The organism is Curtobacterium sp. MCLR17_043 (genome assembly GCF_003224215.1).
Classification (GTDB): Bacteria; Actinomycetota; Actinomycetes; order Actinomycetales; family Microbacteriaceae; genus Curtobacterium; species Curtobacterium flaccumfaciens.
Genome location: NZ_QKLH01000002.1, coordinates 1 through 115343 on the forward strand (window position 1 = coordinate 1; position 115343 = coordinate 115343).

106 protein-coding genes, 2 tRNA genes and 1 pseudogene (1 of these 109 running past the window's edge) are annotated in these 115343 nt (G+C 71.3%); 42 read left to right on the top strand and 67 right to left on the bottom strand.

What is annotated here, in order from left to right; all coding sequences use genetic code 11:
- Positions 1–37 precede the first annotated feature (37 nt).
- Positions 38–646 (bottom strand): hypothetical protein, encoded by a 609-nt coding sequence (locus tag DEJ03_RS01845; RefSeq protein ID WP_110863305.1) that lies wholly within the window; start codon positions 644–646, stop codon positions 38–40.
- 189 nt (positions 647–835) lie between these two features.
- On the opposite strand from DEJ03_RS01845, the gene DEJ03_RS01850 reads away from it, so the two are divergent.
- The 5 genes from DEJ03_RS01850 to DEJ03_RS01870 all read left to right on the top strand — a co-directional run bounded on the left by DEJ03_RS01850 (position 836) and on the right by DEJ03_RS01870 (position 6160).
- Positions 836–1738, top strand: a complete 903-nt coding sequence (locus tag DEJ03_RS01850) for an ABC transporter permease (protein ID WP_110863306.1) — start codon at positions 836–838, stop codon at positions 1736–1738.
- A 3-nt stretch (positions 1739–1741) separates the two neighbouring features.
- Positions 1742–2971 (top strand): ABC transporter ATP-binding protein, encoded by a 1230-nt coding sequence (locus DEJ03_RS01855; protein ID WP_110863307.1) that lies wholly within the window; start codon positions 1742–1744, stop codon positions 2969–2971.
- On the top strand, positions 2890–4065 hold the full coding sequence (locus DEJ03_RS01860) for a glycosyltransferase family 2 protein (RefSeq protein WP_220034096.1): 1176 nt from the start codon (positions 2890–2892) through the stop codon (positions 4063–4065). The genes DEJ03_RS01855 and DEJ03_RS01860 overlap by 82 nt, the downstream gene beginning before the upstream one ends.
- Before the next feature lie 74 nt (positions 4066–4139).
- Complete coding sequence (locus DEJ03_RS01865) at positions 4140–5309, top strand: glycosyltransferase family 1 protein (RefSeq protein WP_220034097.1); 1170 nt, start codon at positions 4140–4142, stop codon at positions 5307–5309.
- Complete coding sequence (locus DEJ03_RS01870) at positions 5306–6160, top strand: glycosyltransferase family 2 protein (RefSeq protein ID WP_071406439.1); 855 nt, start codon at positions 5306–5308, stop codon at positions 6158–6160. Before DEJ03_RS01865 ends, DEJ03_RS01870 begins: the two co-directional genes overlap by 4 nt.
- Positions 6161–6623: 463 nt before the next feature.
- Here the strand turns inward: DEJ03_RS01870 and DEJ03_RS01875 are convergent, their stop codons facing one another.
- The 3 genes from DEJ03_RS01875 to DEJ03_RS01885 form a co-directional block, all read right to left on the bottom strand.
- Positions 6624–8327 carry a glycosyltransferase gene (locus tag DEJ03_RS01875; RefSeq protein ID WP_146237629.1) on the bottom strand — a complete coding sequence of 568 codons (1704 nt, stop codon included), beginning with the start codon at positions 8325–8327 and terminating at the stop codon, positions 6624–6626.
- 122 nt (positions 8328–8449) lie between these two features.
- Positions 8450–9313 carry a glucose-1-phosphate thymidylyltransferase RfbA gene (rfbA, locus tag DEJ03_RS01880; RefSeq protein ID WP_110863310.1) on the bottom strand — a complete coding sequence of 288 codons (864 nt, stop codon included), beginning with the start codon at positions 9311–9313 and terminating at the stop codon, positions 8450–8452.
- 14 nt (positions 9314–9327) lie between these two features.
- Positions 9328–9936 carry a dTDP-4-dehydrorhamnose 3,5-epimerase family protein gene (locus DEJ03_RS01885; protein ID WP_110863311.1) on the bottom strand — a complete coding sequence of 203 codons (609 nt, stop codon included), beginning with the start codon at positions 9934–9936 and terminating at the stop codon, positions 9328–9330.
- A gap of 85 nt (positions 9937–10021) precedes the next feature.
- Between DEJ03_RS01885 and DEJ03_RS01890 the strand changes: the two genes are divergently transcribed.
- The 6 genes from DEJ03_RS01890 to DEJ03_RS01915 all read left to right on the top strand — a co-directional run bounded on the left by DEJ03_RS01890 (position 10022) and on the right by DEJ03_RS01915 (position 17298).
- Entirely contained in the window at positions 10022–10963 is a 942-nt protein-coding gene (locus tag DEJ03_RS01890) for a glycosyltransferase family 2 protein (RefSeq protein WP_071406435.1), read from the top strand.
- The gene (locus DEJ03_RS01895) at positions 10953–12512 is read left to right on the top strand and encodes a glycosyltransferase family 39 protein (RefSeq protein WP_110863312.1); all 1560 of its coding nucleotides are present in this window, start codon (positions 10953–10955) and stop codon (positions 12510–12512) included. The genes DEJ03_RS01890 and DEJ03_RS01895 overlap by 11 nt, the downstream gene beginning before the upstream one ends.
- Positions 12509–14119, top strand: a complete 1611-nt coding sequence (locus DEJ03_RS01900) for a glycosyltransferase family 39 protein (protein WP_110863313.1) — start codon at positions 12509–12511, stop codon at positions 14117–14119. Before DEJ03_RS01895 ends, DEJ03_RS01900 begins: the two co-directional genes overlap by 4 nt.
- Positions 14116–15102, top strand: a complete 987-nt coding sequence (rfbB, locus tag DEJ03_RS01905; protein ID WP_071406432.1) for a dTDP-glucose 4,6-dehydratase — start codon at positions 14116–14118, stop codon at positions 15100–15102. Before DEJ03_RS01900 ends, rfbB begins: the two co-directional genes overlap by 4 nt.
- 11 nt (positions 15103–15113) lie before the next feature.
- Complete coding sequence (gene rfbD / locus DEJ03_RS01910) at positions 15114–15965, top strand: dTDP-4-dehydrorhamnose reductase (RefSeq protein ID WP_110863314.1); 852 nt, start codon at positions 15114–15116, stop codon at positions 15963–15965.
- A gap of 190 nt (positions 15966–16155) precedes the next feature.
- The gene (locus DEJ03_RS01915) at positions 16156–17298 is read left to right on the top strand and encodes a glycosyltransferase family 1 protein (protein ID WP_110863315.1); all 1143 of its coding nucleotides are present in this window, start codon (positions 16156–16158) and stop codon (positions 17296–17298) included.
- Between the two features lie 13 nt (positions 17299–17311).
- Here DEJ03_RS01915 and DEJ03_RS01920 read toward each other — a convergent pair whose 3' ends face one another.
- The 6 genes from DEJ03_RS01920 to DEJ03_RS01945 form a co-directional block, all read right to left on the bottom strand.
- Entirely contained in the window at positions 17312–18079 is a 768-nt protein-coding gene (locus tag DEJ03_RS01920; protein WP_110863316.1) for a family 16 glycosylhydrolase, read from the bottom strand.
- Positions 18080–18315: 236 nt separating this feature from the next.
- Entirely contained in the window at positions 18316–18588 is a 273-nt protein-coding gene (locus DEJ03_RS01925) for a hypothetical protein (protein WP_110863317.1), read from the bottom strand.
- Positions 18589–18628: 40 nt separating this feature from the next.
- The gene (purE, locus tag DEJ03_RS01930; protein ID WP_110863484.1) at positions 18629–19096 is read right to left on the bottom strand and encodes a 5-(carboxyamino)imidazole ribonucleotide mutase; all 468 of its coding nucleotides are present in this window, start codon (positions 19094–19096) and stop codon (positions 18629–18631) included.
- A 54-nt stretch (positions 19097–19150) separates the two neighbouring features.
- Positions 19151–20248, bottom strand: coding sequence for a hypothetical protein (locus tag DEJ03_RS01935; RefSeq protein WP_110863318.1), 1098 nt, complete (start codon positions 20246–20248; stop codon positions 19151–19153).
- A gap of 175 nt (positions 20249–20423) precedes the next feature.
- On the bottom strand, positions 20424–22079 hold the full coding sequence (locus DEJ03_RS18100) for a glycoside hydrolase family 6 protein (RefSeq protein WP_220034098.1): 1656 nt from the start codon (positions 22077–22079) through the stop codon (positions 20424–20426).
- 222 nt (positions 22080–22301) lie between these two features.
- Complete coding sequence (locus tag DEJ03_RS01945) at positions 22302–23438, bottom strand: 5-(carboxyamino)imidazole ribonucleotide synthase (RefSeq protein ID WP_110863319.1); 1137 nt, start codon at positions 23436–23438, stop codon at positions 22302–22304.
- A 113-nt stretch (positions 23439–23551) separates the two neighbouring features.
- Here DEJ03_RS01945 and DEJ03_RS01950 point away from each other — a divergent pair, with 113 nt between their 5' ends.
- Together DEJ03_RS01950 and DEJ03_RS01955 are read left to right on the top strand one after the other, a co-directional pair.
- Positions 23552–24040, top strand: coding sequence for a GtrA family protein (locus tag DEJ03_RS01950; protein WP_071406423.1), 489 nt, complete (start codon positions 23552–23554; stop codon positions 24038–24040).
- Between the two features lie 15 nt (positions 24041–24055).
- Positions 24056–25612: a DUF2142 domain-containing protein gene (locus DEJ03_RS01955; protein WP_110863320.1), complete on the top strand. Its 1557-nt coding sequence runs from the start codon at positions 24056–24058 to the stop codon at positions 25610–25612.
- Positions 25613–25894: 282 nt separating this feature from the next.
- Here the strand turns inward: DEJ03_RS01955 and DEJ03_RS01960 are convergent, their stop codons facing one another.
- Together DEJ03_RS01960 and DEJ03_RS01965 are read right to left on the bottom strand one after the other, a co-directional pair.
- A complete protein-coding gene (locus tag DEJ03_RS01960; protein ID WP_110863321.1) occupies positions 25895–26926 on the bottom strand; it encodes a lysylphosphatidylglycerol synthase domain-containing protein in 1032 nt (343 codons plus the stop codon).
- A 110-nt stretch (positions 26927–27036) separates the two neighbouring features.
- On the bottom strand, positions 27037–28908 hold the full coding sequence (locus DEJ03_RS01965; RefSeq protein WP_111233383.1) for a glycosyltransferase family 39 protein: 1872 nt from the start codon (positions 28906–28908) through the stop codon (positions 27037–27039).
- 106 nt (positions 28909–29014) lie between these two features.
- Here DEJ03_RS01965 and DEJ03_RS01970 point away from each other — a divergent pair, with 106 nt between their 5' ends.
- The gene (locus tag DEJ03_RS01970) at positions 29015–30292 is read left to right on the top strand and encodes an acyltransferase (protein WP_181422570.1); all 1278 of its coding nucleotides are present in this window, start codon (positions 29015–29017) and stop codon (positions 30290–30292) included.
- A gap of 136 nt (positions 30293–30428) precedes the next feature.
- Positions 30429–31379, top strand: a complete 951-nt coding sequence (locus tag DEJ03_RS01975; RefSeq protein WP_110863324.1) for a GH25 family lysozyme — start codon at positions 30429–30431, stop codon at positions 31377–31379.
- A 6-nt stretch (positions 31380–31385) separates the two neighbouring features.
- On the opposite strand, the gene DEJ03_RS01980 is transcribed toward DEJ03_RS01975, so the two are convergent.
- Together DEJ03_RS01980 and DEJ03_RS01985 are read right to left on the bottom strand one after the other, a co-directional pair.
- On the bottom strand, positions 31386–31613 hold the full coding sequence (locus DEJ03_RS01980) for a hypothetical protein (RefSeq protein WP_110863325.1): 228 nt from the start codon (positions 31611–31613) through the stop codon (positions 31386–31388).
- A gap of 131 nt (positions 31614–31744) precedes the next feature.
- Positions 31745–32968 carry a polysaccharide pyruvyl transferase family protein gene (locus DEJ03_RS01985; protein WP_146237631.1) on the bottom strand — a complete coding sequence of 408 codons (1224 nt, stop codon included), beginning with the start codon at positions 32966–32968 and terminating at the stop codon, positions 31745–31747.
- A gap of 48 nt (positions 32969–33016) precedes the next feature.
- Between DEJ03_RS01985 and DEJ03_RS01990 the strand changes: the two genes are divergently transcribed.
- Positions 33017–34219, top strand: a complete 1203-nt coding sequence (locus DEJ03_RS01990) for a glycosyltransferase (RefSeq protein WP_110863327.1) — start codon at positions 33017–33019, stop codon at positions 34217–34219.
- Here DEJ03_RS01990 and DEJ03_RS01995 read toward each other — a convergent pair.
- The 4 genes from DEJ03_RS01995 to DEJ03_RS02010 form a co-directional block, all read right to left on the bottom strand.
- Positions 34186–35604, bottom strand: a complete 1419-nt coding sequence (locus DEJ03_RS01995) for a hypothetical protein (protein ID WP_110863328.1) — start codon at positions 35602–35604, stop codon at positions 34186–34188. The two genes, DEJ03_RS01990 and DEJ03_RS01995, sit on opposite strands and share 34 nt — an antisense overlap.
- An 11-nt stretch (positions 35605–35615) precedes the next feature.
- The gene (locus tag DEJ03_RS02000) at positions 35616–36923 is read right to left on the bottom strand and encodes a UDP-glucose/GDP-mannose dehydrogenase family protein (protein WP_071406414.1); all 1308 of its coding nucleotides are present in this window, start codon (positions 36921–36923) and stop codon (positions 35616–35618) included.
- A gap of 82 nt (positions 36924–37005) precedes the next feature.
- Positions 37006–37554 (bottom strand): PH domain-containing protein, encoded by a 549-nt coding sequence (locus DEJ03_RS02005; RefSeq protein ID WP_071244247.1) that lies wholly within the window; start codon positions 37552–37554, stop codon positions 37006–37008.
- Between the two features lie 4 nt (positions 37555–37558).
- A complete protein-coding gene (locus DEJ03_RS02010) occupies positions 37559–38359 on the bottom strand; it encodes a biotin--[acetyl-CoA-carboxylase] ligase (RefSeq protein ID WP_110863329.1) in 801 nt (266 codons plus the stop codon).
- 74 nt (positions 38360–38433) lie between these two features.
- On the opposite strand from DEJ03_RS02010, the gene DEJ03_RS02015 reads away from it, so the two are divergent.
- The gene (locus tag DEJ03_RS02015; protein WP_071406413.1) at positions 38434–40029 is read left to right on the top strand and encodes an acyl-CoA carboxylase subunit beta; all 1596 of its coding nucleotides are present in this window, start codon (positions 38434–38436) and stop codon (positions 40027–40029) included.
- A gap of 50 nt (positions 40030–40079) precedes the next feature.
- Positions 40080–40334 (top strand): acyl-CoA carboxylase subunit epsilon, encoded by a 255-nt coding sequence (locus DEJ03_RS02020; protein ID WP_051596908.1) that lies wholly within the window; start codon positions 40080–40082, stop codon positions 40332–40334.
- A 645-nt stretch (positions 40335–40979) separates the two neighbouring features.
- Here DEJ03_RS02020 and DEJ03_RS02025 read toward each other — a convergent pair.
- The 4 genes from DEJ03_RS02025 to DEJ03_RS02040 all read right to left on the bottom strand — a co-directional run bounded on the left by DEJ03_RS02025 (position 40980) and on the right by DEJ03_RS02040 (position 45440).
- Positions 40980–42029 carry a hypothetical protein gene (locus tag DEJ03_RS02025; RefSeq protein WP_071406459.1) on the bottom strand — a complete coding sequence of 350 codons (1050 nt, stop codon included), beginning with the start codon at positions 42027–42029 and terminating at the stop codon, positions 40980–40982.
- On the bottom strand, positions 42026–43279 hold the full coding sequence (locus DEJ03_RS02030; RefSeq protein ID WP_110863330.1) for a sensor histidine kinase: 1254 nt from the start codon (positions 43277–43279) through the stop codon (positions 42026–42028). Before DEJ03_RS02030 ends, DEJ03_RS02025 begins: the two co-directional genes overlap by 4 nt.
- Positions 43280–43284: 5 nt before the next feature.
- Positions 43285–44004: a response regulator transcription factor gene (locus DEJ03_RS02035; RefSeq protein WP_110863331.1), complete on the bottom strand. Its 720-nt coding sequence runs from the start codon at positions 44002–44004 to the stop codon at positions 43285–43287.
- 176 nt (positions 44005–44180) lie between these two features.
- A complete protein-coding gene (locus DEJ03_RS02040; protein WP_110863332.1) occupies positions 44181–45440 on the bottom strand; it encodes a class I SAM-dependent RNA methyltransferase in 1260 nt (419 codons plus the stop codon).
- A 14-nt stretch (positions 45441–45454) separates the two neighbouring features.
- Here DEJ03_RS02040 and DEJ03_RS02045 point away from each other — a divergent pair, with 14 nt between their 5' ends.
- Positions 45455–46249: a nucleoside triphosphate pyrophosphatase gene (locus tag DEJ03_RS02045; protein WP_110863333.1), complete on the top strand. Its 795-nt coding sequence runs from the start codon at positions 45455–45457 to the stop codon at positions 46247–46249.
- 95 nt (positions 46250–46344) lie between these two features.
- On the top strand, positions 46345–48129 hold the full coding sequence (locus tag DEJ03_RS02050; RefSeq protein WP_110863334.1) for a biotin carboxylase N-terminal domain-containing protein: 1785 nt from the start codon (positions 46345–46347) through the stop codon (positions 48127–48129).
- Positions 48130–48206: 77 nt separating this feature from the next.
- Here DEJ03_RS02050 and DEJ03_RS02055 read toward each other — a convergent pair whose 3' ends face one another.
- The 13 genes from DEJ03_RS02055 to DEJ03_RS02115 all read right to left on the bottom strand — a co-directional run bounded on the left by DEJ03_RS02055 (position 48207) and on the right by DEJ03_RS02115 (position 62406).
- Positions 48207–49160, bottom strand: a complete 954-nt coding sequence (locus DEJ03_RS02055; protein ID WP_110863335.1) for a hypothetical protein — start codon at positions 49158–49160, stop codon at positions 48207–48209.
- A 160-nt stretch (positions 49161–49320) separates the two neighbouring features.
- Entirely contained in the window at positions 49321–50997 is a 1677-nt protein-coding gene (locus DEJ03_RS02060; RefSeq protein ID WP_110863336.1) for a phospho-sugar mutase, read from the bottom strand.
- A complete protein-coding gene (locus tag DEJ03_RS02065) occupies positions 50994–51836 on the bottom strand; it encodes a purine-nucleoside phosphorylase (RefSeq protein ID WP_110863337.1) in 843 nt (280 codons plus the stop codon). Before DEJ03_RS02065 ends, DEJ03_RS02060 begins: the two co-directional genes overlap by 4 nt.
- A gap of 29 nt (positions 51837–51865) precedes the next feature.
- On the bottom strand, positions 51866–52144 hold the full coding sequence (locus DEJ03_RS02070) for a PTS sugar transporter subunit IIB (protein ID WP_027466460.1): 279 nt from the start codon (positions 52142–52144) through the stop codon (positions 51866–51868).
- The gene (locus DEJ03_RS02075) at positions 52141–52587 is read right to left on the bottom strand and encodes a PTS sugar transporter subunit IIA (RefSeq protein ID WP_110863338.1); all 447 of its coding nucleotides are present in this window, start codon (positions 52585–52587) and stop codon (positions 52141–52143) included. The genes DEJ03_RS02070 and DEJ03_RS02075 overlap by 4 nt, the downstream gene beginning before the upstream one ends.
- 3 nt (positions 52588–52590) lie before the next feature.
- Positions 52591–53703 (bottom strand): adenosine deaminase, encoded by a 1113-nt coding sequence (locus DEJ03_RS02080; RefSeq protein WP_110863339.1) that lies wholly within the window; start codon positions 53701–53703, stop codon positions 52591–52593.
- A gap of 120 nt (positions 53704–53823) precedes the next feature.
- Positions 53824–55122, bottom strand: a complete 1299-nt coding sequence (locus DEJ03_RS02085) for a thymidine phosphorylase (RefSeq protein ID WP_110863340.1) — start codon at positions 55120–55122, stop codon at positions 53824–53826.
- A 5-nt stretch (positions 55123–55127) separates the two neighbouring features.
- Positions 55128–55610, bottom strand: a complete 483-nt coding sequence (locus DEJ03_RS02090; protein ID WP_071244268.1) for a cytidine deaminase — start codon at positions 55608–55610, stop codon at positions 55128–55130.
- Between the two features lie 19 nt (positions 55611–55629).
- Positions 55630–56922 carry an ABC transporter permease gene (locus tag DEJ03_RS02095; protein WP_084741425.1) on the bottom strand — a complete coding sequence of 431 codons (1293 nt, stop codon included), beginning with the start codon at positions 56920–56922 and terminating at the stop codon, positions 55630–55632.
- A complete protein-coding gene (locus DEJ03_RS02100; protein WP_181422571.1) occupies positions 56919–58286 on the bottom strand; it encodes an ABC transporter permease in 1368 nt (455 codons plus the stop codon). Before DEJ03_RS02100 ends, DEJ03_RS02095 begins: the two co-directional genes overlap by 4 nt.
- A 55-nt stretch (positions 58287–58341) precedes the next feature.
- A complete protein-coding gene (locus tag DEJ03_RS02105) occupies positions 58342–59862 on the bottom strand; it encodes an ABC transporter ATP-binding protein (RefSeq protein WP_110863341.1) in 1521 nt (506 codons plus the stop codon).
- 165 nt (positions 59863–60027) lie between these two features.
- On the bottom strand, positions 60028–61092 hold the full coding sequence (locus DEJ03_RS02110; protein WP_027466452.1) for a BMP family protein: 1065 nt from the start codon (positions 61090–61092) through the stop codon (positions 60028–60030).
- Between the two features lie 198 nt (positions 61093–61290).
- On the bottom strand, positions 61291–62406 hold the full coding sequence (locus tag DEJ03_RS02115; protein WP_027466449.1) for a mannose-1-phosphate guanylyltransferase: 1116 nt from the start codon (positions 62404–62406) through the stop codon (positions 61291–61293).
- Between the two features lie 166 nt (positions 62407–62572).
- Here DEJ03_RS02115 and DEJ03_RS02120 point away from each other — a divergent pair, with 166 nt between their 5' ends.
- The 6 genes from DEJ03_RS02120 to DEJ03_RS02145 all read left to right on the top strand — a co-directional run bounded on the left by DEJ03_RS02120 (position 62573) and on the right by DEJ03_RS02145 (position 68105).
- Positions 62573–63808 carry a glycosyltransferase family 1 protein gene (locus tag DEJ03_RS02120; RefSeq protein ID WP_258370452.1) on the top strand — a complete coding sequence of 412 codons (1236 nt, stop codon included), beginning with the start codon at positions 62573–62575 and terminating at the stop codon, positions 63806–63808.
- A gap of 78 nt (positions 63809–63886) precedes the next feature.
- Positions 63887–64336: a succinate dehydrogenase, cytochrome b556 subunit gene (sdhC, locus tag DEJ03_RS02125; protein WP_017888739.1), complete on the top strand. Its 450-nt coding sequence runs from the start codon at positions 63887–63889 to the stop codon at positions 64334–64336.
- Positions 64337–64347: 11 nt separating this feature from the next.
- Positions 64348–64794 (top strand): succinate dehydrogenase, hydrophobic membrane anchor protein, encoded by a 447-nt coding sequence (gene sdhD, locus DEJ03_RS02130; RefSeq protein WP_027466446.1) that lies wholly within the window; start codon positions 64348–64350, stop codon positions 64792–64794.
- A 49-nt stretch (positions 64795–64843) separates the two neighbouring features.
- The gene (sdhA, locus tag DEJ03_RS02135; RefSeq protein WP_027466445.1) at positions 64844–66637 is read left to right on the top strand and encodes a succinate dehydrogenase flavoprotein subunit; all 1794 of its coding nucleotides are present in this window, start codon (positions 64844–64846) and stop codon (positions 66635–66637) included.
- 1 nt (position 66638) lies between these two features.
- Positions 66639–67412: a succinate dehydrogenase iron-sulfur subunit gene (locus DEJ03_RS02140; RefSeq protein ID WP_017888736.1), complete on the top strand. Its 774-nt coding sequence runs from the start codon at positions 66639–66641 to the stop codon at positions 67410–67412.
- Between the two features lie 51 nt (positions 67413–67463).
- Positions 67464–68105 (top strand): TNT domain-containing protein, encoded by a 642-nt coding sequence (locus DEJ03_RS02145; protein ID WP_110863343.1) that lies wholly within the window; start codon positions 67464–67466, stop codon positions 68103–68105.
- Positions 68106–68172: 67 nt separating this feature from the next.
- Here DEJ03_RS02145 and DEJ03_RS02150 read toward each other — a convergent pair whose 3' ends face one another.
- The 8 genes from DEJ03_RS02150 to ptsP form a co-directional block, all read right to left on the bottom strand.
- Positions 68173–68913 (bottom strand): DUF805 domain-containing protein, encoded by a 741-nt coding sequence (locus DEJ03_RS02150; RefSeq protein WP_181422572.1) that lies wholly within the window; start codon positions 68911–68913, stop codon positions 68173–68175.
- Positions 68910–69476 (bottom strand): DUF805 domain-containing protein, encoded by a 567-nt coding sequence (locus tag DEJ03_RS02155; RefSeq protein WP_110863344.1) that lies wholly within the window; start codon positions 69474–69476, stop codon positions 68910–68912. The genes DEJ03_RS02150 and DEJ03_RS02155 overlap by 4 nt, the downstream gene beginning before the upstream one ends.
- Positions 69477–69558: 82 nt before the next feature.
- Positions 69559–70095 carry a DUF805 domain-containing protein gene (locus DEJ03_RS02160; RefSeq protein WP_110863345.1) on the bottom strand — a complete coding sequence of 179 codons (537 nt, stop codon included), beginning with the start codon at positions 70093–70095 and terminating at the stop codon, positions 69559–69561.
- A gap of 102 nt (positions 70096–70197) precedes the next feature.
- Positions 70198–71130, bottom strand: a complete 933-nt coding sequence (locus tag DEJ03_RS02165) for an NADP-dependent oxidoreductase (RefSeq protein ID WP_110863346.1) — start codon at positions 71128–71130, stop codon at positions 70198–70200.
- Between the two features lie 90 nt (positions 71131–71220).
- Entirely contained in the window at positions 71221–72378 is a 1158-nt protein-coding gene (locus DEJ03_RS02170; protein WP_110863347.1) for a mannitol-1-phosphate 5-dehydrogenase, read from the bottom strand.
- On the bottom strand, positions 72375–72812 hold the full coding sequence (locus DEJ03_RS02175) for a PTS sugar transporter subunit IIA (protein WP_071244331.1): 438 nt from the start codon (positions 72810–72812) through the stop codon (positions 72375–72377). Before DEJ03_RS02175 ends, DEJ03_RS02170 begins: the two co-directional genes overlap by 4 nt.
- Before the next feature lie 88 nt (positions 72813–72900).
- Positions 72901–74448 (bottom strand): PTS mannitol transporter subunit IICB, encoded by a 1548-nt coding sequence (locus DEJ03_RS02180; RefSeq protein ID WP_027466425.1) that lies wholly within the window; start codon positions 74446–74448, stop codon positions 72901–72903.
- Positions 74449–74516: 68 nt separating this feature from the next.
- Positions 74517–76175, bottom strand: coding sequence for a phosphoenolpyruvate--protein phosphotransferase (gene ptsP, locus DEJ03_RS02185; protein WP_110863348.1), 1659 nt, complete (start codon positions 76173–76175; stop codon positions 74517–74519).
- Between the two features lie 251 nt (positions 76176–76426).
- On the opposite strand from ptsP, the gene DEJ03_RS02190 reads away from it, so the two are divergent.
- The 10 genes and pseudogenes from DEJ03_RS02190 to DEJ03_RS02235 all read left to right on the top strand — a co-directional run bounded on the left by DEJ03_RS02190 (position 76427) and on the right by DEJ03_RS02235 (position 85964).
- On the top strand, positions 76427–77197 hold the full coding sequence (locus DEJ03_RS02190) for a DeoR/GlpR family DNA-binding transcription regulator (protein ID WP_071406394.1): 771 nt from the start codon (positions 76427–76429) through the stop codon (positions 77195–77197).
- Positions 77198–77266: 69 nt separating this feature from the next.
- Positions 77267–77539 (top strand): HPr family phosphocarrier protein, encoded by a 273-nt coding sequence (locus DEJ03_RS02195; protein ID WP_022905912.1) that lies wholly within the window; start codon positions 77267–77269, stop codon positions 77537–77539.
- A gap of 127 nt (positions 77540–77666) precedes the next feature.
- Complete coding sequence (locus DEJ03_RS02200; protein ID WP_110863349.1) at positions 77667–78509, top strand: exodeoxyribonuclease III; 843 nt, start codon at positions 77667–77669, stop codon at positions 78507–78509.
- A 41-nt stretch (positions 78510–78550) separates the two neighbouring features.
- Positions 78551–79561 carry a tryptophan--tRNA ligase gene (trpS, locus tag DEJ03_RS02205; RefSeq protein WP_110863350.1) on the top strand — a complete coding sequence of 337 codons (1011 nt, stop codon included), beginning with the start codon at positions 78551–78553 and terminating at the stop codon, positions 79559–79561.
- Between the two features lie 2 nt (positions 79562–79563).
- Complete coding sequence (locus DEJ03_RS02210) at positions 79564–80118, top strand: GNAT family N-acetyltransferase (protein ID WP_181422573.1); 555 nt, start codon at positions 79564–79566, stop codon at positions 80116–80118.
- Positions 80119–80209: 91 nt separating this feature from the next.
- On the top strand, positions 80210–81304 hold the full coding sequence (gene ribD, locus DEJ03_RS02215; RefSeq protein WP_258370463.1) for a bifunctional diaminohydroxyphosphoribosylaminopyrimidine deaminase/5-amino-6-(5-phosphoribosylamino)uracil reductase RibD: 1095 nt from the start codon (positions 80210–80212) through the stop codon (positions 81302–81304).
- A 29-nt stretch (positions 81305–81333) separates the two neighbouring features.
- A pseudogene (gene ribA / locus DEJ03_RS02220) lies at positions 81334–81963 on the top strand (GTP cyclohydrolase II); the annotation flags it as partial.
- A gap of 220 nt (positions 81964–82183) precedes the next feature.
- A complete protein-coding gene (locus DEJ03_RS02225) occupies positions 82184–83563 on the top strand; it encodes an MFS transporter (RefSeq protein ID WP_110863353.1) in 1380 nt (459 codons plus the stop codon).
- A gap of 324 nt (positions 83564–83887) precedes the next feature.
- Positions 83888–84103: a hypothetical protein gene (locus DEJ03_RS02230; protein WP_027466417.1), complete on the top strand. Its 216-nt coding sequence runs from the start codon at positions 83888–83890 to the stop codon at positions 84101–84103.
- 7 nt (positions 84104–84110) lie between these two features.
- Positions 84111–85964, top strand: coding sequence for an ABC transporter ATP-binding protein (locus DEJ03_RS02235; protein WP_110863354.1), 1854 nt, complete (start codon positions 84111–84113; stop codon positions 85962–85964).
- Positions 85965–86040: 76 nt separating this feature from the next.
- Here the strand turns inward: DEJ03_RS02235 and DEJ03_RS02240 are convergent, their stop codons facing one another.
- The 16 genes from DEJ03_RS02240 to DEJ03_RS02315 form a co-directional block, all read right to left on the bottom strand.
- Positions 86041–87546 (bottom strand): NAD-dependent succinate-semialdehyde dehydrogenase, encoded by a 1506-nt coding sequence (locus DEJ03_RS02240; RefSeq protein WP_110863355.1) that lies wholly within the window; start codon positions 87544–87546, stop codon positions 86041–86043.
- Positions 87543–88163: an isochorismatase family protein gene (locus DEJ03_RS02245; protein ID WP_071404992.1), complete on the bottom strand. Its 621-nt coding sequence runs from the start codon at positions 88161–88163 to the stop codon at positions 87543–87545. The genes DEJ03_RS02240 and DEJ03_RS02245 overlap by 4 nt, the downstream gene beginning before the upstream one ends.
- 23 nt (positions 88164–88186) lie before the next feature.
- A complete protein-coding gene (gene dacB, locus DEJ03_RS02250) occupies positions 88187–89698 on the bottom strand; it encodes a D-alanyl-D-alanine carboxypeptidase/D-alanyl-D-alanine-endopeptidase (RefSeq protein WP_110863357.1) in 1512 nt (503 codons plus the stop codon).
- 73 nt (positions 89699–89771) lie between these two features.
- Positions 89772–90767, bottom strand: a complete 996-nt coding sequence (locus tag DEJ03_RS02255; protein WP_110863358.1) for a Gfo/Idh/MocA family protein — start codon at positions 90765–90767, stop codon at positions 89772–89774.
- 95 nt (positions 90768–90862) lie between these two features.
- Positions 90863–91303: a BLUF domain-containing protein gene (locus DEJ03_RS02260; protein WP_071404995.1), complete on the bottom strand. Its 441-nt coding sequence runs from the start codon at positions 91301–91303 to the stop codon at positions 90863–90865.
- A gap of 188 nt (positions 91304–91491) precedes the next feature.
- Positions 91492–92289: a glycoside hydrolase family 16 protein gene (locus tag DEJ03_RS02265; RefSeq protein WP_071404996.1), complete on the bottom strand. Its 798-nt coding sequence runs from the start codon at positions 92287–92289 to the stop codon at positions 91492–91494.
- Positions 92290–92470: 181 nt separating this feature from the next.
- Positions 92471–92543 (bottom strand) — tRNA-Thr (locus tag DEJ03_RS02270).
- Positions 92544–92587: 44 nt separating this feature from the next.
- The gene (locus DEJ03_RS02275) at positions 92588–93223 is read right to left on the bottom strand and encodes a TetR/AcrR family transcriptional regulator (RefSeq protein ID WP_110863359.1); all 636 of its coding nucleotides are present in this window, start codon (positions 93221–93223) and stop codon (positions 92588–92590) included.
- Between the two features lie 24 nt (positions 93224–93247).
- The gene (locus DEJ03_RS02280) at positions 93248–94390 is read right to left on the bottom strand and encodes a DNA polymerase III subunit delta' (RefSeq protein WP_071404998.1); all 1143 of its coding nucleotides are present in this window, start codon (positions 94388–94390) and stop codon (positions 93248–93250) included.
- A gap of 25 nt (positions 94391–94415) precedes the next feature.
- Entirely contained in the window at positions 94416–95051 is a 636-nt protein-coding gene (gene tmk / locus DEJ03_RS02285; protein WP_110863360.1) for a dTMP kinase, read from the bottom strand.
- Positions 95048–97879 (bottom strand): type I DNA topoisomerase, encoded by a 2832-nt coding sequence (gene topA / locus DEJ03_RS02290; RefSeq protein ID WP_071405000.1) that lies wholly within the window; start codon positions 97877–97879, stop codon positions 95048–95050. The genes tmk and topA overlap by 4 nt, the downstream gene beginning before the upstream one ends.
- On the bottom strand, positions 97855–98334 hold the full coding sequence (locus DEJ03_RS02295; protein WP_110863361.1) for a hypothetical protein: 480 nt from the start codon (positions 98332–98334) through the stop codon (positions 97855–97857). Before DEJ03_RS02295 ends, topA begins: the two co-directional genes overlap by 25 nt.
- 1 nt (position 98335) lies before the next feature.
- The gene (locus DEJ03_RS02300; protein ID WP_181422574.1) at positions 98336–98641 is read right to left on the bottom strand and encodes a TadE family type IV pilus minor pilin; all 306 of its coding nucleotides are present in this window, start codon (positions 98639–98641) and stop codon (positions 98336–98338) included.
- A gap of 10 nt (positions 98642–98651) precedes the next feature.
- Positions 98652–98894 (bottom strand): DUF4244 domain-containing protein, encoded by a 243-nt coding sequence (locus DEJ03_RS02305; RefSeq protein WP_110863363.1) that lies wholly within the window; start codon positions 98892–98894, stop codon positions 98652–98654.
- 84 nt (positions 98895–98978) lie between these two features.
- Positions 98979–99812 carry a type II secretion system F family protein gene (locus DEJ03_RS02310; protein WP_181422575.1) on the bottom strand — a complete coding sequence of 278 codons (834 nt, stop codon included), beginning with the start codon at positions 99810–99812 and terminating at the stop codon, positions 98979–98981.
- On the bottom strand, positions 99809–100738 hold the full coding sequence (locus tag DEJ03_RS02315; protein ID WP_110863365.1) for a CpaF family protein: 930 nt from the start codon (positions 100736–100738) through the stop codon (positions 99809–99811). Before DEJ03_RS02315 ends, DEJ03_RS02310 begins: the two co-directional genes overlap by 4 nt.
- An 811-nt stretch (positions 100739–101549) precedes the next feature.
- On the opposite strand from DEJ03_RS02315, the gene acs reads away from it, so the two are divergent.
- Positions 101550–103502: an acetate--CoA ligase gene (gene acs, locus DEJ03_RS02320; protein ID WP_110863366.1), complete on the top strand. Its 1953-nt coding sequence runs from the start codon at positions 101550–101552 to the stop codon at positions 103500–103502.
- A 79-nt stretch (positions 103503–103581) separates the two neighbouring features.
- Here acs and DEJ03_RS02325 read toward each other — a convergent pair whose 3' ends face one another.
- On the bottom strand, positions 103582–104043 hold the full coding sequence (locus tag DEJ03_RS02325) for a RidA family protein (protein ID WP_110863367.1): 462 nt from the start codon (positions 104041–104043) through the stop codon (positions 103582–103584).
- On the bottom strand, positions 104040–104198 hold the full coding sequence (locus DEJ03_RS02330) for a DUF4177 domain-containing protein (protein ID WP_017888699.1): 159 nt from the start codon (positions 104196–104198) through the stop codon (positions 104040–104042). Before DEJ03_RS02330 ends, DEJ03_RS02325 begins: the two co-directional genes overlap by 4 nt.
- Positions 104199–104248: 50 nt before the next feature.
- On the opposite strand from DEJ03_RS02330, the gene DEJ03_RS02335 reads away from it, so the two are divergent.
- The 5 genes from DEJ03_RS02335 (at position 104249) to DEJ03_RS02355 (ending at position 109741) form a co-directional block, all read left to right on the top strand.
- Positions 104249–106816, top strand: a complete 2568-nt coding sequence (locus DEJ03_RS02335; RefSeq protein WP_110863368.1) for a transglycosylase domain-containing protein — start codon at positions 104249–104251, stop codon at positions 106814–106816.
- Positions 106813–107769, top strand: coding sequence for a metallophosphoesterase (locus tag DEJ03_RS02340; RefSeq protein WP_071405008.1), 957 nt, complete (start codon positions 106813–106815; stop codon positions 107767–107769). Before DEJ03_RS02335 ends, DEJ03_RS02340 begins: the two co-directional genes overlap by 4 nt.
- A gap of 93 nt (positions 107770–107862) precedes the next feature.
- Positions 107863–107936: transfer RNA gene (locus DEJ03_RS02345), tRNA-Pro, on the top strand.
- Between the two features lie 156 nt (positions 107937–108092).
- The gene (locus DEJ03_RS02350; protein ID WP_146237632.1) at positions 108093–109127 is read left to right on the top strand and encodes a sensor histidine kinase; all 1035 of its coding nucleotides are present in this window, start codon (positions 108093–108095) and stop codon (positions 109125–109127) included.
- A complete protein-coding gene (locus DEJ03_RS02355; protein ID WP_110863370.1) occupies positions 109124–109741 on the top strand; it encodes a response regulator in 618 nt (205 codons plus the stop codon). The genes DEJ03_RS02350 and DEJ03_RS02355 overlap by 4 nt, the downstream gene beginning before the upstream one ends.
- Positions 109742–109816: 75 nt before the next feature.
- Here DEJ03_RS02355 and DEJ03_RS02360 read toward each other — a convergent pair whose 3' ends face one another.
- The 6 genes from DEJ03_RS02360 to DEJ03_RS02385 all read right to left on the bottom strand — a co-directional run.
- Positions 109817–110860: an LLM class flavin-dependent oxidoreductase gene (locus tag DEJ03_RS02360; protein ID WP_110863371.1), complete on the bottom strand. Its 1044-nt coding sequence runs from the start codon at positions 110858–110860 to the stop codon at positions 109817–109819.
- Positions 110861–110989: 129 nt separating this feature from the next.
- A complete protein-coding gene (locus DEJ03_RS02365; protein WP_071247330.1) occupies positions 110990–111616 on the bottom strand; it encodes a thymidine kinase in 627 nt (208 codons plus the stop codon).
- The gene (locus DEJ03_RS02370) at positions 111616–112242 is read right to left on the bottom strand and encodes a response regulator (RefSeq protein ID WP_027466398.1); all 627 of its coding nucleotides are present in this window, start codon (positions 112240–112242) and stop codon (positions 111616–111618) included. The genes DEJ03_RS02365 and DEJ03_RS02370 overlap by 1 nt, the downstream gene beginning before the upstream one ends.
- A gap of 61 nt (positions 112243–112303) precedes the next feature.
- Entirely contained in the window at positions 112304–113572 is a 1269-nt protein-coding gene (locus DEJ03_RS02375) for a hypothetical protein (protein WP_110863372.1), read from the bottom strand.
- Positions 113569–114789 (bottom strand): sensor histidine kinase, encoded by a 1221-nt coding sequence (locus tag DEJ03_RS17785; RefSeq protein ID WP_181422576.1) that lies wholly within the window; start codon positions 114787–114789, stop codon positions 113569–113571. Before DEJ03_RS17785 ends, DEJ03_RS02375 begins: the two co-directional genes overlap by 4 nt.
- 170 nt (positions 114790–114959) lie before the next feature.
- On the bottom strand, positions 114960–115343 hold the final stretch of the coding sequence (locus DEJ03_RS02385) for an Rv2578c family radical SAM protein (RefSeq protein ID WP_110863373.1). 771 nt of this gene lie beyond the right edge of the window; only the last 384 of its 1155 coding nucleotides appear in the window; the start codon falls outside the window, past its right edge — the gene reads right to left on this strand; the stop codon is at positions 114960–114962.

A 115343-nucleotide genomic window follows, 5' to 3' on the forward strand; every position in this document is an offset into this window, starting at 1 on the left:
AGATGTGTATAAGAGACAGGGGTGCGGGGGGTGCGCATCACGGGACCTCGGCGGTCAGGGGGTCGGACGTCGTCGACGCGGAGCCGACGGCGTAGGTCAGGGTGACGGACCAGGTGCCGCTCGACACCTTCGCCGCGGGGAACGACACCTGCGCGCAGTTCACCGACGAGGCACTCGCCTGTGCGGTGCTCGTGGCGGTGCGCGTGACGCCGTCCTTCGTCGCGGTGAAGGTGCACTTCCCGCTCGTGTCGGTCGTACCGGAGACCAGGCCACCGGCCTGGAGGGTCTTCGAGCCGGTGTCCCAGCCGGCGAACGTGACGACGGACGTGGCCGGGTACTCCGACGGGTCGGTGTCCGGCTGGTTCGTCGCGCCGCTGCCCGGGAACGCACCGGGGGTGTCGTCGTCGGAGGCGCCGGCGTCGTCGCCGTCACCGTCGTCGGACCCACCGTCGGTCGGCGTCGAGGCCGCGTCGGTGGGGACCGAGGTCGCCGAGTCGTCGTCCGTCGGGGTCGCACTCGGGGTGCGCGAGACGGACGCGGACGGCGACGGGGTGGCGTCGTCGCCACCACCGGAACAACCGGCCAAGAAGAGACTGAGTGCACCGACCACCGCGAACGCAGCGATCGGCCTGGATGCGAGGAGCATGCTGACGGGCCGTCCTGTGGATGTTGACAAGGGTCCGGGTTGCAACAACGGTAACTCGAAAGTGAAGGTTGAGGGTTGGATCGGCCGGAATCACCCCCACTCGGGGTGCACGACGACCGTCGCCCAACCCCGTCCCGCGGGCCCGGTGAGTATGCTGTTCCGGTCCTGCCCCCACGAACGAAGAGACGTATGGTCGACCAAGCCCGCATGACCGCGCTCGCGAAGGAACCCCTCGTCGTGATCGGCGCTCCGACGAGCGCCTTCCGCGGGACCTTCCGTGAGCTGCGCGACGTCTTCCGGCAGCGCGAGATGCTCGGCATGCTCGTCCGACGTGACCTGAAGGCCCGGTACAAGGACTCGGCACTCGGGTTCGTGTGGACGCTCGTGCGCCCGCTGACCCAGCTGCTCATCTACTACTTCGTCATCGGCAAGGTCCTCGGCGCCGCCAACGGCATCGACAACTTCGCGATCTACGTCTTCACCGGCCTGACCGCCTACACGCTCTTCAGCGAGATCGTCGCCGGGTCGACCGGCTCGATCGTCGGCAACTCCGGGCTGATCAAGAAGGTCTACGTCCCGCGCGAGGTCTTCCCGCTCGCCAGCGTGGGCGCGGCCCTGGTGAACTTCACCATCCAGTTCGCGATCCTGCTGGCCGCGACGGTCGTCATCGGCGTCTTCCCGTGGCACGAGGGCCTGGTCTACCTGATCCCCTCGCTCGCGGTGATCCTGGTCTACGGCGCGGCCATCGGTCTGGTGCTGTCCGCGCTCAACGTGTACCTGCGCGACGTGCAGTTCGTCATCGACGTCGGCCTGATGGTCCTGCTCTGGGCCTCGCCGATCGTCTACTCGTACTCGCGGGTGGTCGCCACCGTGAACACCGACTGGCTCCTCACCCTCTACACGAACAACCCGCTGACCCTGTCGGTGCTCGGCCTGCAGAACGCGATCTGGCTGCACGACCCGGCGGACGTCACGTACCCGGCCCACCTGATGCTCCGGCTGGGGATCGCGTTCGTGATCGGCCTCCTCTGCCTCATCGGTGCGCAGCGGATCTTCTCCCGCCTGCAGGGCAACTTCGCGCAGGAGCTCTAGACCATGGCCATCAGCACCCCCGTCGCCCCGTCGACCGCCGGCGAGACCGCCGAGCGTCCCGACGTCATCGTCATCGACCACGTCCGCAAGCGCTTCACGGTCCGCAAGGACAACACCCTGCGCGAGCGCATCGTCACGCTCGGCCGCGCCGGGAGGAAGCACCGCCAGGACTTCTGGGCCCTCGACGACGTCACGGTGTCGATCCAGGCCGGCTCGACCGTCGGGCTCATCGGCCAGAACGGCTCCGGCAAGTCGACCCTGCTCAAGGCCATCGGCGGCATCATCCAGCCGACCTCCGGCACGGTGTCCCGCCGCGGTCGCCTCGCCGCCCTGCTCGAGCTCGGCGCCGGGTTCCACCCCGACCTGTCCGGCCGCGAGAACGTCTACCTCAACGCGAGCCTGCTCGGCCTCAGCCGCAAGCAGACCGACGAGAAGTTCGACGACATCCTGGCGTTCTCGGGCATCGGGGACTTCATCGACACCCAGGTGAAGTTCTACTCATCGGGCATGTACGTGCGGCTCGCGTTCGCCGTCGCCGTGCACACCGACCCCGACGTCCTGCTCGTCGACGAGGTCCTGGCCGTCGGTGACGAGGCCTTCCAGCGCAAGTGCCTCGACCGCATCCGCACCTTCCAGGAGGCCGGCAAGACGATCATCATCGTCACGCACTCCCTCAGCCAGGTGCAGGAGATGTGCGACCGCGTCGTCCTGCTCAACAAGGGCAAGGTGCTGCACGACGGTGACCCCGTCCAGGCCGTGAGCATGTTCCGCGAGGTGCTCGAGGAACGCCGGCAGGGCGAGCTCAGCACCGACGTCGCCGTCGGCCGGGGCAAGGTCATCGGGGCGAGCGTGCACGTCGACGGCAAGGAGCCCCGCGCCGAGGTCATGCCGGGCGACGACCTCGTCGTGGACATGGAGTTCGAGCACCTGGACGGCATCGCCGACTGGGAGGCCGCGGTCCAGATCAACAACGCCGGTGGCCAGGTCGTCTACGGCACCACCACCGGCATCATGGGCCTCGAACTGCAGCCGCTGCACGGTCGCCGGAAGCTCCGCCTGCGGATCGCCGACACCGCGTTCGGCACCGGCAAGTACTTCATCAACGTGTCGATGATGGACTCGGCCGGGCGCCACCTGCACGACATGCCGGAGTGCGACTCGTTCGAGGTCCCCGGGTTCGAGCACGCCGTGGGCACGGTCTACGCCGAACCCTCGATCGAGGAGCTCGACTGACCCCGGACGACGGCGACACCGGGACCAGCGCCGACGGCACGCCCCGTGGTGACTCCGCGCCCCGGACCGACGGCACGCTCCGCACCGCGGTCGTCGTCGTCAACTGGAACCGCGCCGACCTGACCACCGCGGCCGTCCGCGCCGTGCTCGACGAGGGCACGGCCGACGACGTCATCGTCGTCGACAACGGGTCGTCCGACGACTCCGTCTCGGTGCTCCGCCGTGCCCTGCCGGACGCCACCGTCGTCGCACGCGGCGACAACGGCGGCTTCGCGGCCGGTGCCAACGCCGGCATCCGGCACACGGACGCCGACGTCGTCGTGCTCCTGAACAACGACGCCGTGCCCGCACCGGGCTTCGTCGCGGCGCTCCGCGACCACCTGGCGCACGCCGGGCCCGAGGTCGCCGCGGTGACGGGCCGCATCGTGCTCGCCGGACGCTGGACGGGCCTCCCGGCCGGGCTGGAGCCCGCACCCGGCCAGCGCGTGCTGCGCGACCACGACGACCGTCGCTGGACGCCGTCGGCGGACGGCGAGGTCCGGCTCAACTCGACCGGCGTCCGCGTCGACCGCGACGGCAACGGGATGGACCGCGACTGGTTCGCGCCCGTCGACCGGGTCGCCGACGTCGACGTCTTCGGGTTCTCCGGCGGCGCGTCCGCGCTCCGGCGCACGGCGCTGGACGACGTCGGCCTGCTCGACGAGTCCCTGTTCATGTACTACGAGGACACCGAGCTCGCCTGGCGGCTGCGCCGCCGCGGATGGCGCGTCGAGCACGCGGCCGACGCGGTCGTCGAGCACGACCACTCGGCGTCGTCCGGCGTGCAGAGCGACCTGTTCGTCTTCCGGAACGCCCGCAACCGCATCGTCGTCGCGCTCTGGCACGCTCCGTGGCCGACCGTCGCGCGGGCGAGCGCCCGCACCCTGGTGCGCGGCCTGCGCGGGCTGGCCTCCGGTCGCACCCGCCGGGAGGCGCGGCTCGTCCTGACGGCGTTCGCGGACGTCGTGCGGACCCTGCCGGTCCACCTCGCGCGCCGGCTGCGCGAGACCCGGCGCGCGTCCGTCCCGCGCCGCAGCGTGGACCCGGGCGCATGAGTGCAGCGGGCTATCCTGGACACTCCCCCGTCGACGGCCCCGGCCACGACGTCCCCGCCCGGAAGGAACCACGCGTGCCGCAGCTCACCGTCCTCGTCGACGGGACCGCGGTACCGCAGGCGCTCGGCGGCGTCGGACGCTACGTCGAGGGGGTCGTGTCCCACCTGACCGACCCGTCGCTCGACGTCCACCTGGTCGTCCGCCCCGTGCACGCTCCGCACTTCGCCGCCGTCGCGCCGCACGCGACCGTGCACACGGCGCCGGGCTGGACCGACTCGGTGCCGCTCCGGTTCCTGTGGGAGCAGACCGGGCTGCCGGCGCTCGGCCGTCGGCTCGGGGCGCAGGTGCTGCACTCCCCGCACTACACGTTCCCGTTCAGCTGGCGCGGCGGGTCCGTCGTCACGCTGCACGACGCCACGTTCTTCTCCAACCCCGAGTGGCACTCGCGCCTGAAGCGCACCTTCTTCACCTGGTGGAGCCGCCGGTCCCTGCGCACCCGACCCGTCGTCATCGTGCCGAGCGCCGCGACCGCGACCGAGGCCGCCCGGGTCGTGCGGGGCATCCGCGCCGACGTCCGGGTCGCACCGCTCGGCGTCGACCGCACGGTGTTCCACGAGCCCGACGTCGCCGCGGTCGAGGACGCCCGGATCGCCGCCACCCTGCCCGAGGGTGCCCCGTGGATCGCGTTCCTCGGCACCATCGAACCGCGGAAGAACGTCACGGCGCTGCTCGACGCGTACGCCTCGGTGCGCGCCGCGCGTGCGGCTACAGGGTCGGACGGTCACCCGGGTGCGGAGACCCCGTGGCTCGTGCTGTCCGGGGCCCGCGGCTGGGACGAGGCGGCCATCGCGCGGCTCGACGCCCTGCAGCCCACCGACCACGTCATCGAGGCCGGCTACCTGCCGATCGAGGACCTCGCCGGGTTCCTCGGCGGTGCCGAGTTCGTCGTCTACCCGTCCCTCGGTGAGGGCTTCGGGCTGCCCGTGGTCGAGGCGATGGCCTCCGGCGCGTGCGTCCTGACCACCCGGCGGCTGTCGCTGCCCGAGGTCGGCGGTGACGCGGCCGTCTACAGCGAGCCCGACGCGACCGCGCTGGCGTCCGCGATGACGGCGCTGCTGGACGATCCCGCGCTCGTGGCCTCGCACCGTGCGGCGGCGCTGACGCGGGCCTCCGCGTTCACCTGGGACGCCACGGCAGCCGTGCACGTCGAGGCCTACGAGTCCGTCGCCGGGGGTGCGCGGTGATCCGGGTCGCGGTGCTGACGGTCACCTACAACACCGGCGAGACCATCCGGCCGTTCCTGGCGAGCGTCGCCGGTGCCTCGAAGGACCCGGTCGCCGTCGTCATCGCGGACAACGGCTCGGCCGACATCGACGCGCTCCGGGCGATCGGTGAGTCCTACGGCGCCGTCGTGGTGTCCTCCGGTGGCAACCGCGGCTACGGCGGCGGCATCGACGCGGCACTGAGCGCCCTCGACGACGTGCTGCCGGACGTGCGTCCGGAGTTCCTGCTCGTGACGAACCCCGACGTCGTGCTCGGCGAGGGCTCGATCGACGAACTCGTGGCCGCCGCCGACCGGTTGCCGTCCGGTGGATCGTTCGGCCCCCGGATCCTCGACGACCAGGGCGAGACCTACCCGTCCGCCCGGCAGCTCCCCTCGCTCCGGACCGGCCTCGGCCACGCGGCGTTCTCGCGGTTCTGGCCGGCGAACCCGTGGAGCCAGCGGTACTGGTCCACCACGAAGGTCGTCGAGCGCGAGGCCGGCTGGCTCTCCGGTGCGTGCTTCCTCATCCGGACGTCGCTCTTCCGCGAGCTCGACGGGTTCGACGAGTCGTACTTCATGTACTTCGAGGACGTCGACCTCGGGCAGCGCGTCGGACGGTCGGGTCGAGCGAACGTGTACGTGCCCTCGGCGGTCGTCACCCACACCGGAGCCCACTCGACGTCGTCCAACCGGCGCCGGATGGAGATCGAGCACCACCGGAGCGCCTACCGGTTCCTGTCGCGGAAGTACCGGGCGTGGTGGCTCTGGCCCCTGCGCGTCGTGCTGCACGCGGGCCTGTCGCTCCGCGCCCGCTGGGTCACGCGCAAGTAGCTCCCGCTCGGTCGGGGTCGTTGCGCGCGGGGTCTGCCGTCGCGCCCCCGCACGGGCATCGCGCCCCGACTCCTCGGGGCGCAACGACGGCAGCGGGGCGCGCACATCGGTCGCGGGTTCGGAGGCCCCGGTTCGACCGCGTTCCGCACAACCGAAGTGCACGCGAACCGCGGGATTGCGCGGCTCGAACACACTTTGCTTGTGCGCCGGCACGCGCACGCGTCCGCCGCGGCGGTTCCTCCGCGGTGCGCCCCCGCGCGGGCATCGCGCCCCGACTCCTCGGGGCGCAACGACCGCAGCGGGGCGCGCACATCGGTCGCGGGTTCGGAGGCCCCGGTTCGACCGCGTTCCGCACAACCGAAGTGCACGCGAACCGCGGGATTGCGCGGCTCGAACACACTTTGGTTGTGCGGAGCGTCGCGCGGCGGGGACGCGGGCAGCGGGTGGCGACGGCGTCGGCGGGTCAGGGGTGCAGGCGCGCGCGCGACGCGCGGGCCGCCGCCAGCAGCACGGCAGCGCGGGCGTCGAAGGAGTGCTCGGCGGCGATGCGCTCGGCCACGGCGGCACGCTCGGCAGCCGACGGCCACGAGCGCGCCGGGTCGAGCAGGTCGGCCAGCTCGTCGCGGGAGCCCGCCACCTCGAGGGTCGGGACGTCCAGCACGTCGGACAGCCCGGCCACCGGGTCGGTCACGACGACTCCCCCGGACGCCAGCACGTCGAACACCCGGTTGGACACGAAGCCCCCGGCGGCCATGTCGGGCCAGTGGTCGTTGAGCACCACACGCGCCGAGGCGTAGGCCGCCGCGACCTCGGCCCGGGTCAGCGACGGTTCGCCGAGTGACTCCGCGGGGACGACCTCGTCCCACCCCGGACCGTGCACGCGCAGGTCGGCACCGAGCGCGACCGCGTCGGACACGATGGGTCGCGCGGCACCGCGAGTCGAGCCGACGAACACCGCGTGGTCGGCATCGGGGCTCGTCGCCGTGCGCGCGCCCGGGTGGAACACCGCCGGCTCGGTCGCCTGCAACAGGGTCCGGACCGGCACGCCCGCACGCGCAGCAGCGGCGGCTGCCCACACCGGCCCGGCCGCGAACACCGCGTCGAACGACCGCAGTTCCGTGTCGGCGACGTCGTCGGGGTGGCTGATCACCCAGAGCAGGTTCACCGACGCCGGGTTCGGCGGCACCCGGTCGAGGCCCCGGATCACCAACGTCACGTCGTCCGAGGCATCGTCGGCCCGCACGTGGGCGTCACGTCGGTCGATCCGGACGCGCTGCCCCAGCCGCTCGAGTGCCCCGGCGAGCTCGGCGGCGAAGTGCACGTCGCCCCAGCCGTCGCCCTCCGGCCCGGCGGGCGCAGCGATCTTGAGCGACCAGGTGAGGTGTTCGGCGTCACCGCCGGTCACGCGCGCGGCCGGGGCCACCGGCCGGGCACCCCAGGGCGGCAGGGGCGGTCCGGTGACGACACCGTCGCCCTCGGACGCGCGGTCGCGCCAGGCGGTGAACGCGTCGACGGTCGCGGCGTCGACGGTCCGACCGGCCTCGACCGAGCGGGTCGCCTCGCCGACGACGCGCACGGCTCCGCCATCGGCATCGGCGACCGCGCGGCTCCAGGCCGTCAGGGTCATGCGTTCGTCCGGGAGGCACGGTGCCGGCACCAGCGCCGCCCCCGGCACCGAGAGCACCGGCTGGTCCGCCGCGAAGACGGTGTCGACGTCGGTCACGGCGTCGACTCGGTCGTCCGACCACGGCAGGGCACCGGGCCGCAGCAGCCGAGCGCCGGAGCGGAAGGTGCCGTCCGGCATCCGGACCCGGGCCTGCGCGACCGAGCCCGCCGCCGCGAGGGCGTGCAGCGCCGGCACGTCGACCGACACCGAGGTGTCGACCACCACGAGCGTCCGGCCCACACCGGCTGCGACCCCGGCGTTGATCGCCGAGCCGAGGCCGTCGACGGGTTCCGGTCGGACCCACGGCAGGCGACGGCCGAACGGGTCGACCGGCGACGCGTCCGCGACGTAGCTCACGGCCCGGACGTCGACCCCACGACCGAAGGCACCGCGGGCGACCGACACGAGCCGGCCGACCTCGGCGTGCCGGTCCGAACGGGTCGTGACGAGCACCGTGACGTCGTGGTCGAGCCGCGGCCGCGGGTCCGGGAACCCGGTCACGGGAACGACGGACGCCGCCGTCACGGACGCGGGACGGGCCTCCTGGCCGGGGTGGCCGGAGGCCGTCGCATCCGGACGGCGGCGTCGACCGAACCAACCGGGGGCGGGGGTCACGTGCGGAGCTAGACGCCGAGGAGTCGCTGCAGGTAGACGCCGTAGCCGCCCTTGACCAGCGGCGCGGCGAGCTCGGCGAGCTGCGCGTCGTCGATCCAGCCGTTCCGCCAGGCGATCTCCTCGATGCAGCCGATCTTGAAGCCCTGACGGTCCTCGATGACCTTCACGTACTCCGACGCCTGCATCATCGACTCGAACGTGCCGGTGTCGAGCCACGCGGTGCCGCGGTCGAGGACCTGGACGCCGAGCTCGCCGGCCTCGAGGTAGCGCTCGTTGACCGTGGAGATCTCGAGCTCGCCGCGGGCGCTCGGCTCGATCGTCTTGGCGATCTCGATGACCTTGTTGTCGTAGAAGTACAGGCCGGGGACGGCGTAGTTCGACTTCGGTTCGGCCGGCTTCTCCTCGATGGAGACGGCGGTGAAGTCGTCGTCGAACTCCACGACGCCGTACGCCTTCGGGTCGGCCACGTGGTACGCGAAGATCGTCGCGCCCTGGACGTCGGTGTTCTTCCGGAGGTTCGTGCCGAGGCCGGTGCCGTGGAAGATGTTGTCGCCGAGGACGAGGGCGACGCTGTCGTCGCCGATGAACTCCTCGCCGATGACGAAGGCCTGCGCCAGACCGTCCGGGGACGGCTGCACGGCGTACTCGATCTCCATGCCGAACGCCGAGCCGTCGCCGAGCAGGGCCCGGAACTGGTCGTTGTACTCCGGCGTCGTGATGACCAACACCTGTCGGATGCCCGCCATCATCAGGGTCGACAGGGGGTAGTAGACCATCGGCTTGTCGTAGATCGGCATGAGCTGCTTGCTGATGCCCTTGGTGATCGGCCAGAGGCGCGTGCCGGAACCGCCGGCGAGGATGATGCCCTTCATCGGTGTCCCGTCCCTTACTTCTTCGTCCGGAGCGACTCGGTGTACGCGACGCACTCCTCGTACGTCGGCAGCAAGCCCTGTGCCGCGGCTTCCTCGAGGGTGGGGGCGCTGGTGTCCTTCTCGGACAGCACCAGCTCGCCGAAGCCCTCGGGCAGGTCGAGCCCGACCGTCGGGTCGAGGATCGTGATCCCCTTCTCGCGCTCGGGGTTGTAATGCGCGCTGACCAGGTAGTTCACGGTCGACTGGTCCTCGAGCGCGACGATCGCGTGGCCGAGCCCCTCGGACAGGTAGACGGCCTTGCGGTCGACGTCGTCGATCCGGACGGAGTCCCACTGGCCGAACGTCGGGGACCCGACGCGGATGTCGACGATGTAGTCGATGAACGCCCCGCGCACGGCGGTGACGTACTTCGCCTGGCTCGGTGCGACGAGGGCGTAGTGGATGCCGCGGGCGACACCGGCCGCGGAGATCGACATGTTCACCTGGCGGAGGTCGAGCGGGTGACCGACGGTCTCCTCGAGCACGTCGGCGCGGTACGCCTCGAGGAATGCTCCTCGTGCGTCGCCGTGCTGGACGGGCGTGAACTCCCACGCGCCAGGGATCTTCAGTTCGCGGATCTGCACCGGGGAAGCCTAGCAAGCCGTGAGTTCGCATAGGCTGTCATGGTTCTGCGCATTGCCGACTCCCGAAACGAGACCAAGCGAGCCCGTGAAGCTATTCGTCCAGATCCCCTGCCTCAACGAGGAGAACACCCTCGCCAGCGTCATCGACTCCATCCCGCGGGAGATCGACGGCATCGACGAGATCGAGATCCTGGTGATCAACGACGGCAGCACCGACCGCACCGTCGAGGTCGCCAAGGAGCACGGCGTCAAGCACTTCGTGCACCACACCACGAACATGGGCCTCGCCCGCTCGTTCCGTGACGGCGTCGACTACGCGCTGCTGCACGGTGCGGACATCGTCGTGAACACCGACGGGGACAACCAGTACCCGCAGGCGCAGATCGCCGAGCTCGTGCAGCCGATCCTCCGGAAGGAAGCCGAGATCGTCATCGGCGACCGGCAGACGCGCACCATCGAGCACTTCTCCGGCTTCAAGAAGGTCATGCAGCGCTTCGGCTCGTGGGTCGCCAGCCGCGCTGCCGGGCTCGACCTGCCCGACGCGGCGAGCGGGTTCCGCGCGTACTCGAAGTACTCGCTCATCCGCCTGAACATCGTGACGCGCTTCAGCTACTGCATGGAGACCATCGTGCAGGCCGGCTACAAGCGGCTGGCGATCGCGTCGGTGCCGATCACGACGAACCCGAAGACCCGCGAGTCGCGGCTCTTCAACAACATCTTCCAGCACATGTTCGAGTCCGGCTCGGCGATCGCCCGCGTCTACCTGATGTACCGGCCGATGGCGCTGTTCCTCTGGGTCGCCGCGGTGCTCGGTGCGCTCGGACTCTGGCCGCTCATCCGGTACCTGGTGCTCCTGGCGATGCAGACCGGCGGCAACCACCTGCAGTCGATCATCCTCGGTGTCGTCCTGCTCATCACGGCGCTCCTGTCCATAGTCATCGGCGTCGTGGCCGACCTCACCCGCCTCAACCGCACGCTGGCCGAGGAGCAGCTCGACCTGCAGAAACTGCAGCGGTATGGCGACTGACACGGCCCCGGCCGTGTCGCGCTCCGACGTCCGACCCGCGGTCGGGCGGCGCGAGCGCATCCTCGTGATCGCGTTGACGGTGGCGTTCGCCGCCGTCCTCGCGGTCTGGGCCGTCGTCACCACGACGTACAAGGCCCCGGACGAGCCGACCCACGTCGACGCGGTGCTGCACCTGGCGATCGGTGACGGCTGGCCGGCGCCCGGCGCGATGCACTACCTCAACGCGGTGCACGACACCCAGATCAGCAACATGCGGCAGTCGACCGACGTGAACCAGACGTGGGGCGAGCTGCTCCGCGAGTTCCCGGGCGTGCACCCGACGAGCATCGACCAGATGTCGCAGCACCCCGCCACGTACTACGCCCTGGCCGCCGGGGTCCTGCAGCTGGTGCACTTCGAGGACCTCCGCTGGGACCTCGCCGTCATGGTGCTGCGACTGTTCGACGCCCTGCTCGTCCTGCCGCTGCCGTTCCTGGCGTGGGCGACCGTGCGTCGGCTGACGCGGTCACCACGGGCCGCCCTGGTCGGCGGTGCCGCGGTGTTCGCCCTGCCCGAGGTCGCCTCGATCGGCACCTCGGTCACGAACGACGCGCTCATGCTGCCCTTGGCCGGGGCGCTCGTGTACTTCGTCGTGCGACTGCTCACCGGCGACCTGCGGGTGCGCACGACCATCTGGATCGGGCTGCTGCTCGGCGCGATGCTGCTCGTCAAGGGCACCGCACTCCCCGCGATCCCGTTCGTGGGCATCGCCGTGATGGCCGCGGGCTGCACCCGGGCGACCGTCTGGCGGAACGCGCTCCGGACGCTGTGGACCCTGGGGCTCGCCGCCGTCGTCGGTGGCTGGTGGTGGCTGCGCAACATCCTCGTGTACCGCGACATCCAGCCGGACGGCATGGCCGGCGCACGTCCGCCGATGCCGTTCCCGGCCGGCACCGCCGCCAGCCCCGAGGTGTTCCTCCGCGACTACTGGAACGGCGTCACCCGGACCTTCTGGGGCAGCGTCGGTGGTCTCACCCAGTTCCAGCTCGCCCAGGTCCTGATCGACGGGCTGACCATCGCGTCGCTCGTCGGCATCGTCGTCTGGGGGTTCCGCCGCGGCCCGTCGCTCCGCCCGGCGATCGTGCTGGCGTCGTTCCCCGTCATCCTCATCGCCCTGCACCTGCAGAGCGGGTGGGGCGGGTACGTCCGGAGCACCATCGTCGCGGGCACCCAGGGGCGCTACTACTACCCCACGCTCATCGCCCTCATCGCCCTGAGCGCCCTCGCCTGGCGCCGGGTCACCGTGACGGCAGCCGGCACCACCCGGCTCGCCGTCGGGATGTCGATCGCGGCGATGGCCATCGCGCTGTACGGCGTCGTCTACGCGCTGCGGGCCTTCGGGCGCGACGCCGCCTTCTGGGTCGACGAGTTCGCGGTCGGCCGGTTCGACCGCTACGGCATGATGCCCGCCGGCACGAACTTCACCCTCGTCGCCGTCGCCGCGGTCGCACTGACCGTCACCGCCGTGCTGCTCGTCCGGTTCATGCGCCGTCCAGAGGTCCCCGCGTGAGCGCCCCGCGACCGCTCGTCGGCCGGCACGAGTGGGTCCTGCTCGGCACCGTGACGCTGGCCTGGCTCGCCTTCCTGCTGACCTTCGCCCTCGTCACCCCGGCCTTCGGGGCACCCGACGAGCCCGCACACGTCGACGCCGCGTTCCGCCTGGCACTCGGACTCGGCTGGCCGCACGGCGGCGAGATGCACTACCTCGCCGCCGTGCGCCAGATCGTCGAGCACCCGGCACCGGCCGTCGACCGCCCCACGGTCGACGCGCTGCTGGCGGCGGTGCCCGGGGACTCCCCCGCGATCGACCCGATGTCCCAGAACCCTCCGACGTACTGGTTGGTGGCCGCCGGGATCCTGCGTGTCATCCGGTTCGGCTCGCACGACTGGGCGACCTCGGTGCTCGTGCTCCGCGTGTTCGACGTGCTGCTCGTCACCGCGCTGCCGGTCCTGGTCTGGGCGACGGTCCGTCGGGTGACCCGCTCGCCCCGCACCGCACTCGTCGCCCCGGTCCTGCTCTTCGCCGTCCCGCAGCTGGCGCAGGTCGCCTCCGGCGTCACGGTGTGGGCACCGGTCGTCCTGCTCGGCGCCGTGCTCGTCTGGCTGAGCGCACGCGTGCTGACCGGCGACCGTTCGTGGTGGACCACCGCCGGGCTCGCCGTCGCCGTCACCGGACTGGCGGCCCTGAACGCGCTGGGGCTCCTGGCGATCCCGTTCGTCGTCCTCGTGTCCGCCCTGGCACCGGGCCGGACGTGGGGCCGCCGGGGCCTGCACGCCGGCGTGGTCGTCCTCGCTGCCGTCGCCGTGTCCGGCTGGTGGTGGGTGCGGACGCTGCTCGTGAGCGGGACGCTCCTGCCCGACGCCCTGCGCGCCGTCACGACCGTGCAGCCGTACCCGGCGGGCGGTGCGAACCCCGGGGCGTTCGCCGGGCGCCAGTGGGACGGTCTGACCGCCTCGTTCTTCGGCGCACTCGGTGCGAACCAGTGGCCGTTGCCGGCGATGGTCATCGACACGCTCGCGGTCGTCGGACTGGCCGTCATCGGGTGGTCGTACGCCCGCCGGGCTCCGGGCCGCCGGGTGACCACGATCCTGCTCGTCTGGCCGACGGTCGTCCTCGTCGCCACCCTCGCCTACAACTGGCGGAACTACCTCGGCACGCACCAGGGCAACGGGCTGCAGGGCCGGTTCCTGTTCGTCGCGGTCGTCGCGCTCGTGCTCGCCCAGGCGGTCGCGTGGCACGCCCTCGTCGTCCGTCCGGAGCTCCGCCGACGCCTGGCCCGGCTCGCGGTCGTCGGTTCGCTCGCGATCGGCACGTACGGCATCGGCCTGACCTACCGCGGCGGGTGGGAGAACACGCAGTTCCGCATCACGCCCGGCGGGATCTCCGCGATGGCCGGCGGCGCGGTCGCCGGGCCGTTCGCGATCCTGCTGGTCGCCATCGTGTTCGCGGCCGCCGCCGTCGCGACCGTCGTCCTGGTGTGGCGGACCGTCGCCGAGCCGGGAGCACCCGCTACCGCCGCCGAACTCGCCGACGCCGCCGAGCCCGCCGACCCCACCAGCGGCCCGCTAGAATCGCCGCCGACCCACGAACCGACCGTCAGGAAAGAGAACTCGTGAAGATCCTCGTCACCGGAGGAGCCGGCTTCATCGGCTCGAACTTCGTCCGCCGCACGCTGGAGGACGCGTACCCCGGCCTCGAGGGCGCCGAGGTCGTCGTCTACGACGCACTGACCTACTCCGGCAACGAAGCGAACCTCGCCCCGGTCGCCGACTCCCCCCGCTACACCTTCGTGCACGGCGACATCCGCGACGCCGCGAAGCTCGACGAAGTCGTCCCGACCGTCGACGCCATCGTGCACTTCGCCGCCGAGTCCCACGTCGACCGCTCGGTCCGTGACTCCGGCATCTTCGTCGAGACCAACGTCGTGGGCACCCAGCGCCTGCTCGACGCCGCCCTCCGCCACGGCACGGAGCGGTTCGTGCACGTCTCCACCGACGAGGTCTACGGCTCCATCAGCGAGGGCTCGTGGGACGAGGAGCGCCCGCTCGAGCCGAACTCGCCGTACTCGGCGTCGAAGGCCGGCAGCGACCTGCTCGCCCGCAGCTACCACCGCACGCACGGGCTGAACCTCTCGATCACGCGCTGCTCGAACAACTACGGGCCGTACCACTTCCCCGAGAAGGTCATCCCGCTCTTCGTCACCAACCTCATCGACGACGTGCACGTGCCGCTGTACGGCGAGGGCAACAACATCCGCGACTGGCTGCACGTCGACGACCACACCCGTGGCATCGCGATGGTCCTGACCCGTGGCCGCGCCGGCGAGATCTACAACATCGGCGGCGGCACCGAGCTGACCAACAAGGAGCTCACGCAGCTGCTGCTCGACGCGACCGGCAAGGACTGGTCGTACGTCGACCGGGTCGCCGACCGTCTCGGCCACGACCTGCGCTACTCGGTCGACATCTCGAAGATCCAGGCCGAGCTCGGCTACGAGCCGCTCGTGCCGTTCGAGCAGGGCCTGGCCGACGTCGTGCAGTGGTACCGCGACAACCGCGCCTGGTGGGAGCCGCTCAAGCAGCGTGCGGCCCTGAGCTGAACCGGCACACCGTGACCAGGTACCTCATCACCGGCGCCGCCGGCATGCTCGGCCAGGACCTCCAGGCCGCACTCGCCGGCCGCGACGTCACCGCGCTGTCGCGGGCGGACCTCGACATCACCGACCCGGCCGCGGTTGACGCCGCCGTCGCCGGGCACGACGTCGTGATCAACTCGGCCGCCTACACGAAGGTCGACGACGCGGAAGACCACGAGGACGACGCCCACGCGGTCAACGCGACGGGGCCGAAGCTCCTGGCCGAGGCCGCGGTCCGCCACGGCGCGAAGCTCGTCACCGTGTCGACCGACTACGTCTTCGACGGCAACGGCACCGCGCCCTACGCCGAGGACGCCCCGACCGACCCGATCAACGCCTACGGCCGCACCAAGGCCGCCGGCGAGGCGTTCGTGCGCGCGATCGCCCCGGACACCTCGTACGTCGTCCGCACCGCGTGGATCTACGGCGCACACGGGCCGAACTTCGCCGCGACGATGCTCCGGCTCGCGGGGTCGAACGACACCGTCAGCGTCGTCACCGACCAGGTCGGCCAGCCGACGTGGACGGGCGACCTCGCCGCGCGGATCGTCGAACTCGTCGACGGGGACGCCCCCGCGGGCATCTACCACGGCACGAACGCCGGCCAGGGTTCCTGGTTCGACTTCACGCAGGCCATCTACCGCGAACTCGGGCTCGACCCGGAGCGCGTGCTGCCCACCGACAGCGCCGCCTTCGTCCGGCCGGCGCCGCGCCCGGCGTACAGCGTGCTCGGCCACGACGGCTGGTCGCGTGCCGGACTCGCGCCGATGCGCGACTGGCGCGACGCGTTGCACGCTGCGGTCGCGGCGGGTGCGCTGACCGCGTAGGCACGGCTCTCGCCCGGGAGGCGCGGGTCGGGTTCCGCACACCGCGGACCCGACCCGCGCCTCCTGTCCGACCACCGACCGCGCCCAGGGGGCGCCGGGACCACCCTGGTAGTGTCGGGCAGCCGAGCGCGGGGCCGGCCCTCGGCCCCCTGACCACGGGTCCACGAACCACGACGAGGAGCACAGCACCATGACCACCCTCCACGTCATCGTCGACCAGATCGTCGCGCCCGTGCCGGGCGGCATCGGGCGCTACGCCGAGGAGCTCGCGCGACACCTCGTCGAGCACGCGCCGAGCGGCTGCGAGGTCGCGGGTGTGGTCTCCGCTGTCGGGTCCGACGAGATGGCGCACCTGCGGACGCTCCTGCCCGGACTGTCCGACCTGCAGCGACTGCCGCTGCCGCGTCGTGAGCTGTCGCTCGCCTGGCAGGGCGGGTTCGTGGGCGGCATCGCGAAGGGCATGGTGCACGCGCCGAGCGTGCTCGCGCCACTGGTCAAGCACGATCGTTTCCAGGACCCGGGCCGGCAGACCGTGGTGACCGTGCACGACGTGGTGCCGTGGACCAACCCCGAGACCCTCACACCGCGCGGCGTCCACTTCCACAAGGCGATGGTGAAGCGGGCGTGGAAGCACGCCGACGCCGTCGTGGTGCCGACCCACGCCGTGGCGGGGGCGCTGAACGAGATCCACCGGTTCGACGACCGACTCCGCGTGATCGGCGGCGCCCCGAGCGGACGCCTCCGCCTGCCCGTCGACGCCGACCTGCGCGCCGAGCGCCTCGGCCTGCCCGACCGCTACGTGCTCGCGGTCGGCACGCTCGAGCCGCGCAAGGCCCTCGCGTCCCTGATCGAGGCGATGGCCCACCCGGACGCCCCCAGCGACGTGCCCCTCGTCATCTCCGGTCCGGACGGCTGGGGCGACGTCGACGTGTACGGCACCGCGGAGCGTGCGGGCCTGTCGCGCGACCGGGTGAAGGTCCTCGGCCGCATCGACGACGCGGACCTCGCGGTGGTCTACGACCGTGCGACGGTGTTCGTGTTCCCCAGCCTCGCCGAGGGCTTCGGCCTGCCCGTGATCGAGGCGATGAGCTTCGGCACCCCGGTGATCCACTCCGACGACCCCGCCGTGGCCGAGGTCGCGTCGGACGCCGGCGTCACCGTCGCCCGGTCGCCGCGAGAGTCCTACCCCGCACGGCTCGCACAGGCCGTCTACCAGGTCGTGAACGACCCGCAGCTCTCCAGCCGGCTGGCCGTGGCGGGGCCGGACCGCGCACGCATGTACGACTGGTCCGACTCCGCCGCGGAGACCTGGCAGCTGCACGCCGACCTCTGACGGCAGGAGCGCGTCAGCCCTTGTACGTGTAGGTGCTGACCCAGTCGATGTACAGGTGCCCCGCGTCGCCCCAGTCGCCCACCTGGAACATGTAGCGGTGCGCGGTCTTCGGCACGTGGGTCGTGATCGTCTTGATCACCTTGCCGTCGAGGCGGTACCGCACGGACTTCCCGGGCACCCACTCGATGGAGTACGTGTGCCACGAACGCCACGAGACGCCGGTGCTCAGGCTCGTCGCGTTGGCCTCCTGGCCCGCGATCATCGAGTGGTGGTGCAGCATCGGCTGCTGGTCGAAGTTGGCCTCGGGGTAGTCGATCTCCCCGTCGGCCCAGCGGTCGGACGACGGCCAGAGCATGAAGGCCGCGCCGTTGCCGGCACCGCCCGTGGCCTTGGCGCGGACGATGAACTTGCCGCCCTTGTGGCCCCAGGCTCCCGTCGGCGTGCCGAAGGTACCGGCGGCGCCGTGCTTGCCGTCGAGCTTGACGTCCATGTACCCGTTGTGCGAGCTGATCTGCGAGCCCGAGTAGTACATGCCGCCGGTCCCGTCCGGGTACGGCTGCCACGAGTTGGCGTACTTCTTGGCGAAGGCGCCCTTCGCACTGGCCGCGGTGCTGAACTGCTCGCGGAAGGTCTGCTTGAAGTTCCCGACGTCGCCGAGCGGTGCCGAGCTGGCGGTCGCTGCGGTCCCCTGACCGAGCGGTCCGGCGACGAGTGCTGCTCCGAGGAGCACGACGGCGAGTGCGGCCCTCCTGGTGGTGCGCTTCTGCATGAGGTCGGTCACTCCCTGACGTGACTGTTCGCACCCGTTCCCGTGGGTGCCGGGCCATCGGATCTCGACTGCCCGGCGTTCACGGTAGTTGCTGTCCACAATCTGCGCCCGGGGGTTGACACTTCAGCGCACCCCCAGTACACGGGGCTTGCGCGAGGATCAGCCGTCGGGCAAGAAGCCCTGGTCAGTGCGCGTGGCGTGGCGTCGGCATCGGTCGATCAGCCGCGCGCCGACGTCGGGTGGTGGGGTCAGGGACGTGCGCGACGGCGTCGAGCGACCACGGCGACCACGACGGCGGCCACCACGGCGAGGACGGCGACGACCGCTGCGGCCTCGGCGACGTGGAGCGCCGCGAACCACGAGTCGAACTGCGACTTCGTCGCCACGACGTCCGGGCCCGCGCCACGGAACCACACCGCCACGGGGTTCACCGGACCGGCCGCGCGCGCAGCGACCACGCAGACCACCGCGGCGACCACGGCGACCGCGGAGAGGACGAGGACGGGGACGGCGCGGCGCATCCCGCTACCGTAGCGCGGCTCGGACCCCGCAGCGGCGGCCTCAGAGCGAGTCGCGGAGGCGCGCCGCCTTCTCCTCGACCAGGCGCTCGAGCCCGTCGGCGTACTCGGTCAGGCGAGCGGCGACGACCGGCTCCGAGGAACCGATGATGCGCGCAGCCAGCAGACCGGCGTTGGCGGCACCGTTGATCGCCATCGTCGCGACCGGGATCCCCGCCGGCATCTGCACGATCGAGAGCAGCGAGTCGAGGCCGTCGAGCCGCGCGAGCTGCACCGGGACACCGATCACCGGGAGCGTCGTCATCGAGGCCACCATGCCCGGCAGGTGTGCCGCTCCGCCGGCCCCGGCGATGACGACCCGGATGCCACGGTCGGCGGCGCCGCGGGCGAAGCGGGTCATCTTGTCCGGGGTGCGGTGCGCCGACACGACGTCCGCCTCGAACGGGATGCCGAGTTCGGTGAGGATGTCCGCCGCGGCCCGCATGGTCGGCCAGTCGGAGTCCGACCCCATGATGATCGAGACGAGCGGCTGTGCGGGTGCGGCGGTGTCGGTCACGCGACGAGCCTAGCCGAGCAGCACGCGTCGCCAGGTGTCGCCGTCACGGCCGATCGTGCGTTCCTCGGCGACCCAGCGGGCCGCCCCCTCGTCCGCCCGGCCACGGTCGACGGCGGTCCGGACGGCGTCCCGCCACGCCTGGACGTCGTCCGGCACGGCCACGGCCCCGTGGGCCCGTGCGACGGCGTAGGACGGACGGTCGGACACCACGGCGGACAGCCCGAGCGCGGTGTACTCGAGGAACTTCAGGTCGCTCTTCGCGCGGTTGAACTCCTCGTCACGGAGCGGTGCGACGCCCGCCCGCCAGCGCTCCCGGTGCGCCACGAGCCATCGGGAGAACGCCGGGTAGTGCCCGTCGGGGACCTCGACCCGGCGGAACCAGTCGGCACCGCCCTCGTCGGTCACCCCGATGACCTCGAGCCGGATCGGGGTGCCGTCGGCGGTGGCGAGGTCGGCGAAGACGTCACGCAGGAGCTCGAGGTCGGCGGCGTGGGTGAGCGTGCCCATGTACAGCACCCGGTGCTCCCCCGCGGGCCGCTCGTCGTCGTCCGCGGTGGGGCCGGCAGTCCAGATCGTCGGGTCGAGGGCGTTCGGCACGACGACGACGTCCCGCGCCACCGGACGGACCACGTCGGCGAGTTCGGGCGTGCTCACGACGACGGTGTCGGCACCGCGCACCAGGGCGTCGATCGAGGCGAGCCGGTCGGGGTCGTACTCGGCGCGGGCCAAGCGAGCGCGTCCGGACTCGGTGAAGAAGTCGTCGTCGACCTCGGCCACGACGCGGATGCCCCGGGAGGCAGCTGCCGCCAGGAAGGGCTGCACGTCGGCACGGGGAAGGATGTCCCGCTGCACCAGGAGTGCAGCGTACGGCGCCTGGTCGGAGCCGTCGACGAACGCTGCCGGGTCCACCTGGCGCACCTCGGCGGTGCCGCTCGCAGCCAGGTGCTCGGTGCGGCGGACGACACGGACGTGTGCCGAGGCCGGGTGGGCGCCGCCACCGCCCGCGACGACGTAGCCGAGGACGGGCAGGGGTGTCGGCTGTGGCGGGGCACCTGCGACGGCGCGACGCAGGCGTGCGGCGGCCCGGCGGACGAGATCACGCGGCATGCGCCCATCCTCTCGCACCTGGCACCTCGCACCGTGCGAGGTCAGTCACGAACGGTGCGGGGTTCCGTGCGCGGTGCGAGCCGCAGAGCCTCCCGCCGACGACGGAACCTCGCACCGCACGGCGAACGCCGCACGGCGAAGGCCGCACGGCGGACGCCGCACGGGCTCCGCCCCCTCAGCGCACCGTCACCGTCCGGCACGGCGACGCCCTGCGGTCCGCGCCGCTCCCGGTGTTGTGGACGATCGCGCAGACGGTGTGCTTGCCGGCCGCAGCCCGGACGGTGCCCGCGAAGCCGTGCGACCCACCGGAGCCCCAGGTCGCGTCCACGTCGGCGCGCTTCCGACCGGCGTCCAGCGACGTCACCCGCTTGCCGTCGACGGTGATCGCCACCCGGCTCGCCGAGGCCACCGCGTCGCCGTCGAACGCCCAGCCGCGCACCGCGATGCCCCGGGTCACGGCCTTCGCGGACTCCAGTTCGGCGTACGGGTCGTGCCGGTAGGCGCGGACGGTCGAGCAACCGAGCGGGGTGTCCGACCCCGCGCCGATGTTCACCGCGGTGACGCAGACGCGGCGAGCGCCGGCCGCGGTGGGCACCACGACGTCGAAGCCGTGGGTCGCGCCGACCCCGGAGCGTGCGTCGACGTCCGGCCGGTCGAGCCCGGCGGTGGTGACGCCTGCGGGGACACCGTCGACGGTGGCCCGGACCCGCACGGGCTGCGTGGGGTCGTCCTCGTCGTAGGCCCACCCGGACACGCGGACGCCGCCGCCGGTGCCGGCGACGGCCTCGAGCGTCCCGCGGGGCGTCAGGTCGGCGGCGGGCACACCCAGGCGTGCGTTCGCGACGAGGGCCTGTGCGTAGGTCGAGAACCACTTGCCGGCGGCCGGGGCCCCGTTGCAGGTGCCGTCGCTCGCGCCGGGGGTCTTGACCCACAGCAGGGCGTCGAGCGCCGTGCCGTCGGACACCACCCGGGGCGAGGTGCCGAGCCCGGCACCCGGTCCGTTGCACCAGGTGCCGCGCCAGCCCTGCCCGTTGCGTGAGGTGTCGATCACGTAGTGCGAGCCCCCGGTGGCGGCGGACACCTTCTGCGCGTAGGCCTGCTCCTGGGCGGTCGGGTAGTAGTTCGCGACGTTCGTGAAGAACCCGCGGGCCTGCTGGACGCCCGCGCTGTTCAGCCGGGACGCCATCAGCGCGGGCTGCACCCAGTTCGAGTTGCCGGCGTCCAGGTAGGCGGGGACCCCGGCGGCGGTCAGCCCGGCGACGGTGCGGGACAGGATCCGGTAGCGCTGCTCGTCGAGCGCGGTGCTGCACTTGGCGTTGCTGAGCATCGCGAGCGAGTCCGGTTCGACGATGACGGCTGCGCGGTGTCCCGCCAGCGCCGCGGTGACCTGGTCGACCCAGGCGTCGTAGGACTCCTCGTCGAAGCCGCCGGCGGAGTACCCGCCGCAGTCACGGTCGGGGATCGCGTAGAGCACGAACACGGGGGTGGTGCCGGACTGTTCGGCACCGGTGAGGGCGGTGCTGATCGTCTTGGTCAGCTGCGTCCCCTGGCTCCAGTCGCCGAGCCAGGTCGCGACGGGGTACCCGGCGATGGTCTTCGCCGCAGCGGCCCCGGCCGGGTCGGTGGCGGCCAGGGCGGCCTGCGCCTTCGCGGCCTCGCTCGTCGGCGACCGGTACGGTCCGGCGCCGTAGAGCGACGCGGACGTGGCCGAGCGGATGGTCGAGGCCGAGGTCGCCGCGGACGCGGTCGCGGTCGGCAGCAGGCCGGCGACGGCTGCGACGAGGGCGATGGCTGCGCCGCAGACGGCGGCGCGGCGCGGACGGCGGCGCATGGGGACTCCCTGGACGGTGGGCACGGACCGTTCCAGGGGAACACGCGCTCCCGGCCCCCGCCAGCCTCCCGACCGGGTGCCACCCGAGGGGGTGTCCGCAGAGCGGCCGACAAGTGTGTCCCGCAACCGTGACGGACGGGAGGCCCGTGGCGGGGTCGCCACGGGCCTCCCGTCCGTCAGCGGGTCACGTCGAGGACGCGACCCGGTGTCGCGGACACCGTCTCAGTCGTCGAAGTGCGCCGCGGCCGCGCGGGCGCGGTAGACGACGTCGTCGACGTCGTCGCCGAGCACCGTGACGTGCCCGATCTTCCGGCCGGGCCGGGGCGCCTTGCCGTAGAAGTGGTAGTTCGCCTCGGGGAAGGCCTCGAGCGCTGCGGGGTACCGGGCGGCGAGGTCGCCGTCCGCGGGTCCGCCGAGCACGTTGACCATGACGGACGCGGGGGCGAACGAGCCGGTGGCCCCGAGCGGCAGGTCGAGGACGGCGCGCAGGTGCTGTTCGAACTGGCTCGTGGTGGCGCCGTCGATGGTCCAGTGCCCGGTGTTGTGCGGACGCATCGCGAGTTCGTTGATGAGGATGCGCTCGTCGTCGGTCTGGAACAACTCGACCGCCAGCACACCGGTCACACCGAGTTCCTCCGCGATGCGGACGGCGATCGACTCGGTCAGGTCGGCGATCCGGCCGGCGCTGTCCGGGGCCGGTGCGATGACCTCGGCGCAGACCCCGTCGCGCTGCACGGTCTCGACGAGCGGCCAGGCGACGACCTGCCCGGAGGGACGGCGTGCCACGGACTGCGCGAGCTCGCGGGTGAAGGGGACGAGCTCCTCGACCAGGAGGGCCTGGTCGCCGCCGGCCTCGGCCACGGCGATGAACCAGTCGTCGACGTCGGACGCGTCGGAGACGACCCGGACGCCCTTGCCGTCGTACCCGCCCCGCGGCGTCTTGACGACGGCACGGCCACCGTGGTCCGCCAGGAATGCTCGGACGTCGTCGGGTCCCTGCACGGCGGCCCAGTCGGGCACCGGCAGCCCGAGTTCGCTCAGCCGGCGACGCATGGTGATCTTGTCCTGGGCGACGGCCAGCGCGTCCGGTCCGGGGTGGACCGACACGCCCGCGTCGACCAGGCTGCGCAGGACGTCCTGCGGCACGTGCTCGTGGTCGAAGGTCACGACGTCGACCTGTCGGGCGAACTCGAGCACCGTGGCGGCGTCGTGGTAGTCGCCCTCGGCGGTGGCGGCGATCGCGGCGGACATGCCCGGCCCCTCGGCGAGCACCCGGATGTCGATCCCCAGTTCGACCGCGGCCGGCACCATCATCCGTGCCAGCTGTCCCCCACCGATGACCCCGACGCGCAACGCCATGCTGTGTGATCCTTCCGGCGCTCCCACCGTGCGGTGGGAACGCGTTGTCTACAATCGCTGTTCGGGTCGTGCTCTGCACGACCGGTCACAACTCTACGGATCCTGGAGGGCTCGTGCGGCGCCTCATCGCCCAGCTGGCACGCTTCGGCGTCGTCGGTGCCGTCGGCTTCGTCGTGGACACCACGGTGTTCAACGTGCTGCGCATCACCGTCCTGAACCCCGAGGACGTCCACTCGGGGCCGTTCTGGGCGAAGGTCATCTCCACCGTCGTGGCGATCTTCGTGAACTGGATGGGCAACCGGTACTGGACGTTCCGCGAGCAGCGTCGCGCCGTGGCCACCCGCGAGGGCATCGAGTTCGTCGTCGTGTCGCTCGGCGGCATGGTCATCGCGCTCGCCTGCCTCGGGGTGTCGCACTACGCGATGGGGCTCACCTCGGTGCTCGCCGACAACGTCGCGAACATCATCGGGCTCGTGCTCGGCACGGTCTTCCGGTTCTGGCTCTACAAGGTCTGGGTCTACCACCCCGAGCGCACGGCCACGCAGCCGGCCGCCGCGGACGAGTCGGTGTCCGACGGCCCGCGGGTCCCCCACGACGTCTGACCTAGGATCGGTGGGGTGACGGCCGAGACGACCACCACCCCCGCCCCACCCCGCACCGCGCGCTGGGAACGTGTCGCGATCGCGGTGATCACGGCGACCTTCGGGCTCTGGCTGGTGGCGTGGGCGTTGCTCGTCCCGGTGTTCGAGGCCCCCGACGAGACCGCGCACATCGACGCCGCCGTGCACGTCGCCCTCGGTGACGCCTGGGCTGCCCCCGGCGAGCTGCACGTCACCAACGCCGTGCAGGCCGCGAAGGTCGAGCAGGCGACGAAGCCGTCCGACGAGTGGTCGACGGTGAGCGAGCTGCTGCAGAACGCACCAGGACCCTCGGCGACGGTCAACCAGATGACCCAGCACCCGCCGACCGCCTACCTGGCCGGAGCCGCCGTGCTCCGGGCCGTCGACTTCGGCGAGCTCCGCTGGGACCACGCGTTCATCGCCCTCCGCCTGGCCGACGTGCTGGCCGTCACCGCGCTCCCCCTGCTCGCCTGGGCATCGGTGCGCCGGGTGACCCGCAGCCCACGCGCCGCGCTGATCGGGGCCCTCGCCGTGTTCGCGACGCCCGAGCTCGCGTCGATCGGCTCGTCGTTCTCGAACGACGCCCCGGTGCTGCTCGTCGCCGGGATCGTCGTCTGGCTCGCCACCCGTCTGCTCACCGGCGACACCCGCTGGCGCACCACGATCGCACTGGCTGTCGTGCTCGGGGCCCTGGTCTGGATCAAGGGCACCGGGTTGCCGGCGGTGCCGTTCGTCGCGGTGGTGGTGCTGTTCGCCGGCGCCGGGGTGCTGTCCCTGCGGCAACGGATCGTCCGCACGGTCGTCACGATGGCGGTCTCCGGAGGCATCGGTGCCTGGTGGTGGCTGCACAACCTCGTGTCGTACGGCCGGATCCAGCCGAACGGCTACACGGCCATGCGGCCCCCGAAGGACTTCCCGCCGGGCGAGAGCCCCACGCTCGGACACTTCCTCGACGTCAGCTGGGGCACCCTGTCGCGCACGTTCTGGGGCAGCTTCGGCGGTCGGGCCCAGGTGACCATCGGCGACCTGCTCACCGCCGTCCTGACCCTCGTCGCCCTCGTGGTGCTCGTCGGCTGGGCGTTCCGCCGGGGCCCGGACCTGCGGGTGGCCCTGTGCCTCGCGGTGTTCCCGGCGCTCCTGATCGGCATCCAGAACCGCACGAGCGCGCACTCGTACCTCACCACCACCGAGGTCGCCGCCACCCAGGGCCGGTACTACTTCCCCGCGATCGTCTGCCTGATCGTGCTGAGCGCGCTCGCGTGGCGACGACTGGTGCCGGCCGGCCGGGCACGCACCTGGGCCGCGGTGGCGCTGGCCGTCGTGCTGCCCGCGGTGGGCGTGTACGGCTTCGCGGTGGCGTCGGCCTGGTTCTGGAACGCGGCGCTGTTCCCGGTGACCGGCCGCGGGCTGCTGCGGTACTCCGAGATCGGGCCGGTGCCACCCGCGGTGCTCGTCGTCGTCGTGGCCCTGGTCGCGGTGGGGCTCGTCGCGTCGGTCGTGCAGGTCGCGCGCGCCGACCGTCGGACCCTGGCGACGACGGTTCCCGTCCGCTGACACGCCCGGCTGCGGAGCGCCGCGGTGGCACGACGTGCCGCAGGCGGCGCCGAGGGGTCGCGAACTGTCGGCAGGCGAGGCCGCAGACGACACTTCGTGACCCCTCGGCGGACGGCGCGCGGCGTGCGGTGGGCGCACCCACGAGACGGACGGGAGGCCCGGTGCCAGCTGGCACCGGGCCTCCCGTCCGTCGTCACGCGCGACCGGTGCCCCACTCCGTGAGCAGCAATGGTCGGGTCCGTCATCCGGACCCGACCATTGCTGCTCACGAAGCGACGCGCGTCAGGCGGCGGGGACGCCGCCCTCGACCGCGGAGGGGTCGTCGGTCGGGCGGTTGCGCCGGAACCACGTCGGGGCCGCAGCGCAGAGCAGGAAGAGTCCGTCGACCGCCAGGCTCCAGACACGGGTGACGACGACCACGACCAGTGCGATGGGCGGCGGCATGACGAGCGCCAGCAGGAGGGCCTGCACGCCCTCGCGGACGCCGAGCCCGCCGGGGGCGAAGACGGCCAGCATGCTGATCGCCGAGGCCATGCTCGCGGCACCGATCACGAAGGCCGCGTCGGTGAGCTTCAGCGACGGGTACACGCCGAGGGTGATGAAGTAGTACGCCGTGCCGGACAGCACCGCACCCGCGACGTAGAGCCCGGCTCCGCCGAGGACCGTGCCGAGGTTCGGACGGACGTCGGCCTCGAGCGGCTTGCGACGCAGGACCTTCAGCGCGATCCCGATCAGGAACACGAACACGCGCGGGATCAGGCAGACGACGCAGCCCACGAACGCCGCGATCATCAGGACGATCAGCCACGGGTCGAGGTTGTGCGTCCGCGGGTCGATGAGCAGCAGCACGAGCGCCAGGGCAAGCGTGGCGGCGATCTGCAGGGCGCCCTCGAGCAGCCCGCTCACGCCGAGGCGGGCCTTCGAGACGCCGTGCTTCGAGGCGAAGTAGACCTTGCCGATGATCCAGGTCGCGGCACCGGGGATGTAGCGGCCCATCCAGGACTTCGCGTACACGTAGGTCAGGGTGACGCCGCTGCCCTTGAGCCCGGTCGCGCCGAGCCGTCGCAGCAGGTAGAACCAGATGCCGACGCCCCAGTACCGGAAGCCGAGGCTGATCACCGTCGCGAGGATCACCCACGACCACTGCCAGTCGAGCCCGGCGAGCTGTCCCCAGTCGACGCTCCGGACGTACAGCACGAGGAACACCGCGAGCAGGACGTAGAAGGCGATGGGGATCGCCTTGCCGAGGAACCGTCGTCGCTTCGACGGACGCTTCCCCTCGGGCGCGGGGGTGTCGCTGGTGCTTGCGGACAAACGGGTCTCCTGCTCAGGTCACGGGCTCAGGTCATGGTAGACGCTGGGGCGGGCCGCTCCCTGCGGTGCTGCCGCAGGGAGCGGGTGCCGGGGACGTCACCGGTCGAGCGTCACCGGGCGAGCTTGACGATCTGCACGCGGCAGGGGATCTCCGGGTCGGTGGAGCGGTCCGCGCTGCACGAGATCGTCGCGTTGTACGTGCCGACCAGCTTGCCGGCCACCGAGTAGTCGCGCGCCGGGGCGGTCGCCGGGTCGAACTGCACGAAGTACTGCACGCCCTCGTCGATGAACAGGTTGCGCATCGCGTCCGAGTGGTACGTGTAGCCCTGACCTGAGCGACCGTACACACGCGTGTCGGTCAGGAACGCGAGCGAGGAGAGCGAGCGGTAGTTCGAGCCGATGACGGTGGCGTCCTCGGGCAGCGCGCCGCTGGCCCGGATCTGGTCGGCGAGCCGGACGATCTCCGGCACGTCGGTCGGCCCGAACACGCGCAGCGCCTCGGTGCGGTTGACCGACGGGTAGAACGGCGCCGGGGACCCGAACCAGTTCTGCGTGTACGAGGCGATCGGCACCACGGCGATCGCGACGCACGCCACGATCGTGCGGACCACGCCCCGACGGCGCACCAGCCGCCAGACGGCCGGCAGCATGAGCGCCCCGATCATCGCCGTCAGGTAGAACAGCGGCCAGTAGTACCGGGCGTTGCCACCGCCGCTCGACGACGACGTGATCATGCCGTAGCCGACGAAGTACACCAGGGTCGTCGCCGCGACGATGCAGGTGAACGCGTAGCGGCGGAACCGCACGACACCGATGACGAGTGCCGCCGCGAAGAGCAGGGCGATCGGCGCCGCGAACGGGGCGAAGGTGCTGATCTTCTGCAGGTAGTACGGCAGGGCGAGCATGCGCTCGTGCAGGTAGTACCCGGCGCGGGCCGCGATGCCCGACTCCTTCGTGACCTTCGGCGCGGTGTCCTCGGTGGTCGACTGCGTGGGCGGCGGCACCACGGCGGGGTCCGGGTTGTCCATCGGGCCCTGCTTGTAGACCGACGGGGTGAAGTCCTCGTTGGGCGAGAAGGCGTGGTCGTTGGGCGGGACCGGCAGGAACGGCCAGTCCGTTGCGCGGCCGCCGTCGTCGAACTTCGAACCGATGTTGACCGACAGCGACGACCCGAGCGTCACCGTGCCGTACTTGAGGGTCAGTGCGCCGACCCACGGGGCGATGACGACGGCGAACACGACGATCGTGGCGACCGGGGCCGTCCACCAGTGCCGGACGGGCTCACGGCGGCGACGGGCGGACCAGACGCGCAGCAGCAGCCAGAGGATCACGGCACCGACGGCCACGGGCAGCAGGAAGAGCTTGGTGAAGTACCCGAGCGCGGCCACGACGCCGAGCACCGCGCCGGAGGCGACCCGCGCACGCGTCGAACCGTGCAGCGCCTGGTCGGCCCACCGGAGCGCCCAGAGGAACCCGACGATCCACGCGACGACGAGCAGGTCCGGGGTCTGCACCGACACGGCGCTCATCAGGGCGGGGATCGCGGTGACCATGAAGAGCACGGCCGGGACGATGCGGTGGTTCTGCGACCAGACCAGCCACCCGCCGATGCCGAGCACGACGGCCACGGCGAAGCAGTTCACGATCGCGAAGGCCGTCTGCATGCCGAGCCCGAGGGCGATGAACGGCGCCATCATCCACGAGACCAGCGGCGACCAGTACGCGTTGATCGCGTCGGGCAGCCACCCGTTCGCGTACTCGCGCGCGATGCCCATGTAGGAGATGCCGTCGACGTTCGTGACGCCGAGGCGGTTGTGGTACGCCACGGCGGCGCTCAGGGCGACTCCGATCACCACGAGGACGCCCAGGATCAGGGGTGCGACGACGTGCCGGTACCGTCGCGCACCCGCCCCCGAACGCCGTCGTGCGGGCTCGTGGGTGCTCTGCGGTGCTGCGGTCGTCGTCACGGTCACGTGCTTCATCATGACATCCGTTCGCTTGTCGGACCGCACCGAGGCGGATCGCGGGCCCCGCTCGGCGTGTGGGAGACTGCCGGGGACCCCGCTCCGACCACCTCGAGGACGTTCGTTGGCCACCGAAACCCGCGCAGCCGAATCCGCAGCCGAACCGACGGCGGCCGCTCCCCGCGCAGGGGGCCGGCTCGAGTTCCCGTACCTGGACGGGCTCCGCGGTCTCGCCGCCCTGGCCGTGGTGTTCTACCACGCGTACCTCTTCACCGGGACGACCGGGACCGGGCCGACCGAACTGCCGTGGCTCCGACCGTTCATCGGGTGGGGCTACCTCGGCGTCCCGCTGTTCATCGTCCTGTCCGGCTACGTCCTGATGCTGCCCGTGGTGACCCGGTTCGACCGCTACCGGTTGCCCGGCGGCTTCTGGAAGTTCATCTGGCGCCGCGCCCGACGGATCATCCCGCCGTACTGGGCGTCGCTCGTCGTCTTCGCGCTCATCATCCTGTTCGTCCCGGTGATGGGGCAGCCCGGCGGCACCCAGTGGGACACGAAGCTGCCGATGGGCTGGGGCACGTTCCTCACGCACTTCTTCCTGGTGCACGACTTCTTCCCGCAGTACATCGGCAAGATCAACGGCCCGATGTGGACGGTCGCCGTCGAGTGGCAGATCTACTTCCTCATGCCGCTGCTGATCCTGCCGCTCTGGAAGGTCTTCGGCGGGTGGGCGACCGCGTCCTCGCTGGTCCTCATCGGCATGTGGATGGGCGCCGAGAGCCGCTACTCGTGGATGCACCCGTGGTTCGTCGGCCTCTTCGCGGTTGGCATGCTCGCCGCCGAGCTCACCGTCAAGGCCCGTGACGAGCACCTGACCGGCAAGCTCAACACCTCGAAGCTCGGCGGTCCGCGGTGGCAGAGCGGCGTGTTCGTGGCCGCGATGTTCGTCGGCATGCTCCTCGTCTTCTTCCGCAACCGCGACTACTGGCAGCACCAGACCTGGCCGTCCGAGGTCGTCCTCGGCATCTTCGCCGGCATCCTGCTGACCTGGATGGGCCGCAAGGCGGTCACCGGGGAGCACACCTGGCTCGCACGCTTCTTCGCGTGGAAGCCGTTCGTGCTCGCCGGCCTCGTGTCCTACACGATCTACCTCTTCCACAGCCCGTTGCTCGGACTCGGCAACCTGCTGCTCCTGCCGATGGGCCTGTACCCGAAGTGGCAGTTCCTGATGATGGTCTTCGTGGTGATCCCGATCACCCTGGCGATCTGCGTCGGGATGTGGTGGCTCGTGGAGCGCAACTTCCTGAACCGCCGGCAGAAGCACGCCACCCGCGAGGTCTCCTCGCGCGGGCGCCTGCCCGAGGTCGAGACGGACGACGAGGGCACCCGCACCGCCCGCTGACCCCGAAAGCGGACACCGCAGCGGACGCCGCCCGGGTGCGTCTCACGGACAGGTGTCGCCGAGTCCGGGTAGCATCGCTCGGACCGCGGCGTGGGAGATCAGGACCACGGCATCTCGACAGGGAAGACGAGACCACATGCGCGCACCCATCAGCAGGATCCTCGGGCTCGGCACCGCTGCCGCCGTTGCCGGGGTCATCACCTTCGGCAGTGGCCCGGCGGTCGGCGCGACCGCCACCGAACCCGCCGGCACCGACACCGGTCAGCAGCTCTCCATCGCCGAGATGGACCGCACCGGCAACCACACCATGGGTGCCGGCATCGCCGCCCACGCCGGTGAGACCCACGTGACGACCTCCCCCGACGCGACCTCGGGCGGCGGCGTGAGCGCACAGTCCCTCAGCTCGTCGGCCGCTGCCGCCACCGCCGGCGGGCCACCCCCCGGCCGGGTGCAGGGCTTCGACATCAGCGCGTGGCAGCCGAGCGTCAACTTCCTGCAGGCCTACCGCAACGGCGCCCGGTTCGTGTACGTGAAGGCGACCGAGGGCACCTCGTACGTCAGCTCCACCTACAAGCAGCAGTACGCCACCGCCAAGCAGCGCAACCTGTACCGCGGCGGCTACGTCTACGCCCAGCCGAGCCAGGCGAGCGGCGCCGCGACCGCGAACTACTTCTTCGCCCACGGCGGCCAGTGGAGCAAGGACGGCAAGACCCTGCCGCCGCTGCTCGACATCGAGTACGGCAGCGCCGCCCAGGGCACCTGCTACGGCAAGTCGTGGGGCGCGATGCGCACCTGGATCAAGGACTTCAACCGGACCGTCGTCGCCAAGACGGGTCGGTACCCCGCGATCTACACCACGACCGACTGGTGGAAGCGCTGCACGAACAACAGCAACCAGTTCTCGAAGAACCCGCTGTTCGTCGCGATCTACCCGGTGAAGAACTTCACCACCCCCGGCACCCTCGGACGCAGCTGGTCGAAGTGGACCTTCTGGCAGTGGGCGGCCAGCGGCACGCTCCCCGGCGACCAGGACGTCTACCGCAACGACATCACGTACCTGAAGCGCTTCGCGTCCCGGACGAGCTGACGCCTGTCAGGGACGTCGCTGCGATCGACGGCCCTGCCACCAGCCGACGGCGAACAGCACGGCGCCGACGAGCAGGAACGGCCCACCCGCGAAGACGAGGAACGCCGCACCGAACGGGAAGCTCCCGCCGGTCGCGGCGTACACGGTGAGGATCAGCGCCCCGGTTCCGGAGATGGCTCCGCCGATGGCGGCGGTGACGCCGCCGGCGACGGTGAGGGATCGACGCTCGGTCATGTCGTCAGCCTAGGGGCGCGCGCCCCCGGCGCTCGGCCACCACGAACGGACAGGAGGCCCGTGGCGGTGTCGCCACGGGCCTCCTGTCCGTCACGGGCGCGCGTTCGCACCCGCCGTGTCAGCGCACAGTGTCAGCGGACGTCGCGCGTCGCCTCGGCGAAGTCGGCGTCGAGGGCGGTCGCCATGCGGGCAACGCCCTGCGCGAGCTGCGCGCGGACCGCGTCGCGGTCCGCGTCGAGCGCCTCGAGCTGCGCCGTGACGTCGTCGACGAACGTGGGCTCGAGTGCCGCCTCGATCGGCTTCGAGTAGGCCTGCTGGCCCATCTGCTCGAAGAACAGCCGGCCCTTGTCGACGTAGTAGAGCACCGCGGCGGGGACCCCGGCGATCGTCGCGACGATCGCCGAGTGCAGGCGGCTCGCCAGGAACAGGCGGCTGCGCGACATCAGCCCGGCGTACTCGGACGGCGAGAACTCGTCGGCCTCGACCACGTGGGTGCGGTCGGCGTGCCGCATCAGGGCGATGACCTCGCGGGCGAAGGCGGCGTCACCCTCGGACGCCTCCATGTGCATCGGGTAGAACACCACGTCGGCGTCCCAGCGGTCGATCACACGGTCGGCGAGGTCGGCGACGGCCTGCCGGTAGGTCACGAGCTTGTCGCTGTCGACACCGGTCTGGCGGAAGCGCTTCGGCAGGAACCGGAACGGGATCCAGCCGCTGCGCTTGTAGTGGAACCAGCGACGGACGCCGAAGCCGATCGAGCCCTCGAGCTGCTCGGCGGTCAGGCCGGTGGTGCGCTCGAGCCGTTCGAGCACGTCCGCGTCGGGCGGGGTGACCGTCCCGACGACCGCGGGGTCGAAGGACGACACGATCGGCGTCTTCACGCCCCAGGACAGGAGCTTCTCGCGGGACTCGTCGTCGCGGACGGCGAACGCGCTGCACAGGTCGACGGTGGCGCGGATCAGGCGCTTGCTGACCCCGGCGGTGGTCGGGCCGATGCCCTGGAACGCCCCGACGAGGTGCTTGTTGACCGCACGGACGAGCAGCATCTTGCCGAACCAGTACACGAGGCCGAGCTTGTTCGTGTAGTCCTTCAGGATCTCGCCGCCACCCCAGAGCACCACGTCGGCGCCGCGGGCGGCACGGAGCAGGGCGAACAGGTCGCCGATGCCGGTGCTGTACGGCGAGACCGGCAGGAACCGGATCCCGAACCACGCGGCGTCCCGCTCGGGGTACTGGGACAGGGACACGATCTCGGCGTCCGGCCACCGGCGACGGACGAGCTCGACGTTGCCGGCGAGGATCGCCCGGTCCCCGCGGTTGTGGGGCGAATCGCTATTGTGGATCAGTACGCGCACGGGGTGAGAGCCTACCGGACCGTCCCCCGCCAGCCCCGGAAAGGCACGATGTCCCGCACCACTCGCTCCGCCCGCTCCCACCAGGACCGTCCCCGTCTGCTCGTCCTGGGCTCGACGTTCCCGGCCCGCCCGGACGACGGTGTCCCGGCGTTCGTGCTCGACCTCGCCCACCAGGAGGCGCTCGAGTTCGACACGATGGTGCTCACCCCCCGGGTGCCCGGCGGTGCCACCACCGAGCGCATCGGCGACGTCGGTGTCCGGCGGTTCCCGTACTTCCCGAAGGCGTTCGAGGACCTGGCCGACGGCGCGATCCTCGACAACCTAAAAGAGCGGCGCTCCCGCATCGTGCAGGTGCCCGCGCTGGTGCTCGCGCAGTGGTTCGCGATCCGGCGCGTGGTCCGCTCCGCGAAGCCCGACGTCATCCACGCCCACTGGGCCATCCCCCAGGCCCTCGTCGCGACGCTGGCCGCCCCAGGCGTGCCCGTGGTCGTCACGACCCACGGCGGGGACATCTACGCCCTGCGCGCCGCCCCCCTGGTGCGGCTGAAGCGCTGGGTGTTCGGCCGTTCGGCGCACGTCACCACCGTGAACTCCGAGATGCGCGACCGCCTGACCGAGTGGGGGGTGCCCGAGTCACGCTCCACCGTCATCCCCATGGGTGTCGATCTCGGTCCGGCCCGTGACACCCGCGCCCGCGTCCCCGCACAGGAACACCACGTGGTGGCGGTCGGGCGACTCGTCGAGAAGAAGGGCTTCGGCAACCTGATTGCGGCGCTCCGAGGACTCGGTGACGACGTGCCGTGGCGACTCACCGTGGTCGGCGACGGCCCCTACCGGGCGCAGCTCGAGCAGCAGGCCGCCGGGCTGCCGGTGACGTTCCTGGGCCAGCGGGGCCGCACCGAGGTGCTCGAGACCCTCGCGTCGGCCACGGTCGTCGCGGTGCCGTCGATCCCCGCGGCGAACGGCGACCAAGAGGGACTGCCGGTCACCCTGCTCGAGGCCGCGGCGGTCGGGGCCGCGATCGTCGCGAGCGACCTGCCCGGCATCCGGGACGTCGTGCAGGACGACGTGTCCGGCGTGCTCGTGCCCCCGGGTGACGTCCCGGCACTCCGCGCAGCACTGCAGCGTGTGCTCACCGACGACGCGGCACGGACCCGCTACCAGGAGCAGGCCGTCGTCTCGGCAGCGGAGTTCTCCACCGAACGGATCGGCGAGCGTTACCGAGCGGTGCTGCGCGCGGCGATCGCGTAGAGCACCATGACGGCCGCGGCGCACACCGCCGCGGCCGAGGCCGCCAGCACGACCACGGCGCCGGAGTGTCCGACCAGCTCGGACCCGGCCGTGTCGACGAGCGACCAGGTCGGCACGAAGGCCGCCACGGTCCAGGCCAGCGCGATCCACGTGCCGGCCCGGCCCCAGGCGAGGAACCCCGCCGACATCGCGAGTGCGATCGGCACCAGGACGGTGAGCGTGTAGCGGTTCAGCGGCGCCCCACCGCCGGCGGCGTAGCGGATCTCGACGACGACGAACAGCACGGTGACGACGACCAGCATCGCGACGACGAGCCGGCGCGGCCACCGGTCGTCGTCCGCCGGGGCCCAGGGTCGCAGGCGACGCGTGACGAGGGCTGTGACGAACAGCAGCACCGGCAGGAGCAGGAGCACCCACGGCAGCGGCGACGCGATCGGGAGCGCCCCGCGGAAGAGCGCGAAGAGCTGGCGCCAGAACCCCAGCATCGAGACGACCTCGGCCTCGGAGTAGTGCGGCCGGGGCGTGTACCCGGGCCACGCGGTCGGCCGCCCGCTGAACGACCCGGTCAACGCCTGGTTGCGCAGCCAGAACCACCCGGACGCAGCAGCTGCGGCGACGAGGGGCACCGCGGCGACCAGCACACGGGCACCGATCCCGTGCAGGCGACCGAGCCGCACCGTCCGGGACAGCGCGAACGCCACGACCATCGCCACGAGCCAGAGCGCGAAGGTCAGCCGCGTCGCCGTGCCGGCGGCGGCGACCAGTGCTCCCCCGACCGCGAGTCCCGGGCCGACACCGGACCGGAGTGCCGCACCGGCGACCCCGCAGGCCAACGCGCAGGTCAGCGCCGCCAGCGAGTCGTTGTAGACGACGCCGCCCTGCACCACGAGGACGCTGGTCGACGCGGTGACGACGGCGACGGTCGCGGGCAGCCGCACGACGCCCGGGAAGCATCGCGAGGCCGCCCACGCCGCGCTCGGCACGACCGCGGCGGCGAACACGGCGTTGCACAGCCGGCCGAACACGACCGCCTGCACGGGGTGCCCGGCGTCCACGAGCGGGCCGATCACCGGGGCGAGCAGGACGTAGTACAGCGGCGGGTGCTGCGCGACCCACTGCACCGGCGGCGTCCCGCCGAAGCCCGGCCGGAAGCGGATGCCGTCCAGGAGCACCGGGAGCTGCCCGTGCCACACCCGCAACACGTAGTCCACGTGGGCGGACTCATCGACGCTCGCGAGCGGCATCGACGAGAACGTCCGTGCCACCGAGGCGGTCAGGACGAGCAGCGTGGCGGCGAGGACGACCGGTGTCGCCCAGTCCCGGCCGCGGAAACCCGCGGTCAGCAGGGTGCGGGCGCGGTCCAGGCGTCGGCTGCGCTGCTGCACGCCAGGAGAAGTCAGCGTCCCATGCCGCGGTACGTGAAACCGGCGGCGGTCCACGCGTCACGGTCGAGGCAGTTGCGGCCGTCGATGACGACCGGCGACGCCACGAGCGCGGCTGCGGCGGTCGCGTCGAGCTCGCGGAACTCGGTCCACTCGGTCAGCACGAGCACCAGCTCCGCCCCGCCCAGCGCCTCGGCCGCGCTCTCGACGTAGTCGAGCTCGGGGTGGACGCGGCGCGCGGTGACGACGGCCTCGGGGTCGTACGCCGAGACCACGGCGCCGAGTTCCTGCAGGCGGGCTGCGATGTCGAGGGCCGGCGAGTCGCGCACGTCGTCGGAGTTCGGCTTGAACGCCAGGCCGAGCACCGCGACGCGCTTGCCGCTGACGACCCCGCCGAGCAGCTCCTGCGCCAGCTCGACGACGTGGGCGCGACGGCGCAGGTTCGTGGCGTCGACGTCGGCCAGGAACGCCAGGGACTCCCCGACGCCCAGCTCGTTCGCCCGTGCCTGGAACGCGCGGATGTCCTTCGGCAGGCAGCCGCCACCGAAGCCGAGGCCGGCGTTCAGGAACTTCCGGCCGATGCGGGCGTCGTGGCCGATCGCGTCGGCGAGCGCCGTGACGTCGGCACCGGCGACCTCGGCGATCTCGGCCATCGAGTTGATGAACGAGATCTTGGTCGCGAGGAACGCGTTGGCGCTGATCTTCACGAGCTCAGCGGTGGGCAGGTTGACGACGAGTCGGGGCGTACCGGTGGACAGCGCCTCGGCGTAGACCTCGTCGAGCGCGGCGACGGCCTGTTCGCCGGCCTCGCCGTCGGGCACGCCGTAGACGAAGCGGTCCGGCGCGATGGTGTCCTGCACGGCGAAGCCCTCACGCAGGAACTCGGGGTTCCAGACGAGCGTGGCACCGGGGACGGCTTCGCTGACCTCGGCGGCCAGGCGCGCGGCGGTGCCGACGGGCACGGTCGACTTGCCGACGACGAACTCGCCGGCGGACAGGTGCGGCGTGAGCGCGGCGACGGCGGCGTTCACGTAGGTCAGGTCCGCGGCACCGGTCGGACCCTGCGGGGTCCCGACGGCGAGGAAGTGCACGCGGGCACCGGCGACCTCGGCCATGTCGGTGGTGAAGCGGATCCGACCGGACTCGAGGGCCTCGGTCAGGATCTCGGGCAGGCCGGGCTCGAAGAAGGGGGCCTCGCCCGCGGCGAGCCGCTCGATCTTGGTGGGGTCGACGTCCACGGCGACGACCTCGTGTCCGAGTTTGGCCATGGAGGCGGCGTGCACGGCACCGAGGTAGCCGCAGCCGATCACAGAGATACGCACGTCGAAGAAGGTACCGGTTTCTCGCCGAACTCTCATCACGGCACCCGCAGCGGCGCCCGCGGCGACGGTCACAGCGGCCGGATCAGGCCCGCACGTCGCCCCACGGCGGACGGTCCGGACCGCCGACGATCTCGTCCCAGTCCGGCTCACGGTGCCGACGCCTGGCCTCGTAGGCCTCCACCAGGTCGTGCAGCACGGCGACGACGAGGTCGGCGTGCGGCACGTCGGCGAGGACCACCGCGGGGTCGTCGCCGGGGAACACGAGCACGTCACCGGAGCGGAACAGCCCCTGCAGCCCGCGGCGCCGTACGGTCACGTCGTAGCCGCGGGAGTGCAGGAGTTCCCGCCGGGTCCGCGTGCCGAGTCCGTTGACCACGACCAGGCGACGCGTGGTGACGACGTACCGCTCCGACATCCAGCGGAACAGCGGGACGGCGCCGCCGAACACGACGAGCACCACGACGACGAGCGCGACGACGGCGTTCAGCCACGCCAGCTGCGCCTGGAACACGCCGAAGCCGAACCCGCCGGCCGCGGTGACGAGCACGACGAACACCGCCGGGCGCACCAGCCGACGGGCGTGTGGTCGCAGGCGTGCGACGACACGTTCGGGCGGGGGCTCGGCGGTCATGCCGTCATGCATACCGCAGGTGGGTGACGTCCCCCACCGCGACGCCCCTGGTGCCGCCCGCCTGGTCCCGGATCGTGATGCGACCGGCGTCGTCGATGCCGATCGCGTCGGCCTCCTCGACGGTGCCGTCCGGCAGCTCGAGGCGGATGCGGCGACCGATGGTGCCGCATGCGGCGCGGACGTGGGACCGGACCGTCTCGGCGGCGGGACCCCCGGTGACCAGGCCGGCCACCGCCTCCAGGACGGACCGCAGGAAGGCGGACAGGACCGCGTCGGCCAGGGCGGGTGCGTCGTCGACCGCGCCGGCGAGCAGGAGCGAGGTGGACGTCGGGGTGGGCAGCCGATCAGCCGGGATCGTCAGGTTCACGCCGGCCCCGACCACGACGCTGCCGTCGGCGGCGACCTGGCAGAGGATCCCGCACACCTTGTCCCCGGCGACCTGCACGTCGTTCGGCCACTTCACGACGACGTCCGCGCCGGCGGGGAGCACCGACGCGATCGCGTCGCGCATCGCCGCCCCGGCGACCAGCGGCAACCAGCCGCGGTCGTGGTCGTCCAGGTCCGCACGGACGAGCACGCTGGCGGCCAGCGTCTCACCGGCCGGAGCGGTCCAGGTGCGGTCCAGCCGACCCCGGCCCGCGGTCTGGTGCAGGGTCGCGACGACGCTGCCGTGCTGCTGCCCGGGGGCGGCGGCGAGCAGGTCCGCGTTGGTGGACCCGGTCTCGGCGGGAGTGGTGATCGTCGCGCCCGCCGACCGGACAGCCTCGCTGGTGGCGGGGAACGACGGCGACGGGGATGTGGACATGCACGCAAATGTACGGGCAGGAACCGTGGGGGTCCTCCAACCGGCAGCGTGGCACCCGCCGGTAGGGTGAGCGGGTGACTTCAGGAGACACCCCCGATCTGTCGACGACGGCCGGCCGACTGGCCGACCTCCGCGACCGGTACCACGAGGCCGTGACCGCCGCGGGCGAATCCGCCATCGCCAAGCAGCACGCGAAGGGCAAGGGCACCGCGCGCGAACGCATCGAGCAGCTGCTCGACGAGAACTCCTTCGTGGAGTTCGACGAGTTCGTGCGGCACCGCACCACGTCGTTCGGCATGGACGCCAAGCGCCCCTACGGTGACGCGGTCGTCACCGGCGTCGGCACGATCCACGGCCGCAACGTCGCCGTCTACGCGCAGGACTTCACGGTCTTCGGCGGGTCGCTCGGCGAGGTCGCCGGCGAGAAGATCATCAAGGTCATGCAGCACGCGCTCAAGACGGGCGTGCCGATCATCGGCATCCTCGACTCCGGCGGCGCCCGCATCCAGGAAGGCGTCGTCGCGCTCGGCAAGTACGGCGAGATCTTCCGCCTGAACACCCAGGCCTCGGGCGTGATCCCGCAGCTGTCGATCGTGATGGGCCCGGCGGCCGGCGGTGCGGTGTACTCCCCCGCCCTGACCGACTTCGTCATCATGGTCGACAAGACCAGCCACATGTTCGTCACCGGCCCCGACGTCATCAAGACCGTCACGGGCGAGGACGTCGGCTTCGAGGAGCTCGGCGGCGCCCAGACGCACAACGCGGTCTCCGGCGTGGCCCACTACCTGGCCGAGGACGAGACCGACGCGCTCGACTACGCGCGCTCGCTCATCGGGTTCCTGCCGGACAACAACCTGTCCGACCCGCCGGCCTACGACGTCGCCCCGGAGCTCGAGACCACCGACGCCGACCACGAGCTCGACCTCGTGATCCCGGACTCGACGAACCAGCCGTACGACGTCACCACGATCATCGAGCACATCGTCGACGACGGTGAGTTCCTCGAGGTCCAGCCGCTCTTCGCGCCGAACATCTTGATCGGCTTCGGCCGGGTCGAGGGCCGCACGGTCGGCATCATCGCGAACCAGCCGCAGGCGATGGCCGGCACGCTGAACATCGACGCCGGCGAGAAGGCCGCCCGCTTCGTGCGGTTCTGCGACGCGTTCGGCATCCCGATCCTGACCCTGGTGGACGTGCCCGGCTACCTGCCCGGCACCGACCAGGAGTGGACCGGCGTCATCCGCCGCGGCGCGAAGCTGCTGTACGCCTACGCCGAGGCCACCGTCCCGCTCGTCACCGTCATCACCCGCAAGGCCTACGGCGGCGCGTACATCGTGATGGGCTCGAAGCAGCTCGGCGCCGACATCAACCTGGCGTGGCCGACCGCCGAGATCGCCGTCATGGGCGGCCAGGGCGCCGTGAACATCCTGTACCGCGCCGAGATCAAGCGCGCCGAGGAGTCCGGCGAGGACGTCGCCGCGGTCCGCACGAAGCTCGCGAACGAGTACACGTACAACGTCGCGTCGCCGTACCTGGCGGCCGAGCGCGGTGAGCTCGACGGCATCATCCAGCCGCACGCGACGCGCGTGTCGGTCATCAAGGCCCTCCGGTCGTTGCGGGGCAAGCGCGCCACGCTGCCCCCGAAGAAGCACGGGAACATCCCCCTCTGATGGAACCGGTCGAATCGCCGCGCACGGGATCATCACAATCCCGCGGCCTGATGGGTCGCCACGCAGCCGCCGTGCCCTCGGACGAGCCCGCCTCGGTGGCGGACGTCCGGGTGGTCTCGGGCGACCCCACCCCCGAGGAACTCGCCGCCGTCGTGGCCGTCCTGCAGCGCCAGGCCGACGAAGCCGCTGCCGCCGGACGCGCCGCCGTGGTCGTCGAGCCCCGCACCGGGTGGGACGCCGCGGCCCGCGGGCTCCGCCGCCCGCTCGATCACGGACCGGGCGCCTGGGGCCGATCGCTCCGCTGATGTACCCCTGGTGCGCTGGCGACCCGAACGGTTGCAGGGCGCACTTCCCGGTCGGTATCCCCTCACTCGGGGGACACGTTCAGCGGATACGGACCGGAAATGCCGGAATTGTCCCCCATAATGACGACTGACATGCGGCTCGTGCGTCGGCATAGTAGTTGGTGTTCGGTGTCCTTCAACGAAAGACATCGCAGGACGGTGGCCGACTAGGGTACGAAGCCACCGCCCGCTGCGAGGCAGGGCGACATTCGGGTTGTCGCTCAGCCTCGGGTCGTGAACGGGCCGGTCGGTATCCGACCGGCCCGTTCCCCGTTTCCGGGGGTCTGTCGCGGGTGCGGGCGGGCGTCGGTGCGGTTGGCGGGGGCGATGCGGAACGACACCGTCGACGTCGTACGACAACGACATGGTCGCTTCCGTGCGCGCGCCAGCCCGGCGCACCCACGTGACGGCCGGGAGGCCCGTGGCGGGGCCGCCACGGGCCTCCCGGGTGTCCCCCATCGCGTCCACCGCCGCCCGCACGCCCGGCGCTCCACGCGCGTCCGCTGCGCCGTCCGCACCACGTTCGCGACGATCCACGCGTCGATCACGTGGTGCATCGTCGCGACACGCGCGCGCGTCCCGCTGGCGTGCCGTGCTCAGCGCGCGCTACGCCGGCTCGTGCCGCGGGATCTCCAGCCAGAGCGCGACGGAGTCGTCCTCGTCCCCGTCGTCGTCGTCCATCCCCGCTCCGAGCGCCGCGGACTCACTGGCCGCGCCGTCGAGGCGGAGTCCGACGACGGTCACCGCGGAGTCGGAGCCCTCGCCGACCGTCCGGACGATGACGTTGTCGGCATCGCGGGCCTGCCGGAGCGCCTCGGCGACACGGGCGTGGATGCGCCGGATGTCCGGGGCGTCCAGGTCGTCGAGCCCGCCGTCGTCGTGCAGCTGGACGGTCGCGCCGCGGCGACGCAGGCGCATCACCTCGTCGCGGACGTCGTCGGACAACAGGGACCGGCCCCGGATCTCGTCGCGGATGGCCTGCTCGAGGTGCAGGCACTCGGCGCGGTCGGCGTCGTCGAGGTCGCCGCAGGAGTCGATGATGCGCTGCAGCATCGGCAGGGCCATCCGGGTGGTCTGACTCAGGCGGAACTGCCGCTCGAACACGTGGGCGTCCTGCGCGGCCTGCCAGTCGGCGGTCTCCTGCTCGGCGAGGACGAGTTCCCGGGTGTTCCGGATGGCGCGGCTCATCGCGGCGGCGAAGACCGTGGCGATCGCGACCCAGGCGACGCTGCCGACCACGCCGAGCCCACCGAGCGAGCCGAGACCGGCCCAGGCGACGGTGTACACGGTCAGGAACAGGACTCCGGCCCACGCGAAGGGGCCCCGACCGCGCACGACGAGCACCACCATGAGCGTGCCGATGGCCGCGATCCACCAGGTGGCGGAGCCCGGACCACGACCATCGACGAGGACGGGGGCGGCGATCACCGGCATCACGATCGCGGTGGCGAGGGAGAAGCAGGCCGTCCAGACCGGCAGGACCCTGCCGGGGACGAACAGTGCGAGGCCGGTGGCCGCGGCGTACAGGACCATGCAGGCGATGATCGGGGCGACCTGGTCGACGCGCGGCAACGTGGCCGCGGCGAGGACCAGGTGGTAGAGGGAGAACAGCGACGCCAGGCCGAGGGCGATGCTCGCCGGCAGGGAGACCTTCATGCGGTCGTCCTCGCGGCCGGCGACCACGTCAGCACGATGCGGGTGCCCTCGCCGGGGGCGGTGTGCACCTCGGCGCGACCGTCGACGGTCGCGACCCGCTCCACGATGGAGCGGCGGACACCGAGCCGTTCGGCGGGGATGGCCGCGACGTCGAACCCGCGGCCCTCGTCACCGACCTCGACGAGCACCCCTTGGCCCTGCTGCTCGATGCGGACCCAGCGGGAGACGTCAGCGTCGCCGGCGTGCTGCACGCTGTTCACCGCGGCCTGCAGCGCCGCCGAGGCCAGCGCGTCGGCGACCGACGCGGGCAGGCGGACCGACCCGGTCGGCGTCGGGACGAGGCGGACCGGAGCGGGCAACGCACCGACCCCCTCGCGGATGCGTGCCCGGAGTTCCCCGAGGGCGACCGGCGCGACGTCACCGGGACCGTCGGTGGCGGCGGCCTCGAGGTGGTCGATCGCGTTCCGGGCCATCCGCGCGGCGAGGGTCTTGGCCTCGAGCGTGTCGGCACGGGCGGCGGAGAGCAGCGTCGTGAGCACGCTGTCGTGCACGATGGCGTCCACCTGCACCCGCTCGACCTCGGTCGCGTGTTCCCGGATGGCGAGCGAGTACCGCCGCACCGCCGTGGACTGCGCCGTGTCGACCGACGTGGCCGCACGCCGCAGCACCACCGCGATGACGAGCACCGCACCGCTGAGCAGCGCCGTGTACACGCCGTCGAGCAGGACCGCGAGGACCCCGACGTCGCCGCCGAGCGGGCTGAGCCGGATGACGACGTAGACCGCCGGCACGAGCGCCGTGTAGACCGTCGCACGCCACGTGGCGAAGCCCATCGCCGCCGCCGTGCAGCCGACCGTGCAGAACCACCACGGCCACGGCTGCTGCGCCGACGGGATGGGCTCCTGCACGGTGGCCGTCCACGTCACGAGCACAACGAGGAACAGCAGCGCGCAGACGATCTGCGCCAGCTGGGCGACCCGCTGCACGAAGGCCGAGACCCCGATGAACACGAACGACGCCGCGAGGGCGAGCATCAGCGTCGGACCCCAGAACGGGTCGAGGTACGGCAGCTGCTGCAGGACCGCGGGCGCGTCGACGATGCCGAGGCCGATCGCCGCCATCGCGAGGAGGATCGCGAACGCGCGCTCGACCGACGCCTGCGTGATCGAGGCGCGGACGCTGCGCGCCGGATCGGCGCCGAACGGCGCCGGTTCGACGACCGTCCGCGCCGACTCAGCCGCGGTCGCCATCCGTGTCAGCGACCGTCGCCGTCGGGGTCGATGCCCGAGTCGAGCCCGGGGAGGATCCCGTCCTCGACGGCTCGACGCAGCAGGTCGACCTTCGTCGGGGCCGGGCGACCGACCTCGACGTACTTCACACGGATCCGGTCGAGGTACTCACGGGCCGTCGAGTAGCCGATGCCGAGCTGCTGGGCGGCGAGCTTGAGCGGGAGTCCCGAGGCGTAGAGGTGCAGGATCTCGCGCTCGCGGCGGCCGAGCTGCGCCTTCGCGAAGTCACGGTCGGCGTCGATGGCGCTCGCCCACTCGAGGTTGTTGAGCACGTCACCGCGTGCGACGGTGGCGACCGCGGCCATCACCGTCTTGGTGGCCGAGGACTTCGGGATGACGCCGGCAGCCCCTGCTGCGAGCGCCTCACGCACGTTGGCGACACGGTCCGCGATGGAGTGCACGAGCACCGCCGATCCCGTCCCCTGCACGCCCTTGACGTTCTCGGTCACGGTCGAACCGTCACCGAGGGACAGGTCGAGGACGACGACGTCGACCTCTCGCCCGTCGAGGTTCTCGACGTACTCGGGGACGCTGGCGGCGGTGAGCACCACCTCGAACCCCTCGTTCTGGCACGCCGCCTGGATCCCGAGTCGGACGGACTCGTGGTCGTCGACGATCGCGACCCGGACCGGCCTGGTGGCCGCCCCTGACGTCTCGGTGCTGGTGGTTGTCGTTCCTGCTGCCACAGTGGCCTCTCGTTCCGATGCGCGACGCCGGCCCCTGAAACCGGAGTGCCATCAACGACCCAGGATACCCAGCCCGGACTCAGGTGCGGGGCTTCTCCGCTGCGCCACGCTGGCCGGTCCGCCGATTGGTGGACACCCCGACACGCAAGGACCCGCGGTCGAGCGACCCCCGGACCTCAGCGCGCGGGGACCAGGCGTGCGACGGCTTCCAGGTGGTGGGTGTGCGGGAACAGGTCGAAGGCCCGCAGTGCTTCGAGCCGGTAGCCGAGGTCGGCGAACGTCGCGACGTCGCGGGCCAGCGCCACCGGGTCGCACGCCACGTAGACGATCTGCTCCGGCTGGAGCGCGGCGATCTGCACGACCACGTCACGACCAGCACCGGCGCGGGGCGGGTCGAGCACGATCGTGCCGGCGCGGAAGCGGTCCTTCTCGGCGCGCGAGGCGTTCGCCACGGTGTTCGTCAGCCAGCGGTCGACGCGGCCGGTCTCGGCGCGGGCGCCGAGCCACTCGGACAGGTTCTCCTGCGCGTGCTCGGTGGCACGGGCGGCGCTCTCGACGCTCGTGATGCGCGCCTTCGGGCCGACCAGGTCACCGAGGGCGGCGGCGAGCAGGCCGACACCGCCGTACAGGTCCAGGTGGGTGCCCTCGGGGTCGAGGCGATCGCGGTCGACCAGGTCCTGCACGGCCTCGGTGAGCACGGTCGCCGCAGCGCGGTGCACCTGCCAGAACCCGTTGTCGTCGACCTGGAACGTGCGCTCCCCCACGACCTCGGTCACCACGGTGGGCTTCTGGTCGTCGATGACGAGCCGCGCGCCCTCGGAGCCGCTCGGTGCGAGGACGTCGATCACCGACGAGCCCGGCAGCGCACCACGGCCGAGCGGGGCGCTCTGCTGCACGACGGCGGTCGCGAGCGGCAGGCCGGTCACCGGGATGACGGAGTGGGAGCGGGCCGCGAACGGGCCGGCGGTGCCCTGCTCGTCGACGTGCAGCCGGACGCGGGTGCGCCAGCCGAGGCCGTTCGCCGCGTCGTCGCCGGGCGCGGCCTCGACGACGACGTCGTGGCCGAGCACCTCGGCGAGGTCCATCCGCGCGAACCGCGCGAACGAGTCGACGAGGACGTCGTGCTTGAGCGTGCGCTGGTGCGCGAGGGCGATGTGCCCGAACTCGGCGCCACCCGGGCGCGTCTCGGGGTCACGCTCGAGCGCGGCCTCGGGCCAGACGTGGTCGACGCGGTGCTCGCTCGGCGTGATGACGCTGACCGTGTCGGCGCGCCAGAACGACTTCTTGCGGTCCTCGGTCACCCGGGCGACGACGCGCTCCCCGGGGATCGCGTCCGAGACGAAGACCACCCGTCCTTCGTGCCGTGCCACCGAGATGCCGCCGTGGGCGATCCCGGTGACGTCGAGTTCGAGCAGCGTGCCGACGGATTCACCCATGGTGAGATGGTCCCATGCGTCTGTACCTCGCGAGTACATCCCCCGCCCGCCGAGCACTCCTCGCCCAGTCCGGGGTCGAACCCGTGCTCGTGTCCCCCGGGGTCGACGAGGACGCCGTCGGCGCCGCAGCAGCGGCATCGCTCGGCCGTGAGCTGACCGGTCCGGAGCTCGTCTCGCTCCTCGCCGTCGCGAAGGCGTCCGCGGTCGCCGACTCCGCGGTCGCCGGGTCACCGGTCGACGGCGTGGTGTTCGGCGGCGACTCCGCGTTCGAGGTCGACGGACAGCTGTACGGCAAGCCGCACGACCCGGCGGTCGCCCGGGAGCGCTGGCGGCAGATGCTCGCCGCCGGCGGCGGGACCCTGTGGAGCGGGCACTGCGTGATCGATCGACGACGCGACGACCGGCACCGGGACCCGGAACCGGCCACGGGGCGGCCTGGAGGCGCGGTACCGGCCCGCACCATGCCTCCCGTCCGGTCCCTGGTCACGTCCACCGCCGGTGTCCCGCAGCTGGGTGCCGTGGCGCCCGGCGGGTCGGCGCTGGCCGCCGCCGGCGACCGCGTGGTCGCGGTCGACAGCGCGGTGCTGACCTTCGCCGACGACGTGTCCGTCGACGAGATCGACGCGTACGTCGCGACGGGCGAGCCGCTCAAGGTGGCGGGTGCGTTCACCATCGACGGTCGGGCCGCGGCGTACATCACGCGGATCGACGGAGCACCATCCGCCGTGATCGGGATGTCGCTGCCGGTGCTGCGGTCGATGCTCCTCCGGGGCTTCGGCATCGCCTGGCACGATCTCTGGGCTCATTAGACGCGGCGCACTGTAGACATCCACACCTGTTCCGGGTGGTTCTTTGTGGGTGCCAGTCAAAACGCACTCCCGCCGCACGAATACGCTGCTGTGTCATGCCCCGTATCAGCAAGGTCCTCATCGCGAACCGCGGCGAGATCGCCGTCCGCATCATCCGCGCGGCCCGCGACGCGGGCAAGGCATCGGTCGCGGTGTACGCCGACCAGGACCGCGATGCCCTGCACGCCCGCCTCGCCGACGAGGCCTACGCGCTGAACGGCACCACGAGCGCCGACACGTACCTCGTCATCGACAAGATCATCTCGGTCGCCCGCCGTTCCGGTGCGGACGCCGTGCACCCGGGCTACGGGTTCCTCGCCGAGAACGCCGACTTCGCCCGCGCCGTCATCGATGCCGGGCTCGTCTGGATCGGCCCGTCGCCGGAGTCGATCGAGCGCCTCGGCGACAAGGTCTCCGCGCGCCACGTCGCCGAGAAGGTCGGCGCACCGCTCGCCCCCGGCACCATCGAGCCCGTGCAGGACGTCTCGGAGGTCTTCGACTTCGTCGACCAGGTCGGTCTGCCCGTCGCGATCAAGGCGGCGTTCGGCGGTGGCGGTCGTGGTCTGAAGGTCGTCCGCGACCGTGCCTCGGTCGAGGAGCTCTTCGAGTCCGCCACGCGTGAGGCGATCGCCGCGTTCGGTCGGGGCGAGTGCTTCGTCGAGAAGTACCTGGACAAGCCGCGCCACGTCGAGACCCAGTGCCTGGCGGACGAGCACGGCAACGTCGTCGTGGTCTCCACCCGCGACTGCTCGCTGCAGCGACGCCACCAGAAGCTCGTCGAGGAAGCCCCGGCGCCCTACCTGACGTCCGAGCAGCAGACCGCACTGTACGAGTCGTCCAAGGCGATCCTGCGCGAGGTCGGCTACGTCGGCGCCGGCACCTGCGAGTTCCTCATCGGCGCCGACGGCACCGTGTCGTTCCTCGAGGTGAACACCCGCCTGCAGGTCGAGCACTGCGTGTCCGAAGAGGTCACCGGCATCGACCTGGTGCGCGAGCAGTTCCGCATCGCCGAGGGTGGCGTGCTCGACTACTCGGACCCCACGCCGCGGGGACACTCGTTCGAGTTCCGCATCAACGGCGAGGACCCGGGTCGCAACTTCTTCCCCGCGCCCGGCCCCGTGCACGCGTTCAACGCACCGTCCGGCCCCGGCGTGCGCGTCGACTCGGGCGTCGTCTCCGGTGACGTCGTGTCCGGCTCGTTCGACTCGATGCTCGCGAAGCTGATCGTCACCGGCGCCACCCGTGCCGAGGCGCTGGAGCGTTCGCGTCGTGCACTCGCCGAGTTCGAGGTCACCGGCCTGCCGACCGTGCTCCCCTTCCACCGCGCCGTGGTGTCCGACCCGGCGTTCGCGACGGCCGACGACGAGCCGTTCAGCATCTACACGCAGTGGATCGAGACCGACTTCGTCAACGACATCCCGGCGTGGAGCGGCTCCCCCGAGGAACTGCCGGCCCCGGCTGCGCGCGACAGCGTCGTGGTCGAGGTGCAGGGCAAGCGCATCGAGGTCACCATGCCGTCGATCGTCGGTGGCGGTGCTGCCGGCGGCGTCGCCGGTCGTCGTCCGGCCGGCCCCACCGCTCCCCCGAAGCGCCGCTCGTCGGCCGTCCGCGGGGGCCTGGCGAAGTCCGGGTCGTCCGTCGCGTCGCCGATGCAGGCCACCGTGGTGAAGCTCGCGGTCGCCGAGGGTGACACCGTGGTGAAGGGCGACCTGCTCGTCGTGCTCGAGGCCATGAAGATGGAGCAGCCCGTGCAGGCCCACAAGGACGGCGTCGTCACCGGGCTGAACGCCCCGGTCGGCCAGACGGTCTCGTCCGGTCACGTGCTGCTCGAGCTCGCGTAGCGCGGGGTTCCGTCTCGCAGCTCGGTTGGCGCCCCGCTGTGGTCATCGCGCCCCGACTCTTCGGGGCGCGATGACCGTCAGAGGGCGCGGATCGCAGCATGACGCCAAGCCGTACCCCAGTCCGGACCGAGCGGCACCCCGGCATCGTGCAGGATCCGCGGGAGCTGCCCCGCGGGCATCGCGTCCGCCCACATCACCCGTGCGAAGCCGTTGACCTCACGACGGCGACGGAGACGGTCCTCCCGGCGCTTCTCGTCGACCAGGGCGTCCGCCGCTGTCCGCCCTCGTCGCGGGTCGTCGTACTTCACCCGGCCGTCGAACTCGACTATCACCCCGGGTTCCGCGAACCACAGGTCCACCCGGTCGCGGAGCAGGCCGTCGTGCCGGAACTCCTGCTGCAGTACCGGGTCCGGAGCGCCGAGCACGTGCGCACCCCACCGTGTGATGCTCTCCCCCGGTGACTCGGCGAGCGGATCCGCGTGCTCGATCAGTTCTCGCGCGCGTCGATGCCCGCGAGCACGGCGACTCCCGAGCACTTCGAGGATCGTCGTCCGCTCGACGCCGCGCCGCAGGACCGCGTCGAGCACGACGATGGCACGCCACGGGTGTTCGCGAAGGGCGACGTCGACCGCGGTCTCGGTCAACGTCGTGACGGGCACACGGTCGACCTCGACGGAGGACGGTCGCCTGCCGGCGCTGCCGATGCGCTGGATGCTCTGTTTGACCTGGCCCCGGTCCCGCGACGGGTCGGTCACCGTGACACGCTCGCCAAACGCCCCTATCCACGGAAGTCCGAGCATCGCGACCGCTGACCGGTGTGACACCACGACGGAGCCCCTCCCGCCCGCGAGCACACTCCGGACGAGCATGCGATGTCGTTCGCGTCCCGTCATCGACGCCCACTCACCTGACCCGACGTACGTGCCACGGTGCACCCGGACGAGGGCGCCGACTTCCGGTGCACGACGGATCGCCGAGGCGCGGCCGGGGTCCTGCGCGAGGCCGACGGTCGAGATGGGTTCGTGTTCCATGCTCCGATGATCGTGACGCACGGTCCATCGCGAGCGGGGTTTGCGCGATCTGTGGACAGGCCACGGAGCAGCGCACCCCGTTGCGGGCATCGCGCCCCGAAGAGTCGGGGCGCGATGCCTGCAACGGGGCGCAACACGAACGAGCGGAGCGGACCGCGCCCTACGACACCAAGGGGCGCACCGCGTCGGCGAGGGTGTCGACCAGGCGCTGGGCCTCGGCGGGGGTGTCCGCGACGGTGTCGATGTACACCTTCACCTTGGGCTCGGTCCCGCTCGGGCGGACGATCACCCGGGCGTCGCCGGACAGGTCGTAGCGCAGGATGTCCGAGGGCGGGAAGCCCGCCACCCCGTCGGCGTAGTCCGTCACCGTGTGCACGTCGAGCCCGCCGAGCGTCGTCGGTGGCGTGGACCGGAGCGACGCCATGATCTCGCCGATGCGCGACAAGTCGTCGACGCGGGTCGCGACCTGCCCCGAGGCGAACGCCCCGAACTCGGCGGCGAAGGCCTCGAGGTGGTCGGCGATGGTCGAGCCGGACGCGGCGAGCTCGTCGGCGAGGGACAGCAGTTCGAGCGCAGCCGAGATGCCGTCCTTGTCGCGGACGACCGATGGGTCGACCAGGTAACCGAGCGCCTCTTCGTACCCGAACAGCAGGTCGGGCACCCGCGAGACCCACTTGAAGCCGGTCAGGGTGTCGCGGTACTCCAGCCCGTGGCGCGCAGCCACCCGGGCCAACGCCGGCGACGAGACGATCGACGCGGCGAGGGTGCCGGTCGTGCCGGACTCGGACGCCCGTGCAGCGGCCCGCCATCCGAGCAACCAGCCGACCTCGTTGCCCGACAGCCGACGGTACGACGGCGCACCGTCCTCCGTGGCCGTCGGGATCGCGAGCGCGAGCCGGTCGGCGTCGGGGTCGTTCGCGATCACCAGGTCGGCGCCGACGGCGAGACCACGGGCGATCGCCAGGTCCATCGCGCCGGGCTCTTCCGGGTTCGGGAACGAGACCGTCGGGAATGCACCGTCCGGATCGATCTGCTCCGGCACGACCGCCGGCTCGGCGAACCCGGCCGCGGCGAACACCGCGCGAGCGGTCTCCCACCCGACGCCGTGCATGGCCGTGTAGACGACCTTCGGCTGCTCCTCGACCCCGAGTGCCGGAGCGGGCACGATCGCGGCCGTGGCGGCCACGTAGGCGTCGACGAGGGCCGACGTCGCAACGGTGTAGTCCGTGCCGCGCGGCAGGTCCGTGACGGACCCTGCGGCGACGGCGTCGATGGCGTCCGCGATCTCGCCGTCGACGGGCGGCACGATCTGCGAGCCGTCGTCGTGCTGACCGAGGTAGACCTTGTACCCGTTGTCCCGCGGCGGGTTGTGGCTCGCGGTGACCATGACGCCGGCGCCGACGTCGAGGTGCCGGACGGCGAACGCGAGCACCGGCGTCGGCAGGGCCGAGGGCAGCAGGGTGACCTCGAGCCCGAGGCCGCGCATGACCTCGGCGGAATCACGTGCGAAGACGTCCGAGTTCACCCGGCCGTCGTACCCGATCACGACGCTGCGCGAGCGCCCGGTGTCGATGAGGAACCGTGCGAGCCCCGCAGCGGCCTGGGTCACGACGACCCGGTTCATGCGCAGCGGGCCCCAGCCGAGCTCCGCGCGGAGTCCGGCGGTGCCGAACTGCAGCCGGCCGTCGAACCGCTCGGCGAGCGCCCGGACAGCGGGACCGTCACCCTCGGCCGCCGCGTCGATCGCCGCGGCCAGCTCGTCACGGGTCTCCGGGTCGGGGTCCTGCGCCAGCCACGCCCGCGCGGTGCCGAGCACCTGGTCGAGGTCGAACTTCACGACGCCGGCTGCCCGAGTGCGGCGACCACGCGTGCGAGCAGGCCGGCGATCACCGGCTCGGCCTGCTTGCCGGCCTCGAGCACCTCGGTGTGCGACAACGGGGTCTTCTGGATGCCCGCGGCGAGGTTCGTGATGAGCGAGAACCCGAGGACCTCCATACCGGCCTGACGGGCCGCGATGGCCTCGAGCGCGGTGGACATGCCGACGATGTGCCCGCCGATGGTCTTCGCCATCTGGACCTCGGCCGGGGTCTCGTAGTGCGGGCCGCGGAACTGCGTGTAGACGCCCTCGTCGAGGGACGGGTCGACGGACTTCGCGACCGAGCGCAGCCGCGCCGAGTACAGGTCGGTCAGGTCGATGAACGTCGCGCCCTCGAGTGGGCTGTCCGCGGTCAGGTTGATGTGGTCGCTGATGAGCACCGGTGTGCCCGGGGTCCAGTGCTCCTTGATGCCGCCGGCACCGTTGGTCAGCACCATGATCGAGGCACCGGTCGCCGCGGCCGTGCGGACGCTGTGCACGACCCGACGGACCCCGTGGCCCTCGTAGTAGTGGGTACGGGCACCGATGACGAGCGCGTGACGGCCGTCGGCGAGGCGGATCGACCGGATCGTGCCGGAATGTCCGGGGACGGCCGAGGCGCTGAACCCGGGGACCTGCTCGGCCGGGATCTCGGACACGGTCTCACCGATGATGTCGGCGGCCTTGCCCCAGCCCGACCCGAGGGTCAGGGCGATGTCGTGCCGCTCGATGCCGGACAGTTCGGCGATGGCGGCTGCGGCGTCCCGCGCGACCTCGAACGGGTCGGCAGCGGGGTCGTTCAGCGGGTTCTCGGTGCTCATGCCCCAACTCTAAAGGGCGGACTGAGCGCTCAGTGCTCGCCGAGCGCCCGGTCCACCGCCGCCGTGATCTCGCCCTGGTCGAAGTGGTTCGCGATGACGATGACCTCGGCGTAGGTGTCGCCGATCGCCTCGACGAACTCCTGACTCGTCAGGATCACGTTGGCGTCGTCCGAGACGTCCCGCACCGAGGCGACGTCCGCCGCGACGACCGACGCCGACAGCCCGAGGGCGTCGAGCGCCTTCTCGGCGTTCACCTTGAGGATGCCGCTCGAGCCGATGCCGGCGCCGCAGATGGTCACGATCTTCACGCGGAGACCCCCATGATCGCGCGGACCTCGTCCGCGGTGGTCGCCGCCGCGATCCGTCCGGTGACGGTGGCGTCGTTGAACAGGTTCGCGATCTCGCCGATCGACTCCAGGTGGGTGCCGACCTCGGCCACCGCGAGCCCGAGCACCACACGGACGGGGTCGTTGTGCGGCTGGCCGAACACTACCGGCGTCGCGAGCGTCACGATCGCGAGTCCGTCCCGCACGACCGCGCCACCCGGCCGGGCGTGCGCGAACGCGAGCCCCGGCGAGATGACGATGTACGGCCCGTGCTCCTCGACCATGCCGATCATGGCGTCGGTGTACTCGTCGGTGGTGGCGCCCGAGGCGACGAGCGCACCGCCGACCAGGCGCATCGCGTCACGCCACGCGGGCGCGTCCGCACCGAGGATGACGGCGGTGTCCGGCAGCGGTGGCAGTCCCATGCGTCAGGCCTCCTGGTACCCGGCCGTGATGGTGGCGATGATCTCCTCGCGGTCCTCCAGCGGCAGGAACGACCCGAGCGCGGCGTTGATCTGGAACGCGGCCAGGTCGTCGAGGTCGTAGCCGAACGTGCCGGCGAGCAGCGCGAGTTCCTTCGACAGCGAGGTCCCGCTCATCAGGCGGTTGTCGGTGTTCACCGTGACACGGAAGCCGAGCTGGTAGAGCACGTCGAACGGGTGGTCGGCGAGGTCGTCGCCCCACGCGGCGATCGCCCCGGTCTGCAGGTTGGACGACGGCGAGACCTCGAGCGGGATCTCGCGGTCACGGACCCACGAGGCGACCTCGCCCAGGGAGGCCAGCGTCGAGCCGTCCCCGGCGTCGGACAGGGCGACGTCCTCGAAGATGCGGACGCCGTGCCCGAGGCGGAGCGCCCGGCCGTCGACCAGCGCGGAGCGGATGGACGCGAGCCCGTCGGCCTCGCCCGCGTGCACGGTGACCGGGAACAGTTCGGATGCCAGGTAGTCGAAGGCGGCGCGGTGGTTCGAGGCGGGGAACCCGGCCTCGGCACCGGCGATGTCGAAGCCGACGACCCCGGCGTCACGGTGCCGGACGGCGAGCTCGGCGATCTCGAGCGACCGGTCGGCGTGCCGCATCGCGGTGACGAGCTGGCCGACGCGGATGCGCCCACCGGCGGCGTCGACGGCTTCCTCGATGCCGGCCTGCACTGCCTCGACCGTCTGGTCGAGGGTCAGTCCGCCCTGCAGGTGCTGCTCCGGCGCCCAGCGGACCTCGCCGTAGACGACACCGTCGGCGACCAGGTCCTCGACGAACTCGCGGGCGATCCGGTTGAGCTGCGGCGCGGTCTGCATCACCGACGTGGTGACGTCGAACGTCTTCAGGTACTCGACCAGGGAGCCGGAGTTCGACTGGTCGGCAAACCACTGCCCGAGCTCGGCCGGGTCGGTGGTGGGGAGCGTGACACCCGCCGAGGCCGCGAGCTCGATGATGGTCGCGGGCCGCAGGCCGCCGTCGAGGTGGTCGTGCAGCGAGACCTTCGGCAGGTCGTTGATGACCGCCCCGGCGTCGGGCAGGCGGTAGGTCGGGGCGTCGGCGCTCATGCCCCCAGGCTATCGGTGGTCACCGCCGCCGCGCAGGCACCTGTGCACAACCCACGACGGAAGACACTGGAGGCTCCCCACAGGTGTGCAGGGAGCCTCCGGTCGGTCGGGTGGCCGGGTTCAGGACCCGATGCGCTCGCGCACGATCGGCCCACGTGCCGCGGCAGCGGAGCCCGCCGGGCCGATGGTCCACGCGCCCTCGAGCGACTCCAGCGCGCGCGGGATCCGCGACGCGTCGTCGGAGTGCAGCGTCCAGAGCGGCTGGCCCTCGGTCACGGTGTCCCCCGGCTTGACGTGGAGCTCGATGCCCGCGCCTGCCTGCACCGGGTCCTGCGCGCGGGCACGACCGGCCCCGAGCCGCCAGGCCGAGACGCCGAACGGCAGCGCGTCCTGCTGCGTGAGGACCCCCGACGTCGGAGCGGTGACGACGTGCTGTTCGCGGGCAACGGGCAGCGCGGCGGAGGGGTCCCCGCCCTGCGCGTCGATCATCCGACGCCAGGTGTCCATGGCGCGGCCGTCCGCGAGCGCCGCGGCCGGGTCGGCGTCGGGCAGTCCCGCCAGGGTGAGCATCTCGGTCGCGAGCGCAACCGTCAGCTCGACGACGTCGGCGGGGCCGCCGCCGGCGAGCACCTCGACCGACTCCCGCACCTCGAGCGCGTTGCCGATCGTCAGCCCGAGCGGGACCTCCATGTCGGTCAGCAGCGCCGAGGTCGCGACCCCGGCGTCGTTGCCGAGGTCGACCATGGTCTGCGCGAGCTCCCGGGACGCCTCGTAGGTCGGCATGAACGCGCCGGACCCGAACTTGACGTCGAGCACGAGCGCCCCGGTGCCCTCGGCGATCTTCTTCGACATGATGCTCGACGCGATGAGCGGGATGCACTCGACCGTGCCGGTGATGTCGCGGAGCGCGTAGAGCTTCTTGTCCGCGGGTGCCAGGCCGGACCCGGCGGCGCAGATGACCGCGCCGACGTCCTGCAGCACCTGCATCATGCGGTCGTTCGAGATGGACGCCTGCCACCCGGGAATCGACTCGAGCTTGTCGAGCGTGCCGCCGGTGTGCCCGAGTCCGCGACCGGACAGCTGCGGCACAGCGACGCCGAACGACGCCACCAGGGGTGCGAGCGGCAGCGTGATCTTGTCGCCGACGCCACCGGTGGAGTGCTTGTCGACGGTCGTCTTGCCGAGCGACGAGAACGACATCCGCTCCCCCGACGCGATCATCGCGAGCGTGAGGTCCTTGATCTCGCGCCGCTCCATCCCGTTCAGGAAGATCGCCATCGCCATCGCGGCCATCTGCGGGTCCTCGACGTAGCCGCGGGTGTACGCGTCGACGAGCCAGTCCACCTCGGCGGTGCTCAAGGCCCCGCAGGAGCGCTTCGTACGGATGAGGTCGACGGTGTCGAACGGCTCGACGGCCATGTGGATCAGTGCTCCTGCTGGTAGGTGGCGAGGGTCCGCGGCCCGAAGGCGTCCGGCAGGACCTCGTCGATGGTGCGGATGCCGGAGAGCGTCTCGAGGAGCATGCCCTCGGTCGAGTGCTCGAACAGCAGCTGGCGGCAGCGGCCGCACGGCATCAGGGTCGCCCCGTCGCCGTCGACGCACGTGAACGCGACGAGCTTGCCGCCGCCGGTCATGTGCAGCTGCGACACGAGGGAGCACTCCGCGCAGAGCGTCACCCCGTAGCTCGCGTTCTCGATGTTGCAGCCGGAGACGATCCGGCCGTCGTCGGTGAGCGCCGCGGCGCCCACCGGGAACGACGAGTACGGCGCGTAGGCGCGCCGCATCGCGGCCGTGGCGGCGTCCCGCAGGACGCCCCAGTCCACGTCGTCGACCGGGAGGCCCGTGGCGGCGTCCGTCGGGTCGGTGGCGGTGACCGCCTGGTCACCTGGTTGCTGCGTGTCGGTCATGTGTCGTGCCTCCAGGCCGTCAGCTCTTGATGTAGGGCTTGCCGGACGCGGCGGGGCCGCGCGACTGCCCGACCAGGCCGGCCACGGCGAAGATCGTCACCACGTACGGCAGCATCAGCAGGAACTCGCTCGGCACGGGCGAGCCGACCGCGCTGAGCGTGTTCTGCAGGTTCGACGCGAAGCCGAACAGCAGGGCGGCGAGCGTGGCCTTGATCGGATCCCAGCGGCCGAAGATCACGGCGGCCAGGGCGATGTAGCCCGCGCCCGCGGTCATGTCCTTCGTGAACCCGCCGGTGGCGTCGAGCGTGAAGTACGCACCGCCGAGGCCCGCGATCGCACCGGCGAGCGAGACGTTCCAGAACCGGGTGCTCGTGACGTTGATGCCCACCGTGTCGGCGGCCTGCGGGTGCTCGCCGACGGCGCGGAGTCGCAGACCCCAACGGGTCTTGAACAGGCCGAAGGTGACGACCGCGACGGCGACGTAGGCCAGGTAGACAACGACCGACTGCTCGAAGAAGATCGGTCCGATGATCGGGATCTGGTGGAGCACCGGGACCTCGAACTTCGGGAACCGGATGCCGATGTTGAGCGTCTGCTGGTTCGGGGACAGCACCTGCGAGTACAGGAAGCCGGTCAGGCCCGAGATGAAGGCGTTGATGACGACACCGACGATGACCTGGTCGACCAGGTACTTGATGCTGAACGCCGCGAGGACGAACGACACGAGCACACCCGCGACGAGGGCACCGACGAGACCGACCCAGGGCGACCCGGTGAGCGAGGCGATGAGCGCCGAGGTGAACGCACCCGCGAGGAACTGGCCCTCGATCGCGATGTTCACCACGCCGACCCGCTCCGAGATGACGCCGCCGAGTGCACCGAAGACGAGCGGGACCGCGAGGCCGAGCGCACCGAAGAGCATGCCGGGGATGGTGATCGAGTCGCCGGCGACCGCCCATGCGAGGAAACCGACCACGAAGACGATCGCGAACACCGAGGTCACCCAGAGCGGCACACGTCGCGAGGCACGGGTCTCGACGATCGCGTACACCGTGGCGAGCGCGAGCAGCACGGTGACGACGATCCCGGTGGCCGTCGCCGGCAGCGGGAGGTTCGGCAGCGCGAAGAAGTCGCCCTTCGACGCCAGGCGGAGCGTCGCCGTTCCGGGGCGGTGTCCGAAGCCGAACAGCACGAGCGCGAGCAGCGTGAACACGCCGTACCCGATCGGGAGCTTCCAGCTGCGGGTCGTCTCGACCGGGCGGTCGTCCAGGGGCATGCGCGGCGCGGCCGCGGTGGGGCTGAGGGTGCTCATGCGGCGACCGCCTTCTTGCTGTTCTTGCTCGTCTTCGTGCGCTTGCGTCCACCCGGCTGCGGGATCCGGAAGATCGCGCGGACGAGCGGCGGCGCCGCGATGAAGAGGACGATGAGGGCCTGGATGACGCCGACGATGTCGATCGGGATGCCGTTGGCGGCCTGCATGGCGTAGCCACCGTTCTTCAGGACGCCGAACAGGATCGCCGCCCAGAACACGCCCCACGGCTTCGAACGGCCGAGCAGTGCCACGGTGATGGCGTCGAAGCCGATGCCGGCGTCGATGCCCGAGGTGAAGCCCGTGGTGACGGCGCCCTGCACCTGGTAGGCGCCGGCGATGCCGACCAGGGCACCGGAGATGACCATGACCCAGATGGTCAGCGACGGGACGCTCATGCCGGCCACACGGGCGGCACGGGGGTTCTCACCGATGGTGCGGAACCGGAAGCCGAGCGACGACTTGTTGACGAGCCACCAGACGACGACGACCGCGATGATCGCGACGATGAACCCGAGGTCCACGCCGTACCGCACCCCGAAGAGCTGCGGCAGGAGCGCGCTGTCCTTCGTGGCGGGCGAGATCGGGTTGCTGCTGCCCGGGGCCTGCAGCAGGCCCGGGGTGCGGAGCAGGTAGCTGACCAGGTAGAGCGCGACGTAGTTGAGCATGATCGTGACGACCACCTCGTTCGCACCCGTCCGGGCCTTGAGCACACCGACGATGCCGCCCCAGACCGCGCCGCCGACGATGCCGGCGAGGATCGTGAGCGGGATGTGGATCGCGGCGGGCCCGTCGAACGAGAACCCGACCCAGCCGGCGGCAGCGGCGCCCATCAGGATCTGGCCCTGGCCGCCGATGTTGAACAGCCCGGCGCGGAACGACAGCGCGATCCCGAGCCCGGCTGCGATGAGCGGTACCGAATAGTCGACGGAGCGCGTGAGCGGCCCGATCGCCTGCTGGAACGAGTCCGCGCCGAAGTTGAACACCGAGCCCTGGAACAGCGAGGCGTAAGCGCCGCCGACCGCGGTGCCGATCGCCTGGAGCATGTCCGTCGGGCGGGCGAAGAAGTAGCCGGCGGTCGCACGGACGTTCTCGTCCGTCACCGCGATGAGGATGCCGCAGGCGACCAGCGCGAGGACGACGGCGAGCACCGTGACGAGCACGGAGCCGTTCAGGATCCCCTGCAGGGCGGCCTGCCAGCGGTCACCACCGGCGCCGTTGCGGCGCTCGGTGTCCTCCGCCGAGTCCGTCATCAGGTGCGGGGTCGACTCGACCTCCTGCAGACGGTCGTCGGTGAGCGGGGCGTCCGCGGTGCCGTGCGCAGCCGGGGTCGGCTGCTGCGTGTTGTCTGGCGGTGGGGTGGTCACGCTGCCAGCTCCGTTCCGGTCGTGGGTGTGGCTTGGATCTCGCCGGCCGAACCGGTCATGCGGCCAGCTCCGTTCCTTCTGGGATCTCCCCGGCCATCATGAGGCCGAGGACGTCACGGGGGGTGGTCGCGGGGACGATGCCGACGATGCCGCCGCGGTACATCACGGCGATGCGGTCGGCCAACGCCACGACCTCGTCGAGCTCGGTGGAGACGACGATGACCGGCACACCGGTGTCGCGGGTGGCGACGATGCGCTTGTGCACGAACTCGATCGAGCCGACGTCGATGCCGCGGGTGGGCTGCGCGGCGACGAAGAGCCGCAGCTCACGGCTCAGCTCGCGCGCCAGGACGATCTTCTGCTGGTTGCCGCCGGACAGCCGACCGGCCGCGGTGGTGCGACCCGGCGTCCGGATGTCGAACTCCGCGATCTTCTCGTCGGCGAAGGCGTCGCGTTCCGCCGAGCGGATCGTGCCGGCGCGGACGAACTCGGCGTGGTCGGCCCGGTCGAGCATCAGGTTCTCGGCGATGGTGAACTCGCCGACCAGGCCGTCCTCCTTGCGGTCCTCGGGGACGAAGCCGACGCCCGCGTCGAGCACCTGCTTGACGCTCCGGCCGGTGAGCTCCTTGCCGTCCAGGGTGATCCGGCCGGCGTGGGCGGGCTCGAGGCCCATGATCGCCTCGGTGAGCTCGGTCTGGCCGTTGCCCTGCACCCCGGCGATCGCCAGGACCTCGCCGCGACGCACCGTGAAGGAGACGTCGTCGACGAGCACGATGCCGGACGGGTCGGTCACGGTCAGGTTCTCGACGACCAGGGCGTCCGCGCCGCCGGTCGCAGGAGCCTTGTCGACCACGAGTGAGACGGCACGGCCGACCATCAGCGCGGCCAGCTCGTTGTTCGTGGCGGTCGGCGATGCCTCGCCGACGACCTTGCCGAGACGGATGACCGTGATGCGGTCGGCGACCTCGCGCACCTCGCGGAGCTTGTGGGTGATGAAGACGATCGCGGTGCCGGCTTCGCGGAGCTGGCGCATGATGCCCATCAGCTCGTCGGTCTCCTGCGGGGTGAGGACGGCCGTCGGCTCGTCGAACACCAGCACGGAGGCGTCGCGGGACAGCGCCTTGATGATCTCGACGCGCTGCTGCACACCGACGGGCAGGTCCTCGACCTTGGCGTCGGGGTCGACGTCGAACCCGAAGCGATCGGAGATCTCCTGCACCCGCTTGCGGGCACCGGCCAGGTCGAGCCGCCCGCCGAAGGTGGTCTGTTCCTGCCCCAGCATGACGTTCTCGGCGACGGTGAACACGGGCACGAGCATGAAGTGCTGGTGCACCATGCCGATGCCGGCGCGCATGGCGTCACCGGGGCCGTCGAAGTCCTGCACCACGTCGTCGAGCAGGATCTCGCCCTCGTCGGCGTCGTACAGGCCGTACAGGACGTTCATCAGGGTGGACTTGCCGGCGCCGTTCTCACCCAGGAGGCAGTGGACCTCACCCGGCTCGACGGTGAGCGAGATGTGGTCGTTGGCGACCAGGGCGCCGAACCGCTTGGTGATGCCGCGGAGTTCGAGCTTCATGTTCGGGAGTCTATTTCTGTCTCGCGCACGCCACGCGGGCGCACGGTGTCGCGTGCAGCCCGCGGATGCACGATGTGGTGTGCGCCACCGGCGCACGATGTGGTGTGCACCCCTGGGCGCACGAGAACGCGGGCGAGGGATGCTCCCCCGCCCGCGTTCATCGGGTCAGGACTGGGTCTTGACCTTGATCGAGCCGTCGATGATGCCGGCCTTCACGTCGTCGAGCTCGCCCTGCAGGCCCTTGTCGACCTTGGACTCGAAGTCGTGGAACGGCGCGATGCCGACGCCGTCGTTCTCGAGGGTGCCCACGTACGGGTCCTTCGAGAACTTGTCGTCAGCCGCCTGCTCGACGACGTCCTTCACGGCCGGGCGCATGCCCTTCTCGACCGAGGTGAAGGCGATGTCCTTGTAGCGGGGGTCGGCCTCGTAGAGGTCGCTGTCCGCACCGATCAGGACGGAGCCGTTGTCGGCGTCCTTGATGGCCTCGGCAGCGGACTGGTAGATCGGGCCACCGACGGGCAGGATCACGTCGGCGTCCTGGTCGAGGAGCGTCTGCGCGACCGACTTGGCCTGCGTGCCGGCCTCGAAGCCACCGGTGAAGGAGCCCTTGCCGGTGTCGACGTTCCAGCCGACGACCTTGACGTCCTTGTCCTTCTGCTCGTTGTAGTACTTCACGCCGTCCGCGAAGCCGTCCATGAAGATGGTGACGGTCGGGATCTGCATGCCACCGAAGGTGCCGACGACGCCGGTCTTCGAGTAGGACGCCGCCGCGTAGCCGGCGAGGAACGCCGCCTGCGAGGTATCGAACGTGATCGGCTTGACGTTCTTCGCGTCGATCGAGTTGTCGTCGATGATCGCGAAGTCGGTGTCGGGGTTCGCAGCGGCCTGCTTCTTCGTGGCGTCGGCCAGGTTGAAGCCGACGGTCACGACGAGGTTGCAGTTCTGGCCGATGAGCTGCTCGATGTTCGAGTCGTAGACGGTGGCGTCCTTCGACTCGGCCTCCTTGTAGGTGGCACCGAGGTCCTTGGCGGCGTCCTTCATGCCCTCGTAGCCGAGCTGGTTGAACGACTTGTCGTCGAACCCACCGGCGTCGGAGACCATGCAGGGGCGGAAGTCGGTCTTCTTCGCCGAGTCGGTGGTGGACGGCGCCGAGGCGCAGCCGGCCAGGACGGCGACGGTGCCGGCGAGCGCGAGGCCGCTGAGGACGACCTGTCGGGTACGAGATGTCACGGGTTGGTTCCTCCGGGGAGCGTGCCCGGACCACGTGCGTTCCGGGCGATCGTGGCGACAGTACACGACCGTCGGGTCGGTACAGGACCCGTTGCGGGGGTCCTGCGGATCGGTTACGGGATCGCGACCCCGCCGAAACGCGCCCGTAACGCGGGGCCACCCGCGCACCCCCAGTTCGAGGGGTTTGTTGATGGAGCGCTACAGGACGTCGCCGCGGCCGCTGATCTTCAGGGCATCCACGACGCCCTTCACCCGCTGTGCGTTCGCGCTCGTGGTGACGAGCAGCGCGTCCGGGGTGTCCACGACGACGATGTCCTCGACGCCGATGAGCGAGATGAGCCGCTGGCTGTGCGAGATCACGATGCCGCTCGACGAGTCCGCCAGGATGCGGGCGCCGTCCCCGAGCACCGCGAGGTTGTTCGGCCGGCCGCCGGACTGCAGTTTGGCGAGCGAGGCGAAGTCGCCCACGTCGTCCCAGTCGAAGTCACCGGGGACGACCGCCATGCGCCCGGCGGCGGCGGCGGGCTCGGCGACCGTGTAGTCGATCGCGATCTTCTCGAGCATCGGCCAGACGGCGTCGACCACGGCGCCGCGTGCCGAGGTGTCCCAGGCGTCGGCGAGTTCGTTGATGCCCGCCAGCAGCTCGGGCTTCGTCCGGCCGATCTCGGCGAGCAGCACGTCGGCGCGCGCGATGAACATGCCAGCGTTCCAGAGGTAGTTGCCCTGCTCGACGTACGAGCGGGCGGTGTCGAGGTCCGGCTTCTCGACGAACGACTTGACGGCGTGTGCGGTCGGGGCACCCTCGATGTCGAGCCCGGCGGTGTCGGCGTTGATGTAGCCGAAGCCGATCGCGGGTTCCGTCGGGGTGATGCCGATGGTGGTGACGTAGCCGGCACGGGCGACGGCGACGGCCTCGCGGACCGAGCGGCGGAAACCGCGTGCGTCACCGATGACGTGGTCGGCGGCGAACGATCCGATGACGACGTCGGGCTCGCGGCGCACCAGGATCGCCGCGGCCAGGCCGATGGCCGCCGTGGAGTCCTTCGGTTCGCTCTCGAGCACCACGTTGTGGTCCTCGACGCCCGGCAGCTGCGACTCCACCGCGACCCGGTGCGCACGGCCGGTGACGACCATGATCCGCTGGTCGCCGGCGAGCGGCGCCAGGCGGTCCCAGGTCTGCCGCAGCAGCGAGGTGCCGGAACCCGTCAGGTCGTGCAGGAACTTGGGTGCGTCCGCGCGCGACAACGGCCACAGGCGCGATCCGATGCCCCCTGCGGGGATGATCGCGTAGAAGTCTTCGAGAGCGTCAGCCACGCGCTCACCGTACCGGTCCCACCGGGTGGATCCTGGGTGGTCTCCGCACGATTCCCGCATGCGGGCTCCCGCAGCGTCGGCCGTCGCGTTGTTCACCCGGCGCGCGCGTCCCGTTCACGTCGTCGGCCCCGCCGGGTCACGTCACGCCCGGAGCATGGGCAGCACCATGAGCGCACGCAGCGTGGAGCGCGGCACGTCCCCCCGGACCGTCGCCGTCGTGACCGAGAGCTTCCTGCCCACCCTCAACGGCGTGACCACCAGTGTCCTGGCGGTCCTCGACCACCTGGAACGACGGGGTCACCGCGCGGTCGTGATCGCCCCGGACACCCCCGGCCTGGCGCAGTTCCGGTCGCGCAGCGCCGTCGAGCGCTACCGCTCCTTCGACGTCCACCGCATCCCCGCCGTCGCCTACCGCCAGTTCCCGGTGGCACTCCCCCACCCGGTGCTCGACACGATCCTCGCCGCCTCCGGCGCCGACGTGCTCCACGCCGCCAGTCCGTTCCTGCTGGGTGGGCGCGCGATCACGGCAGCCGGGAGGCTCGGCATCCCCTCCGTCGCCGTCTTCCAGACCGACGTGGCCGGGTTCGCCCGCCGCAACGGCCTGACCGCGACCGTCCCGTTGGTGCGGAAGATCCTCGGACGCATCCACGCCGGCGCCTCGCTGACGCTCGCCCCGTCGAGCGCGACGGCCACGATGCTCGCCGAGGAGGGCGTGCCCCGCGTCGCCCGCTGGGGTCGCGGCGTCGACACCGAGCTGTTCCACCCCGCGCGCCGGTCGACCGGGCACGTGCGGGCACTCCGCCGCCGCCTGGCCCCGAACGGCGAGACCATCGTCGGGTACGTCGGACGACTGGCCCCGGAGAAGGAGGTCGAGCGGCTCGCCGAACTCGGCGGCGTCCCCGGCATCCGGGTCGTCGTGGCCGGAGGGGGTCCGTCGCGGGCGATGCTCGAACGTCGGCTCCGGCACCTCGACGTCACCTTCACCGGCCCCCTGCGCGGCGACGCACTCGCCGACGCGTACGCGGCGCTCGACCTGTTCGTGCACACCGGTCCGGCCGAGACCTTCGGGCAGACGCTGCAGGAGGCCCACGCCTCCGGCCTGCCCGTGATCGCGCCGGCGTCCGGCGGCCCGCTCGACCTGGTCGCCCCGGGGCTCGACGGCGAGCTCTACGACGCCGATGCCCCGCAGGCCCTGCGGCACGCGGTCCTGCGACTGCACCACGACCGTGCGCTCGCGGAGCGGATGGGTTCCGCCGGTCGGCTCCGGGTCGAGGGCACCACCTGGGAGGCCGTCGGCGACCAGCTCCTCGACCACCACGACACGGCCCGCACCATCGGCGCGCCGCCCGTCGGACGGGGCCTCCGGGCAGGTCGGGACGAGAAGGTCAGCGCCCGCGCATAGGATGGGTCGTGTTCCACACGAACACGAACGGCAAGGGCTCGCCGATCGGGCGAGCCCGTCCTATGGAAGGACGAGCTCATGGCTGAGCACACCGGCGGGGGTACGGCGACCGCGGTGCCCGACGTCTCGATTGAAGCTCCACGGGCTTCTCGGACGCCACAGGGCACGCTCTACCGCGGTTCGATCGGGATGTGGTCGTGGGTCCTCCACCGCATCACCGGCGTCGCGATCTACTTCTTCCTGCTCGTGCACATCCTCGACACGGCGCTCGTGCGGCTCTCACCCGAGGCGTACAACGCGGTCATCGGCACGTACAAGACCCCGATCATGAACCTCGGCGAGATCGCGCTCGTCATGGCCATCGTCTTCCACGCCTTCAACGGCCTGCGGATCATCCTGATCGACTTCTGGTCGAAGGGCCCGAAGTACCAGCGGGCCATGTTCTGGATCGTCATGGTCCTGTGGGCGGTGGCGATCGCGGGCTTCCTGCCCCGCCAGCTCATGAACCTCGTCGCGGACTTCAACTGAGGGGCACGAAGATGACCACGCAGATCGTCGAACCTCCCCGCTCGGCCGCAGCCGCCCGCAGCACCACCAACTGGGAGAAGTGGGGCTGGATCTACATGCGCGCCTCGGGCGTGCTGCTCGTCGTGCTGATCTTCGGCCACCTCTTCGTCAACATGGTGGCCGGCGAGGGCGTCAAGCAGATCGACTTCGCCTTCGTCGCCGGCAAGTGGGCCAACCCCTTCTGGCAGGTCTGGGACTCGCTCATGCTGGTCCTCGCCCTCATCCACGGCTCGAACGGCATGCGCACCATCGTCAACGACTACGTGTCGAAGCCGGGCATCCGGAAGACGCTCCTCGTCGCGATCCTGGCCGCCTGCGTCGTGCTGATCGTCCTCGGGCTCCTCGTCTGCTGGACCTTCGACCCGTGCCCCGCCGGCGCCGCTGCCGCCGACCTGCCGTCCTTCTGCCCGGCGCAGTAGCACCACCACTGTTGCTGCCCGCGTTCCCACCGTCTACGGAAAGACCCCTGTGACCGAGACCACCGTCCACCACCACCAGTTCGACATCGTCATCATCGGCGCCGGAGGCGCGGGTATGCGAGCCGCGATCGAAGCCGGCCCGAAGGCGAAGACGGCCGTCATCTCGAAGCTCTACCCCACCCGGTCGCACACCGGTGCGGCGCAGGGCGGGATGGCCGCGGCCCTCGCGAACGTCGAAGAGGACTCGTGGGAGTGGCACACCTTCGACACGATCAAGGGCGGCGACTACCTGGTCGACCAGGACGCCGCCGAGATCCTCGCGAAAGAGGCGATCGACGCCGTCATCGACCTCGAGAACATGGGCCTGCCGTTCAACCGCACGCCCGAGGGCAAGATCGACCAGCGCCGTTTCGGTGGCCACACCCGCGACCACGGCAAGTCCCCGGTCCGCCGGGCCTGCTACGCCGCCGACCGCACCGGGCACATGATCCTGCAGACGCTGTTCCAGAACTGCGTGAAGCTCGGCGTCGAGTTCTACAACGAGTTCTACGCGCTCGACCTCATCATGGTCGACGTCGTCGGTGACGACGGTGTCACCCGCCAGCAGCCGGCCGGCGTCGTCGCGTTCGAGCTCGCGACCGGTGAGCTGCACGTCTTCCACGCCAAGGCGATGATCTTCGCGACCGGCGGCTTCGGCAAGATGTACAAGACCACCTCGAACGCGCACACCCTGACCGGCGACGGCGTCGGAATCGTGTGGCGCAAGGGCCTGCCGCTCGAGGACATGGAGTTCTTCCAGTTCCACCCGACCGGGCTCGCCGGGCTCGGCATCCTGCTGACCGAGGGTGCCCGTGGCGAGGGCGCGATCCTCCGGAACGCCTCGGGCGAGCGCTTCATGGAGCGGTACGCCCCCACCATCAAGGACCTCGCACCGCGTGACATCGTCGCGCGCTGCATGGTGCAGGAAGTGGCCGAGGGTCGGGGTGCCGGACCGAACAAGGACTATGTGCTGCTCGACTGCACGCATCTGGGGGCCGAGGTCCTCGAGACGAAGCTGCCGGACATCACCGAGTTCGCCCGCACGTACCTCGGCGTCGACCCGGTCGTCGAGCCGGTGCCCGTCATGCCGACCGCGCACTACGCGATGGGCGGGATCCCGACGAACGTCAAGGCCGAGGTCCTGTACGACAACACCACCGTCGTCCCCGGCCTGTACGCCGCCGGCGAGTGCGCCTGCGTCTCCGTGCACGGCTCCAACCGCCTCGGCACCAACTCGCTGCTCGACATCAACGTCTTCGGCAAGCGCTCGGGCAACAACGCCGCCGAGTGGGTCCAGACCGCCGAGTTCCTCCCCCTGCCGGAGGACCCGGCGGCCGGCGTCCGCGGCATGCTCGACCAGCTCCGTGCCTCGACCGGCACCGAGCGCGTCTCCGCCCTCCGCAAGGAACTGCAGGAGGAGATGGACAAGAACGCGCAGGTGTTCCGCACGGACGAGTCGCTCGCCCGTGTCACCGAGACCCTGCACACGCTCCGCAACCGCTTCATGCAGGTCTCCGTGCAGGACAAGGGCAAGCGGTTCAACACCGACCTGCTCGAGGCCGTCGAGCTCGGGTTCCTGCTCGACCTGGCCGAGGTCGTCGTCTACTCGGCGCGCAACCGCAAGGAGAGCCGCGGCGGCCACATGCGCGACGACTACCCGAAGCGCGACGACGAGAACTACATGCAGCACACCATGGCGTACCTGACGGGCGACCCGCACTCGTCACTCGCCGACGACCACATCACGCTCGACTGGAAGCCCGTCGTCATCACGCGGTACCAGCCGATGGAGAGGAAGTACTGAGATGACCGACACCCTGGTCTCCGAGGCACCCCGCACCGACACCGTGCAGGACGCCCCTCCCGGATCCTTCTCCGTCACGGTCATCGTCCGTCGCTTCGACCCCGACGTCGACGACGAGCCGCGCTGGCAGGACTTCGACGTCATGATGCTGCCGACCGACCGCATCCTCGACGCCCTGCACAAGATCAAGTGGGAGCAGGACGGGTCCCTGACCTTCCGCCGCTCGTGCGCACACGGCGTCTGCGGGTCCGACGCCATGCGCATCAACGGTCGCAACCGCCTGGCGTGCAAGACCCTGATCAAGGACCTCGACGTCTCGAAGCCGATCTACGTCGAGGCGATCAAGGGCCTGCCGCTCGAGAAGGACCTCGTCGTCGACATGGAGCCCTTCTTCCAGAGCTACCGCGAGGTGCAGCCGTTCCTGCAGTCCTCGTCGGCCCCGACGCCCGGCAAGGAGCGTGTGCAGTCCGTCGCCGACCGCGCCCGCTTCGACGACACCACGAAGTGCATCCTCTGCGCCGCGTGCACGTCGTCCTGCCCGGTGTTCTGGACCGACGGGCAGTACTTCGGCCCCGCCGCGATCGTGAACGCACACCGGTTCATCTTCGACTCCCGCGACGACGCCGCGAACGTCCGCCTCGACATCCTCAACGACAAGGAAGGCGTCTGGCGCTGCCGCACGACCTTCAACTGCACCGACGCGTGCCCCCGTGGCATCCAGGTGACGAAGGCGATCTCCGAGGTCAAGCAGGCGATCATGCGCGGCCGCGCGTAGTCCCGGCTCCGTCCAAGGCCCAGCACCACGTCGACCGATAGGCTCCCGACCATGACGTTCGCGGACACCCGCCCCATCCTCGACCAGCTCGGCTACACGACCCGGTACGTGCAGCTCCCCGGCGAGACCCTGCACGAACCGCCGGTCGAGGGGGCGCTCCGCATCGTCCAGACCGACGCCTCCGGCTACGCGCTCGAGGTGGTCGACTACGGCACGGCTCGTCGTCTCGCGCAGGCCACGGGCGAGGACGACGCGGTCGAGATGCTGCGCCGCTTCCTGAACCGTCCGTTCCCGGAGCCGCGCGACATCCCTCGTCATGAGCTCGAGGGGCTCCGCGACCGCGCAGCGTCGACCTACCCGCAGCTCGCGCAGCAGGTCGCACAGGCCGGCGAGCAGGGGCTGACCATCCAGATCCCGGCCGGTGTCCCCGTCGACCGCATCGGTGGCCCGGACGGCTACCTGCTGCACCCGCTCGACACCCCGCTGCCCAGCCGGTCGCTGCCCCCGCACGTGACCTCGTCGCCGGAGACCCACCGGTACGTCGTCGATCGGCCGTTCCTGGTGAACGTCCGCTTCGTCCAGCCCTGGTTCGAGCAGCCGGGCGGCGCCCTGCGCTTCCAGATCGCCGACCCGTCGGCCACCGTCCGTGACCTGGTGGTCGACGGCGCGCTCGCCCGCCTCCGGGTCGTCTGAACCCACCGACACACGAACAGCCCGCCCCGCGCTCGAAGCGCGGGGCGGGCTGTTCTCGTTCGTGGAACTACCGCAGGTCGGGGCGGTCGTACCGCGCACCGGCCGGGTTCGACGGCAGGCAGCCGAACACGATGGCCGCGGGGCTCGCGATGAGCGACACGAGCCAGAGCGGGCCCGGCAGGTTCGCGTCGTGGAGGCGGCGCCACGCGAGTGCCAGGTTCGGCACGAGGGTGGCGAGCCACCACAGCCCGAAGAGCCCGAGCAGCACGAAGGCGAACGGCGAAGGCGCCCCCGACACGTCGCGCGAGTACCCGTAGTCGTCCACGACGGTGGTGGTCGGGCTGGTGGCGATCAGCAGGGCGATGAAGCCCCCGTAGAGCACGATCGTGACGATGGCGTTGGCCAGGAACCAGTACCAGTACTCACTGCGACCGGCACGGCCGTCGAAGCGGGCGTACTTCTTGAAGAACCGGAGGAACGCGTCGAGGAACCCGATGCCGTACCAGGGGGCCCACAGCGGCGGAACGCCGTCCGGGCCGACCGGTATCGGCTCCGCCAGTTGCGGGTACCCACCGACGTACGGCTGGGCGTACTGCTGGGACGGCTGCTGTCCGTAGCTGGGCTGCTGCCCGTAGCCGGGCTGCTGTCCGTACCCAGGCTGCTGCCCGTAGCCAGGCTGCTGCCCGTACCCAGGCTGCTCGCCGTAGCCGGGCTGCTGCCCGTACCCGGGCTGCTCGCCGAACCCCGGCTGTCCCTGCTGCTGATCGCCGCCGGGCTGGCCCCACTGGGGCGTCCCGTCGTTGCTCATCGGCTCGAGACGGGGCGGTCGTACCGCGCGCCCTGCGGGTTCGAGGGCAGCAGGCCGAAGACGATGCCGACGATGCCGACGAAGAGCGCGATGATCCACAGCGCACCGGGGAGGTTCGCATCGTGCAGGCGGCGCCAGCCGAGGGCGAGCGTCGGGATGATGATCGCGAGGCCCCAGAGCAGGAACAGGATGCCCGAGATGACGAAGAGCGCGGACGGCTCGGTGACGGTGGACTGGACGCTGGTTGACGTCGAGGACGACATCGACACGGTCGAGCGCTCGGAGGTCGCGAAACCGATGGCGTACAGGATGCCGAGGACGATGGCCACGATCCCGTTCGCCAGGTACCACCACCAGAACTCGCTGCGGCTGGCACGACCGCTGAACGTGGCGTACTTCTTGAAGAAGCGGCCGACGGCCTTGCCGAACGAGATCCCGTACCACGGTGCCCAGAGCGGCGGTTCGCCGTTCGGTCCGGTCGCCGGCTGCTGGCCGTACTGCGGTGCGCCGCCGAACTGGGCGTTCGGCTGGTTGTTCGGATCCTGCGGGTACTGGTCGCTCACGTGGTCCCCCTCGAGTGTTGGCTGATGTTCACGGTCGAGTCAACCAGAACTCCTGAGCGGCGGTCAGAACCGGTACCGCGCGTCACCCCTGCAGCGGACGGTCGTACTGCTGCCCCTGCGGGTTCGACGACATCAGGCCGATGATCAACGAGAACAGGATGCCGATCGGCGGGATGATGAACAACAGGGCGAGCAGGCCACTGAGGTTGACGTCGTGCAGCCGCCGCACGGTCAACGCGATGAAACCGAGCGCGCAGGCCAGGCTCCAGAGACTGCCGAGTCCGTCCGAACCGTCGTCGACGAACGGCAGCACGTCGAACCCGCTGCCGATGATGCCGGCGGCAGCCGAACCGATGAGGTACCAGAGCGCCCAGAACCAGTACTCCGACAGACTGGCCCGACCGTCGAAGCGCACGTACTTCTTCCAGAACCGCCGGAAGGCCTGGGGGAAGGGGATGCCGTACCAGGGTGCCCAGAGCGGCGGCTCGGACCTCCCACCACTCGGCCGACCCGGACCGGGCTGCCCGTACTGCCCCGGAGGCTGCTGCCCCCACGGCTGCTGTCCGTACGGGCCCTGCTGCTGGCCGTACGGGTCACGGGGCGGGTACTGGTCGCTCATCGGTCGGGTCCTTCCGGCGCGGCTGTCGGTCCACACAGAGTGTGGCACTCCCCCGAGCCGGCGAGCGTCATCCGCGGGAACGACTCCTGTCCGACGATGCTGTCAGGGCAGGAGCGCGAGCTTGCCCCCGGGGTGCCCGGACTCCAGCAGCTCCGCCGCCGCCTTCGCCTCCGCCAGCGGGAAGGTCCGCGCCACCGGCACCTCGAGCTGTCCGGCACCAGCCAGGTCGATGAGCCGCTGCCGCACCGAGTCCCGGAACGCCTTGCTGGCCGGCTGCGCGCCGCCCACCGCGGCGATCCCGTCCGATGCGGCCCGCGCCTGCGCGGCGATCGTCACGATCCGTGACCGGTCCGCGACCAACGCGAGCGAGACGTCGACGGCCTCGTCGGTACCGACGCAGTCCAGTGCCACGTCGATGCCGGAGGGTGCGAGATCACGGACACGCGCCTCCAGGCCGTCGCCGTACGCGACCCACTCGCCACCGAAGCGTCGCACGACGTCCGCACCACGCTCCGACGCGGTGCCGATGACGCGGGTGCCGAGCAGCCGTAGCTGCTGGAGCAGGCTGACGCCGACCGCGCCCGATGCGCCGTGCACCAGGATGGTGTCGCGCCCCTCCGCGCGGGTGACGCGGAGCATGTCGGCGGCGGTCGAGCCGGCGAGGAGCAGGTTGGCGGCCTCCGGGAAGCCGAGCGAAGCGGGCTTCGCGAAGACGTCGGCCGCGGGCACCGTGACCGACTCGGCCCAGCCGCCGCTGACGCGGAACGCGAGGACCTCGTCGCCGACCGTTCCCCCACCGGACGCGATCTCGGTGTCGGGGCCGACGGCGGACAGGACGCCGGCGACCTCGTAGCCGACGGCGATGGGCAGGTCCGCGGGGTCGCCCTGGCGGGTGTGCTTGGTGTCTGCGGGGTTCATGCCGGCGGCGCGGACGGTGATGGTGACCTCGCCGGGGCCGGGTACCGGCACCTCCGCCTCGACGTACTCCAGGACTTCGCTGCCGCCGAACCGTGGGGCCACCCAGTGCTTCGTCATGCGGGCGACGGTACGCGTCGCGACCCCGGAACGGACGGGAGGCCCGTCACCAGCTGGTGACGGGCCTCCCGTTCGTCGGTGCTGACGTCGTCAGGCGCGCGCGGACCGGATCCGCTCGGTGAACGCGGCGTGCAGCGGGTGCTCCGCGGCGAGACCGGTGATCTGCGTGGCTACGTCCGCGTCGGACGCGTCCGATGCCAACAGCGCCTGCAGCTCGACGCTCTGCTCGTCGTCCGCGACGTCGAAGCGGAGCGCCGCGGCCATCGCGTCGAGGAGCGCGGTCGGCTCGGTACCGTCCTCGGCCAGCGCGGCGGCGGGCGAGACGAACCGCTCGTCGCGCGACAGCTTGCGGAGCGGCTGACGGCCGACGCGGGTCACCGTGTCGGGCAGGTGCGGGTTCTCGAACCGGCCGATGATCGCCTGCACGTACGCGCGGTGCACCTCGGCGTCGAGCTCGTGCCGGCGGATGAGCAGGTCGCTCGTCTCGGCGAGCACGGACTCGAGCTCGGAGCGCACGGCGGGGATCGCGATGGCGTCCGAGATCTTGTCGGCCCCGGCGACGAAGCCGTGGTACGCGACGGTGGCGTGCCCGGTGTTCACCGTGAAGAGCTTGCGCTCGATCGACGCCGCGAGGCCGTCGACGTAGTGCGCGCCGGGGATCTCCGGCTCGTTCCCACCGAACGGCGTGCGGTCGATGGCCCACTCGAAGTAGGTCTCCACGGTGACGTCGAGTCCGCCACCCTCGGGCTGCGCGGGCACGATGCGGTCGACGGCGGTGTTCGCGAAGACGGCGTTGGCCAGGGCGGCGTCGCGGCCGTCCTCGGGCAGGGCGGCGACGATGAACTCGCGCAGGCGGTCCGTGGCGTTGAGGGCGTTCTCGCACGCCATGACGGCGATCGGTGCGGCGTCCGCGTCGCGGGCGACGAGCGCGCGGGCGATGACCGGGGCGATGAACTTCAGGACGTTCGGGCCGACGGCGCAGGTGACGATCGCGGCCTTCGCGATCTCGGCGACCACGCCGTCCTCGTCCTGAGCGCTGTTCAGCGCGCGGAAGTTCGTGACCTCGTGGTCCTGGGCGCCGGCCCCGACCTCGTGCACGGTGTACGAGTCGGTTGCGGCCAGGGCGTCGATGAGCGGGGCGGCGACGTCGGCGAAGACGACCTCGTAGCCGGCCTCGTGGAGCAGGAGCCCGACGAAGCCGCGGCCGATGTTGCCGGCGCCGAAGTGGACGGCGGTGCTGGTGCTCACTCGTTGACCTCGCCGAGGATCGACAGGATCGCGGCGGTGTCGGCGGCGTCGGTGAGCTTCTGGACCTCGTCCTCGTCGGAGAACACGATCGCGATCTTCGACAGGATGTCGAGGTGCTCGTTGTTCACGCCGGCGATGCCGACGACGAAGCGCACGGGGTTGCCGTCCCAGTCGATCGGGCTGGCGTAACGGATGAACGACAGGGCGGACGACTTGATGGCGTCCTTCGCGTCGTTGGTGCCGTGCGGGATGGCGAGGAAGTTGCCCATGTAGGTGGACACGCTCTTCTCACGCTCGAGCATCGCCGGGTAGTAGTCGGCCGTGACCGCGCCCGCAGCCTCGAGGATCTCGGCCGCCTCCTTCATCGCTTCCGACTTGGTCGGCGCGGTGTCCTCGGTGTGGATGCGGATCTGGCTCTCCTGCAGGACGGGCATCGGGGGTTCTCCTTGTGTTGAGGACGAGATGGAGGGGACGGGTCAGCCCCGTCCCCTCCGATACTGCACTTCGTTACTGGTTGTGGCGTTACTGGTTCTTCAGCTGCTCGACGACCTGGTCGTACTGCGGAGCGTTCATGAAGTTGCCGACCGACACGTGCTGCGCGTTCGGGTTCTTCTGCTTCGCGCGGTCCGTCAGCTCTTCCTGCGTGATGATCAGGTCCTCGTCACCGGACAGGTTCGCGATCGCCTTGTTGGAGACCGTGACCCCTTCGATGCCCGCCTTCTTGATCTTGTTGCGCAGGACGCTGGCGCCCATCGCACTCGAGCCCATGCCGGCGTCGCAGGCGAAGACCAGGTTCTGGACCTTCGTCGCCGTCGCCGTGCTGGCCGAGCCGACGCCGCCGAGGGAGGCCTCTGCCTCTTCCTCGTTGGCCGGGGAGTTGTTGCCGAGCAGGCCGGCGGTTGCGGCGTTGACGTCGCGGCCCTTGTTGGCCTGGAGCTTCGCCATGGCGGCGCTCATGTCTCCGTCGTTGCCTGCGGCGCGGTCGCGCTTACGGGTGGCGAGGAGGAAGAACGCGGCGACCGCGAACGTCACCGCCGCCGAGAACACGACCGACAGGATGACGCCGACGAAGCTGTCACGGGGCGTGTTGCCGAGCACCGCGATGATCGATCCCGGAGACGCCGGAGCGGTCAGGCCGGAGTTGAAGATGACGTTCGTCAGCACACCGGTGCCACCACCGAGGATCACGGCGATGAACAGGACCGGCTTCTGCAGCACGTACGGGAAGTAGATCTCGTGGATGCCACCGAAGAACTGGATGATGATCGCGCCGGGAGCGGTCGAACGGGCGATGCCCATGCCGAAGAAGGAGAAGGCGAGCAGGATGCCGAGGCCCGGACCGGGGTTCGCCTCGAGCAGGAACAGGATCGACTTGCCCGACTCCTTGACCTGGTCGACGCCGAGCTGGTCGAGCACACCGTGGTTGATGGCGTTGTTCAGGAAGAACACCTTGGCCGGCTCGATGAAGACGCTCGCCAGGGGCAGGAGGGAGTGCGTGATGAGGAACTCCACCGCGACACCGAGCGCGTCGGCGATACCGGTGAAGACCTTCGACAGCCAGAAGAACCCGGCCAGGAACAACCCGAACCCGAGGATGCCCGCGGAGTAGTTGTTGACCAGCATTTCGAAGCCCGGCTTGATCTTGCCGTCCCACAGACGGTCCATCTGCTTGACCAGGTAGGCGCCGAGGGGGCCGCAGATCATCGCGCCGAGGATCATCGTCGTGCCGGAGCCGAGAATGACACCCATCGCGAAGATCGAACCGACGACGGCACCGCGGGTCTCGTAGACCATGCGGCCACCCTGGATCGCGATCGCGAGCGGGATGAGGTACGTCAGGATCGGGCCGACGACGCCGACGACACTGCCGTCGCGGGAACCGCCGAGCGCCGCGACCGGCGTCCAGCCGTCCGGGATGAAGAAGGCCGTGATGATGCCCCACGCGATGAAGATCGCGATGTTGGGCATGACCATGCCGGAGAGGAACGTGCCGAACTTCTGAACGGCGACGCGTGCGCCGCCCCGCGACTTCGCGGGTGCGTCGGGCGCTGCAACGGACGACGTTGTCATGTGCGGTGACTTTCTGTGTGGTGGAGCTGCTGCGTGGTGCTGGGAGGGGTGGTGCTGGGGGTGCTGGCTCAGGCGGCGTGCACCGCGGCCGCGGCGGCGGACTTCGCGGCCGCCGCCGTGCTCGCGGCGAGTGCCGCCGTCGCCATCTCGCGGGCCTGTTCGAGCGTGTAGCGACCGAGTTCGGCGCGCACGTCGGCCAGGGCCGCGGGAGTCATGGAGAGGGTGGTGGCGCCGAGTCCGACCAGGACGACGGCGAGCAGCGGGTCGGCTGCTGCCTCACCGCAGATCCCGACGGCCTTGCCGGCGGTGGCGCCCGCGGAGCCGAGCTGTGCGACGAGGCGCAGGACGGCAGGGTGCCACGGGTCCTGGTAGGACGCGACGGTGCCGAGCATGCGGTCGGCGGCCATCGTGTACTGGGTCAGGTCGTTCGTGCCGATCGACACGAAGTCGGCGTTCTGGAACACCTGCTCGGCCATCAGCGCGAGCGACGGCACCTCGGCCATGACACCCGCGGTGCGGATGCCGAGTTCACGGGCCAGGGTGACGAAGTACTCGGTCTCCTCGGCGTCGGCGACCATCGGGGCCATGACCCACAGGTCGGCCTCGGTCGCGGCGTCGGCCTGCGCGAGCGCGGTGAGCTGGTCGCGCAGCACCTCGGGGTGGTTCCGCAGGGCACGCAAGCCGCGGCGACCGAGGGCCGGGTTCTCCTCGTCCTTGTCGGTGAGGAACGGCAGGGGCTTGTCGGCGCCGGCGTCGAGCGCGCGCACGACGACCTTCTTGCCGGGGAACGCCGCGAGCAGCTGGCGGTACGACTCGGTCTGCTCGTCGACCGTGGGGGCCTTCGGCGAGTCGAGGAAGAGGAACTCGGTGCGGAAGAGCCCCACGCCCTCCGCACCGAGAGCAACGGCCCCGGCGGCGTCGGCGGGGCTGCCGAGGTTCGCAAGCAGGGGCACGACGTGGCCGTCGGCGAGGGCACCGGCGGTGAGCGGTGCCGCGGCGGCGGCGAGACGGTCGGCGATGCGGCGCTCGACGTCCGCGACCAGTGCTGCGTCGGGGTCGGTGACGACCGTGCCGGCGATGGCGTCCACGACGACGGACTGGCCGTCGACCAGGTCGTCGGCACCGGTCACGCCGACGATGGCGGTGATGCCCTTGGCGCGGGCGAGGATCGCGGTGTGCGAGGTCGGGCCGCCGTCACGGGTGACGAGCGCCAGGACCTTCTCGAGGTCGAGCAGCGCGGTGTCCGCCGGGGCGAGGTCGCGGGCGACGAGGACGAAGGGGGTGTCCGATTCGGGGACACCGGGGGCGTGCACGCCGCGGAGCTTGGCGACGATGCGCTGGGCGACGTCGTCGAGGTCGGCCGCGCGCTCTCCCATGTAGCCACCCATGCCGACGAGCAGGTCGCGGAACTGGGCGAACGCCTCGTACACGGCGCGCTCGGCGTTGGTGCCGCCGTCGATGCGGGTGTGCATGTCGTCGAGGAGCGTCGGGTCCTGCGCCATGAGCGCCTGGGCCTCGAGCACGGCCTGGGCGTCCCCACCGGCGAGCTGTCCGCGCTTGTTGAGGTCGTCCGCCACGGCGGCCAGTGCGTCGTGCACGGCCTGCTTCGCGTCGTCCGCCGAGCCCACCAGGGCGTCCTTCGACGGTTCGCCGAGCGGGTCAGCCATCCGGAGCACGGGGCCGTGGGCAACGCCACGGCCGACGCCGGTGCCGAGCAGTTCGGACATTCGAGACTCCTTCATCTCACACGCGCTTGCGGTGGGGTGGATCGTTCGGTGCACACGACACGGGAACAGACCACGCCCGTGCGGCTGAGCAGCACACTACCCCGCTTCGCGTTGACAAACAAACACATCCGGGGATAAAAATGCAGAAACAGATGCCCGTTTGCGTCTGGCGGATCGAACGCAGGGGACGACATCGCGGATGTCGTGCCCGAGCATGTCCGTTCCGTTCCGACCCGAGACGACGAGGTTCGATGTACGCACCAGAACGCCACCAGCGCATCGTCGAGCAGGCGCGCGCGCAGGGCCGGGTGGACGTCAAGGACCTGGCCGAGTCGCTCGCCGTCACGCCCGAGACCATCCGCCGCGACCTGACGAGCCTGGAACGCCGCGGTCTCGTCCGTCGCGCGCACGGCGGGGCGATCCCCGTCGAGCGGATCACCCTGCACCCCGGCGTCGGGGACCGCGGCGGCATCAACCAGACCGAGAAGATGGTCATCGCCGAGGCCGCCCTGGCGGAACTGCCCGAGAACGGCTCGATCATGATCGACGCCGGCACCTCGACCATCTGCTTGGCCGAGCTGCTGCCGACCGACCGCGGACTGACCGTCGTCACGCACTCGCTCCCCGTCGCCACCGCCGTCGCGAACCGCCCGGGCATCGACCTGCACCTGCTCGGCGGCAACATCCGCAGCGACTCCCTGGCCGGCGTCGGTACCTGGACGCACCAGCTCATCGGCATGGTCAGCGTCGACGTCGCCTTCATCAGCATCAACGGCATCACGCCGGAGCGCGGCCTGACGACCCACAACATGGCCGAGGCCGCCGTGAAGAGCGCGATGATCAAGTCCGCCCGACGGAGCATCCTGCTCGCCGACCACACCAAGTTCGGCCGCGAGGAGTTCGGTCGCGTCGCCCCGCTCGCAGCGATCGACACGATCATCACCGACCCCGCCGTCAACCTCGACCTGGTCCGCGAGGTCGAGGCCGCCGGCACCGAGGTCTTCTGGCCCGGCCGACCCTGACCGCGCCCCGTCCCCGCCCACCCAGTGCTCGCTAGCATGAGCCAACCACCCATCGACAGGAGTACATCGATGTCCGAAGCCACCCGCACCGTGACCGTCGCCAGCGCATCCGGCCTGCACGCTCGCCCCGCATCCCTCTTCGTCCAGACCGTGACGGCGTCGGGGCACCAGGTCACGATCGCCAAGGGCGACAAGTCCGGGAACGCCGGCAGCATCCTCGCCCTGCTCGGGCTCGGTATCGAGAACGGCGACGAGGTCACCCTCACCGTCTCGGGCGACGACGCCGAGACCACCGCGGACAGCCTGGTCGAGTTCCTGAAGACGGACCACGACGCGGCCTGATCGCGCAGGTCGCGTCCTGTACGCGACCACCAGACGGACGGGAGGCACGGTGCCAGCTGGCACCGTGCCTCCCGTGCGTCCGTGGGGGCGTCCAGGGCTGTCGGCACCCGCCGATAAGGTGTTCTGCATGACACGCCTGCGCCTCGCATCCGTCAACGTGAACGGCGTCCGCGCCGCCTTCCGCAAGGGCATGGGCGACTGGCTCGCCACCCGCGACGTCGACGTGCTGGCCCTGCAGGAGGTGCGCGCGTCGAGCGACGACCTGGCGGCGCTGCTCGGCGACGAGTGGGACATCGTGCACGACCCGGCGACCGCGAAGGGCCGGGCCGGCGTCGCGATCGCATCCCGACACTCCGCCCAGATCCACCGCGTCGCGCTCGGCCCGGACGACTTCGACTCGGCCGGCCGCTGGCTCGAGGCCGACTACGAGATCGGCGGGACGACCGTCACGGTGGTCTCCACCTACGTGCACTCGGGCGAGGTCGACACCCCGAAGCAGGACGAGAAGTGGAAGTTCCTCGACGCCATGACCGAGCGGCTGCCGGCACTCCGGGCGCACAACCCGCTCGCGGTCGTCGTCGGTGACCTGAACGTCGGGCACGACGAGCGCGACATCAAGAACTGGAAGGGCAACGTCAAGCGAGCCGGCTTCCTGCCGCGCGAGCGCGCCTACTTCTCGCGGTTCTTCGGCGCCGACGGCGAACCGGTCGAGGGTGCCGACGGTTCCACGGGTCCCGGGCTCGGTTGGGTCGACGTGGGCCGCGCCCAGGCCGGCGACGTCGACGGCCCGTTCACGTGGTGGTCGTGGCGCGGTCAGGCCTTCGACAACGACACCGGCTGGCGCATCGACTACCAGATGGCGACGCCCGACCTGGCCGCCAAGGTCACGGAGTACACGGTCGACCGCGCCGCGGCGTACGACCAGCGATGGTCCGACCACGCCCCCGTGGTCGTCGACTACGAACTCTGACCCCTCTTCTCTCGCTTCACCTGACGCACCGGAGCACCACCATGACCAAGACCCGCATCTTCTCGGGCATCCAGCCGTCCGCCGGATCGCTGCACCTCGGCAACTACGTCGGGGCGCTCATGCAGTGGAGGACCCTGCTCGACGACTACGACGCCATCTACTGCGTCGTCGACATGCACGCCATCACCTCGCCGCAGGACCCGGCCGAGCTCCGCGCGAACACCCGGGCCACCGCTGCGCAGTACATCGCGTCGGGCATCGACCCGTCCAAGGCGACGCTGTTCGTGCAGTCGCACGTGCCCGCCCACGCCGAGCTCGCCTGGGTGCTGAACACCCTGACCGGCTTCGGCGAGGCGAGCCGGATGACCCAGTTCAAGGACAAGTCGGCACGCCAGGGCGCCGAGGCTGCGTCGGTCGGGCTCTTCACCTACCCGATCCTGATGGCCGCGGACATCCTGCTCTACGACACGAAGGTCGTGCCGGTCGGGGACGACCAGCGCCAGCACGTCGAACTCACGCGCGACCTGGCCGGACGCTTCAACTCGCGGTTCGGCGACACCTTCGTCACGCCCGAGGCACGCATCCTGACCGAGACCGCGCGCATCTACGACCTGCAGGACCCGACCAGCAAGATGAGCAAGTCCGCAGCGTCGGACAACGGCCTCATCCGCCTGCTCGACGACCCGAAGCGCACCGCGAAGAAGATCAAGTCGGCCGTCACCGACGCCGAGCGTGAGATCCGGGCCGACCGCCAGACGAAGCCCGGTGTGACGAACCTGCTGACGATCCTGTCGGCGTTCACCGGCACCTCGATCACTGCGCTCGAGGAGTCGTTCGCCGGCAAGGGCTACGGCGACCTGAAGGGCGAGGTCGCCGACGCCGTCGTGGCCGAGCTCGAACCGGTCCGCGCCCGCACGCTCGAACTGCTCGACGACCCGGCGGAGCTCGACCGGCTGCTCGCCGTCGGCGCCGACCGCGCCGAGTCGATCGCCCAGGAGACCCTGGCCCGCGTCTACGACCGCATCGGGTTCGTCCCGCGGTCGCGCGGCTGACCGTGCAGCCCGTCACCCTCGAGTCGGCGCGGGTCCGGCTCGACCTGCCCACCCGCGCCGACACCGCGGCGATCACCGAGGCCTGCCAGGACCCGGAGATCGTCCGGTGGACGACGGTGCCGACGCCGTACCGCGAGCAGGACGCCCGGACCTTCGTCGACGCCCTGGTCGGACCGGGGTGGGCATCGGACCGCGAGTACACCTGGGCGATCCGACCGGCCGGTTCGACGTGGCTCGCGGGCATCATCAGCTACCGCACCGCCGGCCGTGACCTCGGGTTCTGGCTCGCACCGTCCGCGCGCGGTGCCGGACTCATGCGCGACGCCGTCCGGCTCGTCGTCGACTGGGCGTTCGAGCAGGGCGCGCCGGACGTCTACTGGGAGTGCTACGAGGGCAACGCAGCGTCGGCAGCGGTCGCCCGTGCGGCCGGGTTCTCGTTCACGGACCTCGGCGCAGCACGGGTGCCGGACCGGGACGGCGGCCCGACCGCGGCGTGGACCGCACTGCGACGCGCCGACGGCACCCCAGCCTCCGAGCTCCCCTGGCCCGTCGCCTGAACGCGCTCACAACCGTGGTGACGTGTCACCCAACCACCGCCGGTAGGCTCGGCCCGTGAGCGACACGGCACGACCCACCGAGGTCCGGGCGATGCGCCGCGGGCTCGAACTCGCGGCCCTCGGGCCCGTCGTCGGCGACCACGCCCGCGTCGGCGCCGTGATCCTCTCCCCCACCGGCGAGGTCCTCGCCGAGGGGTGGCACAAGGGCGCCGGCACCCCGCACGCCGAGGTCGACGCGATGGCCAAGGTCGACCCGGCACTGCTGCGCGGCGCGACGGCGGTCGTCACCCTCGAACCCTGCAACCACGTCGGTCGCACGGGGCCGTGCGCCGTGGCCCTGCTCGACGCCGGGATCGCCCGGGTCGTGTACGCGATCGACGACCCCGGAGCCGACGTGCACGGCGGCGCCGACCGACTCCGCGCCGCCGGGGTGCAGGTCGTCTCCGGCGTCCTGGCCGACCAGGCCGAGGCGTTCCTCGAACGGTGGCTGCTCTCGGTCCGGCTCGGCCGACCGTGGGTCACCGTGAAGTGGGCCTCCAGCCTCGACGGGCGCGCCGCCGCTGCCGACGGCACGAGCAAGTGGATCACCGGCGCCGCCGCACGGCAGCACGTCCACGAACAGCGCGCCGCCCACGACGCGATCCTCGTCGGCACCGGCACCGTCCTGGCCGACGACCCGAGCCTGACCGCGCGCGGGGACGCCGGCGAACTCCTCGCCGACCAGCCGCTCGCCGTGGTGCTCGGTGACCGCCCGGTGCCGGCCGACGCCGCGGTCCGTCGGCACCCGCGCGGGTTCGTCACCCTGCCCGGACACGACCTGGCCACCTCGCTCGGTGCCCTGCGCGGGCACGGCGTGCACTCGGTGTTCGTCGAGGGTGGTCCCACGGTCGCCTCGGCGCTCGTCGCCGCCGGACTCGTCGACGAGTACCTGGTGTACCTCGCCCCGGTGCTGCTCGGCGGACCCCGTGTCGCCCTCGACGACCTGGGGGTGGGAAGCATCTCCGACCGTCGGCGGTTGGACGTACTATCGACCACCAGCCTCGGCCCCGACCTGCTGGTCCGAGCCCGACCGCACCGTCCGCAGCACGAGAACCAGCACCAGCACCAGCACGACCGCCAGCAGCAGCAGCACGCGACACCCGGGCTCGGGAACGACGGGCCCACGAACGACCGGAGCACCCCATGACCGATGCGCTGACCTCCCCCACGCCGGGGAGCCCGGTCAAGTTCGAGGTGTCGACGAACGTGCCGACCACCCACGGCACCTTCCAGATGCGCGCCTACCGCGACCTCGTGACGAGCGCGGAGCACGTCGCGATCATCGGCACCCTGCCGGACGGCTCGATGCCCACCGACGGCGCACTCGTCCGGGTGCACTCCGAGTGCCTGACCGGTGAAGCCTTCGGGTCGCTCAAGTGCGAGTGCGGCCCCCAGCTCGACGCCGCGCTCGACACGATCGCGGCCGAGGGCGGTGTGGTCATCTACCTGCGCGGGCAGGAGGGCCGTGGCATCGGTCTCATCAACAAGCTCAAGGCCTACCGCCTGCAGGAGGACGGTCTCGACACCCTCGACGCCAACCTCGCGCTCGGTCTGCCCGCCGACTCCCGTGCCTACGGCGGCGCCGCGGGCATCCTCGCCGACCTCGGCATCACCCGGGTCCGGCTGCTGTCGAACAACCCGGAGAAGCGCCGCCAGCTCGAGGAACACGGCATCACCGTCGACTCCCTCGTGCCGCTCGTCGTCGGCATCTCGGCGCAGAACGCCGGGTACCTCGACACGAAGCGCGACCGGATGGGCCACCAACTGCCCGAGCACCTCGAAGCGGGAGCTGGCGCGGGCGCCTGAGCGCGCGCAGGAGGCAGACGCTTCGGCCAGCTGACTCTGGGCTGATTCGCAGGCAGACGACATCTGTCGTATGATCGGGCTTCCGTCACAAGCGGTCCCCCCTCAGCCGAACGCACCCGATCGGTGCCCGCGCCACCCCGCGCGAACCGATCGGTGTCCGCCGTTTCGGATCCTCGTGCTCCCCGTCGGGAGCACGCAGCACGGAAGACCTCGCCCTGTCATGACCGCCGCCCCGGCACCCGCAACCCCCACCTCCGCTCCGGCACCCGCCGGCAACCCGCGCTCCCGCGTCGTCATCGCGAGCCTCGTCGGCACGTCGATCGAGTTCTACGACTTCTACGTCTACGCGACCGCCGCGGTGCTCGTCTTCCCGACGCTGTTCTTCCCGAACGAGGACCCGACGGCCTCGCAGCTGTCGTCCTTCGTCACCTTCGCCCTGGCGTTCTTCGCCCGGCCGGTCGGGTCGATCATCTTCGGGCACTTCGGCGACCGGATCGGCCGCAAGACCACCCTCGTCGCGTCGCTGCTCGTGATGGGCACCGCCACGTTCCTGATCGGCTGCCTGCCGACGTTCGACACGATCGGCGTCTGGGCCCCGGTCCTCCTCGCCGTCATGCGATTCGCCCAGGGCGTCGGGCTCGGCGGCGAGTGGTCCGGTGCGGCCCTGCTCGCGACCGAGAACGCACCGAAGGGCAAGCGCGGCGTCTTCGGCTCGATGCCGCAGCTCGGTGCCCCGATCGGCTTCCTGCTCGCGAACGGCCTGTTCATCGCGATCAACGCGGCGATGCCCGCCGGTGCCGACGGCACCCCGAACGCCGACTTCCAGGCGTGGGGCTGGCGCATCCCGTTCCTGCTCTCCGCCGTGCTCGTCATCATCGGTCTCTACGTGCGCTTCAAGCTCGTCGAGTCGCCGGTGTTCCGCGGTGTGCAGGAGTCCGGCACGGTCGCGAAGGTCCCGCTCGGCCGGGTGTTCCGCACCTCGTGGCGGGCCGTCATCGTCGGCACGTTCGGCATGGTCGCCACGTACGTGCTCTTCTACTTCATGACGACGTTCACCCTGTCGTACGGCACGACCGGCTCCGAGGCCAGCGCACTCGTCCCGAAGGTCGGCCTCGGGTACACCCGTGGCGAGTTCCTGACCCTGCTCATGATCGGTGTCGTGTTCTTCGGCATCTTCACCCCGATCGCGGGGCTGCTCGCCGACAAGTTCGGCCGCCGCAAGACCCTCATCCCGACCACGATCGGCATCGCGCTGTTCGGCCTGACGTTCCAGTTCTGGTTCGCGGCGTCGAGCGGCCCGATCACCGTGGTGACCTTCCTCATCGTCGGGCTCTCGCTGATGGGGCTGACCTTCGGTCCGATGGGTGCGCTGCTGCCCGAGCTGTTCCCGACGAACGTCCGGTACACCGGCTCGGCCATCGCGTACAACGTCGCGTCGATACTCGGTGCGTCGCTCGCCCCGACCATTGCACTGGCGCTCTGGAAGCCGGACGGCGACATCTTCCTGGTCGGCCTGTACCTGACGATCGCCGCGGTCGTGACGCTGGTCGCGCTGCTCTTCGTGCGCGAGACGAAGTCGAAGGACATCGCCGACGCCTGATCGGCGACGCATCCGCGGGACGGGCGCACCCCGCTCAGCAGCGACGCGAAGCGTTGCGCGGGGTGCGCCGACCGAGCCTGCGAGGGAGGGGTGCCAGCTGGCACCGGGCCTCCCATTCGTCGTGCGCGCGCCTCGCTCCCCGCGCAACACGCCGTCGTGTCAGCAAGACGCCGCCTGCCCGCCGAGACGCCGCCGGATTCGGCGGCGTCTCGCGCGCGTGGCGGCGTCGAACGAAGACGCCGGCGTCTGCGCACCCGATGCTGCACGGCTCGCGCCGTCAACGCAGGTTGACGAATGTCGGTGCGTCAATGTAGGTTGACATGCATGGACCGACCGACCATCACGAGCCTCGCGGCCGGAGCATCGGGGGACGACCCGTTCTCCGCCCTCGCCAACGTGCGGGAGCTGCGCCGTGAGCTCGACCGGACCGAAGAGCTCGCTGCGCGACGTGCCCGCACCGCCGGTGCCTCGTGGCAGGAGATCGCGACGCTGCTCGGTGTCAGCCGACAGGCAGTGCACAAGAAGTACGGCAGAAACTAGGAACACGATGAGCTTCCCCTTCGCACGCCCGAAGACCTCCGACGGCCCCCGCGCCACGTTCGGTCGCCTGCTGTCCTACCTGTTCGAGAACAAGCCCGCGATGGTCGTGATCATCGTGCTGAGCGTCCTCGGGGCGGGGGCCTCGCTCGCGCAGCCGCTCCTGGTCAACCAGGTCATCACCGCGGTGCAGCAGGGCAACACCCTCAGCACGCTCGTGTGGCTGCTGGTCGGGCTCGTCATCGTCGCGGGGGTGCTGAACGGCGTGCAGCACTTCCTGCTGCAGCGCGCGGGCGAGGGCGTCGTGCTCTCCACCCGCCGCAAGCTCATCGCCCGCATCCTCAACCTGCCGATCTCGGAGTTCGACACGCGGCGCACCGGCGACCTGGTGTCCCGCGTCGGCAGCGACACCACGCTCCTGCGTGCCGTCCTGACCCAGGGGCTGATCGAGTCGATCGGCGGCGCGCTCACGTTCATCGGCGCCATCGTCGCGATGGCGATCATCGACCCGCTGCTGCTCGGCATCGTGATCGTGATCGTCCTGATCGCCATCGTCGTCGTCGGCGGGCTGAGCCGTCGCATCCGGGTCGCCTCGAAGCGTGCGCAGGAGAAGGTCGGCGACCTCACCGCCGCCGTCGAACGCGGGATCGGCGCGGTCCGCACGATCCGTGCGGCCGGCGCCACCGCACGCGAGGTGCGCGAGGTCGACGGCCACGCGACCGAGGCCTACAAGCGCGGCCTCGACATCGCCAAGATGTCCGCCTTCGTCGTCCCCGTCGCGAGCATCGTCATGCAGGTCGCGTTCATCGCCGTCCTGGGCGTCGGCGGGGCACAGGTCGCGGCCGGCACCATCACCATCGCGACGCTCATCACGTTCATCCTGCTGCTCTTCATGATGATCATGCCGCTCGGCCAGGCGATGGGCGCGGCAGTGGCCGTCGCCCAGGCGCTCGGCGCGCTCGGCCGGATCGAGGAGATCCTGCACCTGCCGACCGAGTCCCAGGACGACGAGTCGGTCCGGCCCGCCGCGGCGGTCGCCACCGACGACGCCATCGCGTTCGAGCACGTCTCGTTCCGGTACCGCGCCCAGGCGGACGCCTCGGGTGCCGACGGCGCGGTCGCGTCCGACCCCGCGGACCGTCCAGGAGGCCCGGATCGCGTCGACGACGAGCGTCCGGCCGACGACGTGGTGCTCCACGACGTGTCGTTCCGGGTGCCCCGCGGCTCGCGAGTCGCACTCGTGGGTCCGTCCGGTGCCGGCAAGTCGACGACCCTGGCGCTGATCGAGCGGTTCTACGACCCCACCGACGGCGTGATCCGCCTGGGTGGCATCGACGTCCGCGGCATGGACCGCGACGAGCTCCGGGCTCAGATCGGCTACGTCGAGCAGGACGCCCCCGTGCTCGCCGGCACGATCCGCGCCAACCTGCTGCTCGGGTCGCCGAACGCCACCGAGGACGACTGCGTCCGGGTGCTCGAGGCGGTCAACCTCGGCGAGGTCCTGCACCGCGATCCCCGCGGTCTCGACGCGCAGGTCGGTGAGGACGGCGTGATGCTCTCCGGTGGGGAACGGCAGCGCCTGGCCATCGCCCGCGCGCTGCTCGCCGCTCCCCCGATCCTGCTGCTCGACGAGTCGACGTCGTCACTCGACGGGGTCAACGAGCAGAAGATGCGGCTCGCGATAGACGCCGTCGCCGAGGACCGCACCCTGCTCGTGATCGCCCACCGGCTGTCGACGGTGGTCGACTCCGACGTGATCGTCGTGCTCGAGCACGGCCGCGTCGTCGGCAGCGGCACGCACTCCGAGCTCGTGGAGTCGACGCCGCTCTACCGCGACCTGGCGAAGCACCAGCTGCTGGTGTGAGTGCCGGTACGGCCGCGTGCACCGCGGCCGTACCGTCGATCCGGGCTCGGGGTCAGGCTCTGGCTCTGGCTCTGGCTCAGGCGGCGAAGGGGTCCGGGGTCAGCACGTAGACGGTCTCGAGGTACTCCTCGATGCCCTCGTGCGACCCCTCGCGGCCCAGGCCCGAGGACTTCACGCCGCCGAACGGGAACGCCGCGTTCGACACGACACCCGTGTTCAGCCCGAGCATCCCCGTCTCCAGACGCTCGGCGAGCCGCTGACCGCGCCGGAAGTCGGTCGTGAAGGCGTAGGCGATCAGCCCGTACTCGGTGTCGTTGGCGAGCCGGATCCCCTCGTCCTCGGTGCTGAAGCGCGTGACCGAGGCGACCGGTCCGAAGATCTCCGTCGTCATGATCTCCGAGCCGGGCTGCACGTCGTCGATCACGGTCGCCTCGTAGAAGGTGCCCGGGCGGTCGATCCGGTGGCCGCCCGTGACGAGCCGGGCACCGCGGCCGAGGGCATCGTCGACGAGCGAGGCAGCTTTGTCCACGGCGCGGTCGTCGATGAGCGGTCCGAGCGTCGTGCCGTCCTCGGTGCCCCGGCCGACGCGCAGGGCGTCCACCTTCGCGGTGAGGGCCGCGACGAACGCATCGGCGATGCCGTCCTGCACGAAGAACCGGTTCGCGGCGGTGCAGGCCTCGCCCGTGTTGCGGAACTTCGCGAGCATCGCCGCGTCCACCGCCTCGTCGAGATCGGCGTCGTCGAACACGAGCAGCGGAGCGTTGCCGCCGAGCTCCATGCTCGTCTTGAGCACGTTGTCCGCCGCCTGCTTGAGCAACGCCGAACCGACCGGGGTCGAACCGGTGAACGTCAGCTTCCGCAGGCGCGGGTCGGCGATGATCGGCTCGGACAGTCCCTTGGCGTCACTCGACGGGATCACGTTGAGCACGCCGTCCGGCAGCCCGGCACGGCGGAACAGCTCGACCAGGAACAGGGTCGTCAGCGGGGTGAGATCGGCCGGCTTCGCGACCACCGTGCAGCCGGCGGCCAGGGCCGGGCCGATCTTCCGCGTCGCCATGGCCAGCGGGAAGTTCCACGGGGTGATCGCGTACACGGGGCCGACCGGGCGCTTCAGCACGACCGCGCGGCCGGTGCCCTCGGGGTTCGTGCGGTAGTCGCCGGTGATGCGGACGGCTTCCTCCGAGAACCACCGCAGGAACTCGCCGCCGTAGACGACCTCGCCGCGAGCCTCGGCCAGCGGCTTGCCCATCTCGAGCGACATCAGGGCCGCGAGGTCGTCGGCGTGCTCGTGCACCAGGTCGAAGGCCCGGCGGAGGATGTCCGACCGTGTGCGCGGGGCCGTGGCTGCCCAGGACTCCTGCGCGGCGGCCGCGGCGTCGAGCGCGGCGATGCCGTCCTCGGGGGTGGCGTCCGCGACTTCGGCCAGGACGGCACCGGTCGACGGGTCGTGCACGGCGAAGGTGGACCCACTCGACGAGGCGCGCCAGGTGCCGCCGATGAAGAGTCCGGTGGGGACGCCCTCGACGCGGACGTGCTCGTCGGCGACGGTGGTGGTGGTTTCGTTCGTGGTGGTGTCGGTCACAGTCGTGCTCCTCCTGGGTTCGCGAGGCCCTCGTCCATGTCGCTGCGGTCGACGTGTCCGCCGGCCGCCCGGATCTCGTCGAGCGCCCGGGCGCTGCGCTCGACGTCGACGCCTGCCACCAGGTCCTCGTACACGGCGACGTCGAGGCCCGCGGCACGGGCGTCGAGCGCCGAGGCACGGACACAGTGATCGGTCGCGATGCCGACGACGTCGATCGTGTGCACGCGGCGCTCGGCGAGCACCTCGGCAAGCGGGACGCCCGCCTCGGTCCGGGCCTGGAACGCCGAGTAGTCCGGCGTGCCCTGCCCCTTGCGGACGTCGACGTCGATCAGTGCGGTGTCGAGATCGGGGTGGTAATCGGCGCCGGGTGTGCCGGCGACGCAGTGCACCGGCCACGTGTCGACGAAGTCGGGTCCGTCGGGTCCGGCGAAGTGTCCGCCGTTGTCGTCGTCGCCGTGGTGCCAGTCGCGGGACGCCACGATCAGGTCGTACTCGTCCCCGTGCCGACCGAGGAACGCGGTGATGCGCTTCGCGAGCGCCGCTCCCCCGGTGACCGCGAGCGCTCCGCCCTCGGTGAAGTCGTTCTGGACGTCCACGACGAGCAGTGCTCTTGCCATGGGTCCATCCAACACCCGTCGGCTCAGGAGCCGGTGAGCTTGCTCCCGCACGAGTAGGTCGCGGCGGTCACCGCGTCGAGTGCCGGCAGTGCCGCTGCACGCGGTGAACCGATGGCGTAGAAGGCGAAGGTCAGCCGCGACCCGTCGGCGGCGTCGATGTAGCCGCCGAGGGTGTTGGCGCTGTCGATCCAGCCCGTCTTCGCGTGCACCTTGCCGCGGGCGACCGCGTTCGCGCCGGTGAACCGGCTGGCCAGGGTGCCGGACTGGCCGGACACCGGCAGGGCGTTCGCGAGCGTGCCGAGGCCCTTCGCGCCGGAGGCGACCTGCACCATGAGGTGTGCGACGAACTCCGGCGACACGGCGTTCGAGGCGCTCTCGCCCGAGCCGTCCTTGATCACGATGCCGGCCGGGTCGAGGCCGTAAGAGCGCAGTGCCGACTGGTACACGGACGACAGCGACGCCGCCGAGCCGTTCGAGCCGGACTCCTTCGAGGACACCCGGGCGAGCATCTCGGCCAGGGTGTTGTCCGAGTTCGGGATCATCTGCCCGATGAGTGTCGACACCGGCTGCGACGACACCGTGGCGATCGTCTCGGTGCCGGTGGTCGCCCGCTTGACGATCTGCGCGGACGAGGCGCCAGCGACGCCAGCGTTCGCCAGTGCCGTCCGGAACGCGATGCCCGCGCGTCCGACCGGGTCCTCCGACCGGGGCGAGGTCGCCGCTGCGGGGTTCGCCCGGTCACCGTCGACCATGAGCGCCGTGACCTCCGGCTGGTACCCGATGGTGCGCTCGGACACCGGCCACGTGGGGTCCCAGGCGTCGGCGTCGCTCCAGTAGGAGTCGTCCGTGACGATCGTGGTGACCGGGGTGTCGCCGACCTTCGCCTTCACCTGCTGCGCGAGCTGCGCGAGGGTCGGGGCGCCCGGGTAGACGGTGCCACCGCCGGCGGACAGCGTCGCGTCGCCGTGGCCGACCAGGGCGACGGTGTTCGCGGACTCCCGTGCGACGGTCGTCGGGATGCGGTGGTCGCCCCCGAGCACCGAGAGCGCGGTCGCCGAGGTCAGGGTCTTCATGACGCTGCCGGTCTGGGCGGCCCGCTCGCCGTGCTTCGAGAACAGGACCTTGCCCGTCTTCGCGTCCATCACGTACCCCTCGAAGTCGCCGAGGCCGCTCGCCGACGCAGCCGTCGCGATCGAGCAGGTCCGGAGCGCGGACGGACCGGCGAGGTCATCCGGCACCGCGCGGGCATCGGCGGTCGGGGTGGGGGACGGCTTCGTGGTCGGGCGCTTCGTGGTGGTCGTCCGGTCCGGAGCCGAGGACGCGGTCCGGGTCGGGCTCGGCGCCGCAGCAGTCCGAGAGTCCGGGGTCGTGGCCGCCGCGACGGCGACGGCCCCACCGGAACCGACCACGAGCAGCGCCGCGAGACCACCGGCGATCCACGGGACCGGGCGTCGCGCGGCGGAGGCGCGCACCGCGGTGACGGCGGCGCGGAACCGCTCCGGGACGGAACGCGGGGTGGGCTGCTGCTCGGACATCGCGACCGATCCTACGGAACTGCGGCAGGAGCCTCCAGGCCGGATCCGGGATCCGTGGCGGACCGGAGCCGGATCAGGGAGCCGTGACGGGACCGTCGGCCGGGTACCGGACCCCGACCTGGCGTCGTGCCTCGTCCAGCACCGCCATGATCGCGACGGTCTCGTCCGGGTCCATCGGGCCGCCGTCGTGGCGGCCCGACGTGATCATCGTCTCGAAGGCGCGGGCCTCGTGCTCGTAGCCGGCGAGTTCCTCGCGACCGTCGAACTCCTCGACGACGGCTCCGTCGCGATCACGGATCCGCCAGGTGGTCGGCGTGTACCAGGTGGCGTCGAGGTCGATGCGGCCGGTCTCGCCGATGATCGACGCGGTGTTCGGGCTCCGCAGGTCCATCCCGAAGTGGATCATCGACTGCGCACCGCCCTCGTGCGTCATGACCAGGCCCATCTGCTCGTCGACGCCCTGCTCGCTCAGCGTCCCGGCTGCGACCAGCGCGGTCGGCACCCCGAGCACGTCCACCGCGAAGGACACCGGGTAGATCCCGAGGTCGAGCATCGCTCCCCCACCGAGTGCCGGGTCGCGCAACCGGTGGCCGGGGTCCGTCGGGAGGGCCTGGTGGTGGGTCGCCTCGACCACCACCGGGCGGCCGATCCGTCCCTCGGCGACGACCTCGCGGATCATCGCCATCTGGGGCAGGAACCGGGTCCACATCGCCTCCATCACCGCGACACCGGCTTGCCTCGCGGCGTTGACGACCGTCCGGGCCTCGGCCGCGGTCATCGTGAAGGCCTTCTCGACCAGGACGTGCCTGCCCGCGCGGATCGCGAGCAGGGCGTCCTCGGCGTGCCGGACGTGCGGGGTCGCGACGTAGACCGCGTCGACATCGTCGTCCGCCACCAGGTCCTCGTAGGAACCGTGGGCCCGCTCGATGCCGAACTCGGCGGCGAATGCCTCGGCGTGTTCACGGGTGCGGCTGCCCACGGCCGTGAACACGATGCCGGCCGCGGTGCAGTCACCCACGAAGGACCGTGCGATGCCGCCTGTGCCGATGACTCCCCAGCGATCCGTCATGGGTCCTGTCTACCAGCGCGGGGTGTGGCGCGGCCCGCGGCGGTCGTCAGCGGGGTCCGCGTCGGGCGGTCAGCGGCGGTGCCCGCCTCGGGTCGTCAGCGGCGGTGCTTGCCGAGCGCGGCGTCCGGGGCGGCCATCGGGTGGTTCCGGAACCAGCGCAGGAGCTCACGGGCACGGCTCGTGTCGGCGCTCGCATCGCCCTCGGCGAGGAACGAGTCGAAGCCGTCGGGCAGGTCGGCTTCGGCCTCCCGGTGGAACGCCATCTTCCACTCGCCGAAACGCCGGGTGTGGATACGCTCCTCGACGAGCAGGCCGACGTCGGTGTGCCGCGGGTCGTCGATGATGCGCTGGTACGTCTCGAGCACGGCTGCCTCGGGGCCCTCGAGCAGCTGCATGAACCGGCCGTCCTTGTAGACGAGCAGACCGGACAGGCCGGACGCGGTGTTGCGGACCCGTGCGTGCTCGAGCAGTGCGTCGAGCCGCTCCTGGTCGAACACCTCGTTCGCTGCGCTCATGTAGACCAGGGACAGCAGCATGACGACCTCTCGGTGACGACGGAACGGGTTCCCTCTCATCGTGGACCGCACCGACGCAGTCGGGCAGCCCCAGAACGGGGATCGTTCCCGCCCGCGCACCCGCGTCGAGGTTCGGGTCATCGACGCGAGCACACGGGTGTCGGGTCGTACGACCGGACTGATTCGGAGCCCCCGTCCGGGGGGTTTGGTCACTCCGTGTCGTAGGTGCGGACCCAGTCGATCTGCACGTGCCCGGGGTCGCCCCAGTTGCCGATCTGGAACATGTAGCGGTGCGGGGTGGTGGGCACGTTGCGCGGCACCGTGAACACGAGCTTGCCGTCGAGGTAGTACCGGATGATCTTCCCCGGCACCCACTCGGTCGTGTAGGTGTGCCAGTCGTTCCAGGACACCCGGGTGTTGTAGTGCTCGGTCCGCTTCTCGAGCCCCTGGAGCATCGAGTGGTGGAAGACGCGCGGTGAGCCGTTGAACTGCCCCTCCGGGTAGTTCAGCTCGCCGTCCGCCCAGGCGTTCGACGTCGGCCAGAGCATGACCGCGATCCCGTTGCCGTCGCCACCGGTCGCCCGCGCACGGATGCTGAAGGTGCCGCCGACGTGTGACCAGGCGCCGGTGGGCGTGCCGAACGTCCCGGCGGCGCCGTGCTCCCCGTCCATCGCGACGTCCAGGTAGCCGTCGTGGGCGCTGATGAGCTTGTCCGAGTAGTACTTGCCGCCCGTGCCGTCGGGGTACGGCTGCCACGAGTTCCGGTACGTCTCGGCGAAGGGGCCGCCCGCTGCTGCGGGGGTGTCGAAGTCCTCGGAGAAGGTCGGCTCGCGGTCCGCGAGGTACGCGGGGCCGGTCGCGGACGCCGTCGGGGTCGCGGACGGACCGGTGCTCGGCGACGAGGTCGAGGCGGACGTGGCACGGGACTCGGGCACGGCTGCCGCGGTGACCGCGAGGGCTCCGGCGGTGGCAGCGACCACGACGATGACCAGGACACGCTTCAGCACGGCGTCACCGCCGGTGGAGCGCTGGGCTGGTGGTCGGTCATCGTGTCCCCCGTTTCGCGGACAAGGGTAGCCCGCGAACGCGCCCGACGTCTGTCCCTCGGGCGAGGGACACGGGTTTCGTCCGGAATACGAAAACCCCGGTCAGAGCCACTTCGAGTGGGCCTGACCGGGGTGTTCACGGAGCCGCCTGTCGGAATCGAACCGACGACCTATTCATTACGAGTGAATCGCTCTACCGACTGAGCTAAGGCGGCGCACACTCCATGTCCGGAGTGGCACGAGCAATGACTATACAGGTTCAGACGAGTGAACGCGAAACCAGCACGCCGAGCTCGGAGAAGGACCGTTCGAGCTCGTCGACCAGGTGTGTTCCGGCCTCGGAACCCGACCACTCCCACCACGCGTGGCGCAGGGCTGCGAGGGCGACGATGGCCGCGAGACCCGCGCGACGGCGGAGTGCCTCGGCGTCGGCGGCGAGCTCCGGGTCGGCGTGTTCGAGCCGGCGCGCGACGGCCGTCTGCAGCTCCGCCTGGAACTCCTTCATGGACGCCATGCGACGGCTGAACAGCTCCGGGTTCGCGCGGAGGACCTGCTGCCGCTCCTCGATGAGCCCGCGCTCCTCGATCAGTTCCCGCGTGGAGTGCACGAGCAGCGTGCCGATGTCGGCGAGCAGGTCACCGCTCGGACCACCGTCGACGAACGCCTGCAACGCCGCGTCGTCGGGCAGCTGCGGGTCGTCCCCGAGGATCGCCTGCTCCTTGCTCGGGAAGTAGTTGAAGAACGTCCGGGGCGAGACGTCGGCCCGCCGGGAGATCTCGTCCACCGTCACCGCGCCGAGGCCGTCCTCGATGGCGATCCGGAGCGCAGCCTGCTGGATGGCGCGCCGGGTGGCGCGGCGCTTCCGTTCGCGCAGGCCGGGTTCAGCGTCGGGCATGCCGTGATTGTCGCACGCCGGGCCTCAGCGGCGGGCGCGGGCGATCGTGACGAGCAGTGCTTCGAGCGCCAGGAGTGCCGCCACGTTCGCCGCGATGCGCTGGCGCGCCAGGGCCACGGCGTCGAGGACCTCGAGCGCGGCAGCCGGCGGTGTCGTCGGCAGCGCGTGTTCGAGCTGGTCCTGCATGGCCAGGTTGACCGGTTCCGCCGGGGCTCCGAGCCCCAGCAGGAGGAGGTCGCGGTACAGGGACGAGACGTCGACCAGGATGCGGTCGAGGCCGTCGCGCAGGCTCCGGGTCGCCCGGCGCTTCTGGTCGTCCTCGAGGGCGCGGAGCTGCGACCGGAGCGCCGGCGGGATCGTCCCGCCGGGTTCGACCCCGAGCGAGCGCAGGGCTGCGTCGCGCTCTTCGGAGTCGCGCTGCTCGGTGATGGACTTGGCGTCCTCGTCGGCGACGGCGAGGAGTTCGGCGGCCGCCATGACGGCATCGCCCACGCTCCGTACACCGAGCACGGTCGTCAGGGTCCGGCGGCGACGGTCACGGGCCGGCTCGCTCGTGGCGAGACGCTGCGCCATGCCGATGTGGCTCTGCGCCTGACGAGCAGCATCCATCGCGAGGGCACGGTCGACACCGGTGCGGGCGACGAGCAGGTCGGCGACGGACTCGATGCCGGGCACGCGCAGGCGGACCGAGCGGACGCGGGACCGGATCGTCGGCAGCAGGTCGGCCTCACTCGGGGCGCAGAGGATCCACACCGTGCGCTCCGGGGGTTCCTCGAGCGCCTTGAGCAGCAGGTTCGAGGTGCGCTCGGTCATGCGGTCGGCGTCCTCGATGATGACGACGCGGTAGCGGCCGACCGACGGCGAGTAGTACGACGAGGTGACGAGCTGCCGGATCTCGTCGATCGTGATGATCACACGCTGGGTCGTGAGCACCGAGACGTCGGGGTGGGTCTTCGCGGTGATCTGCCGCAGGGTGTGGTCGTCGTCGGGGCCGTTGCCCACGAGCGCCGCCGCGAAGGCGGTCGCCACGTTCGACCGTCCCGACCCGGGCGGGCCGGTGATGAGCCACGAGTGCGTCATGCCGCCGGTGCCGTCGGTGGACTCGGCCGCGTTGCGCAGCGACGCGACCGCTTCTTCCTGCCCGGTCAGGCCGTCCCACACGCTCACGGGACCATCCTGTCAGTGACCACCGTCATGCCGGGTCGATCCCGACGAGCGGGGCCACCGCTCGACGGACCGCGTCCTGCACGGTGTCGGTCGGGGCCGAGGCGTCGACCACCAGGAAGCGCACCGGCTCGGCCTCGGCCATCGCGAGGAAGGCCTGACGGACGGACTCGTGGAACGCCGCAGCCTCGGACTCGAGACGGTCGAAGGTGTCGCCCCGCGCCGCGGCCACCCGGGCGCGTCCGACGGTGACGTCGAGGTCGAGCAGGATCGTGAGGTCCGGTGCCAGACCGTCCGCTGCCCACTCCGAGACGGACCGGACCTGCTCGACGCCGAGGCCGCGCGCGACGCCCTGGTAGGCGACGGACGAGTCGATGTAGCGGTCCTGCAGGACGACCTCGCCGCGAGCGAGCGCCGGACGGACGACCGTCTCGACGTGCTGGGCTCGGTCGGCCGCGTACAGCAGCGCCTCGGCCCGGGGTGCGACGTGGCCCCGCTCGTGCAGGACCATCTGCCGGATCTGGACGCCGAGGTCGGTGCCGCCGGGCTCGCGGGTGCGGACCACGGTCCGACCGTGCACACCGAGCCACGCCGAGAGCAGCTCCGCCTGGGTCGTCTTGCCCGCGCCGTCGCCGCCCTCGAGCGTGATGAAGCGACCGGTCACTTCTTCTTGGCCGCCGTCCGACGAGCCGGGGTCTTCTTCTTGACCGGCCCCTTGGCACGCTTGTCGGCGATGAGCTGGACCGCGCGGGCGTGGTCGACGGCCTCGACGTCCTCGCCCTTCGGGATGGTCGCGTTCGTCTCGCCGTCGGTGACGTACGGGCCGAACCGGCCGTCCTTCATCTTGATCGGCTTGCCGGACACCGGGTCGGCGTCGAACTCCTTGAGCGCGGCGCTCGCGGTGCGGTTGCCGCCGTACTTCGGCTGCGCGAACAGCTCGAGTGCACCGGGCAGGTCGATGTCGAAGATCGCGTCCTCGCCGGGCAGGGTCCGGGTGTCGGTCCCCTTCTTCAGGTACGGCCCGTACCTGCCGTTCTGCGCCGTGATGTCGTTGCCCGTCTCCGGGTCCTGGCCGACGACGCGGGGCAGGTCGAGGAGCTTCAGCGCGGTCTCGAGGTCGACGGTCTGCGGGTCCATCGACTTGAAGAGCGAAGCGGTGCGTTCCTTCGGCGCCGCGGCCTTCTTCGTCGTCTTCTTCGCAGGCGCCTTCTTGGCGGGGGCCTTCTTCGCCGTCGCCGTCGCCGATGCCGTCTCGCTCGTCGCGGTCGCAGCAGCCGCGTCGGCCACGGGGGCCTCTGCCGCTGCGGGCGCTTCGACGACCTCGCCGGTCTTCGGGTCCACGGTGGGTTCGGGCTCCGGGGTGCGCTCCGTGACGTAGGGGCCGAAGCGGCCGTCCTTCGCCAGGACCTCTTTTCCGGTCTCCGGGTTGATCCCGACGACACGGTCGCCGATCACCGGTGCGTCGACGAGTTCCTTCGCCTTCTCGACGGTCAGTTCGTCGGGAGCGAGGTCCTCGGGCACGTTGACGCGCCGCGGCTTCTCGGGGTCGTCGCTCGGCACCTCGATGTAGGGGCCGTACCGACCGATCCGGAGTGTGAGGCCCGGAGCGAGCTCGACCGAGTTGATCTCGCGGGCGTCGATCTCACCGAGGTTGTCGATGACCGTCCGCAGGCCGCGCTGGTCGTCGTCGCCGCCACCGAAGTAGAAGCCCTTGAGCCAGTCCACCCGGTCGGCGTCGCCGCGGGCGATGCGGTCGAGGTCTTCTTCCATCTCGGCGGTGAAGTCGTACTCCACGAGCTCGCCGAAGTACTCCTCGAGCAGGCGCACGACGCTGAACGCGATCCAGTTCGGCACCAGCTGCGTGCCGCGGAGCGAGACGTAGCCGCGGTCGATGATCGTCGGGCTGATCGTGGGGTAGGTCGACGGACGCCCGATCCCCAGCTCTTCCAGCGTCTTGATGAGGCTCGCCTCGGTGAAGCGCGGCGGCGGGGTGGTGTCGTGCCCCTTCGCCTCGACGTCGGTGACCGCGAGGTGTTCGCCCTGGGCCACGTTCGGCAGGGCGACGTCCTGGCCCGCACGCTCGGACGACTCGTGGCGGTCCTCGTCACGGCCTTCTTCGTAGGCGCTGAGGAAGCCGCGGAACGTGATGACGGTGCCGGATGCGGTGAACTCGGCATCCGTGCCGTTCGCGGTCGAGGCGATGCCCTCGACCGACTCGGTGGAGGAGATGCCGAGCACGATCGACGCGGTCGAACCCTTGGCGTCCGCCATCTGGGACGCGATGGTGCGCTTCCAGATGAGGTCGTAGAGGCGCCACTCGACACCGGTGAGGGTGCCCTGCAGGTCCTGCGGGGTGCGGAAGGAGTCACCGGCGGGACGGATCGCCTCGTGCGCCTCTTGCGCGTTCTTGCTCTTGCTCGCGTAGAGGCGGGGCTTGTCGGGCACGGTGGCCGAGCCGTACAGGTCGGCTGCCTGCTTGCGAGCGGCGTCGATGGCTTGCTTCGAGAGCGAGACCGAGTCGGTACGGATGTAGGTGATGTAGCCGTTCTCGTACAGGGTCTGCGCAGCACGAGCGGTCTGTCGCGGGGACAGACGGAGCTTGCGCGCGGCTTCCTGCTGGAGCGTCGACGTGGTGAACGGCGCGGCGGGGCGTCGCGTGTACGGCTTCGAGTCGACGCTGCGGACGGTGGCGTCACCGGCGCGCTCGAGGACCGTCGTCAGCGACGCGGCAGCGGCCTCGTCGAGCCGGACGACGTCACCGCTGAGCGTGCCGCGGTCGTCGAAGTCACGGCCGGAGGCGACGCGGGTGCCGTGGATCCGGGCGAGTCGCGCCGAGAAGGAGGACTCGCCGGCCTTCTCGAACCGGGCGGAGAGGTCCCAGTAGTTGGCGGACACGAAGGCCAGGCGCTCGCGCTCGCGGTCGACGACGAGCCGGGTGGCGGCGGACTGCACACGGCCGGCGGACAGACCGGGGGCGACCTTGCGCCACAGGACCGGGGAGACCTCGTACCCGTACAGCCGGTCGAGGATGCGGCGGGTCTCCTGCGCGTCGACGAGGGCGGTGTCGAGCTCACGGGTGGCTTCCTGCGCGCGCTGGATCGCCTCCTTCGTGATCTCGTGGAAGACCATCCGCTTGACGGGGACCTTCGGCTTCAGGACCTGCAGCAGGTGCCACGCGATCGCTTCACCCTCGCGGTCTTCATCTGTTGCGAGGTAGAGCTCGTCGGCGTCCTTGAGGGCGCGTTTCAGCTCGGAGACGGTCTTCTTCTTGGCGTCGGACACGACGTAGTACGGCTCGAAGCCGTTGTCGACGTCCACCGAGAACTTGCCGAGGGAGCCCTTCTTGAGCTCGGGCGGCAGGTTCTTCGGCTCGACGAGGTCGCGGATGTGTCCGACCGAGGCCTGGACTTCGTATCCGTCACCGAGGTATTGCGCGATCGTCTTCGCCTTCGCAGGGCTCTCGACGATCACGAGCTTCTTCGTGCCTGGCACGTGTCTCCTTGATCGATGGTGCTGATCGGCCCTGGCCACGAGCGTGTCCGGGTCGACCGGGACATCGGTGACCGCGGGCCGACAGGCACACCATACACATAGTGTTCGGGCGGGTCGCCTGCCGGACCGGCCACCGCGAGTGCGCCGACGACGAACGGTCCGGTGCCCACGACCACGCGGACGCGGGCCGTGGTGGCGACGAGTTCGCAGGCGTCGAGGGCGGCCCCGTTCGCCGTGGCGATCCGGGTCGCGACCGCACACGGCTCCCCCGGTACCAGCCCGGTGGCGGCCGCCGCGGTGCCCACGGCGGCGGCGTCGGCGGCGCCCTGGGCGCGGAGGGCCTGCGTGCGGTGGCCGGCGGCGGCGAGCGCCGTGGACCCGACGAGGACCCCAACGCCGAGGACCGCCACGAGCAGCACGGTCGCCGAGCCGCGTTGGCCGTCGGGGATCGTCACGTCAGCCCCCTCGGGCCGCGGCGCACGCCGTCGCGGTCAGTGGGAGCGCCGCGAAGGGACCGGTCCCGCCGCGCGTGGCGTCGACGCAGACCAGGTCACCGTCCGACCGGACGACGACCGCCGCCCCCGGGGCGAGCCGGTCGGCCGCGGACCGGCCCAGGCGCTCGTCGTCGCGCCCGATCGCCCGGGCGGCGGTGGCTGCGGCGAGTTGCAGACGGCCCTGCGCGTCGACGACGAGGACGGCCGCGACGAGGGCGGTCAGCACGATCGCCACCACGGGGAGCGCGACCGCGAACTCGACGGTCACCGCGCCGCGCTCACAGCGAGAGCGCGCCACGGACGAGGTCGGTGAGGATGGTCTGGACCTCGCCGGAGCGCATGACCGCGACGAGCACACCGGCGAAGGCCACGGCGGCGAGGATGACGACCGCGTACTCGGCGGTGGCCGATCCCCGGTCGTCCCGCAGCCGCGACGACCACCGGGCGACGGGGCGACGCGGGCGACGGTGGTGGCAGATGGCCCGACGGGTGCGGCGGTCGGGGGATGACGTGGTGCTCATGGAGTCCGTCCTTTCTGTTCGGTGGGACCAGCGTGTCCTGGCTGGGGTGTCGACGAAGCGGCCTCGGCGCCATCTGTGGACAGGTCACGCCGCCCCGCCCACCGTGGAGGAGAGGACCCCGACCACCACGGGCACCACCCCCACGAGCACGAACGCCGGCAGGACGCAGACCCCGAGCGGCAGCACCAGTCGGACGGCCAGTCGTTCCGCCGCCACGAGCCCGTCGGCAGCGGCCTCGTCACGCACGTCCTCGGCGGCGCGGCGGAGCAACCCCGCGGCGGGCACCCCCGCACGCCGGGAGAGGTCGAGGACCTCCCGCAGCCGGTGCACGTCCCCGGCGGGCGGGGCGGCTCCTGCGGACGCCTCGGCGACTGCCTGCCCGGCGGTGGTCCACGACCCGCCTCCGGCGACCGCCACGGCCCAGGCGTCGAGGAGCACCCCGGGGACTCGGCCGTCGGGGGTCGCGGAACGGACCAGCCGGGCGGTCCACCGTCGCCCGGCCAGCACGAGGGCCGCCGCGGTGCACGAGCACGCCCAACCGGCCGGTGAACCGACCAGGACCTCGACGGCACCGGCACCCCAGGCAGCACCGAGCCCCAACCCGAAGAGCGGCAGCGCGAGCACGACCCGGGCGCTCGTCCGCGGTCCCGCCAGGGCGACCCGGATCGCCCGGTCCGATGCAGCGGCGCGCCGGAGCGCGCCGGCGAGCCCGCGGAGGGTCTCCGCGACGGGCGCTCCCGTCCGGTCCGCCACGCGGAGGACGACGACGATGTCCTGCTGGGCGGGTCCTCCGATCCCGGGCAGCCCGCCGACGAGCCGCCAGGCCCGCGGCGGCGGGACGCCTGCCGAGACCAGCGTCGCCACCCGGTCGAGCACCCCGGCCACCCGCGCCGGGCCGTCGGGTGTGGGTCGTCTCACCGCAGCCCGTCCACCGGGCGCACCTCGAGCCTCCCGTCCGGGCCGACGCACAACGTGCCCACACCACCGAGCCGTCGCTGGCCTGCGCGTCGCTCCACGTGCAGGACCAGGTCGAAGGCGCTGACGGCCTGCCGGGCGAGCGCCTCGGCACCGAGGCCGGCGAGTGCCCCGAGCGCTTCGAGGCGCGCGGCCACGTCGGCGATGCCGTTGGCGTGCACGGTGCCGGCTCCCCCGTCGTGCCCGGTGTTCAGGGCGGAGAGGAGTTCGCGGACCTCGGCGCCGCGGCACTCCCCCACGACGATCCGGTCGGGGCGCATCCGCAGCGCCTCACGCACGAGCCGGTCGAGGCCGAGCGCGCCGACCCCCTCGGCGTTCGCCTGCCGCGCCTCGAGCGCGACGACGTGCGGATGGGCGATCCGGAGCTCGGCGACGTCCTCCACCGTCACGATGCGCTCGTCGACGGGCACGTTCCCGAGCATCGCCGCGAGCAGGGTGGTCTTGCCGCTGCCGGTCGCGCCGGTGACCAGGACGTTCCGGCGTGCAGCGACGGCGTCCTCGACGACCGACCGCGGGACGAACGCGAAGGTCCCGCCGCGTTCGAGGGTGGCGAGAGAGGGTCGATGGACCTGTGGCAGTCGGATCGACACGGCGGTGCCCCCGACGGACACCGGGGCGAGGACGACGTGGACCCGAACGCCGTCGCCGTGCCGGACGTCCGCGCACGGGGTGGTCTCGTCGACGTGGCGGCCGCCGAGCGCGACGAGCCGGGTCGCGAGTTCGCGGGCACGCGCCTCGGTCAGTCGCGGCTGGACGGCTTCGAGGCCGGTGCCGCGGTCGACCCACGTCCCCACGCCACCGACCACCAGGACGTCCGTCACGGTGGCATCGGCCACCAGGGCGGCGAGTTCCTCGAACTCGACGACCACGGACGCCCGGCGACGAGCCGGCGGCGCTGCTCCGGGCAGGAACGGAGCCGACGGAGCATGCGCCCGCGCCGGTGCCGGTGCCGGTGCCGGTGCCGAGAACGCAGAGGATGTCGACGCGGACGGCGCCGACGCGCGGGGAAGCAGTGGAGCACGGTGCAGGGGCATGCCGCCGACGGTAGGGAGCACGTCAGCCCTCAGCCGGGAGGGTCCCCACTTCTGTGGACAACGTCGGAGTGCCCCACCAACGGACCGGTTTGTCCCCCGAAACGGAAAGCCGTACCCCGGTCGATGATGCGACACCGACGTGCTCGGGGTCGCCCACCACCCCCGCTTCCCCCGGCCGGACTGTGCGTAGCACCTGCTACGCAAGAACATGCAGAATGCATGCACGAGCATGGACCGGTCTGTCCACGCGACCGGCGTCCCTGCGCGGATCGGGGCACACGGCGGAGCCCGACGAGCCGCCATCGCTCGAGTCGGACCCCGGGAAACAGAAGAGGCGGCACCGGTTGGGGGGAACAGGTGCCGCCTTGACATCGAGGGATTGGGGGGAATCCGATTCGATGCCGCCGGAAACGAGTCCAGCGGGATCTACTGTACCCCACGATCGGCCCTCCAGGGCAACCCCGGACACGACCTCCGGGCGTGCCGCGCCCCGACCCGGCCGAGGGGTAGTCTCCGGATGCACGCAGGCACCGGCGACGGATGCTCGCACGCACCCGCCGCGGATGCACGCACGCATCCACGGCGGACGCACGCATGCATCCACGACGGATGCCACCAGAGGCCGCAACGACGCGAAAGGACATCGATGTCCACTCCGACCCAGACCGACCCCCGAGGCGACGACGGAGCGACCTTCGCACCGCCGCCCGAGTTCGTGGCCGACGCGGTCGCCGGCGAGGACCTCCACCACGCAGCAGCGGCCGACCGCGAGGCGTTCTGGGCCGAGCAGTCCCGCTCCCTGCTCGACTGGCGCACCCCGTTCACGCAGACCCTGGACTGGTCGGGCGCCCCGTTCGCGAAGTGGTTCGCCGACGGCACGCTCAACGTCGCCGAGAACTGCCTCGACCGGCACGTCCGCGCCGGCAACGGCGACCGGGTGGCGATCCACTTCGAGGGCGCTCCCGGCGACACGCGTCGGATCACCTACGCCGAGCTGACCGCCGAGGTGCAGCGCGCCGCGAACATGCTCACCGACCTCGGCGTCGGCCAGGGCGACCGGGTGGTCGTGTACCTGCCGCTCATCCCCGAGGCCGTCGTGACGATGCTCGCCGTCGCCCGTATCGGCGCCGTGCACTCGGTCGTCTTCGGCGGGTTCAGCGCGGAGAGCCTCCGCGCCCGCATCGAGGACGCCGGCGCGAAGCTCGTCGTCACCGCGGACGGCGGGTGGCGGCGCGGTGCCGTCTCACCGCTCAAGCCCGCAGTCGACGAGGCGCTGACCGGCGAGGGCACCGACACGGTCGAGCACGTCCTGGTCGTCAAGCGCGGCGGCAACGACATCGCCTGGAACGACCGCGACGTCTGGTGGCACGACGAGCTGGCGAAGGCGGCACCGACCCACGAGGCCCAGGCGTTCCCCGCCGAGACCCCGCTGTTCATCCTGTACACCTCGGGCACGACCGGGAAGCCGAAGGGCATCGTGCACACCTCCGGCGGCTACCTGACCCAGGCGGCGTACACGCACAAGAACGTGTTCGACATGCACCCGGAGAAGGACGTCTACTGGTGCACCGCCGACATCGGCTGGATCACCGGCCACTCCTACGTCGTCTACGGCCCGCTCGCCAACGGCGTCACGCAGGTGCTCTACGAGGGCACCCCCGACGAGCCGAAGCCCGGCCGCTGGTGGGACCTCGTCGACGCGTACGGTGTCACCGTCCTCTACACCGCACCCACGGCGGTCCGCGCAGCGATGAAGGCCGGCCGCGAGATCCCGGAGGCGCGCAGCCTCGAGACCCTCCGCCTGCTCGGCAGCGTCGGCGAACCGATCAACCCCGAGGCGTGGCAGTGGTACCGCCAGGTCATCGGCCACGACCGCACGCCGATCGTCGACACCTGGTGGCAGACCGAGACCGGCGCCATCATGATCTCCGCGCTGCCCGGCGTCACGAAGCTCAAGCCCGGCGCCGCGCAGACGCCCCTGCCGGGCATCGTCGCCGAGATCGTCGACGACGACGGCAACCGTGCCGAACCCGGCGAGAGCGGCTACCTCACCATCACCGAGCCGTGGCCGTCGATGGCGCGCGGGATCTGGAACGACCCCGACCGGTTCGTCGAGACGTACTGGTCGCGGTTCCCCGGCCGCTACTTCGCCGGCGACGGTGCGCGGCTCGACGGCGAGGGCGACATCTGGGTGCAGGGGCGCGTCGACGACGTCATGAACGTCTCCGGACACCGCCTGTCGACGGCCGAGATCGAGTCCGCCCTGGTCGGCCACGAGGGCGTCGCCGAGGCCGCAGTGGTCGGTGCCGCCGACGAGACCACCGGGCAGGCCGTCGTCGCCTTCGTCATCCTGACGGCCGAGGCCGCCGCCGACGTCGACCGCGAGACGGCCTCGGCAGAGCTCCGCAACTGGGTCGGCAAGCGCATCGGGGCGATCGCGAAGCCGCGCCAGGTCGTCATCGTGCCGGAGCTGCCGAAGACACGCTCCGGCAAGATCATGCGGCGACTCCTCCGCGACGCGGCCGAGGGCCGCCGCATCGGCGACACGACCACGCTGGCCGACCCGACGATCATGGCGACCATCGCGGAACTCATGTAGTCCCGCCAGACGGAAGCAGGGCCTCCAGTCAGATACAGACTGGAGGCCCTGCTCACGTTCGTTCCGTCGGTCGCTGCCGTCAGGCGGTGAGCTCCACCACCAGCTCGACCTCGACCGGCGCGTCCAGCGGGAGCACGGCGACGCCCACCGCGCTCCGCGCGTGGACGCCGGCGTCGCCGAAGACCTCGCCGACCAGGGTCGACGCGCCGTTCGCGACACCGGGCTGGCCGGTGAACGACGGGTCCGACGCGACGAAGACCGTGACCTTGACGACTCGGGCCACGCGGTCGAGCGAACCGGCGACCGACTGCACGGCGGCCAGGGCGTTCAGCGCGGCCACGCGAGCCTGGGCGGCGGCGGTCTCGGCGTCGACGTCGGTGCCGACCTTGCCGGTCACGGGCAGGCCGCCGTCGACGAACGGCAGCTGGCCGGCCGTGTAGACGTACTGGCCCGTCACGACGGCGGGCACGTAGGCGGCGACGGGCGCGGCGACCGCGGGGATCGTCAGGCCGAGTTCGGCGAGCCGGTCGGAGACGCTCATGCGTCGGCCTTGGGGCGCTTCAGGTAGGCGACGAGACCGCCCTCGGGTCCGGTGACGATCTGGACCAGCTCCCAGCCCTCGTCCCCGTAGTTGTTGAGGATCGCGGTGGTGTTGTGGATCATCAGCGGCGTGGTGAAGTACTCCCAGCGAGTCATGCGGTTCCTTGCCAGCCTTTCAGTCGGGGGTGTCGTTTAGGCTGCATCCTATGTCTGCCCAGAAGACGTCTGCATCGCGGACCAAGCCCGTCTCAGCAGTCGGCGCCTTCATCGGATTCGTCGGGTTCAGTGCCCTCGCCGGCCTGCTCGTCACGATCGGGGTCACCCCGGCCATCGCCGTCGCCGGTGTCACCACGACGTCCACGATCGGTGTGTTCGAGTCCCTGCCGGAGTACATCGAGATCGGTGACCTGCCGCAGCGCAACGAGCTGTACGCGTACTCGGGCGGCAAGTCCGTGCACTTCGCGACGGTCTACGACCAGAACCGCCAGGAGCTGAAGTTCGACCAGATCAGCGATCAGCTGAAGAACGCGGCGATCGACGGCGAGGACAAGCGCTTCTACGACCACGGCGGCGTCGACATGACGTCGCTCATCCGCGCCGGTGTGGGCAGCATCGCGGGCGGCCTCGGCGACTCGGGCGGTGGGTCGACGCTGACCATGCAGCTCGTCCGCAACATCAAGATGCAGCAGGCCCTCGAGCTCCCCACCAAGAAGGAGCAGGAGAAGGCCTACAACGAGGCCGTCGAGCAGACCATCCCGCGCAAGCTGGAGGAGATGAAGCTCGCGATCGGGCTGGCGAAGAAGTACTCCAAGAAGGAGATCCTCACCGCCTACCTGAACATCGCCTACTTCGGCGACCAGACCTACGGCGTGCAGGCCGCGGCGCAGCACTACTACAACAAGAGCGCGACCGACCTGACCCCGGCCGAGGCCGCGTCGCTCATCGCGATCGTGCAGTACCCCGAGGCGCGCAACCTGTCGAGCCCGAAGAAGTACGACGCCAACGTCGCCAGACGCAACGTCGTGCTCCGTTCGATGTACGACCAGAAGAACCTCACCGAGGCCGAGTACCGAACGGCTCGCCAGTCGAAGCCGGCGGACTACGTGCATCTGACGCAGCCCTCGCAGGGCTGCCGCGCCTCGGTCGGCGACGGCTCGCAGTTCTTCTGCGACTACGCGGTCAAGATCGTCAAGGAGATGTCGCAGCTCGGGTCGTCGCAGAAGGCACGTGACACCGCGTGGCGGAACGGCGGCTACAAGATTCAGACGTCGCTGAACATCGACCTGAACGCCGAGCAGAAGCGCCTCGTCAACACGTACGACAACAAGGCCGAGACGAACCTCGCCCTCGGCGCGACGCTCAACTCCATCGAGGCAGGTTCGGGACGCATCATCACGATGGCGCAGAACAAGGACTACGACCAGTCTCTCAAGTCCGCGCCGACGTCGACGAGCATCAACTACAGCGTCGACTACAAGTACGGCAACTCCGGCGGATTCCAGACGGGCTCGACGTACAAGCTCTTCACCCTGCTCGCGTGGCTGCAGGCCGGTCATGGTCTCAACGAGGTGGTGAGTGGCGCGCCGCGGAACATGGCGACCGGATGGACGGCCTGCGGCCAGCCAGTCTCGGTCGAGGGCGGCTATACCCCGAAGAACGACAGCCCCGGCGAGACCGGCAACTACACCGTGGCCGCAGCGACAGCACAATCTGTCAACCTCGCGTTCCTCAATATGGCGCAGAAGCTCGACCTCTGCGACATTCGGAACACTGCGCAGTCCCTTGGCGTCCACCGTGCCGACGGCGGCGAGCTGCAGTACAACCCGTCAGCAGTCCTCGGCACCAACGACATAGCGCCGATGACGATGGCCGCGGCCTACGCTGCCGTCGCCAACAACGGCATCTACTGCAAGCCGATCGCGATCGACCAGATCACCTCGCCGTCCGGCAAGAAGCTCGGCGGACAGACGAAGGACTGCAAGCAGGCGATCGACCCCGAGGTCGCGCACGCAGCCGTCTACGCGATGAAGGGCACGATCAACAGCGGGACCGCACGCGGGGCGCAGACGCCGGACGGTACGCAGCTGTTCGCGAAGACCGGCACCACCGACACCGCGAACCAGATCTGGCTCGTCGGGTCGAGCTCGCGCGTCGCTACGGCGTACTGGCAGGGCAACACCGACGGCAAGCTCAACAACCTTCGCCACTTCAGCAACGGCGTGAACAACACCTACGCCGGCGGACGTGCTGACGTCTGGAGGCAGGCAATGACCCCTGTCAACGCCATCTACCCCGCCGGTCCGTTCACCGACCCGAACAGCTCGGCGCTCCGCGGCAATGCCAAGGCGCTCCCGAACCTGCAGGGCAAGACCGCGGACGAAGCCCGCGCGGCCATCTCGGGCGCCGGGTTCACCTACGTCGACGGCGGTGCGCGTCCCGGCCCGGGGAACCCCGGTTCCGTGACCTCGACGTCCCCGGCGGCGGGTGCGCTCCTTTCCTCGGGTTCGAGCGTCACCGTCTACACGTCCGACGGCACCCAGGCGACCGTTCCGGAGATCGGCGGCGACTCCCTCGGGGATGCCCGCTCGGCACTGAACGACGCCGGGTTCACGAGCGTCAACCTCGCCGACAGCTACGCCAAGGGCGGCGGTGGCAAGACCTGCAAGGTCGCCGCGGTCGAGCCGGCGATCAACGCGACGGCGAACAAGAACGACAACGTGACGATCCAGCTCTACGGCGACAAGAACGGCAAGGCGCCCAAGGACTGCAAGTGACCCGCGGTCGCACCGCACTCGGTGTCCTCGCTGCCGGCGCGGCCGTCGGAGCTGCTTCGGCAGCGTGGGGCTCGCTCGTCGAGCGTCGTCGCTTCGGGATCCGGTGGGAGACCGTCCCGGTGCTCCCGCCGGGTTCCCGTGACGTCACCGTCCTGCACCTCTCCGACATCCACATGGCCCCGTGGCAGGCCGACAAGCAGCAGTGGCTGCGCGACCTGAGCCTGGTCGAACCGGACTTCATCGTGAACACCGGGGACAACCTCGGCCACGCGACCGCGAACGCTGCTGTTGAGTACGCGCTCGAGCCGTTCCGCGGGGTGCCCGGTGTCTTCGCCTACGGGTCGAACGACTTCTTCGGGCCGTCCCCGCGCAACCCGCTCAAGTACTTCTCGGGGCCGAGCCGGATGCACAAGGCTGCGGAGCCCGTCGGTCTCGACATCGATCGGCAGACGGCGTTCTTCGAGTCGCTCGGCTGGCTCGACCTGAACGACCAGGCGCACGCGATCGAACTCCGCGGCTCCCGGTTCGAGCTGTTCGGCACCTCGGACGCGCACCGCGACTGGGACCGCCTCGACCTCCTCCCCACCAACGTCGACGAGATGCGCAGCGACGTGCCGTGGTCCGAGGACGAGGACGGCCCCGCTCCGGTCGCGATCGGTGTCACGCACGCGCCCTACCGTCGCGTGCTCGATGCCTTCGTGACCCAGGGTGCCGACATCATCTTCGCCGGGCACACCCACGGCGGTCAGGTGGCGGTCCCCGGGGTCGGCGCGCTCGTCACGAACAGCGACCTCCCCCGCCGGTACGCCAGCGGGTTGCACAAGTGGGAGCACCGCAACCACTGGTCGTGGCTCGAGGTCTCCGCGGGCCTCGGCACCTCGATCTACGCGCCCGTCCGGTTCGCCTGCCGACCCGAGGCCGTCGTGGTCACCCTCACTGCACGGGCTTCCTGAGCCGACGCGCCCGGGAGTTCGCCGGATGGTCGTGAGCATCCCCGATCATCGGATAGTATTGTCTGGTTGCTCCGGTACGGAGTGATCACACCGCGGGGTGTGGCGCAGCTTGGTAGCGCGCCTCGTTCGGGACGAGGAGGTCGCAGGTTCAAATCCTGTCACCCCGACACTGTGTTGAGACAGTACGAAGAAGGCCCTGGTTCTCCGGAACCAGGGCCTTCTGCTTTCCCCGGGTGCATCTCGGCCGCCCGATGGGTCCCACGACCCAGTCAGCCGGTCCTGCTCCAACGCGAGCAGCCCCTCCCGCTACGCTCGCAAGCGCCATGCAGAACGACCATCCCCTCGCCGCAGTGCTCGCCGCGATCGCCGCCGAGTTCCCCGACCTCGCGGACGACCCGGTGCTGGCGCAGAGTCTCACCGAGAACGTCTCGTCGATGATCGCCGAGGCCCACGAGCGCTACGCCGCGGGGACCGACGGCAGCGTCGTGAGCCACGCGTTCCTCGACCCCGAGCACCTGGCGACCGGCAGTCTGCACGCCGAGCACGCCCAGCACCCGGCCGGCGCCATGCTCGCGGCGGAGATGCTGTTCGACGCCTACCTGCCGGTCTTCGTCGACGAGGTCGGCGCGGAGTCCACCGCCGAGGTCCTGCGGGCCACGAGGGCCCTGCACGCCGGCATCTGGAGCCGGTTCCCGGCCGGGGCGGTCGCGTACACGGAAGCGCTGCGCCAACGCCTCACCACGGCACACCTGGACTCCCGCACGCAGATCGCGCGGGACCTGCACGACCGCGTCGCCCACGGCATCCTCGCCGGGCTGCAGCGCCTCGACCTCGTCCTGCTGACGGACCCGCCTGCGGACGAACGAGCCGGCCAGCTCGACGACGCAGCGCGGTTGCTCCGGAGCGCGCTCGGCGACGTCCAGGACCTCGCAGTGAGCCTGCACGCCCGGGTCGGGGATGCCCTGCTCGACGACGCGCTCCGACGGCACGTGCGCGACCTGTTCCCCGACGACGACCTCCTGTCCATCGAGTCGACGGGCGTCTCCGGTCCCCTGCCGAACTGGCAGGCCGAGGAAGCGCTGACGATCCTGCTCGAGGCGCTCACGAACCGCAGCAAGCACGCGCCTGGTGCGACGGCTTCGGTGCGCTTCCTCTGGTCACCCGCAGCACTGGTGGTGACGGTCGCCGATGACGGTCCGGGCTTCGAGGTGGAGGGCGACGCCGACGGCCGCCTCGGGCAGCAGACCATGCGCGAGCGTGCCGCGGTGATCGGCGCCCGGCTCGACGTCGAGAGCGTCCGCGGCAGCCGAGACCACGGCACCACCGTCCGCCTGACCATCCCGAGGGGCACCCTGTGACCGTCACCCACGTCGCGATCGTCGACGACCACCGGCTCTTCCGCGAAGGACTCGCGACCATCCTGGCCGCGGTCCCCACGATCCGCGTGGTCGCACACGGCGAACGGCCGGCCGAGGTGCTCGACTCCCCCGAGGCCGCCGCCATCGACGTCCTGCTGCTCGACGTCGAGCTGGACGGACCCCCGGCTCGGACGACGATCGCCACGGTCCGCCGCACCCGCCCGGACATCCGGGTGGTGGTGCTCACGATGCACCGGGACGCCGTCCTCCGCCGGACCCTGCTCGATGCCGGCGCGGTCGACTTCGTCACGAAGGACACCCCGAGCCGCGAACTCGTCGACCGGATCGCCCGGGCAGCCCACGCCGACGCGGCACCGGTCACGTTCCCCGTCGACCTGGTGACCGAGGCCCGTGCCGGCTCACCGTTGAGCGACCGCGAGCTCGAGGTCCTGCGACTCATCGCCGCCGCGCGCACCAACGCCGAGATCGCCACCGATCTGCAGCTCGCGATCGGCACCGTCAAGCGGCACGTCTACAACGTCTTCCGCAAGCTGGACGTCGGTTCCCGCGTCGGGGCGGTGGCCGCAGCCACGCGCCTGGGCCTGCTCACCTGAGGCACCACGGAACTTCGTGAGCAGGAATGGTCGGGTGCCCAGCGGACACCCGACCATTCCTGCTCACGAAGCGAACTAGACGGAGACTGCAGCACCCGCGGGCACGAGCTTGCCGGCGCCGTGCAGCCCGGCCACGACGTCGAGCGCCTGGTGCCGGTACCGCGCCTGTGCAGCACCGGGCGAGACGATCACGCCGTTCGCCCCGGTCGAGGCCACGAGTGCGTTGATCTTCTCCGCGACCTGCTCGGCGTTGCCGTACGCCTGACGCTCGGTGCGGGCCGCGATGAACCGACGCTCGAGGTCGTTGAACTCGTACGCACGCGCCTCGTCCATCGAGACCGGCTCGGGCTTCCGGCCGGAGCGCATCCGGATGAACGAGATCATGCCCGGGGCGCTCTGCTCGTCGATGACGGCGGGGTCCTCGTCGGTGACGACCTGCACACCGATCAGCGCGTTCGGCGTCTGGCGGAAGCGTGACGGACGGAACGAATCGCGGTACAGGGCGAGTGCCGCCTCGGTGTTGTCGGACGCGAAGTGGTGGGCGAAGGCGAACGAGATGCCGAGCGCACCGGCGACCTGGGCGCTGTAGCCGGAGGACCCGAGCAGCCAGAACTCCGGCACGTCGCCGTAGCCCGGCACGGCGCGGATGCCGGCCAGCGGGTTCTCCGCGCCCATGCCGGTGAAGAACCCGATCAGGTCGGCCAGGCGGTCCGGGAAGTCGTCGACGTCGAGTCGGTCCGTGCGGCGGAGGGCCATCGCCGTCGCACCGTCGGTGCCGGGAGCGCGCCCGAGCCCGAGGTCGACCCGGTCGCCGTACAGGGCACGGAGGGTGCCGAACTGCTCGGCGACGACGAGGGGCGCGTGGTTGGGCAGCATGACGCCACCGGATCCGATGCGGATGGTCGAGGTGGCCGCGCCCACGGCGCTCAGCAGCACCGCCGGGGCCGAGGAGGTGATGCCCGGCATCCCGTGGTGCTCGGCGACCCAGAACCGCTCGTACCCGAGCTGCTCGGCGTGCACGGCCATGTCGATGGACCCCTGCAGGGCCTCGGTGTTGGACTGGCCGTACTCGCGGGTGGCCAGGTCGAGGACGGACAGGTGCAGGGTGTCGTCGGTCATGTGGTCACCAACGCGCGTCGACGCACGTGCATTCCTGTGCACGAGACGGACTGGAGGCCCGTGGCGGCGCCGCCACGGGCCTCCAGTCCGTCTGCAGGGTGCGTACCGGACGCACGCCGGCGCGAGCGGTCAGGCGCCGTCGAGGCGGCCGCCGGACTCCGTCAGGTAGCAGTTGGCGCAGAGCGACTCGTAGGCGACGTCGACGCCGTCGATCGCGACCTGGGAGCCGTCGAAGACGAACCGGCCGTCGACAGTCCGGGCGTTGAAGACCGCCTTGCGGCCGCAGCGGCAGATGGTCTTCAGCTCTTCGAGGGAGTGCGCGACCTCGAGCAGGCGGGCGCTGCCGGGGAACGCCTCGGTGCGGAAGTCCGTGCGGATGCCGTAGGTGATGACCGGGATCTCGTCGAGCACCGCGATGCGCAGCAGGTCGTCGACCTGTCGCGGGGTGAGGAACTGCGCCTCGTCGACGAGCACGCAGCTGACGGGCCGCACCATGCCGTCCAGGCGGTCCGACTCGGGGTCGACGGCCCCGGCGGCGGTGACCGCCTGGCGCACGTCGGCATCCGGCGAGAACACGATGTCGACGGTCCGGGTGACACCCAGGCGGGAGACGATCTCACGGTCGCCCTTGGTGTCCACCGCGGGCTTGGCGAGCAGCACCCGGTGCCCGCGCTCCTCGTAGTTGTAGGCGGCCTGCAGCAAGCCCGTGCTCTTGCCGCTGTTCATCGCGCCGTAGCGGAAGTAGAGCTTCGCCACTACGCGAGGAACCCGTCCTCGGCGGCCCGACGGATGAGGTCGGACTTCTTCGAGGCGGGGCGGCCCACCTTGCTGTACTTCTCGCGCACGCGACGCAGGTAGGTCTTGGCGGTCTCGTACTGCACGTTCATCTGCGCGGCGACCTCGTTCGTCGAGTAGCCGGACACGTAGAGCCGCAGCGCCTCTTCCTCACCGGCGCTGAGCTTCGGCCGCTGGTGCGCGGCGGCACCCGTCGGCAGCGGACGCCACTCCCGGGGCTGCGGGGTCTCGCGGGCAACGCCCATGATCTCCCGCGCGACGTCCATGACCTCGCGCATCGGGAGCGATTTCGACAGGAACGCCGCGGCGCCGGCGGCCAGGGCGCGGTCGCGGGACTCACGGCTGTCGACGCTCGAGAGCACGATGACCTTCGCGCCGGCCGCACGGCAGGTGCGGACGCGGGCTTCGATGGAGACCGGTTCCTTCAACTGGAAGTCGAGGAACACCAGGTCGGTCGGGAAGCTGTCGCTGTGGACCATCTCGAGCCAGGTGTGCGCGGTCAGGGCCAGGTCGAAGTCGAACGCGTTCACCGCGATCCAGCTCGACAGGCTGTCCAGCAGCACCTCGTGGTCGTCGAGGATGGCCAACCGAACACGCCGTGCTCCCGGGTTCGGGAGGGACGGCGACCCCTCCGAGAGCCTGTTCGGGTCAGTGCTGGTCATAGGAGAACCTTAGTGCGAGGGCGGAAGGGCGGACCGCGACGTCGAGGTCGGGGAACGTCACGCGGAGGACGGCGAAGTAGGGGTCGAAGGTGCGGTGGATGCCGATGTCGGAGTCCGCGACGGCGAGCTCCACGTCGACGGACACACGAGCGGGTGCGGGTGCCTGCGCGGGCCGGGCCGTCGGGGCTGCCCGGGCCGGCGCGGCGTGGTCCGCCGGGCCGGTCTGGGCCGCCTGATCTGCCGGGCCCGCCACGGTGTCTGCTCGGCGCACCGTCGCGCGGAAGCCGGCCGGGTCGACGGTCGAGGCACGGAGGGCCGCACGGACGAAGGTGCGGACGACCGCCCGCTGGTCGGTGTCGAGCGTCGCGATGAGGCCGTCGGGGTCGTCGACCACCGGCGCCTGACCGCCGTCGACCCGGACGGCGTGCTCGAACCAGGTGCGGTCGGCGTCGGCGACCATGGACGCCCGGATGCCGTCGGCGATCGCACGGGCACGGGCACGGTCGGCGTCGGTGATGACGTCGCGCGTGCGGAGCTCGGCGAAGAACGGAGCGACGTCGCGGGACAGGATGGTCGAGCGGTCCTGCTGCACGCTCGCCGCGATGCCGTCCCGCTCGGCGCGCGCGACGGAGTACGAGCCGGCACGGATCTGCACCCGCTCGGCGAGCCCGGCGAAGGTCCACGCGAACACCGCGGACGCGGCGGTGAGCACGAGCGTCGGGGCCGCGGCCAGGAACGCCGCGACGGCCACCGGCACCTCGTGCGGGAACACCGCGGCTCCCGCCCCCCACGTCACGGCGTTCACCACGGCCAGGACGACCCCGCCGACCATCAGGTCGGTCCACGGGCGGTACGGCGCGACCATCACGATGCCGGTCGCGGTGATGAGGGACATGAAGTCGTTCAGGGCGCTGCGGTCCGGCCCCCACTGCGCGGCGACGCTCGTGACCGAGGCCAGGCCGAGCAACCCGACGTGTGCGACGAACGCCGAGCGTGGGAACGGCGCACGGAACGGGCTCGAGGCGGCGAGCACCACCACCGCCGAGGCCGCGACGAGCAGCACGGTGAGGGCGCTGAGCGTGGGGCTGCCCACGACGTCACGGTCGAAGATCGACACGAGCAGGGCCCAGACGATGCTGCCGGCACCGAGCACGACGGCCAGGGGCCGCGACCCCATCGCGCCGAGCGGGTCGTACTGCTGCGCGGTGCGGCGGGGCCCCGGACCGGACCGCTCTCGCTGGCGGATCGCCGTCAACGCTTAGTCCCCCGGTCGTCGCTGATCGCCGGCACGGTGACCGCGCCGGTGACCGGTCCGTACGGCACGGTCATCATCACGCTCGTGCCGGAACCGGGCGACGACCAGATCTGGACGTCACCGCCGACCCGGCCGATCCGCTCTCGCACCGAACCGCGGAGGCCCATCCGGTCGGCTCCGGTGGCGTCCTCGTCGAACCCACGACCGTCGTCGACGACCATGACGGTGCAGGACGCGCTGTCGTCGAACACGCTGACCTCTGCGGCGTCGGTCCCCGCGTGCTTCCGCACGTTGGCCAGGCACTGGCCGACGGCCCGGACGACCGCCGACAGCGCACGCTGGTCCAGGCGCTCGAGCGCGGAGGTGTCACCCGAGACGGTCACGTCGAGTCCGAGCGTCCGGTGCTCGTCGACCATGGCGCCGAACGCCTCGGCCGCGGCCCCGGGACGCGGGCGGGCGGCCGGCGCGAGCCACCCCTTGCCGGTGAGCACCGCGACGTCGGCGTCGACCGTCTCGGCGAGGTGCGGGTCCATCGGGCCGTCGGGCGCGAGGGCGATGGCGCCCAGGTGGTTGAGCACGGTGTCGTGCAGGATCGCGGACGCCTCGGCCTCGACCCCGGCGCGGTACGCGGACACGTGTTCTTCACGAGCAGAACGCAGGAGCTCGGGCTGCACCCGTTCGCTCCGCGCCGTGCTGCGGGTCGTGAAGAGCACGAGCGCGACCACGAAACCCAGCGTGACCCAGGCGAGGATGAGTGGACGGGGCGACTGGTCGGCCTGCACGATGGCGATCCAGGTCGCGAGTCGTCCGGTCAGGAAGCCGACGAAGGACCACAGCACGACGCGGCTCGGCACGGCACCGGCTCCCCCGACCAGGATGAGCGGGATCACGACGAGGGACATCAGGTACGAGGTCACCCACCCGGTCGGCACCTGCTGCTGGACCCCGACGGCGAACCACCAGGCGCAGACGCCGCCGACCGCCAGGAACGCGATCGCGGAGACCCGGGTGCCGAACTGCACGTGCACGCCGATCATGGCGAGCATCGGGACGACCGCCAGCACGGTGCCGACGACCTGCACCCCGGGCTCGGACAGACCGTAGAGCACGAGCGTGATGGCCGCGGCCAACAGCGAGCCGATGGCGCCGGCGTGGAATGCGCGCACGGTCGACCACGCGTTCACTCGCGGTGCGAGGTGCGTGGGGATGCCGAGCACGAGGTGGATCCTTCCGGGTGGCGAGGGCGCCGTCCACGATCCAACCACCGGAGCAGCGGCCGTGTACCCCGAATCCGGGGCCGTGCGGCGACCCGCACGATGATAGCGGCCCGGACCGGGGTCCCGCTGTCCCCCGAACGTGGACCGGACACGACCCGGACGGACGCTCCTCAGAACAGCGTCTGTGCGGCCGTCGGCCGGAGCAGCCGCTGGTCGAACCCGGGGTCGGCGCGCTTCAGCGGTGACACCGTCGGCACCGACTGCTCCTGCGGCAGCGCCTGTGGCAGGCCCGGACCCAGCCCCTGCGGCATCCCCCGCTGCAGCGTTCGCGGTTCCGAGAAGCCCATCGACCCCGTCGCCGGGTCCACGCGCCCCAGTCCGACCCCGTGCGCCGCCAGGATCGGGCGGATGCGCTCCGACAGCCACCGTCGGTAGTCCTTCGGCGCGTAGGTGTTGTCGAGGTACATCGCGCGGTACCGCTGCACCAGGTCGGGTCGCTCGCGGCCGAGCCACTCGAACCACCACGGCTTGACGCCCGGCCGCAGGTGCAGCGC

What these genes read in the sequence shown, in the direction of transcription:
- DEJ03_RS01845 (WP_110863305.1), bottom strand. Translation starts at nt 646, where the DNA reads ATGCTCCTCGCATCCAGGCCGATCGCTGCGTTCGCGGTGGTCGGTGCA.
- DEJ03_RS01850 (WP_110863306.1), top strand. Translation starts at nt 836, where the DNA reads ATGGTCGACCAAGCCCGCATGACCGCGCTCGCGAAGGAACCCCTCGTC.
- DEJ03_RS01855 (WP_110863307.1), top strand. Translation starts at nt 1,742, where the DNA reads ATGGCCATCAGCACCCCCGTCGCCCCGTCGACCGCCGGCGAGACCGCC.
- rfbA (WP_110863310.1), bottom strand. Translation starts at nt 9,313, where the DNA reads ATGAAGGGCATCATCCTCGCCGGCGGTTCCGGCACGCGCCTCTGGCCG.
- DEJ03_RS01895 (WP_110863312.1), top strand. Translation starts at nt 10,953, where the DNA reads ATGGCGACTGACACGGCCCCGGCCGTGTCGCGCTCCGACGTCCGACCC.
- DEJ03_RS01915 (WP_110863315.1), top strand. Translation starts at nt 16,156, where the DNA reads ATGACCACCCTCCACGTCATCGTCGACCAGATCGTCGCGCCCGTGCCG.
- DEJ03_RS01925 (WP_110863317.1), bottom strand. Translation starts at nt 18,588, where the DNA reads ATGCGCCGCGCCGTCCCCGTCCTCGTCCTCTCCGCGGTCGCCGTGGTC.
- purE (WP_110863484.1), bottom strand. Translation starts at nt 19,096, where the DNA reads ATGGGGTCGGACTCCGACTGGCCGACCATGCGGGCCGCGGCGGACATC.
- DEJ03_RS01935 (WP_110863318.1), bottom strand. Translation starts at nt 20,248, where the DNA reads ATGCCGCGTGATCTCGTCCGCCGGGCCGCCGCACGCCTGCGTCGCGCC.
- DEJ03_RS18100 (WP_220034098.1), bottom strand. Translation starts at nt 22,079, where the DNA reads ATGCGCCGCCGTCCGCGCCGCGCCGCCGTCTGCGGCGCAGCCATCGCC.
- DEJ03_RS01945 (WP_110863319.1), bottom strand. Translation starts at nt 23,438, where the DNA reads ATGGCGTTGCGCGTCGGGGTCATCGGTGGGGGACAGCTGGCACGGATG.
- DEJ03_RS01965 (WP_111233383.1), bottom strand. Translation starts at nt 28,908, where the DNA reads ATGAAGCACGTGACCGTGACGACGACCGCAGCACCGCAGAGCACCCAC.
- DEJ03_RS01975 (WP_110863324.1), top strand. Translation starts at nt 30,429, where the DNA reads ATGCGCGCACCCATCAGCAGGATCCTCGGGCTCGGCACCGCTGCCGCC.
- DEJ03_RS01980 (WP_110863325.1), bottom strand. Translation starts at nt 31,613, where the DNA reads ATGACCGAGCGTCGATCCCTCACCGTCGCCGGCGGCGTCACCGCCGCC.
- DEJ03_RS01990 (WP_110863327.1), top strand. Translation starts at nt 33,017, where the DNA reads ATGTCCCGCACCACTCGCTCCGCCCGCTCCCACCAGGACCGTCCCCGT.
- DEJ03_RS02005 (WP_071244247.1), bottom strand. Translation starts at nt 37,554, where the DNA reads ATGACCGCCGAGCCCCCGCCCGAACGTGTCGTCGCACGCCTGCGACCA.
- DEJ03_RS02010 (WP_110863329.1), bottom strand. Translation starts at nt 38,359, where the DNA reads ATGTCCACATCCCCGTCGCCGTCGTTCCCCGCCACCAGCGAGGCTGTC.
- DEJ03_RS02020 (WP_051596908.1), top strand. Translation starts at nt 40,080, where the DNA reads ATGGGTCGCCACGCAGCCGCCGTGCCCTCGGACGAGCCCGCCTCGGTG.
- DEJ03_RS02025 (WP_071406459.1), bottom strand. Translation starts at nt 42,029, where the DNA reads ATGAAGGTCTCCCTGCCGGCGAGCATCGCCCTCGGCCTGGCGTCGCTG.
- DEJ03_RS02030 (WP_110863330.1), bottom strand. Translation starts at nt 43,279, where the DNA reads ATGGCGACCGCGGCTGAGTCGGCGCGGACGGTCGTCGAACCGGCGCCG.
- DEJ03_RS02040 (WP_110863332.1), bottom strand. Translation starts at nt 45,440, where the DNA reads ATGGGTGAATCCGTCGGCACGCTGCTCGAACTCGACGTCACCGGGATC.
- DEJ03_RS02045 (WP_110863333.1), top strand. Translation starts at nt 45,455, where the DNA reads ATGCGTCTGTACCTCGCGAGTACATCCCCCGCCCGCCGAGCACTCCTC.
- DEJ03_RS02050 (WP_110863334.1), top strand. Translation starts at nt 46,345, where the DNA reads ATGCCCCGTATCAGCAAGGTCCTCATCGCGAACCGCGGCGAGATCGCC.
- DEJ03_RS02055 (WP_110863335.1), bottom strand. Translation starts at nt 49,160, where the DNA reads ATGGAACACGAACCCATCTCGACCGTCGGCCTCGCGCAGGACCCCGGC.
- DEJ03_RS02065 (WP_110863337.1), bottom strand. Translation starts at nt 51,836, where the DNA reads ATGAGCACCGAGAACCCGCTGAACGACCCCGCTGCCGACCCGTTCGAG.
- DEJ03_RS02075 (WP_110863338.1), bottom strand. Translation starts at nt 52,587, where the DNA reads ATGGGACTGCCACCGCTGCCGGACACCGCCGTCATCCTCGGTGCGGAC.
- DEJ03_RS02080 (WP_110863339.1), bottom strand. Translation starts at nt 53,703, where the DNA reads ATGAGCGCCGACGCCCCGACCTACCGCCTGCCCGACGCCGGGGCGGTC.
- DEJ03_RS02085 (WP_110863340.1), bottom strand. Translation starts at nt 55,122, where the DNA reads ATGGCCGTCGAGCCGTTCGACACCGTCGACCTCATCCGTACGAAGCGC.
- DEJ03_RS02090 (WP_071244268.1), bottom strand. Translation starts at nt 55,610, where the DNA reads ATGACCGACACGCAGCAACCAGGTGACCAGGCGGTCACCGCCACCGAC.
- DEJ03_RS02095 (WP_084741425.1), bottom strand. Translation starts at nt 56,922, where the DNA reads ATGAGCACCCTCAGCCCCACCGCGGCCGCGCCGCGCATGCCCCTGGAC.
- DEJ03_RS02105 (WP_110863341.1), bottom strand. Translation starts at nt 59,862, where the DNA reads ATGAAGCTCGAACTCCGCGGCATCACCAAGCGGTTCGGCGCCCTGGTC.
- DEJ03_RS02120 (WP_258370452.1), top strand. Translation starts at nt 62,573, where the DNA reads ATGAGCGCACGCAGCGTGGAGCGCGGCACGTCCCCCCGGACCGTCGCC.
- sdhC (WP_017888739.1), top strand. Translation starts at nt 63,887, where the DNA reads ATGGCTGAGCACACCGGCGGGGGTACGGCGACCGCGGTGCCCGACGTC.
- sdhD (WP_027466446.1), top strand. Translation starts at nt 64,348, where the DNA reads ATGACCACGCAGATCGTCGAACCTCCCCGCTCGGCCGCAGCCGCCCGC.
- DEJ03_RS02140 (WP_017888736.1), top strand. Translation starts at nt 66,639, where the DNA reads ATGACCGACACCCTGGTCTCCGAGGCACCCCGCACCGACACCGTGCAG.
- DEJ03_RS02145 (WP_110863343.1), top strand. Translation starts at nt 67,464, where the DNA reads ATGACGTTCGCGGACACCCGCCCCATCCTCGACCAGCTCGGCTACACG.
- DEJ03_RS02150 (WP_181422572.1), bottom strand. Translation starts at nt 68,913, where the DNA reads ATGAGCAACGACGGGACGCCCCAGTGGGGCCAGCCCGGCGGCGATCAG.
- DEJ03_RS02160 (WP_110863345.1), bottom strand. Translation starts at nt 70,095, where the DNA reads ATGAGCGACCAGTACCCGCCCCGTGACCCGTACGGCCAGCAGCAGGGC.
- DEJ03_RS02165 (WP_110863346.1), bottom strand. Translation starts at nt 71,130, where the DNA reads ATGACGAAGCACTGGGTGGCCCCACGGTTCGGCGGCAGCGAAGTCCTG.
- DEJ03_RS02175 (WP_071244331.1), bottom strand. Translation starts at nt 72,812, where the DNA reads ATGCCCGTCCTGCAGGAGAGCCAGATCCGCATCCACACCGAGGACACC.
- DEJ03_RS02180 (WP_027466425.1), bottom strand. Translation starts at nt 74,448, where the DNA reads ATGACAACGTCGTCCGTTGCAGCGCCCGACGCACCCGCGAAGTCGCGG.
- ptsP (WP_110863348.1), bottom strand. Translation starts at nt 76,175, where the DNA reads ATGTCCGAACTGCTCGGCACCGGCGTCGGCCGTGGCGTTGCCCACGGC.
- DEJ03_RS02190 (WP_071406394.1), top strand. Translation starts at nt 76,427, where the DNA reads ATGTACGCACCAGAACGCCACCAGCGCATCGTCGAGCAGGCGCGCGCG.
- DEJ03_RS02195 (WP_022905912.1), top strand. Translation starts at nt 77,267, where the DNA reads ATGTCCGAAGCCACCCGCACCGTGACCGTCGCCAGCGCATCCGGCCTG.
- DEJ03_RS02200 (WP_110863349.1), top strand. Translation starts at nt 77,667, where the DNA reads ATGACACGCCTGCGCCTCGCATCCGTCAACGTGAACGGCGTCCGCGCC.
- trpS (WP_110863350.1), top strand. Translation starts at nt 78,551, where the DNA reads ATGACCAAGACCCGCATCTTCTCGGGCATCCAGCCGTCCGCCGGATCG.
- ribD (WP_258370463.1), top strand. Translation starts at nt 80,210, where the DNA reads ATGCGCCGCGGGCTCGAACTCGCGGCCCTCGGGCCCGTCGTCGGCGAC.
- DEJ03_RS02225 (WP_110863353.1), top strand. Translation starts at nt 82,184, where the DNA reads ATGACCGCCGCCCCGGCACCCGCAACCCCCACCTCCGCTCCGGCACCC.
- DEJ03_RS02230 (WP_027466417.1), top strand. Translation starts at nt 83,888, where the DNA reads ATGGACCGACCGACCATCACGAGCCTCGCGGCCGGAGCATCGGGGGAC.
- DEJ03_RS02235 (WP_110863354.1), top strand. Translation starts at nt 84,111, where the DNA reads ATGAGCTTCCCCTTCGCACGCCCGAAGACCTCCGACGGCCCCCGCGCC.
- DEJ03_RS02245 (WP_071404992.1), bottom strand. Translation starts at nt 88,163, where the DNA reads ATGGCAAGAGCACTGCTCGTCGTGGACGTCCAGAACGACTTCACCGAG.
- dacB (WP_110863357.1), bottom strand. Translation starts at nt 89,698, where the DNA reads ATGTCCGAGCAGCAGCCCACCCCGCGTTCCGTCCCGGAGCGGTTCCGC.
- DEJ03_RS02255 (WP_110863358.1), bottom strand. Translation starts at nt 90,767, where the DNA reads ATGACGGATCGCTGGGGAGTCATCGGCACAGGCGGCATCGCACGGTCC.
- DEJ03_RS02260 (WP_071404995.1), bottom strand. Translation starts at nt 91,303, where the DNA reads ATGCTGCTGTCCCTGGTCTACATGAGCGCAGCGAACGAGGTGTTCGAC.
- DEJ03_RS02275 (WP_110863359.1), bottom strand. Translation starts at nt 93,223, where the DNA reads ATGCCCGACGCTGAACCCGGCCTGCGCGAACGGAAGCGCCGCGCCACC.
- DEJ03_RS02305 (WP_110863363.1), bottom strand. Translation starts at nt 98,894, where the DNA reads ATGAGCACCACGTCATCCCCCGACCGCCGCACCCGTCGGGCCATCTGC.
- acs (WP_110863366.1), top strand. Translation starts at nt 101,550, where the DNA reads ATGTCCACTCCGACCCAGACCGACCCCCGAGGCGACGACGGAGCGACC.
- DEJ03_RS02325 (WP_110863367.1), bottom strand. Translation starts at nt 104,043, where the DNA reads ATGAGCGTCTCCGACCGGCTCGCCGAACTCGGCCTGACGATCCCCGCG.
- DEJ03_RS02330 (WP_017888699.1), bottom strand. Translation starts at nt 104,198, where the DNA reads ATGACTCGCTGGGAGTACTTCACCACGCCGCTGATGATCCACAACACC.
- DEJ03_RS02335 (WP_110863368.1), top strand. Translation starts at nt 104,249, where the DNA reads ATGTCTGCCCAGAAGACGTCTGCATCGCGGACCAAGCCCGTCTCAGCA.
- DEJ03_RS02350 (WP_146237632.1), top strand. Translation starts at nt 108,093, where the DNA reads ATGCAGAACGACCATCCCCTCGCCGCAGTGCTCGCCGCGATCGCCGCC.
- DEJ03_RS02360 (WP_110863371.1), bottom strand. Translation starts at nt 110,860, where the DNA reads ATGACCGACGACACCCTGCACCTGTCCGTCCTCGACCTGGCCACCCGC.